The following is a 115,343-nucleotide window of genomic DNA, read 5'->3' on the forward strand; positions in this document are numbered from 1 at the left end:
AGGTAGGTTCTTTTAATGTGGATAGATGATAAAAAGCTTGCAAACGCCGCTTTAGCAACCAGTCTGGTTCATTTTTTTTCTCGGCAATCAAACGAATGGTCGCTTCTGTTAAACCCTTTGGAATGGCATCTACAGGAATATTGCTCTCAAAGCCATATGGGTAATCAGATGAATGAATAATAGTTCGTATATCTTGTTCTTCTTTTGCCATAATATATCTAAATAAATGCCTATTCCCTTAGACCTCCTGCGAAACCTATTGCTAAATGGCAATTTTGGCGCTTGTCTATGCTCCTCAAATCCAGCTAAGTATTCTGCGGCGCTCGACTACGCTTCTCCTAAAAATTTCTCACCACAAATAGGTTTCGCAGAAAGGTTTTTTTATTCTGCTGTTGCCTGTTCTGTATATTGCAAGGCTTGCTGGGCAGCCATTTGTTCGGCACATTTTTTGGTTCTACCCGTTCCTTCTCCCATCACTTTTTCATCTATAATCACCTGAGCAGTAAATTCTTTATAGTGCTCATACTGTTTCTCCTCAAGAATCCTAAAAATTACTTGAAGGTGATGTTTATGTGCCCACTGAATAATCCTGTTCTTAAAGTTGGTATCATGTTCTATCAGCTCTTTTAGGCTTATATAATTGACGATAAGCCGCTCAATAACAAATTTCTGACAGCGTTCATACCCATGATCTAAATAAACCGCACCAATCAAGGCTTCTAATGCATTGCCATAAATAAATTTATGGCCACTTCGTTTTACAAGATTGCTATCGTAATGCAATAGCTTGTCTAAATGAATCTTGCGTGCGAGCCCATTTAAGGAATCCCTATTGACGAGCCTTGACCGTATATCTGTTAAAAAGCCCTCTTCTTTTAAAGGATATTTCTTGAAGAGATAGTCTGCAATAATTGCAGATAATATAGCATCTCCTAGAAACTCGAGCCGTTCATTGGAGGTATGCCCCTCCTCTATAGAGCTATGCTGAAGGGCTACCTTATATAAGGCTAGATTTAAAGGAGTCATTCCAGTAGTAGCTCTTACAAAAGAGACCAACTGTTGCGTAGCAGGATCTTTCTTTATAAAAAAGTAATGGAGTAAACTTAGGAGTCTTCCCATCTTTTAAAGATTATAGAAACGTTATGTCCACCAAAACCAAATGCATTGTTTTGCGCAAATAAGATGGATCTTTTTTCTGCTTGATGTAAAGTTAAATTGATCTGTGGATCAATGGCTTCATCTAATACTTTATGGTTAATGGTTGGCGGTACTACTTGATGCGATAATGCTAAAACAGTGGCAATAGACTCTATGGCGCCGGCTGCACCTAGCAAGTGGCCGGTCATCGACTTGGTCGAGCTAATGTTAAGCTTATAGGCATGGGCACCAAATACATGCTGAATGGCCTCTATCTCATTGACATCACCCAATGGGGTACTGGTTCCATGGGCATTAATGTAGTCTATAGCCTCTGGTGAAAGACCAGCACTGGCTAATGCACGTTGCAATGCTAAAATTACACCTCCCATATCTGGTGCAGTAATATGATGGGCGTCTGCAGACATCCCTACGCCGACTACTTCGGCGTAAATTTTAGCGTTTCTTTTTTGGGCATGGGCGTACGACTCAAGGACTAAAGCACCTGCTCCTTCTCCCATCACAAAACCATCTCTTGTCTTATCAAAGGGACGTGAAGCGGTTAAGTAGTCTTCATTGCGCGTAGAGAGGGCTTTTAATGCATTGAATCCAGCAACGCCTAATTGAATAATAGGCGCTTCTGAGCCACCTGCTACTACTACATCTGCATCGCCTAATTTAATCAATTGAAAAGCAGTTACTATAGCGTTTACTGCAGAGGCACATGCAGCTACTGTGGCAAAGTTGGGCCCCTTAAATCCATACTTAATGGACAAGTGGCCAGAAGGAATATCTGGTATAATCTTGGGAATAAAAAAAGGATTAATCCTGGGATCCATACCATTCCGGAAAAATTCTAAAATGGTTGTTTCTATCGTACCTAAACCACCTATACCAGAGCCCCAAACGACCCCTACACGTTCTTTATCTACTAAAGGGGTGATGAGCCCGGCATCGTGTATGGCTTCATCTCCAGCTACCATAGCATACTGGGCAAATGGATCCATCCGCCTCACATCTTTTGCATCAAGGTAGTTATGAGGGTCATACTCTTTTAAGATACAAGCAAACTTGGTTTTATGCTTAGCAGTATCAAAGCTAGTGATGGGCGCTGCACCACTTTGACCAGAAACCAGACCATTCCAATATGCCTCAACATTGCTGCCAATTGGTGTGAGGGCACCTAATCCTGTAATAACTACGCTTGTGGGTAACATAAAAAAGGTAAGCTAAGTCTTGCGTTGCGCTAAGGTCTTTTCTAAATAATCTACCACACTACCCACGGTTTGTAGCTTGGCAGCTTCATCATCTTTAATGTGTACATCAAACGCTCTCTCAAGCTCCATAACCAATTCAACTTGGTCTAGAGAATCGGCACCTAGGTCATTTGCAAAATGGGCCGTAAGCACAACCTCTTGAGGCGAAACATTTAGCTTGTCAACAACAACGGCTACTACTGTAGCCATAATATCTTCCCTATTCATTTAAATTTAATTAACTAATTTTATTTTTTTTACCCGCTCTGCCTTCCAACTAGCAAATTTTTCATCCGCCCGCGCTTGGGTAATGGCTCCTTTTATAACACCTACTTGAAGATGCTTTTTTAACATTACACCTTGCTTAGACAAAAGACTCCTAACCGTATCAGTTGGTTGTGCACCCTGAAAAAGCCATTTCAATGCGCTTGCCTCATCAAGCTTAACCGTTGCAGGGGCTGTGTTTGGATTATAATTCCCAATTTTTTCTATAAAACGACCATCTCGTGGTGAGCGTGCATCAGCTATAACGATGTCATACTCTGCCAGATGCCTTCTTCCGCATCTAGCTAATCTAATTTTTACAGCCATATCGTATTATTACCTTTCTAGCGAATTTCGCTTGCAAATAAGTTCATGTGATTAGACCTTCTGTAAAACCTATTTCTAATGGCAATTTTGGTGCCGAAGCTTGTCTATGCTCCTCAAATACATTTAGTATTCTGGTGACTGCGCTTCTCCTAAAAACTGCTGATCACAAATAGGTTTTGAAGAAGGTCTCTAGTTTTTGCACCTGTACAGGAGCAAGTGTGAAGCAATAATGGACTACACCGCATCTACTGAAACAATAGACCGCATGTCTTTCTTCTTTTTAAAGACAACTACCCCATTGATTACGGCAAATAAAGTATGATCCCTACCTAAGCCAACATTTTTACCAGGATAATAACGGGTACCTCTTTGCCTGACAATAATATGACCAGCCATTACAGCTTCTCCACCATATTTTTTTATACCGAGCCGCTTACTTTCTGAATCTCTTCCGTTACGGGAACTACCAGCTCCCTTCTTATGTGCCATGTTATTATATTAGTTTACAGCAGACCTTTTTCGAAACCTATTTGTTCAGCAATCGAGTTACGAAAGAGGGCTAATATCGTCAATAAGAATCCGCGTATGCTCTTGACGATGCCCCCGCTTTACTTTATATCCATTTCGTCTTTTTTTCTTAAAAACGATAATTTTGTCTGCTTTGGTATGCTCCAATACCTTGGCTTGAACCGTTACCCCCTGCAAAATAGGTGTACCAACGGCTACCTTTCCTGCTGCATCATCTAAAAGTAAAACTTTATCAAAAGTGAGCAGCGTACCCACTTCACCTTGCAATTTAGGGGTGTATAGCCACTGTTTTTTGGATACTTTAAATTGTTTCCCAGCTATTTCTACAATTGCATACATATATTTCTATAAGCTAAAGAATAATAATCCTTCTACAATTAGGAAGGACAAACTTTAACAAAGTTAAGCTTTTTTCTATAAAATAAAAAAAATGGCTAGCTGATATTATCTTTCGTGTTGTTTTTTACGGCATGTTCCGATTGGATAGGCTTAAATGAGCCAACGCGCTTTTTAGTTTGTGCAATTTGTGGTGTGGTCAGTAAATGGTGTGCAATAAGCATAGCCAGGCCATTCATCAACATACAAGGAATATGGGCACTACTCGTTCCAACTATAGGAGCGATCCATTGCTCCCAACCAAGTACAGAGAGTAAGCCGGTAGCCATTCCTATTAAAGCAACCTGAGCAGTGGTACGGAAGCCAATAACCGCTAAAATAAATGGGGCCATTATTACTGGGACATAGAAACGGTCATACCATAAAAGGATTTGGACCAGAATGGAAATAGGAAAGTTGCAAGCCAATACCACAGTGAGTAGCGCCACAGCAAGCAGTGCGATACGCACCACGCGAAACTGGTAGAGGTGAACAAGCCTCTTGAGCAAATGTATGCTTTTGGGTATATCATAAGCAAGCATTATACTAGTGACATGCAATCTAGAATCAACTGTAGACATCGCAAAAGATAATATAATGATACAAACTACTCCCTTTAAGACAGGGGAAGTATTAGAGAGGAAATGGTTCCAAATAGCTGCAGATGGCACATGTGGGAAACAGACAAAAACAAATAAACCAACTAACGTTATACATATTATAATAACAGTAGAAAAAGCACCAGCATATAGGAATGCTTTTCTTGTCTGAGCAAGGCTGGAACACATATATACATGCTGCACAAGATAGGGACTGGTGGCAGTGAACATATAAGAAAGGTATCGCAGTATATTGACTACTTTACCACCAGGGGGCATTATATTATTTAATTCGAATTTTTTTTGAGTTTGTAAAAAGCCAATGGTTTCGATAATTGGCCTACCTGTCTTTTTAAGCAGCAACCAAGCCAGTACTACAATAAGGGTAGAAAAAATGATAGATTGCCATACATCTGTAAAGGTAATCGCGCGCATACCACCAAACATAGCATAAATAACCAAAACTAGCGTGATGAGTAGCGTAATAGCCAATGGACTAACTGAGGTTATAAATAGGCTGGCTGTATCAGCTATCAGACGAATTTGTAAAGCAACCATAATAATAGAATGGCAAAATCCAAATAAAGCAGTAATAAGCCGTGCATAACTGCCATATGCCCTAGCCATGCTCCCTGGCATCGATAGGTCATACATAAACTTGGGCATACGCCCGGCTAACCAACTTAGCGTCAATAATGGTAAAAACGCCACAGTTATTCTATGCGATATAGGCCAGAGCCCTATAGAAGCCTCTGTTATACTAGCCTTGAGCAGCCCCCCTGGGTAATAAGATGCTACGATAGTAGCTACTAAAGCAGCTGTAGGAAATTGTCTATGCCCAACGGCATGCTCCCGAAAGTTGGTAACCTTTTTATTTAAAGAACAAAAAAACATTACCAATGTAAATAACAGAAAAGCTACAAGTAACAGTAATGAAATATCCAGCGACATAATTAAAACGATCTATTAATATTAATTTAAGTTAAATGACCAAAGTTGATACAACTTAACCTATAATTTGGCATTACAAGCGTTGTAAATGATATATAAATTATAGAAGACTAAATACGCCAATTTAAAAGTACAAAGGAGCTTTTTTACACTTTTTTATCTAACTAATACCAACTTCACATTATTATTAGACGGCGGAAATGTGCACCCATTAGATGGAGCAATAGGTGAGAAAAACTCTCCTAGTGGACTTATCGACTCCATTGTGATTCTTAGCGCCGTATAAAGGTTCGGTAATGCACACCTATGTTCTTTTGCAAGTTCTACAATGTCACTTTTAAATAGCAGGTCTATTAATTTTTGTTTGAGTCGATCTGAAAGATCAGATAGTCTAATTTTTTCAAGGATATGCAATAAAAAGCCTGTAAGGTATTCTACAATATACTTGTCTGCTTCTTCTAATAAATTCTTATCCAATGCTGTACGCAGGAGCGTGTAATCACGAGAGCCATAAGGGTACTTTTTGGTAAAAACTTCTAAACAATCAACAGGTCCTAGCACGCTAACTATTGTATGAAGCAATAAGTCCAATCGTTCAAATTTGTTATTATGCACTGCCTGAAATAGGTAAAAGAGTTTCTTTTTACTGCTTAACATGGCGCCTATTACTTTCTCAGAATGACATTTAGCCATGCCCAAAAAATGCATGTAGGTGAAAGTGGCAGAGCGGGCACTGCAATTGAATAATTCATTTATTAAACAAACCAGTTTTCGATTATCTTTTTGTCCTAGCGCTATGTCTAAAAGATCGTTCTTGTCCTCATCTATATGATCAGCAGGGTTCAGTCCAACGCACCTATGGGTATATGCTAACAAAAGCTTCACCATATCTACACTCCCTCTTTTCATGGCTGCCAATAGAGATGTTTCTTGGTGCGCATTCCTTGAAAGGAGTAGACTATTATTATAACCTTGACTTTCTAGATAGATTAAGTAATCTTTCATGTTATTTTCATTCCAAAAAGAACTACCTTGTACGAAGTATCGTATCTTATTATCTTTTTCGTAAAGAAGACTTTCACGCCCCTCTTTTCTTAATAGTAAAGGTAGCATCTTACCCAATAAGCGCTTCATGTCATCTACCGCATTATTTCCGGTATTTTCTGCTTTTATATGTAGAGATGTGCACATATCTGCTTTAACCCAATCATCCTCTGGATGCGTCAATGGTTGCTTCTGATAGTTTAGACTACTACTGCTATACGCTTTATTATCCTTCGTATCAATATTAGGGTACCCGTGTACCTAACCTCTAGCTTATTACAAGCACCCAGCAAAAAACAAACTATAACAATGGGCACCATAAAGCTGAAATGCTTAGTATAGGTATAAAGTTCTATAGACCTTCTGCAAAACCTATTGCTAAATGGCAATTTTGTGGTCTATGCTCCTCAAATACATTTAGTATGCTGGCGACTGCGCTTCTCCTAAAAACTGCTGATCACAAATAGGTTTTGAAGAAGGTCTTATTTTACATAGATAAGCTGAAATTTTTTTTATTCAAAATAAGATGATTAAATTTTAGGTAAGATAAGGGCGAGCAGATAAAAAAGAGATTTATTCTACTTGTTTGAGTAGTGAAAAGTCAAAGCTATCTAAGTATTGTGTGGTAAAGTGGCCTGCCTGAAAGGCTTGATCTTCTAGTAGCGCACGATGAAAGGGCAGATTGGTTTGGATGCCCTCTATAACAAACTCTTCTAATGCGTGCTTCATCTTGGCAATGGCCTCTGTTCTAGTATTTGCATGTACAATAAGCTTTGCAATCATGGAGTCATAGTTGGGGGGAATAACATAACCAGCATAAATATGGCTTGCAATGGTTATACCAAGGCCACCGGGAAAATGCATATGGTTAATTTTTCCAGGAGATGGCCGAAAGTCATGAAAGGGATTTTCTGCATTAATACGGACCTCTATGGCGTGGCCTTTCGGATATAGATTGGGTAGGTCGAGTAGCTTTCCGGCTGCCATTTCAATTTGTGCCTTTAGCAGATTAAAACCGGTAACGGCTTCTGTAACGAGATATTCTACTTGAATCCGAGTATTCATCTCCATAAAGTAGAAGTTTTGGTATTTATCCACTAAAAACTCCATGGTCCCAACGCCTTCGTACCCTATAGCAGAGACGCCTTTTACCGCTGCTTCTGTTATCTTTGCGCGTAAGGCCGCTGTGACAAAGGGAGAGGGAGATTCTTCTACCAATTTTTGGTGTCTACGCTGGATGGAACAATCTCGCTCAGATAGATGGATGACTTTACCATACTGATCTGCCACAATTTGTATTTCAATATGGCGTGGTTCTTCTATATATTTTTCCAAATAAAGGCCATCTTTACCAAAGGAGGCAATGGCCTCTTGACGGGCTTCTGCCCATTTTTGCTGGAATACCTCTGGGTTATCTACCAATTTGATGCCTTTTCCCCCACCTCCTGCAGTTGCTTTAAGCAATACAGGAAAGCCTATCTCATGGGCCAAACGGATGCCTTCTTCAACCGATGTGAGCAGCCCATTGGAACCAGGAACAGTGGGCACACCAGCAGCCTGCATGGTTGCCTTTGCAGTAGACTTATCACCCATCTTGCTGATGGCGGCAGCGGAAGGGCCTATAAACTTAATACCATATTCTGCACAAATACTTGCAAGGGTAGCATTTTCAGCTAAAAATCCATAACCTGGATGAATGGCATGGGCATTGGTTACTTCGGCAGCAGCAATAATGGATGGAATAGATAGATAAGACAAATGGCTAGCAGGGGGGCCAATACAGACGGATTCATCTGCAAAACGGACATGCAAACTATCCCTATCTGCCGTAGAATGTACCGCAACGGTTTTAATACCCATTTCTTTGCAAACCCGAATGATGCTTAAAGCAATTTCTCCACGATTGGCAATCAATATTTTTTGAAACATAGTAGCTGAAAAGATAGCGGTACGATTTATCCGGAAATTGGTTCTACTATAAAAAGGGGTTGATCATACTCTACAGGCGAAACATCATCAACCAAGATTTGTACGATCTTGCCGGTAACTTCTGACTCTATTTCATTATAGAGCTTCATGGCTTCTATAATACAGAGCTTTGTGCCTTTTACAATGGCATCTCCTTCTTTTACAAAGGGAGCTTCTTCAGGATGAGGTGATCTGTAAAAGGTACCAATCATTGGGGACTTAATGGTTATATGATTGGGGTTATTTGCTCCAGCTTCTGGAGCTATTTGAGCAGGTGGAACAAATGGGTTGGGCGGTAATGATGCCACATGTCCGGGAATAGGTATACTCCTTTTCACATGGATTTTAATGGCTTCTGTCTCAATATGTACTTCTTCTAACCCTGACTTGGTAATAAAGTCAATCAGCTCCTGGATTTCTTTGGTTTTCATACTTACTTTTTCTGCTCATTTACGCGCTCTATATAGAGACCAGTACGGGTATCTATCTTTATAAGATCTTCATTATTAATAAATAGCGGAACTTTAACGGCTACGCCTGTTTCTAGGGTGGCTGGCTTTAAGGTTTTGGTAGCAGTGTCGCCTCTAAGGCCGGGTTCTGTATAGGTAATCCGCAATAGCACAGATGGGGGCAATTCACATTTTAATACTACATTTTCATCATCGTGGTAGACGACTTCTACATGTTGCCCTTCTTTTAGGAATTGGGGGGTAGCAATCAGTGATGGTTCAATGGTCAGCTGTTCAAAGGTCTCTGTATGCATAAAGGTGTAGCCTGCACTATCCTTATAAAGAAACTGGTAGGGTCTGCGTTCAATGCGTGCGATATGGATTTTCGCGCCCGCATTAAAAGTATGGTCAATTTGCCTTTCCTTGGTTAAACTTTTTAGTTTGGTTCTAACAAAAGCTGCGCCTTTGCCTGGCTTGACGTGTTGAAATTCCACGACAGTATAAATATCATTATTCAATAAGATACAAAGGCCATTTTTAATATCACTTGTATTTGCCATAATACTTTGATTTTATTGCTATTACCTTAATTTTTGCCTTTTAATTATCACACGCTTTAAACGGCTTTACCACCATCATACCCCCAGACCATATACATAGCCCCCCAAGTAAACCCGCCTCCAAAAACGGTTACAATTAATTTATCACCTTTTTTAAGTTTTTGCTCATAATCCCACAAACAGAGTGGAATGGTTGCAGCGGTTGTATTGCCATACTTATTAATGTTCAACATAACCTTTTCCATAGGTATGGCTGCACGATCGGCTACAAGTTTCAAGATGCGCCTATTGGCTTGATGGGGCACTAAATAGGCAATATCTGCTGGGGTAAGCTGATTACCAGCCATAATTTCCATCACTACCTCTGACATAGCAGTAACCGCTGCCTTAAAGACGTTTTGGCCATCTTGGTAAATGTAATGTGCTTTGGCATCGACTGTTTTATGTGAAGCAGGCAACCTACTACCTCCTGCTTTTTGGTAGAGCAAGTTTTGCCCTGCACCATCTGCTTTGCAGATGGTATCTACAATACCGCAACCACTATCTGGGTCATCGGCTGTTACCAGTACAGCACCTGCACCATCTCCAAAAAGAATACAGGTAGCCCGATCGCTATAATTGGTAATAGCAGACATCTTATCCGCGCCTACTACAACCACCTTTTTTGCCCTACCCGAAGCAATAAACTGAGCGGCTGTATCTAGTCCATAAAGAAAGCCAGAGCAAGCAGCTTGTAAGTCGTAGCTAAAAGCATGGGTAGCACCCACCGCATGGGCAACGATATTAGCGGTAGCAGGGGTGATTCTATCTGGGGTAATGGTGGCACATATCAGCAGATCTATGGCAGCAGGATCGGTAGCTGTTTTTTGCAGCAAATCTTTTACGGCTTCTATAGCCATTACAGAGGTGCCCATCTCTTCTCCCTTTAGGATTCTCCGCTCTTGAATACCAGTTCTGGTAGTGATCCAGCCATCATTGGTATCTACCATCTGCTCCAATTCGCTATTGGTCAGCACATAGCCCGGAACATATCCAGTTACACCTGTAATAACGGCACGTTTGACTAACTTCATCTATTGTTGCGTATCTGTTCTATGCATCACCACCCTACCTTTGTAATACATTTTATCTTCATGCCAAAATGCACGATGGGGCATATGCATTACACCGGTAACGGGGCAGATGACAAGCGCAGGCATGGCAAGCTTAACATGCGTTCTTCTTTTATCTCTTCTGGAAGCAGAGGATCTTTTCTTTGGATGTGCCATGTTTCTATTTATCTATTTAAAAACTACGAATACAGCTCCCCATTCAATTTAGCGCTGTTGAGGGGTAACAAATAACCAAATTTACAAATAATTTTACCAGGTAAAAAATTTATGATATAAGCTTTGTGATCAAAACTTTTTATATCAACGCTTGAATTTTTATTTACTTTTTGATCAAAACAATAGGTAGCGCTTTTATTTTGTTCATAGCTGGTATGGTTTTTAGCTTGTAGAAAGCCGCCCGGATCAGTATCTAAATTTTGCTCAATTCCTCCTGATATTTTTTTAATTTTTTCTGATCTTCCTTTTGTTTTTGCTCAAATTCTTCTTTTCTTTTGTTTTGCTCTGTGATTAATTGAAAGAAGTATGCAGATGCGTTTTTCTTGTTTTGTTTAATCTCATCCAGGGATAGGGGCTTGTCTTTATTCCCAAGTACCTTATTAGCTAATTTAGCAGATAATTCTTTTACCCGCTCCCAATAATTCTGTTCTCCTTTCTTTTGTTCCTGTGTGCGCTCCTGTTCTGTCCAGTATAATATAATTTTTTGAACTTGTTCTTTTCTCTCATTAAATTCGTTCTCTTGTTCTGTAAATTTGCTCTGATTTTTTATAAAAGTCTTATTAATTTTATTAATTTCATTGGTTAATTTATCTATTTTCTTCTTATTTAGAGTCTTCAATAGCCTGCCCCTTATTTAAATCGTTTAAATCAGAGCATTGAATATTACATACGTCTTTGTTTTCATCTTTATTACTTTCATCACTGCTATTTGGATTAGTTTGCTTAGTACCCGAGCCTAGCGTGCTCCCATGTCCCCTAGAAAGATCTTTCCGATTTTTCTTGCAATTAGCATCCGGTTTATCGTCACGCTTACCCCGTTCTTCACCCGGGCAACCTGCAGTGAACACAAACACTAAACATATAAAACTACATAAAATAGACTTTAGCATAGCTCTTTGTACCCGCATGCTTTATTTTTTAGATATTTTGGATGAATAGTTAAACAATTTTGCCCACGCTAAGGTAGGAGTAGCCTATAGCCTCTGCAGCAATGGAACTTGCTTATATCTTACATTTATAGTTTGATCGTTGTTGCTAGTATGGTGCATCTAGAATAAGGGGGTTTTTAAAGAACCCTAACTTTGCAAGTTTACGTAAAAGATAAGAGGGCTACAATTTTTGTGTAGATTTTCTGTTTGAAACGTCTTTTTACATATATTTCCGCTGCGGAATCGATTAGGAAAGTCTATTGGATGCAACTCTCTTTATACCCTCCACATGATACTAGAATATAATCTTGACCACAGTTTTGATATGTTTGTGGTGGCTGTTCAGAATCTTTTTCTTTCGATTTTTTCCTCGTGAGCATTTCCAATGCAGATCTAGCAAAACCTTTTTTTTTGACTTTGTGTACGCCTCTTTGGAAGCGATTCGCTGTTTCTTTGTTATACCCTCCATTTTTCTTTTCCTCTTGATTATTATTGGTATTATGACTTGGTGAGTTACTTTCTGTTGTTTTATTATTGCTTAGATTTTCATTAAAGTTGTTATTTGACAGGGTGTCTACTGACTCACTGTCAAGACTTACATTGATCTCGCCATTGTTATTAGAATTTTGATTTGGCAGGTTAGGTGTTGGGTAATCCATCTTTTTATAATCGGTATCGAGTTTAGAACTATCGGCTTCTTTACGCTTTACAGTATAAGTATTCGATCTACAAAGAGTGGAATTGGATTCAGGCCTATCGGATTCTTTATGCGCTACAGTATAAGTGTCCGATCTACGGCGAGGGGGACCTAATATCTCTGATAAAGTCGCTCCATCGCTGCTATCTGTAGTACTATCCGAATCTACTCCATCACTACAAGGGACTGCAATCTTAGGATTCTTATTCTCTTTATTACCCCCACCACGCTCATCCTGGTCCGCCTCTTGATCAGGATCAGGTATTTCTAAGTCTGGTTCAACATCTTCCGAACTACTAGCAGGACTACTTCCAGCAGTAGACTCTGTTGTAGCTTGAGCACCTCCCTGATTAGAATGATTTTTCGAATTGGTCTTGGACTTGGGATTATTTTTGTTACACTCTATAAAAAATGCACTTAACACAAACGCTAACAATAGAAAACTAAGCTTTTGAATAAACCTTGGAATAGCTATTTGTACCTTCATCTTTTGTTTTTTCTATACATATCAATCAACAGACCTTCTGCAAGACCTATTTGTGATCAGCAGTTTTTAGGAGAAACGCAGTCGAGCACCGCAGCATACTAAATGTATTTGAGGAGCATAGACAAGCTTCGACACCAAAATTGCCATTTAGCAATAGGTTTTGCAGAAGGTCTAATACTTGCCCATCTTACAGCAGGAGTAGGCTATAGCATTCCCAGTAATGTGACCTTGCTTAACCTTACATCAATGGATTAGTCTTTATTGCTCGTATGCTAGCATAAGGGGGTGTTCTTTTAAGCACAACATTCTGCAGTTTTACATAAAAAATAAGAGGCTTACAATTTTTGTGTAGATCTTTTTTGCCAAAAGATAGTCTGATATTTAGAAACCATTTGTATGCCTATATGATACAGTATCAGTCTGACAGGCTAAACTTAACGGATAGATGGCGTCTAAATGTATAGTGGCTATAAGGTAAAATCTTGACTTCTACAATTTTGCCACACTATTTGTTATTCTTCACTTGAATCCTTCGGTTGCTTTTCACGCATTTTTATTTTATTGAACATCCATGAGAACAGGTCTCTTTCTTTTGTGTGTTTTACAATTCCGTGAAAAGCTCCTTTGTTTTTCTTCTGACCTTTGTCAGTTTCACCAACTGGGAAATTATAAAGACTTTGAGTACCGGATCCGATCTTAGATTTATCTTCATCAGGTAATGGTGATGGCAATCGCATAGACTGAGAACCAGACCAAAATCTATTGAAATTAGAATTAGAATTCGGGTTTAATAGGTTTGTCGAATTTGCTTGATTATTATTATAATCGGAAGCTTTTAGGGTATTTAGTGGTCCCTCGCAACTTTTTGAGTTGTTGCATGAAAAATCATGTTCTGACTTATTTTTAGATGGCAATAATGGATCAGTATACAATCTATCACGTGGGAGTAATGGCAGGAAGGAGTTCTCCTGCCCATTCCCTGGCGTAAAGCTGCCATCTAAGCTTGGTTCATTTTGCGTTTGTTCTATATTGCTATTATTTGGATAAATTTCCTTAGTACCTAAGTTCACTGGTGTGGTACTAGTAGAAGTTACACCATTAGCATTCCCCCTATCATTATTGTCTGTATTGCTTTCATAATTATTATTGTGATCTATTTTTGATTGATTTTCATCTAGTTTTACATCTTGTTTCGATTCAGACCCTTCCGGACTATTAGAAATAGGGCTGTCAGTCACAGACGCTGCTGTATTTTGAAGGAGCTCCTGATTGCTATCATTTTCTTCTTCTTCAGGAGGCTGCGACTCCAGACCAGAGCTAGACTTGGACTTAGGATTGTTTTTATTACACTTCATGAAGCATGCACTTAACACAAACATTAACAATAGAAAACTAAGCTTTTGAATAAACCTTGGAATAGCTATTTGTATCTTCATCTTTTGTTTTTTCTATACATATCAATCAATAGACCTTCTTCAAAACCTATTTGTGATCAGCAGTTTTTAGGAGAAGCGCAGTCGAGCACCGCAGCATACTAAATGTATTTGAGGAGCATAGACAAGCTTCGACACCAAAATTGCCATTTAGCAATAGGTTTTGCAGAAGGTCTAATATTTGCCCATCCTACAGCAGGGATAGGCTATAGCATTCCCAGTAATGTGACCTTGCTTAACCTTACATCAATGGATTAGTCTTTATTGCTCGTATGCTAGCATAAGGGGGTGTTCTTTTAAGCACAACATTCTGTAATTTTACATAAAAAATAAAAGGGCCGAAACTTTTTTAGCAGAATTTCTGCTTGAAATATATTTTTATATATTTGCGCTACAAAACTTATGAGGAAGGTCTGTTGCACACAGCACTCCCTATTCAGTTGTGCGATTTTTTTGTAAATTAGCGGCATTCTCTATCTGAATAGGTGTCCTATAGTGTAATCAACAAAACGACACATAAAAGACCTTTATACTACAAGATCTAGTGGATTCACTCAAAAATAACGTATACAATGCCGCATTATCTGGTCTCTGATCAATCTAATAGCTATGTTTTATGGCTCGACCGTATTAGACTAAAGCTTTTTCCCAAACAATTTTTTAAGGCTTATGTGCTGCTTTTAGTAGCCTTGAGCAGCAGTTTGTTTTACCTATCTTGGTGTTCTTGTTGGTTCGGTTTTTTGTTATGCATAGCGATTGTACCTATGCTAGCTATCATGAAACTGCTTACCACAACCCCTGAAAAAAAAATCTTTTGCTGGACTGCGATTCTTTTAACCCTATTGCTTTGGAATACCTTAACCGTTTGGTGGATTTATAAAGCGGCTTTTGAGGGGTTTCTATTTGCAGCATGTTACAATACGGTTTGCCTTGCTTTGCCTTGGTTTTTTTATTATTACATCCGGAAATGGAGCGGCCTATATCTAGGCTATCTGGGGCTGGTAACCAGTTGGCTGACCTTAGAGCATGCACACCTCTCCTGGACCTATTGGGAACTTACTTTTCCTTGGCTTAACCTAGGCAATGGCCTGGCGGCATTGCCGCAATGGATTCAATGGTATGAATATACAGGCATACTCGGCGGATCCCTTTGGATTTTGATTACCAATATCCTGCTCTATCACCTGCTGTTTGAAAAAGCAAGTTTCGCACTATTAAAGGGATTTTTAGCTACTTTGCTACTGCCAATAACCACCAGCTTCATGATCTATTACGCCTATCAAGAAAAAGGAATGGATGTAGAAGCAGTAGTGGTCCAACCCAACTTTGATAGCTATACCGAAAAAAATAGTACCGATCCATCGTTTGTCCCCTATTCCGACCAAATCAATCGATTATTGACCCTTTCTAAAGAGCAGCTTACACCAGCAACCGCTTTAGTGGTTTGGCCTGAATCAGCTATTGATGGCTGCTGGTTAGAAGAAAAATGGACACATGCTTATCTATTGATGCAGCCGATATTCCAATTTCTAGAGCGCTATGCCTCTTTACACCTTATAACCGGCGTCAGCTCAATATGTATTTATGGCCCAAATAAGGCTACACAAACTGCTGAACGAATAGATGGTAGCTATATTGACACTTTCAATAGTGTTTTTTACCTAAAAGCTGGAGGTAAAACAGCCATATACCATAAAGTAAAAAGATTACCAGGTGGAGAATATATCCCCTACTTCCATCTTTTATCAGACAAGGCATTGTCTTGGCTCAAACAAAGATTCCTTGATATTGGGGGTATAATTCCTACGCTTGGTAAGGGAGATGGCGCTAAGGTGTTTGAAATAGATGCGCATATTAAGGTGGCACCGATTATTTGTTATGAATTGCTCTATGGGGCTTTTGTAGGTAGTAGCGTCCAACAAGGTGCCAATCTTCTTGCGGTAACAACCAATGATGGCTGGTGGGGCAATACGCCTATATACCATCAGTTTTTTCAATATAGCCGTTTGATAGCCATCGCACACCGAAGGAGTGTAATGCGTGCAGCCAATACCGGTATTTCTGGCTTTATAGACCAACGTGGAGCAGTAATAGCCGCAACCAATCGACTAGAAGCCGCTGCAATGCGCGCAACAGTACGCGCCAATAATCAAATGACTTTTTACAGCTTATATGGTGATTACATTGGCCATATCGCTTCATGGGCTTGTTTGCTGCTGTTTTGTATCATGCGTATGATGCGGTGGCGGCAAAAAAAAAGAAAGCCTATTTTGGCTACTGCTTAAAGTAGAATCTTTTATTAAAAGAGTCTTGTGCTTCCTCTATTTTTAGAGTAGATTTGTGGTGGGATATCAAGAACCCATTTTAATTACAAAATTTAAGAAGTGTATGATTCTTGTAGAAGTAAAAGACAACGAAGGGCTAGATAGGGCGCTAAAAAGATTTAAAAAGAAGGTTGAACGTGTGGGGGTACTCAAACAGGCCAGGCAGCGTATGGCCTATACCAAACCAACTGTGAGCAGAAAAGCGCAAAAGTTAAAGGCAATGTATAAGTATCGGATGCTACATGGCAACAACGGGTAGGAATCGTTATTCTACTTTTTGCTGGGTATAAAAAGTAAGGCACCATTTCCTTTATGGAGAACCAATCGCTTATTGCGCTGTTTGAGGCCTATTTAACGGAAGAAAAAAGAGTCAGCCGCCATACCGTTGTAGCATACAAAACAGACTTAAATCAGTTTGTAGCCTATCTATCTGGGCTCAACCTAGTTGTTACGGAGGTCAAGGCGCAGGATTTGCGTGGCTGGATCATGTCTTTGGCCAAAGAAGGGCTTGCGCATCGTTCTATCAATAGAAAAATGGCTGCCTTGCGTATCTTTTATGCTTTTTTAGAAAAAAAAGGGCGCATCGCCACGCGTCCTACGGATGCACTGAAAAGTCTAAAAGGAAAAAAAAGGTTGCCGGTCTTCTTTCAAGAAAAAGAGCTTTTGGCCTACTTAGACCAATGCCTATTTCCGGTTCATTTTGCTAGGTTGCGCGATCAGTTAATTTTAGAGCTTTTATATGGGACAGGTATCCGCTTGGCTGAATTGATCGCCCTTTGCCAAACAGATATCAACCTCGCAGAAGGAACCATTCAAGTGGTAGGTAAACGTGATAAAGCGCGTATCATTCCTTTCCCACGACCACTAGACCAATTAATAGCCGTTTATTTGGCCCAAAAAGAAAAACTGGGGTATCATTGTACGCCGCAGCTGATCCTAACCGATTCTGGGCAGCCCTCCTACCCTATGTTTATTTATCGCGTGGTCAAAAAGTATCTGGCACCCACTACCCGTGCCAGTCAGCATAGCCCTCATATATTGCGCCATACTTTTGCCACCCATTTATTAGATAGAGGCGCTGACTTACAGGCTATTAAAGAACTATTGGGTCATGCAAGTTTGGCTGCTACCCAAGTCTATACCCATAACTCCTTAACAAGGTTAAAAGAAATATTCCAAAAAGCCCATCCTAGAGCAGAAGAAAAATAGACCTTCTGCAAAACCTATTTGTGATCAGCAGTTTTTAGGGGAAGCGCAGTCGAGCACCGCAGAATACTAAATGTATTTGAGGAGCATAGACAAGCTTCGACACCAAAATTGCCATTAGAAATAGGTTTTGCAGAAGGTCTAATGATGGCATCATAAATTTATGATAAGGATTCCTCCAATCGGTTTTATTTATATGCATAAGCAGTTAAGTTATTTGTCTATTTTTGTATTAAATTTAATCAGCTGTTGTATAGACCTTCTGCAAAACCTATTTGTGATCAGCAGTTTTTAAGAGGAGCGCAGTCGAGCACCGCAGAATACTAAATGTATTTGAGGAGCATAGACAAGCTTCGACACCAAAATTGCCATTAGAAATAGGTTTTGCAGAAGGTCTTATTACTGGATTAATAGAAGCTTATGCTTATCTTGTATGCTTTAAGAGAGGCCTATCAAAGCCTTAAAACCCATATGTATAGGGCCCTGGCTATGGGTTTTGGCGTTTCGTGGGCTATTTTTGTGCTGGTATTGCTATTAGGTATTGGCAATGGCTTTCACAATGGTATTTCCCAGGCATTTGCAAAATATGGCGTAAAAACCATGATCATTTGGGGAGGTAAAAGCGCTGGAAGTAATCATCCTATTCCACTAGAAATGGCTGCAAACTTATCTAAGCCATTTGGTACCATTCAGCATGCTAGCCCTATACTTTGGCATGATAGCCCTGTAAGGTATGGAACAAAACAGGTGGCCGTATGGGCTTTAGGGTGTGATCCTTGCTATGCTTCGTTGGCTAATCTGTCCATGCAGGAAGGGCGTTTCTTTACACCGCGTGATCAAGTGGCCCTACATCATGTTTGTGTTATGGGTATATGCATTAAAAAAAAATTATTTGGAGCAGCCTCTGCTATTGGGCAATATATCTTTTTGGGTGACACCGCCCTACAGGTAGTGGGTGTGCTCGATCCGTTAGATACTAGCCTTTATAGTGAAGCGCATGCTATATTGCTTACAGATGGTTTATTTAAAAAGATATTTTCTAAGCATAGCCATTATACAGGTGCTATTCGGCTTACATTGGTGCCAACTGCGCGCGAAGAAGTAGTAGAAACACAATTCCGTACTTACTTTGCACGCCATTTGAATTTTGACGTTAAAGATACAAAAGCGCTTGGTCTATTTAGTATAGCCAAACATGCCGATAAATTTAATAGGTTTTTTAAAAATATCTCTATTTTCAATACCATTATAGGTATATTTCTGCTTATAATAGGTATTGTAGGTATCAGCAATATGATGCTGGTGACCATTCAAGAAAGAAGACAAGAGATCGCTATTCGAAAGGTACTAGGCGGCCGTTCTATAGAAATCGTAGCGATGATTTTATCTGAAGTAGTTATCGTAACCCTTATAGCTGGTATAATCGGCTTTGCGGCAGGCTGTGCTCTTATGCAGTTGCTCAATAAATGGGTAGTCCCATTATGTAAAGCCTATTACCTATCTACTTTAACTTGCCCTCCTTCGTTTGTCCTTGGTGGGTTGGGATTGACTGCTTTAACCAGCTGTTTGGCTGGTATGCTACCAACTATAAGGGCTGTACGCATAAAGCCTGTAGAGGCATTGGGTGGTAAGTAAAAAGGATGTTATGCTACTTTTTGCGGCGAGTTGCTTGGTCTTACTTTGTTAGGGGGCCTGCTTGCCCGCTGAACAGCTATTTATATTATGTTTGGATATCACTGGTTTATAGAGGTGTGCTGTAGCCTAAAAGCCCATAAAATAAGAACCGTGTTTACGGGATTTGGGGTGATGTGGGCCATGCTTATCTTAGTGGTTTTACAAGGTGCAAGTGCTGGACTTTATAATGGTACGATTAAAAAATTTCATAGGTATAGCAACTGTACACTCTCCATTCGTCCAGGTTACAGTTCAGCTGATGGCATGCACTTAACAGAAGCGTTAACAAGCGATCTTGCCGATAACTTGAATAATGTTTTTGAACAAATTATGCCTATATTTCGAACCAAACGTTCTGTTGCTTGTGCACAAGCCATGCATGAAACTAGTATACTAGGTGTGGGTGTTGGATATGAAAAAATCAACCACTTGGCGCTTACAGAGGGGCGATTTTTTACTGAACGTGATATCACGCAAAGGCTTCCCGTTTGTATACTAAGTTTGAAAATAAAAACGACTCTTTTTGACACTAAAGCAGCAGTTGGGCAGTTCGTCACAATAGATAGCACGGTTCTTTATGTGATTGGTGTGTTAGAAGCTATTGCTGGGGTAGATAATGATCAAATCATTATTCCAAGTAGCTTATTTAAAGGATTATTTCCTCTAAATGTTGAAAGTATTGATTGCATTATGTGCGCTTTAATGCCCAAACAAAATCCTGTACAAGTAGAAGAAAAGATTCGGGCTTATTTAGCCGGGCGGCTCAATTTTGAAGCGCAAGACAAACAGGTACTACATATAAATAATTTATTTAAACGCGCTAGATCTTTTCAAATGCTATTTATAGCGATACAGGGGTTTATTTGGTTGGTAAGCCTTTGCTTTTTAGTCAGTGGTGTGGTCGGTGTAAGTAATATGATGCATGTTGTTGTGAAAGAGCGTACCCAAGAGCTTGCTATTCGCAAGGTGATCGGTGCCAAGTCAAGCGATATTATCGGTTTAATTTTGCTGGAATCAATTGTTATTAACTTAATTGCTGGCATCTTGGGTCTGGGAACCGGTATGTCCATGCTCCAATGGATAAATCGCTATTTGGTTCCTATTTTAGAAAAACATGGCATTGCTCGTTTTGAATTTCAATTTTCTATGGTTTTATTTGCTTTAGGCGCTTTGGTGCTCTCTGGTTGTTTAGCTGGCATGATCCCTGCAAAAAGAGCATCGTACATTAAACCAGTAGATGCTTTAAATAATGAATAAAAATGCGTACAATAACCAAACTTATTTTAACCACTAGTATAATAGCTGGAGGGGTTTTTGCTTACCAAAAGGCATATAAAGGTCAATGGAGCAAGCTAGATCAAATAGCCTTTTGGCGTAAGCTAGATCAGCCAACCTTTCAAACCATCAACCCCACGCGTAGAACCATTGTTCGAAAAAAAGTTTTTACTGGCAGCCTAATGCCCCATAAAGAAGTGAAGGTAACGACACATGTTACAGGCATAGTAGAAAAACTATTCGTGCGTGTAGGTGATGCTGTGCAACAAGGTGCTGCTATTGCGCGTATTAAAATACAACCTAATCCAAAAGAGGTTGCGGCTGCAGAAAGCAAACTGCGTTTGGCCACTATTGACTGTGGTCAAGCTAGGGCAAAATACCTAAGAAGCAAACAACTTTTTAGTAAAAAGATGCTGGCTAAAGAAGCCTATGAAGCTGCTTTGGCCAGCTGGAGCAAACTAAAGAAAAATTTGCCGCTGCCCAAAAAGAGCTGGAAATCACGCAACGTGGCTATGCTACAGGAAAAGGAGCAGGTTCCAACATCATTAAAGCCACTACAAAAGGGACTATTTTAGACTTACCCGTTAAAGAGGGCAGTATGGTGCAAGCAGTCAGTAAACAAGGTGCTGGCACCACAGTAGCCCTTATTGGAGATATGGACTGTTTTTTGTTTTCAGCTAAGGTTAGTGAGCTAGATGTGGTCCATCTCACCAAAGGGATGACCTTTACGGCCTCATTAAATGCTTTTAATAAGGAAAAATTACAAGTTACTTTAACTAAAATTGCACCAAAAGCCAGTGAAGAAGAATTTAAAAAAGGAGAGATTAAATTTGAAATCGAAGGAATCATACAAAAACCAAAAAAATCAAAAATTACCTTACGCGCAGGTTATTTAGCCCTTGCAGAGGTCATTTTAGAGCAGGTAAAGAATGTCCTTGCCATTCCAGAAAGCACCATTCACATGGAAGGGTCAACCTATTGTGTAAAATGTTTGCATGCAGGTAAAGTGGTTACAAAAAATGTAATATTAGGGCTATCAGATGGGCTTCATGTCGAAGTAAAAGAAGGCCTTACAGACGCCGACCACGTAATTGTAGAAACGTAGCATGATTCAGATTCAGGACTTATATAAATCCTATCAAAACGGAACCGTCACTAGAACGGTGCTGAGTGGCATAAATTTTCAACTTGAAAAAGGGACCTTGTTGCTTTAATGGGGCAATCCGGTGCTGGAAAGTCTACATTATTGAATATTATTGGCATATTAGATGATTATGACCGTGGGGATTACCATCTTAATGGTGTGCACATAAAAAATCTCTCTAGTCAACAATCGAGTAGCTATAGGAGTCAGTTAATTGGGTTTATCTTTCAGCGATTTCATTTAATTCCTTTCAAGACTGCTTTAGAGAATGTAGCACTGCCCTCTATTACCAGGGTATAGAAAAAGAAGAGCGCTACAAGCGTGCATGGGCCATGCTCGATAGAGTTGGGTTAGCTGCGTATGCCCATCATAAGCCAAATGCACTTTCAGGCGGCCAACAACAAAGGGTAGCGATTGCACGTGCGTTGGTAACCGCTCCGCCTTTAATCTTAGCAGATGAACCAACCGGCTCTTTAGATAGCAGTACTGCGCATGAGATCATGGCCGTACTTAAAGAAATGAATAGAGAAGGAAATACGATTCTTATTGCAACTCATTCTGTGCAGGTAGCACGCCAATGTAATAGTATTCAAGAAATTGTAGATGGAAAAATTGTCTAATAAAAATTTTACTCAAGATGTTGGTAACTAAAAAATTGGTTGTATGTTTAAGCATGATCTGCAGCATAACGCTTTTAACCCATGGTACAACAGAAGCAAAAAACAAACCGATCAGCTTGCAAGAGGCCATACACATCGCCTTAAAAGATAATCTTACCATTCAAATGGCTGAAAATACCAAAAAGCAAGCCATTCTTTCCAATAAAATAGATACTTTTGGCATATGGGCGCCTCAGGCTACCTTTATGCTTGCCTATGAAAGCATGCGCGCATCACACCCTACAACAGCTCAAAATAGCACAAGACCAGATATTACCATTGCACATAAGCTTCGATCTACACCTGTTTTTACATTACAATGGACGCTCCCCTCATTATTTGATAAAATTTTCCAGACTAAAATTCATTATCAAAATAATCGTCTATATAAGCTGGTTGCGAAAAAATCAGTAGAAAAAGAATTACAGCAAGTAGTCACCGCTTATTATGAACTCGCATTGGCACAAAAAAAATGGGCGTTATCCAATAACTTAATCAAACTTGCCACAACTAGGTTAAAAGTAGAGGAAGAAAAGCTAAAGGTAGGACGCATCTCCAAAATAGATTGTTTGGACGCGCAGCTGGCGCTCAAACAGGTAAAATTAAACTTATTAGAGCGGCAAGAAGCATTGAAAAGGAAACGCCGAAGCCTAAATTTAATACTAGGCAAACCCTTAAATGAAGAAACAGTAGTACAATCAGCTATTTCTGTGCAACCTATATGGAACATTAAAGCGGTTACAAAAGAAAAAGTAATTGATTTAGAAGCAAACATACACCAACAACAGCTAGCCATAGCCACAACCGAGTTAAAGAGGGCTAAAGCCTATCCGCTTTCTTGCTTGAGCCTATCGGGTAGTTTTCGATCGAACGGCTATCTATATAATTTAGAAAAAGAAGGGTGGTATCTTGACAATAAGCCTACCCAATGGTTGGGGAGCATTGGGATTACTATTGATATAGCGACGTTGCTATTAACGCCTGCAAAGGTTAAAAAAGCACGGATCCTATTCAATAATGCAAAGTTTGCTTTACAACAACAAAAGTTAGCGGTAGAAGATAGCTTAGAAGATAAAAAATGGAAATACCGTCATGCCTTAGATGCATATAAAGTAGCAGAGGAGCAACTGAAAATAAGCAAGCAAAAGTTGGTATTTGTAAGAGAAAAGTATCGTTTAAAGCAGATCAAATTACTTGAATTACATGAAGCAGAAGAAGCTACTGAAAAGGTAGAAATCGGTTTAATAGAACAAGCCTTTAAGGTAAAACAGGCAGAATTCGACCTATACCGACTGGTTGGTATGTTTCACCAATAGCTTATTGATACCCCGGCCATTTCTTGAGTGCGCATCGAGCACTTTTGGATTTCTTTGAGAATAGTTGTAGATTTACTGTGTGGTTGTTTAATTTAGTTATAGCTCGGTATTAATTTTTTTGTCTATGATCTCATTTAAAACTGTTTTTGCAACTGGAATATCATTATTGTTTCTACCATTCTTTTTGCATTTTATGTCATTGGTTTTTATATTAAAGCTTGCCATATTGCCATGTGTGATTGCAATGAATTATTTATTGTTTCATTACATAAAAAATAGGGCAGCAAGTAAGCAAATGGGTAAAAATCTAATAGAGGCGTTGTATCCTATTTTAAGCAAAAGGAGAGCCACATCCATCCATCAGTTGGCACTTAAAAAACACCGCTTGGCACGAGCTGCTTTTGTCTTAGAGGGGAAAAAAAGTATTCAAGCATTGCTTGCTGCTGATTACGCTATACAATGTATAGTAGGCACCCCCTCTTTTTTTGTAGAAAATCAGGATATAGTTGCTTCCCTTCCTAAGGGAACAGAAATATTTGAAGTGAAGCAAGCCTTGCTTTCTGGGCTAGGTTCTTTTGTGCACAACCATGAAGTACTAGCAGTAGCTGCTATACCCAAACCCACTCAACCAGATCCATCACCTGCCGGCATTACACTTGCATTGGATGGCATCCAGGACCCTGGCAATTTCGGCACCATTATCCGCATAGCAGATTGGTATGGCATAACCACCATATTATGCTCGCGCACCACTGTAGATCTATACAACCCAAAGGTATTACAAGCCAGTATGGGTTCTTTTGTAAAAGTCAATGTACATTATGTAGATTTGCCACTTTATTTACAAAGTTGCAATCTACCTATTTTAGGTGCTATGTTGGATGGCAAACCTGTACACGATTTTTTATTCCCAGCCCATGGGATATTGGTCATTGGCAATGAATCACATGGGATTCAACCTGCTGTACAGCAAACCTTTACAGCGGCTATTGCCATTCCTAGATATGGCCATGCCAACTCCCTGAATGCAGCCACCGCTACAGCTGTTTTATGTGACAATTGGAAAAGGATAAGGAGTGAATAGGCGCACTTTTCCATTTTTGGATACAACATTACCAGATGGTTGAATGGATATTTAGCTTTTTGTATAAAACAATAGATATGCTGTTTTAGATTTGTCTGTTGCTTCTTCTAGACTAATTTCTGTTATAACACTATCATCTGCTTTATACCATTTTCCTTTACGTTTTACATAGGCAACATAATGGCCATCAGTGGTTCCATCTCCGCGGTGTACAATAAATCCATTTAAATCAAACGAAACGGTAGCATCCTGATTAGGGTCTGATTGAATTTTAATATGCATGGCTTCACGAACTGAATCAGATATTTTAGATTGATTAGGATTTCTATCTAATTTTATATACAATCTATCGGATAGGTTAAGTATTGTCTGCTTAATATAATCTTTTTTAAAGCCTTTATTAGAGCCATACATAACAGGATCTATCTCGTTTTGATTTTTGTCTACAAAAAGAGGCAAGCTCTTTTCTTCGCAAAGGGATATTTTTTTCCAATCTATATCTACACCTTCCTCTCCTCGTACGAATTGTTCTTGATAGTGTTTAATCATTTGGTTAAGATTACAACCTTGCACTATAGGTATAGTCAACATGTGAGAGGCTGAACTTTTTCGCTTATATTTGCAAATACATTCCTTATGTTCTTGTTTATGTTTAACTTTTAAAAATAAACTTTCAGTACAAATAATAGGATATATAATATATCCATCACTTAAGCATAGAAAATGTTCCTTGATATGTTCTATAAACTCATCAGGATCATGTTGTCGACCTGAGGTTGCCATGCTTTTCGCAGCTTCTGGTAAGCCTTCTATAAATTTATTTATATCGCTAGGATCTAATGCGTGATGCGTATCGTTGATTTTATTGATCCACCCTTCTAGGCAACGATTTTGTGCTTCATCTACATACAAAGCTGCAATAATTTGAAGGACTGCATTCATATAACAAGTATTACGCACATTAGGGAGCCCAGCAAAAGGGTAGGCAAAGAAGCGTTCGACGTTTCTGACGAACTACTACTAGAGGAATTATCCCCACTATCGTATCCCGAGTCAGAGTTACTAGAACCCCCTGAAGAAGCGCCAATCCCTGGGATATCACTTAGATCATCTGTAAAGTCACTTAAGTTGCCTAGATTACCATCTTCTGAAGAAGAAAGAGAAGATGACTTATGCAACGACTTTCTATTCCTTTTTTCGCACCTACCTTTGCAACTACCTACCATTGCATAGGTTGTGACGAGTATCATCAACCAGTTCCTTGGATGGAATATAAAATTTTTAAACATTATATCTTTTTTAATTTTAGAAAATTAGTTTTCTAATGTTACGGTTGCTATACCCTTACACTAGAGCGGTGTAGATGGGGTGATTATTCCTAGACCTTTTGCAAAACCTATTGCTAAATGGCAATTTTGGCACTTGTCTATGCTCCTCAAATACATTAGTATGCTGGCTGACTGCGCTTCTCCTAAAAACTGCTAATCACAAATAGGTTTTCCAGAAGGTCTCCTCAATCCTCTGGCCATAAAAAGTAAATTTTGTACCATCCATTCAACCATACCGCCACACTACTCTAAAACAAAAAAAGACTTATAAAATAAGTGGAACCAGAAAGCGAACGTAGAGATGAACAAAAAAGGCTTGTATCACACACAGAGGGTAGTTTTTTTCTTAACTACATAACAATTAAATGATATAATGCTTCGATAACCTATTTGCAATTCTACTAAAAAATCTTGAATAATAAAATCGTTTAACTTTTTAACGATCCATTAGCTTAAAAAAGTGCGCATCCATTCAGTAATACAAAAAACTGGATTACAAATCATATAACTTGATTATCAATATTAAAAACAAAACATGCTTCTATATAAGTTAATCAATTACCATGAATATTTTTTTACCTATTTTTAAATTTGTTTTTTTGCCAACAAAATCTTTTTTTTAACACAAAATTAATCCAAAACAGATTGCTGATCATACCAACTTACCGGTTTTTATACCTTTATTTTATATAAATTATTTTGATTATAAATCTAAAAACTATTTAATCGATGCCATTTAACCTACTAGATCTTGAGCGTTGGGACATTAGTTTTACATTTGTGGTTGATATTGTACTACTTGGTTGTTTGGTTTATTGGGTATATAGATTGGTTAAGGGTAGCATAGCTGTAAAGAGTATTTGGGGTTTCTTGATCGTATATCTTTTTTACTGGATTGTTCAAGCGCTGCATTTAAAATTCCTACAATCTATTTTAAGCTTATTTATAAGTCCTATGGTGCCGATTATTCTCTTTCAAAGGGAGATCCGCCACTTTTTGTTTAGTATAGGCAACAACCTTGTGGGCAGTAAAGCAATGATTATACAAATGATTCCTTGGCTGGCTGATAAAAAGAGTGAGATTGATGTTACACCAGTGGTAAAAGCGGTGCAAACACTAGGGGTAGCAATACAGGTGCGCTTATCGTTTTTACCAAGGATGTAGACCTGCGCTATTATGAAGAATCCGGGGACTTACTTAATGCGGTAGTCTCTGCGCGATTGTTGATTGCTATATTCAATAAATATAGCCCATTGCATGATGGTGCAGTTATCATTCACAGCAACAAAATTGTAGCGGCAAGGTGTATCCTGCCTGTAACGGAGAATCCAAATATTGCTGCTCGTTTTGGATTGCGTCATAAAGCAGCTGTTGGGCTTACCGAGATAACAGATGCATTGGTTTTAATTGTTTCAGAAGAATCTGGTCAAATATCTATAGCTAGAAAGGGAACGCTGGAAAGCAACCTATCTGCTCAAGAGATTAGAAGTGCATTAAAGGATTATCTGAGTAATGATTAGACCGCTCTCAAAACCTATTTGTGGTGCGAAATTTTTGAAAAAGGTCTATTGCAATCTGGCGTTTAGAGATAGGCTGTTTTTTCTTGATGTGTCTTATCTTTGACGGGACTGATCTTAATTTTAATTAAAATACTAGGAGATGCGGACCATACAATTTAGAGAAGCATTGCGGGAAGCAATGGTCGAGGAAATGCAAAAAGATGAAATGATCTTTTTAATGGGTGAAGAGGTAGCTGCATACAATGGTGCCTATAAGGTAAGCCAAGGTATGCTGGAGCTTTTTGGCCCAAAAGGGTTATAGATACGCCTATTAGCGAGTCGGGGTTTACTGGACTGGGTGTGGGCGCTGCTATGAATGGCTTACGCCCCATTATAGAGTTTATGACTTTTAATTTTTCTCTAGTAGCTATAGATCAAATTGTAAACGGAGCTGCCAAAATGTATGCGATGTCTGGTGGCCAATACCATGTGCCGATTGTATTTAGAGGACCAACTGGTAATGCGGGTATGTTAAGTGTCCAGCATTCTCAAAATTTTGAGAATTGGTATGCGAATTGTCCAGGGCTAAAAGTAATCGTGCCTTCTAACCCCTATGATGCGAAGGGATTGCTTAAAAGTGCGATTAGAGATGATGATCCTGTAATATTTATGGAATCAGAGTTAATGTATGGCGACCTGGGAGCGGTGCCTACGGAAACCTATTTACTGCCAATAGGCAAAGCCCATCTGATGCAAGAGGGCACTGATGTAACCTTGGTATCTTTTGGTAAAATGGTTAAAGTGGCAAATGAAGCGGCACAAGTAATGCAAAAAGAAGGAGTTGCAGTAGAATTAATTGATTTGCGTACCATTCGCCCATTGGATCTCTCGACGATTATTCAATCGGTAAAAAAAACCAATCGCTTGGTAATTGTAGAAGAGGCCTGGCCACTCGCTTCTATTGCTTCTGAAATAACCTACCAGGTGCAAAAACATGCTTTTGACTATTTAGATGCGCCCATTCAAAAAGTAAATAGCTTGGATGTGCCGCTTCCTTATGCACCTACTTTAATAGAGGTTGTGCTACCCAATGTAGCCAAAACAGTGGCTGCACTTAAAAGGGTTTTATACCTAACCTAATAATAGGCAACAGATGAAAAAAAAATACCTAATCGCGAATTGGAAAATGTACAAAACAGTACAAGAGGCCACCCACTTTATGGAAGCGTTATTGCCGCAATTAAAAGCTATAGATGGACCCGAACTGGTACTAGGTATTGCGCCTTCTTTTGTCCATTTGCCAACTATAGGAGCTTTAATAGGCGATAAAAAATCTATTAGCCCTCTTTCAAATAGTATTCAACTAGTGGCTCAAAACTGCCACCATGAAGCAGCAGGCGCTTTTACGGGAGAAGTATCTGCTGGGATACTGGCATCTATAGGTGTAGGTGGGGTACTGATTGGGCATAGTGAACGCAGAAGCTATCAAAAAGAAGACAACCTGCTTTTAGCTAAAAAAATCAAAAGGGTATTGGAAAATGGCATGCAGCCTTTCCTTTGTTGTGGGGAAAGTCTGGAAGCGCGCAAGAGTGGTAGCCATCAAGCTGTTGTTCAGCAACAATTACAAGAAAGTCTAGCTGGTCTCACCTCAAAGGAGATAGAAAAATTAGCGATTGCTTATGAACCTGTTTGGGCAATTGGAACGGGACAAGTAGCTGGTTTAGACGTAATTACAGAAATGCACACCTTTATAAGGAAGTTCTTATCGGACCAATGTGTAAGCGAAAAGGTTCCTATCTTATATGGAGGAAGCTGTAATCCACAAAATGTAAAAGCTATATTTAACTGTCCCAATGTAGCGGGTGGACTGATTGGCAGCGCTTCATTACAAGTGGACCAGTTTATGAAGATTGTTATGGCATTACTAGAATAGACTGCTTTCGAAACGCGCTTATAATAAAGAAGTCTAGTAAAACAATGGTACAGATGACCAATCCTATTAAAATAGCGCAAACTGCTAAGATGATCCAAAAAGAGTTGGGCACACTTTTCTTAACGGAAACAGCTAGGTGGTTTGGCAATGCTTTTATATCGGTTACAGCGGTTGACTTAAGTAGTGATGTAAGCCTGGCAAAGGTCTATCTAAGTTTTACCCTTCATGACAACCAGGAAATATTATTGCAACAGATTAATGGCCATAAAAATACCATAAAGCGGTTACTAGGCAAAAGAGTGGCGGGTAAAATGCATAAAGTACCAAATTTAAAGTTTATAGTAGATCGTTCGGTTGTACAAGGTGCACGTGTGACCACTTTGATTGATCAATTAGATCTATAGACCTTCTGTAAAACCTATTTGTGATCAGCAGTTTTTAGGAGAAGCGCAGTCGCCAGAATACTAAATGTATTTGAGGAGCATAGACAAGCTTCGACACCAAAATTGCCACTAGAAATAGGTTTTGCAGCAGGTCTAAGGTAAAGTATAAAAAGGCAGATCTATAATATGAATACAACGCTAGAAATTGCTATTTTCCTTTCGATGAATGGCAGGGCACAAGAGGCGATAAGTTTCTATAAAAAACATTTTAATGCAAAAGAATTATTACTTGTGACTTACAAGGATATGTCAAAAAGAGATCCCTCGATGGAAATTACTAATAAAAACAAAAATTATATTACCCATTCTGTTCTATCTATTGGAAACACCAAAGTAATGATTGCAGAAAACATAATGGATATGAATGAAAAATATAAAGTTGGTAACAACATATCATTATGTATTTAGAGTGCTGACTTACAAGAAATTGAGTCTTTTTACAAAAGTTTAATTACCGATAATAGGGTTAGGATTATAGCCCCATTATCTAAAAATGTGTTTAGCGAGGCTTATGGAATTATTGAAGACCCTTTTGATATTCAAATTCAACTAATGTATGACAATAGACTAAAGATCGAGTAGAACCCATAAATAATATAATCAAAGCAGTTTGCAAGGTAGTAATGGAAGAAAAAAAGAAATTCAGGACGATAAAATAATGCGTAAGATAAATGCGTTGCCTATTGGGTACTCAGATGTTAAATCAGTGATTGAAACAGGCTACTACATAGATAAAACAAGGTATGCACAAGCGTTAATAGAAAATAAAAATCCTATTTTCATAGCTAGGCCCAGGAGATTTGGGAAATCACTATTTATTGATACAATAGCTACTATTTGTAACGGAACGCAAGAAGTGTTTACAGATTATCATATAGGCAAATCAGAAAATGGATATCAATGGAAGAAATATCCTATAATGAACATAGATTTTTCAGGTATAAACCACAACCCGAACTGTTTGGAAAACAGCTTAAAAAGCAAACTAGATAGAATTGCTTGCTCATATGGTGTAACCATCCAGATCCCAGATATACAAAGTGGATTAGAAAATCTAGTGGAAGCATTTTCAAAACTTAGCAATGGTTATGAACCTAATCTAGTAGTGCTTATAGACGAGTATGATGCTCCAGTGATTAACTTAACTAAAGGATCAGACCTAGAACAAGCCAATATCAAGGTCATGAAAGATTTCTTTATGACTTTAAAATCCCTTAACAAATATTTTCAACTCACCTTTATCACTGGCGTAAGCAAATTCAGTTTATCCGATGTATTCTCCGGGGCTAATCATTTAAAAGACATTACCATTGATGCATCTGCTGATGCTATGTTTGGTTATACCTGGCAAGAAATCACAACCATATTCTCAAAAAAACTAGAAGATATTGCTGAAAAATGGAGTAAAAAAGTAAATAAAAAAACAACTGAATCAGAAGTAATGGAACGCATGGCAACCTATTACAATGGTTATAAATTCCATTCCTGATAGGTTTGACTTTGACATGGCTAACCTCCAAATAGAAGCTACTAGAGATGACCTCATGTATACAGAAAGTAGAAATGAGATTAGTTTAAAATCTCTGATGTTTCAAACCGGATATCTAACCATTCATAAGTATGATGAATCGACTGGTTTATATACTTTAAAGTTTCCCAACAAAGAAATAGAAGCTTCTTTTCAGAAAAGTATATAGTCCAGTCTAGAAAAGAGCGTAAAAGATTACTTTATACAAGAGCGAGATAAAATTAGAAGTGCACTGGCTGGTAAAAAAATCAGATCATTTATAGATAGCATTAATACTGCTTTTGCCACGCTTCCCTACTAGGGGTCTCCTTGGATATGGGAAATTATTGTACGTTAAGGCTGTTTTTGTATTTTTCTATGTTAGCCGGTCGTAGAGGTCGGAACTTACTTAATGTTTTTTACGCTTTCTTGTCCAGATATAATCTCCTGTCAAATTGATATGCTCCCATCCTAATGGAGATAGATGTGATAACAATTGATCATTGATTTTTATTCCCTGTTTTTTCAGAGAGTCTACAGCTCTTTCGATGTAGACCGTGTTCCATAGCGTGATGGCAGCTGTGAGCAGTGTTAGTCCACTGGCACGGTAGCTCTGATTTTCCAGGTTTCTGTCCCTGATTTCCCCAACCTGTGCATAAATACCGCACGGGCAAGGGCATTACGGGCTTCTCCTTTATTAAGCCCTTTTTGTACACGTCGACGCAATGCTGGATCTCGAAACCAGTTCAGCATGAATAATGTTCTTTCTATTCTCCCGATTTCTCTGAGAGCTTTTGCCAGACCGTTCTGTTTTGGATAACTGGCCAACTTCTTGAGCATTAGGGATGCAGTAACTGTCCCCTGGCTGATCGAGGTGGCTAGACGAAGCACGTCAGCCCAGTTTGATTTGATATCTTTCAGATTCAGGCTGTTCGAAGGTATAATAGACTGAAGTCCAGGGTATTGTTGGGCTTTTCCTTGAATAAAAAGTCGTTTGTCATGTAGATCTCGAATTCTTGGGCAGAATTCAAAACCAAGTAGGTGCATCATGGCAAATACATGATCGGTGAAACCAGATGTATCGGTATAGTGTTCCCGGATTTCTAGATCACTTTCGTGATACAGCAAGCCATCGAGTACATGAGTTGAATCTCTTACCCGGCTGATAACCCTGGTATAAAATGGACTGTATTGATCAGAGATATTCGTATAAAACTGAATACCAGGATCCTGTCCATATTTAGGATTGACTTGTCCAGCGTAGCGTCCAAGGCTTCCGACTCTGAAGTTCTGACCGTCTGAAGACGATGTAGTACCGTCACCCCAGTATATCGCCATAGGTTGCTTTCCCTGCGCATTAACTAATTCAGCAAGAGCAGCTGAATACGTTTCATCTCGTATATACCACGCCTGAATACTTTCCAGTGAAGATCTAGTAACTCCAGGACAGGCCTCTACCATTTTACCTAGCCCAAGGTTAATTCCATCAGCCAGGATAGTGGTTAGGAGGAGCCGAGTATCAGGGCGGATGACCTCATTTTTGAGATGAGAAAAATGGTCAGTAAACGCTGTCCAGTCGTTTACTTCATCCAGTATCTCTGTAATTTTAGGATGAGGTAACATACTATAAACCAGGGCTGTCAGCGGTGAAACCTCTGCAGGAACACTATTATCCAATGGCGTGACCTTTACTCTTTTATTAGATATTTCAACATTAGGTAAATCACCTATAAGGGCCATTTTGTTTACCTCTTCGAGTCGTGATTTCAATAATGTTAGGCGACTTCCAATATATTGACTGTAATCAAAAGGGACAGAAAGTGGTAACTGATGATTCTGAATCAACTTATTAAACTCCTTTTTAGGAATGAGGTAATCGTCAAAATTTTTATATCGGCGAGAACCTTTTACCCAGATATCCCCTGAACGAAGCGCGTCTTTCAGTTCGTTAAGAGCGAAAAATTCATAGTACTGTCGATTTATTCCGGTGGGTGCAATAACCACTTTCCTCCAGCTTTCAGGAATAAAATCCAACGGTTCCATTGGTGGGACCTTTCGTAACTGTTTATGATACATTTCTCTGATGACTGTCAGAGCCTCGGCTAGTGACTGTGCAGCTGGCGTGGCATTCAGTTCCAACGCAGACAACATTCTTGGAGCGTATTTACGTAACGTACTATATTTCTCAATAATAATATGCAGTGGATCAAAATTACTTTTTTTGGTCAAAAAACGGGTTTCTTCTAGACTTATAATAAATTTTTGCCATGGCATAACATGTTCAATAGCAGTCCATGGATCTTCTCCGGATTCACGGGCTTCAGTTAATGCTTGACCAATAGCAATATACTGGTACAGTTTAGACTGGATAAGTTTACCTGTTTGCTGGAGTCGCTCCGCCTGAGTCCTTTTAGCCCGGCTGAACATACTGTTCAAGATACGCTCATGCAAATCGATGATCTCATCTGTAAGTGTAGCTCTGGCTTCTTCAATCACACATATTAGAATAGCGTATCGTCTGCTTGATGAGAACTTAGTCAAATCTCGGCTGCTCATATTCCGACCCTCACGGGCCAGTTTCAGTAACCGATTCTGATGAACTAAACGTCCGATCCCTACCGGTAAGCCTATTGCCATGATCGTATTCAAGCGTTCAATGTGCTGTAATACATTTTTTCCGTTAATTTTACCAGGAGGTTGAAGAATCCAAGATAGACGTGAAAGATGATTATTTAATGCAATCAGAAGGCTGTCTAGATTGACCTTATACTCTGATATAAGTTGAGTATTCAGTTCCGAGAATACTATTTTATCACCAGCAGCCATGGCCTTTGAGCACGTTCGCTCCAGTACATCAATAGTGGGAATAATCACGCAATTCCGCTGCATATACTTTAGAAGTTCTTGTGCAAGAAGAATACCCTTGTCAGTGCGTTTTGCAAGTGGAATTAAATACGAAATGCAATCATTTTGAATCTGTTTTGTAAATTTTTTTAGTCCTAGATAGTGGTATAGTTCTATTAAATGTTCCCTGCGAGTGGTGTCTCGTCCTGATGCATAATCTTTCCAAAGTTCATTTGATAAATTAAGTCTGCTAGCGATATGCTTGAGTAAAAAATCGGAAAGTAGTGATTTTTTATCTGGGATCATCCCTATGTTCTTCAGGTAACAAAGCAAGACAGAAAAACCGAACCTATTGGCTGGCTTGCGGTGCGTATTAATATTTGTCTCCTAGGCATATAGTTTGCATTGATAATTATTTTGTAGATTAATTTTCGTTTAAATTTTTATCGCATAATGGTACACCTCAATGAAATATCTTAAAAATTATTAAATTGAATCAATGAAATAACCTATATGCAATAGATTCAATGACATAACCTAAATACGATAAATTCGTTAGAATATGTTCATCAGAGCTTATTTGAGAGCTTCAATAGAAGATCAGTTTGCAGATCGAGCAAAAGAAATGCTCGAGCAGTTTGTTCAGGAGAGAGGACACAAAATCGCTAGCTACTACCGAGAAAATATCAGCGGAACAAAACTGGAAAGACCAGAACTGGGACGATTACTAATGGATAGTCACCGAAATGATATTCTACTAGTAGAACAAATAGATCGGCTGACCAGACTTAGTAACAGTGACTGGCTAACACTCAAAAAGCAGATTGAACATCATGAATTGAGAATTGTAAGTCTGGACATCCCAACTTCATGGCAGGTTTTGTCTGACAAAGAACCATCACAAAATGATCCAATAACTCGTGCTGTGATTTCTGCCATCAATAATATGCTCATGGATCTAATGGCCGCAATGTCGTATAAGGATTGGTTGAGCCGTCAGCAACGGCAAAAACAGGGAATCGAAAGAGCACGTCAAGAGGGTAAATATCGTGGAAAACAGGCTGATCATGAGCGTCACCAGAAGGTAATATATTATCGAAGTGTTAAAAAACTAAGCATTCAAGATACCGCACAAGCTACCGGGTACAGCGCTTCGCAGGTATGTCGTATTCAGAAATTGTACTTTGTAAACAATGAAAAAAGCGATGCTAAGCACTTTTAATAAATTGCTGGAAAGTGGGAAAAGTAATGTCTGAAACATGTTGCTAATCAGGTAAATTTATACAATAACCTGGAAGAAAAAGAAGAACATCTTTAGTACAGAAAACAGCCTTAACGTACAATAATTTCCTATATCCAAGGAGACCCCTACTACAAAACTTTGGGATAAAGCAGTAAGTTAGCATCTCATTAATATCCATTTGCTTATACTTATCATCCTTATTCTTAAGCATACCCCATACAGATGCTATTTCATCCTTAGTTATGCTTACCACCCTATTACCTTTGTAGTTTACTAAAAAATCATCTTTAGGTTCGTTTATTTTTTCTATAATACTTTTTAGCGTATTATCCTGTATATATTTTTCGTTACCAAGAAACAAAGCTGCAAATATTTGTAGTAATACCTCAATATAACAAGAATTACGCATCATTTTAATTTCATATTTATTTTCCTCTCCTATAACCTTAGCTTTGCCATCATATGTAATTCCAATACCAAAAAGGCTACCAGCCCCACTAGCACTTCCATGAGATGCTGCTGCATCAGAAGCATTATTGATTGCATCAGAATTTCCAGTTGATTGACTCACTACTGCATCATTAGTATTTTTCGGTATCAATTCCCAAATAGCATGTAAAACTTCGTTGTCTGTAACATTACTATCATTATTGCTTTTTTTAGCTTGTTGCAAGTTGTCCTGAATTTCAATCAATACCTCATCAGTAATACTGTCAATGTAATTTTTCATTGCCTCTTTTTCATCTTTTTTATAAAAATCACTTTCTTTTAGAATTTTTAGAATACGGTTTCTTAGCGTATTATTTCTAGAAATATTTTCAATGCTATTATTACTACTACTGGCGCCAGCTAGATCACTACCACTACTGCCTATGCCACCGCTGCTACCATCACCACTACTGCCTATTCCACCACCACTACCACCCCCTGCTGCACCACTACCACTACCACTATCACTACCACCACCGCTATTGCCTATTTCACCACCACTACCATTGCTACCGCTACTACTAGAACCACCTATACTACTATGCTCATTGATAACCTGCTTGCTAGTATTATTGTTAGGCACTGCTGTAGAAGCAGTCGTCTCCTTTTTTTTAGAAGCAGTCGTCTCCTTTTTTTTAGAAGCAGTCGTCTCCTTTTTTTTATCGGAGTTACCGGGGCAATTGCTATTGCTAAAAAGCATACCAAGAAACCAGACAAAAAGTACAACAAATGGTTTCCTATCATTTAATAGCTTCATTTTTTTAGAGATTTACATGCCGAAGGGTCACTATATCTATTCAAGCGGATGACGTCTACAATTGGGGCAAGACATAGCAGTATTTAACCATTTCGCTATACAGTTTACATGAAAGTAGTGGCCACATGGTAACCAATGTGTAGCCTTTTCAAAACATATGCTGCAAGTACCCTCTTGTGGCACTGTTGGGTTATGCTGGGCTTCAGGTTTCCTTGCCTCCATTTTCGCTAGTATCTGCTCTATTTGTGCCCCACGTGTTGGAATCGACTGCTTCTTATTAAACCCAAACCAAAGCACCAATGCCAGTATAAAAAGATAGCATAAAGCAACCACTAACCTACTTTTAATTTTAAATATCATAGTATTTTAGGTATGATTCGCATAATAATTTAAAACTTGATCACGACGTTCCAAAATAGCATTCAAGTAAGCATTTGTTACAAAGTCTACCTCTTTTTCTTCAATTGCAACGGAAAAAATCTCTTCTAACTGGTTTAAATTCAATTTTTCCAATGCCTCTTTTGTTTCTTTAGGACAGTCTTTTGCACATGGCCAAGCTGTATAACGGCCATCTTGGAGCCAGATTGCATTGTGGTAAACCACATAACGCAATCGTTTCCATTTTTTTATGCTGCTATAGAACTGTTCTGAAAAGAGGGATCCAAACTTGTCCTTTAATGCTTTCGATGGGTTATCTTTGATCTCTACAGCTTGGTTAAAAGGAAAAGGCTTATCCCAATCATTGGTATGTAGCCGGTTACTACGTGCCCTTCGTGTAAAGGGAAGTGCGCCATATTGTGCATGTTGCATATACCTAATGGATTCGTTGTTAATGGCTATAAGCGAAGTTTTTCCTTGATATTTGGTAATCAATAGATTACCAGGACAAACATCACAGTGCCCAAAGACAAAGTAAAAGATTCCAAGATTGGCCAAATCTTCAGGAGCAACTTCTTTTATGGCCTGGCTATAGGCGCCTGGTGCCAATGGATCTATGGGAGTTTCTATAAAAAGTTGTAAAGCACCTTTTGCATAGCCAATGGTACGCATAATAGTAGGGGGAATATATGGGAAACCCAATGTAAGCGCAGCTTGATAGGCTGCTACCTCTGCACAAGCACCCCAAACAGGCTTAAAAACAGCTTTTAAACCATTATCTAGTGTCACCAAAAGGACTGCACTAGAAAAATCTTTTTTCTTGCCTTGACAATCCAATACCGCTCCCATAGGTTCCTTCTTTATGACTTTACCCATTTCCAATAATGCAACTATTTTTTGATGTTGCTGCTGTGTATGGGGAATTACTGCATGATTCGGCATAGCATAAAGATGCAATGCGAACATAGAGCAAACAATACTATGCAATAGGTGCTTGATATAGAACATGAATGTAAAGGCTGGTTAGGATAAAAATTAAAGAAAAAAAATTATTACTACAAACTATATGAGACCTTCTTCAAAACCTATTTGTGATCAGCAGTTTTTAGGAGAAGCGCAGTCGCCAGAATACTAAATGTATTTGAGGAGCATAGACCACAAAATTGCCATTTAGCAATAGGTTTTGCAGAAGGTCTATGGTTTAAATCGTTTCGTTATATTAGCAGATATCCCACAAACTATTCCGGAAGAAATCCACCGGCTTGCCGCTCCCAGAGTTTTGAAAAATGGCCTTTTTTAGCTAAAAGGTTGGATACCGTTCCATCTTCAATAATTGCTCCTTTGTCAAAAACTAAAATCCGATCCATATAATTTAAGGTAGACAAACGGTGCGCAATAACCAAGGTAGTTGCATGCTGCATCACTCTTTTTAAATTATTTTGAATAAATTTTTCTGTAATGGAATCTAACGCAGAAGTAGCTTCATCCATAATTAGAATGGGTGCATTCTTTAAAATGGCACGTGCAATGGCAATACGTTGCCGCTGCCCTCCTGAGAGCTTGATGCCACGTTCTCCAACCATCGTTTGAAATCCTTTTTCTAAATGATCTATAAAGCCCATACAATGGGCCAATCTTGCTGCTTCGACTACTTCTGCTGCTGTTGCATCTAAACGACCATATTGAATATTTTCAAAAATCGTACGGTGAAACAGCATGGGATCCTGCGGAATCATGGCAATTTGCGCATGCAAAGATGCTTGGGTTACCTTTGAAATATCCTGGTTGTCGATTAATATGCTTCCACTGTTCAGGTCATACAAACGCAATATTAAATGGACAAAGGTAGTTTTTCCTGAACCAGAGTACCCCACCAAACCAACCTTTTGTCCTGCTTTAATCTGAACAGAAATTTGGCTAAATAGATGCGCTTTCGGCTTATAATAAAAGGTAGCGCTATCCAAACAAATAGCGCCTCCCCGAACCAGTAAAGGGGTGGCATTAGGGTGATTCTTAATCTCGTGTGGCACACTTAAAAGGGAAAGGGCAGCTTTAGAAACACCCACTTCTTTGGCAATCTGAGTGATATGAAAAGAACTATGCCAGATCAATCCCATTAGGTTAAAAAAGGTCATGGTCACCAGCGAGCAATCCCCTATGGTAATCCAATTGTTATTCCATGCATAAACCAATGTTAAAAATGTAATAATCAGAAAGACAAAAGTAAGCAGGCCTTTAAAAAAGCTAGCTTTTTCAATAGCCCAAGAGGCCTTTTGTGCCTTTTGTATTTCATCAGTCTGGTACCTATTCAGATACTTTAGTTCGTAGGAGGCGCGTGCAAATAAACGTACGGCCAACATACAACTAAGACTATCCACGATCTGGCCATCTAATTCAGAGATAGCCTCTGCATGGATTTTAGCAGTGTGGTTTATATTGCCAATATTTAAAATGGTCAGCCCAACAAAAAAGGCTACAAAAAAAAATAAGATTAGACCAAAAACAACACTTACCTGAAAGACTACCCCCAGTGAAATAGAAAAGGTAAGCATGGTACAGAAAAAATTACCAATTAAAATATCTAAAATGTGTTCACACGCACGGGGCAATTCTGCAATTTTATTGGCCAGTCCACCTGTAAAATGTTCAGAAAAGTAACTATGGGATTGATGTTGTGTATAGGAAAGGATGCTTTCTCGAATATCTTTTCGAAATCTAGGCCAAACATAAATAGATAGCATCCCATACAACCTAATCGAAATTTCCATAAGCAGCCAAGATGTTAACAAACCGATTAAAGGCAAGGCTAGCAAACGAAAGGGGGCATCTATACCCGGTGTAAGGTCTACCAGCCTATTGATGAGTATCTTAACAAAGTAAGGCGATAACGATTCATTCAACGGCCAAAATATTATGGTAAAAAACATAAAACCAAAATCGACTGACTGCCGCTTTACAAAATAAAGGATAAAAGTAAAAAGGGTTCGGGGCAAAGCGTTGATTTCTTTAGGCATTGTAATGAGTTTACGGTTTCCTAACAAAATAAAAGGAATGGTTATATTACCTTTTTTAATAAAAAAATAGGTACAAGATGTGCATACCGCTTAAAATGAATTATCTTATTTTTTAATATGCTATATGTTGCAACAGCGACTAGACCTTCTTCAAAACCTATTTGTGATCAGCAGTTTTTAGGAGAAGCGCAGTCGCCAGAATACTAAATGTATTTGAGGAGCATAGACAAGCTTCGACACCAAAATTGCCATTTAGCAATAGGTTTTACAGAAGGTCTGCTGATATTTTTTTACTTAAGTTAACCTATGTAATACATACTGTTTTTTATTGATTTGATATATTTATGCTAATTGAATATCGTTAAAAACAATTATGGAAGCAAGACAGATGATCCATTCAAAACAAGAAAAAAGTTTCTTGAAGTGCATTACGATTAGCAGATAGCACTTTCCGCAACTTTTTTTATCAGCGCTTGATTTTTAATTACTTTTTAATCCAGCAAAAAGTAAAATCAAAATACTTTTGTACATATACGCTTATTTTAGGCTCAGTTTTTCTGTAATGCTGATCCATTTTGCACCAATTTAATTTATATTTTATAAAAAAATATTGCCTATGCGTTCTTGTAAAGAACAAAAAAAATAATTAAATTTAAAGTCTGTTTGCTAAGATGCCTGTTTTAATACAACCATTCAAAAGTATCTTCCATGATGTCTTTACAAAGGATACTATATGTTGCGAGTGAAATATCTCCTTTTTTGGAGACCTCTCTTGTATCAAATTGTGTACGCAAGCTGCCTGAAGCCATGCAAAGCAAGGAGATTGACGTACGGATTCTGGTGCCTAAATTTGGTACGATTAATGACCGTATGAATAGGCTACATGAGGTGCTACGTCTGTCAGGGTCTATTGTTTCGATAGATGATGTAGATCATTCGATTTCTGTCAAGGTAAGCACGATACCGAGTACACGGTTACAAGTTTACTTTGTAGATAACAATGACTTGTTTGGAAGCAGAAGAGCGGTTTTTGAGGATCAAAATAATAATTTTTTTGAGGATAATGACTTGCGTATGATTTTTTTCTGCACAGGTGTAATAGAGACGCTCAAAAAATTGGAATGGGAGGCAGACATTGTACATTGTCATGATTGGATAACGGCGCTTATACCTATCTTTTGGAGGAAGCTCTACCACGACCATCCACTTTTTACAAAGGCCAAGCTTATTTTTACTGTCTACAACAATACTTTTTCGCACCATTTTCCTTGTCTGGCGGAAAAACTAGCAAAGGTAGGGATTGGGCAAGAAGATGCACCATGGTTGACCCCTGGTGGTTTTCGGGACATCATTCAACTTGCGGTGCACTATTCTGATCTGGTATTGCGTGGAGAGCCACTTGATGCAGTTGAATTTGAAGATTTATTTAAGGAAAAAGAGCTGCCTTGGGTGCAAAACGATGAGCAATATAATGAGGGTTATTTTGCAGTCTACAAAAGCCTATTATCGCGTGGATGATTAAACCAAAATGGTGCGATACACCTGTTTGACAATGTTATAAAAAAAATAGCGCGTATGAAAAATGGGGATCAGGAACTGCTCCTTACAGATGCAAAAACAGTATATTTGAAGCCATTTAGCAAATAAGTGCGTTGCGCCAGCTGTAAGGGGTGCTTTGAACAGTTTTTTGCTTGATTTTCTTTCTTTTAATCAAGAAAAAAGTAGCATATACCATTCTTCTTTATGCACTTATTCCATTATTTAGGTTTATTGCTATTCTTTTGCTTTTTCCCGCTTCTTGCCTGTAGTGATGATAGCCCGCCGTCTATGCTGCCGAGCAGTTTATCTGCGAAGCTGTTATGCAAGATACGTGGAGAAAGTTTTATAGACAATACAGAGTATTTCAATAAAATCCTGGAAGGAGAAACCATTTTTGGATTTCATTTTTTGCCCAGCTTAACGCTCTTAATAGCCAAAGATATGGGGCTTAACTTGGGGTTGATTTGGGAAAAACATTTTGGCCACAGGAAGCCATGGGACGGCATAAAGCCTGCACTATCGATCTATTATAGCGCTCAAAAAAGTAGTTTTATAATAGGTATCTTTAGCTTGCAGGACCATGCATTACTAGAACCACTCTACCTGTCGCGTAAGCCTTTTATAGAGGGTTTGTATTTTAAGCTAGCAAACGATAAAAGCTATCTATCTGGTTGGCTGAATTGGCTTACCTTGCTATCCAAAAAAGAGAACCAACCAGAAACCTTTACATTCCATTTGGATGGAGCATACTACGATTCAAACAATAGGATAAAGTATACCATACCTTTTCAACTGGCTATTTATCACCTAGGTGGGCAGGGTATATCGGTCAAAGACTATAGCTTATGGTCTGGTGCAAGTGGCCTTTCCTTATGCTTTCCTGGTAGTTTTCCGATTCATGGAAGTAGCTATCTATTATTCAATAGCTATGTAAAAGAGATAGAACGTCCTTTTAAAAAGGGATGGGCGCAGCTCCATATTTTGGATTGGCAGATGGCCTTTCTGGGCGTATCTCTAAGCTATTGGTATGGGCATAATTTTTCTTCCGAAAATATAGGCCATCCGCTTTACCAGTCTATTCGTATAGCGGATCATAAAGTAGTCCACTATGAAGCGATAAGAAGTCTTTTATTTTTGTCGATATATAAAAATTGGATGCCCCGCCCAGGTATAACGATACAAGCTGTTTATAGACCCTATTACGATTTTAAAAATCGATTATTAGAGTATAGCTTTGCATGTAAATTAGTCTATACTGTTACTATTGGTTGCCCTAAACGATTCCAATAGCAAAAGACCTTCTGCAAAACCTATTGCTAAATGGCAATTTTGTGGTCTATGCTCCTCAAATACATTTAGTATTCTGGCGACTGCGTTTCTCCTAAAAACTGCTGATCACAAATAGGTTTTGAAGAAGGTCTACAGCTAAAAAAGTAGGATAAAAACCCATCTGATGTTATGGCCAAATTGCTTATCTACCGTGCTTCTGCAGGTTCTGGTAAAACCCATATATTGGTAACCCGTTATATTGAATGGGCGCTACGTTATCCAGATGCTTTTAAACATATTCTAGCAGTAACCTTTACCAATCGTGCAACGCAGGAGATGAAAGAGCGGATTCTAGCCTACTTATATCGGCTATCTATTGGAGCAGAAACGGGGGAAACGCTATGCCAAACAGGGCAACTACAGCTGCGCAGCAAAGAGGTATTATCGATGATGATCTATCAATATGGTGACTTTGCAGTTACCACAATCGATAGTTTCTTCTATAAGCTCATTCAATCTTTTGCCAAATCACTTGGATTACCCCACCATTTTTCTATTGAAATGGATGAGCTACTGGCTTTAAAAGAAACGATAGAGGAACTGTTTACCTTAGACACATCAGACCTCTTTCGAAACGCTATTTCTAATGGTAATTTTGAGGCTGGTTTACGCTCCTCAGATACATCTGAGTATGCTAGCGACTGCGCTTCTCCTAAAAATTCCTCACCAGAAATAGCTTTCGAAAAAGGTCTATTACTCCAACAATGGATGGTGGACTTTGCACTTGCCAAACTACTAACTGGTAAAAGCTGGAATATCAAAAGCAACATTCAGGAATTGGGCACCTCACTTTTTAATGAATCCTTTAAGCTCCATGAAAAAGCATTGTTAAAGGCTTTTCAGGAAGAAGAAAGATGGCCTAATTTTGTACCAGCTACACAAGCATGTTTGCAATCCTTTGAACAAAGGATGCAAGCAATAGGTCAAAATGCGCTGGATATACTCAAGCAAAAGGGACTTACACCAGAAGATTTTACCTATGGCAGGAAAGGTGTAATCGGCTATTTTTTAAAATTAGCCAGCAAAACAGCATTCAAGCCAACCAAACGAGCGGTTATAGGCAGTAATGACTTAACCAGCTGGTACCATAAGCTAAAAACCAACCAAAGCGCACATATTGCAAGCGTAGTAGAAGCTTTACTCCATCCTTTACTGATGGAGGCGATCAACTTATATGAAGAAGAGGGCTTAGCCCATAGAACCGCAGTAGTAGGTGCTCGATTTACCTATGCCTTTGGTATGATAGGTGCATTGCTTATAGGGTTAGATCGGTATAGATCTAAGAACAATCTTTTGTTTATGTCAGATATTGCTGCCCTGCTTTACCAAACGATTCAGGCAAACGATATTCCTTTTTTATATAAAAAAATAGGCAATCAATTTCATCATTTTCTTATAGATGAATTTCAAGATCTTTCTCTTTGTCAATGGATGAATATCAAGCCATTATTGCGCAATAGTCTGGAACAAGGATATGCTAGTTTATTAGTAGGAGATGTCAAACAATCTATTTACCGTTGGCGTGGCAGCAATTGGAAACTCTTGAATCATGAAGTAGAGGCAGAATTTAAGGAAAGTACCATTTATGGTTTAACTACAAATAGGCGCAGCTGTGAGGCGATTGTATTGTTTAACAATCATTTCTTTAAAAGGGCAGCAGGACAATTGGTGGACCATTTAGCATCCATCTTACCTTCTATTGATCTATTATCCTATGAACTAGCCCAAATCCGACGGGCTTATGATGACGTTGCACAAGAAACAAACCCTAAAAAAGGAGGCTATGTAGAGCTTTTTTTGCTTCGGTCTAGCCAAATAGAAAATAATGCTATTGCTGCAGATGCGCAGCAAGCATTTATAGCCTTGATAGAAAGGTTGCAAAAAGAGGGTATTCCTGCAAAGGATATCGTTGTATTGGTTCGGAATAATGGTGAAGCAGCTTTGCTCACCCGCCTGCTCAACGACATCACTGGCTCCTATAAGATACGATCGGATCATGCCCATGCCCATGCCTTATGGAACCATATCGCCATAAAAGTATTGATACATGCATTGTATTACCTGCAAAATGAAGATGATTTAATCAATAACGTTGCCTGGATAGCGGCCTATTCTAGTTGTATGGGTAATCCATTGGACCACCATGATCAATGCTATATAGCAGCAAATGGCGATATGGAAAAGTTATTGCCTCCATCATTTTGGGCACAAAAAGACTTTTTAAAGAAAATATCCATTTATAGCTGTGTGCAGATATTGATCAACCACCTATTTACAGCGCCTCATGACTTTGGTGATGTATTGGCTTTTTTTCAGAGCATTGTTTTAAATTTTTTTCTTACAACATCTCCTTCTATAGAAGCATTTTTAGCCTGGTGGGAAAAAAAAGGCCGAACTATAAAACTACCTGCCAGCCAGGATGAAAATAGTATCAAGGCCATGACGATCCATCAGTCGAAAGGGTTGGCGTTTAAAGTAGTGATTATGCCTTTTTGTAATTGGGGTTTGGACCACCCACCACAACATGGACCTATACTATGGAGCACCAACCATCCACAACTTCCTTACTTTCCTATATGGCCCATCGGCTATGGTGCAGATTTAAAAGAAACCAATTATGCGAAAGACTATTACCTAGAACAGATGCAAATCTATCTAGATAACCTCAACCTGCTCTACGTAGCGTTTACAAGAGCAGAAAGCCAACTCTATGTTATGGCCCCCTTTCCAGAACAAATAGAAGGTATGGCTACGATTGCTGATTTGCTTTACCAATCCTTGGTAAAGGACCAAGTAGAGGATGCATCAGCAGTTGATATAGAAGAAACAGCTGTAGGTACTAAGTTCTGTTTTAGATGAAAGGAATTTTTCTCTTACTTTTTCCCTATAAAAAAGTAAGCAAAAAATCAAGTGCTAATGGAAAAAGTTTCTGAAAGTGCACATTACAGATGGAATTTTTATCCTTACTTTTTGCTTGATCAAAAAGTAAGGATAAAATCAAGCGCTGATGGAAAAAGTCCCTGAAAGTCCAGCTTACAGATGGAAAAACAGAAGTCGCCGCGCGAAGCGCGGCTTCAAAGGAATCTGTTTTTCTATTCATCTGTAAGCTGGACTTTCTGATCGTAACTTTTTCCAAGGGCGCGTTTGGCTCGCTTTTAGGTAGTTTTACTAAAAGGCAGTTTCATCGAAATTACGTCTTTTGTTCCAAGGCAGTTCAAACCCGCTCTTTTTTCTTTTAAGCGGATTCTCCTTTTTATCAGATTTTGGTTCTGTAGACCCATCAGTCCTCAAGACGTTACACACAGACTCAGTACTGCGCAGCCAATCATTATAAGACTCACTATTTTACTGTTCGCGGATCAAGCATGATAGAGCTATTCCGTAGAAAATCATCAATCTCTTTTGGTGGTTCATCTAACTTGTCAAGACGTATTTGTATTAGATTTTTTATACCACTTAGTAACTCCTGCGGTTTCGTATCCATATCCAACGCTTGTGCATCACATTTGCAAATTTCTCTGCAAAGAATTTCGTAAGCTTTGTACAAAATTTTATTTGTTTTCTGATAGTCTATTGTAGGTTTCTGATGTACTTCATTTTCCTCTGTTTTTTTCTTTGTTTTTTTATTTACTTTCTGACAGTCTATTGTAAGTTTCTCAACTACTTTATAAAAAATCTTAAATACTTTGTACAAAATGTTAATTTCTTTGATTGCCGATTCCTTGTTTTTTTTGCAAATGACAGCCAGTCTTTACAAGCTTATAAAGTTTCTAAAGATTAGACTGAAGGTTACCGCTTGGCCGATATGCATTTGAACTTACTATATCAACCCCGTAGTATGCTTCATAAAAACCCTTTCTGAGCAGATCTAGCTCTCTTATTACAGAATCAGTATTGTCATTTACTGAATTCATCTGATTTACAACGTCACAAAACTTTTTAAGCAAAATTTTTAATAAATCTTCTTCTTTTTCGAGTATTCGGAACTTCCACTGTTTTTTTAGCTTTTTTATACCATTTATTAATTGTTTTGGTTCTTTAATTTCTTTAATTACATCTAGGACTGCTGCATCATCTCCATATATTTTTTCATAAAGAAGCTCGTAGACATTATATAGCTTGGTGGTTACAGATTGTTGTAATAGTTCTATACCAAGTTTATTAAAAGAATTACCATGATTGTTTTCTTGGTAACAAGTAAGAGGTTCACTTTTTGTAAACTTATTACTAACCTGGTGTGCATTACACCCAAGCAAATGGATAAACAAACCATTAGATAAAGTCAATGCTACTGGAAATCTCTTTTTTAAAAAGATCAAACTCTTGCGGATTGGTTTATTTTTGTTTATAATCATATAATGTAATTGGCTTCAATTATAGTTTAGTTTCACCCTATGTATTGAGAAACGATACCAATAGGCGCGTAACATGCACCTAAAGGTAAAAAGACCACTTGATCTAGTATCCATTCAGCCATCTGGCAATGTTATACTCCAAAAAAAGAAAAACGCCCATTGTAAAAAGTTACGTTTAGAAAGCAGCGGTTAGAGCTGAATAGAAAAACAGCTTGTTTGAAGCCCGCGGTAGCGGGCGAGTTCTGTTTTTCCAGCTCTAACCGCTGCTTTTAGCAACTTTTTGCACAGGGCTTGATTTTTTTGTCCACTTTTTGATCAAGCAAAAAGTGGTAGGCATCATCATCCTGGTGATCAATAAAGAATGTGATATAAACGCCTTATTAGCCATTGACTTGAACAGATACCTTGATCTATGGGTTTTATCATGGCCATATAGCTTCTACAAAGATAAGCTTTAATAAGGATACTATATCGCTGTTTACCTTTTTAAGACGCATTCCAACAGTGCGTAAGCGGGTCTGGTATGGCCTAAAAGCTATTGCTAGGATATCAGGTGCACTCCAGGTTAGTCGTATGGCTAGAGATATAATGCGAGCAGATATGTTATGGAAATTTTACAAAAATCCAGTAAACATTCCACTCACCAATAACCTGGCCGAAAGGCAAATCAGGCATTATGTGCTCTATCGTAAAAACTCATATTTTACGCAATCGGAAAGAGGGAATAGGTTCTTAGAACGACTCATCTCTTTATACCTAACTTAGAGGCAACAAAAGCTAAATCCTTTCCAACAGTTGAAGAATATAGTCTCTTAAAAACCACTGCGGTGAATAGATACCTTCACGCAATCGGAACGAGGTAATAGATGCTTAGAACGTATCATCTCTTTATACCTAACTTGCAAACAACAAAACTTAAACCCTTTTAAACAGTTGCAAAACATAATCGCCTAAAAACCACAGTGGTGAATAGATACGCCAAATTTATTTATCGGAGGCTACAATACCCCTTAATATCTTAATTTAATTGAATATCAAATTACGATTAGAGTCATTTCGATAAAACAATGGCTCAAGACCCACCATTACCAATTTAGCCAATGGTAAATACCTGAGTTCAAGATTTATTTATCTGATTTACAGCTACTAAAAACAGGTTGTTTAACTAATATTTTTACTAAAAGGCAAGCTAGTTTAGCTACTTTTATCTGCTAATTATATTATAATAACCTGATAATCAAAATAATTTACATATAATCTGTTTTATAGAATTATGTCTAATAATAAATTTTATTAAATTTTTTATAATTGATTATCAGGCTAAAAAACCTAATCCCGAACTCAGGTGTAAATGCATTTTACCACAAAGCTCCTTGTTGTCGCTACTGAAGAGATTCTTGAATTTTTTTAGCTTATCTAGGATATTTCTTTATTATCTTTTATACTATCTCTTATGCTATGTTCTATTCGCTTATCTAGCTTATCTAGGAAATCTTTTTTATTATCTAAGTCAAGTAAGGGAGGTACGCCAGGTAAGTCAAAGTCAAAAGCTTCTTCGTCCTCGAAAATTGGCATTTTTGGATTAAAACGTTCATCAATCACTATGTCTTTCAGTATTGGTTCAAAAATTTTTTTCTTTTCATCGTCTCCACTGAAACATATGATTGAACAAAACAAGTGTTGCAAATCAATCTTTGGGTGCTCCTTAAACATCCTGATTACATTTGGATCTGGATTAAGTTTTTGTATTTCTGTAACATAATATCGACCATCCTTAGGGTCAAAATCTTCGCGTTTCAGTAACGATTCGAGCATATCCCGATGATTCTTTAGAGTTTTAATATTCAATATCCTCCTCGTACAAGGTTTGCTTTCTATTAATAAGAAAATGAAGCAGAGTACGAGAATGCGTAGCATCATATTTTTTATTAAGGTAAACAGGTAGACCTGATTCCAGTAATATTTTAAATAGAACTTTATTACCGCACCCTGCTAATCGGAGCAATAGATCAACTTTACCACCCCAATAGAGTTTGTCAACGTCAATACCCTTATGCTTTATTAATGCTTTAAATATCCCTTGAACGAATTGTGTTGGCTTTGCTTCAATAAGTAAATCAAACATAGAAGCAATATTGTCTTTATAATCAAAAACGAAATAATCAGCCAATTTTTTAATAAAAAACGCGTTTGCAGTAGGCCTAGAAGGGGAGCAACATGAAAACTCGTTAATGTCTTCAACATTTTTAATCATATAAGGAAAAAGCTGCTTATCTTCAGATAGACCAAGGTGTTTCCTGGCAAATACACCGGCAGCCTTACTACTAAGATTAAGATCGAGTGGATTTTTCAAGGCATTATTTTGACCATCCGCCATAATATTAGACTGACCTAGCCTATTACTATTACAGGATATCATAAGTGGTAAAAAAACTAAATACTTTCTCATTGTGAATAAAATTAAACTTTAGATAAAAATAATATTTAAGACCTGCTTGATACAGAAAAACCATTTGCAGGTTTAAAAAAAATTTTAGAAAAAAGCAAATAAATACCATTTAACCCCACTACCCACCATAACCACTCAATCCCTCTCCATTGAGGATATATGCTCCCTTACTTCTTTATTAAGAATAATTATCTTTATTTATTTGCCTTTATCTAATTTATTTAGTAATAAAATTTTATTATTAACAAAACAATCCAATGTTCTTAATATAAAAAAGGTTGATTATGATAAGCAATATCCTGTTTTTATTATCATTCATCACATCTTGTAATGGGTTAAGCAGGTCTACGTGCTATAATATGAATGGTCAAGGATTATGTAAAGAGGGGGAATACCCTTATACGTACGTTTTTAATGAAGATGAATACAAAGATAAAGACATTTTTAACGCAACAGCCTTGAAAGAATTCCAATTATGGTATAGCCGTTTGATGTTTAATGTTAAAAATCCTGAAATAGTAATTTTAGATCTCTATAATTGTATCGACCAGTATCGTAAGCTGCCTTTAGTTGGTCCGATTGGAGCGTTAGCTGCGCACAAAACACTAGAACCTTGGAAGCAAGGCAAGTAAATTATTGGAAAGGAAAGAGAAATATTTAACAAGGACCCATACAGTTTCACCCTAGTTCGTGCAAGTTTAAGGAAAATTCCTGAAAATCCTGGGGCATACAAACAAAATTGTTTGAACATGATCTTGGGGCTGGTAGATGTACTATTCCAAAACAAACCCGAAAAGTATGGAAGGTTAACTAAAAGATTAACCGAACTTGAAGCATCTTTTAACAAAGAGATTAAGAAAGATAATCCGAACTATAGTGAAGAGATGGCTTACCTAAAAAAATTATTTATGAAGCATTTCAATACCATTGAGGAAGATACATTTTACTCGGATGCCTATGCAGATAACACAGCTTATTTGCAATATATTCACGTTCTATTGCGCCTTGCAGTTTGCTCAGGATCTGATGCTATAGTAAGCGACTTTTTAAGCTTTCTTAAAAAGAAAGGTAGAACAATAAATCTGAATCCTCATACTGACAAAAACGATAAACATACCTAGCTAAGGTTTCTTAGACCTTAGTAATCGAAACATGAATAGGCGTCCCCAATGGCACCTTACTGCCTAGTGCGGGTTTTTGGCTTATAATCGTGCCAACGCTTGTTTTTTTACTTTTAACATAATCCGATACCTCTATTCGCATACCTTGTTCTAATAATAGTAGTTTAGCCTCCTCTATATCCATATCTATTAGATTTGGTACTTCAATGATTCGGTTGCCTAATCCAGCGCTAACGACTAAATCAATAATGGACCCTTTATGAATCGGTTTTCCAGCAGCTATAGGATGACCATTATGCCACTGTTCTAAAACAGCATGTTCTGTAACATCAGGGACATATTTAATGTTACCTAATTTTAACCCTTTGTTCTTTAGCAGTAGCCCCGCGTGCCTAACGGAACGTTCAATAAGGCTGGGCATAGAGACAAGTGGAGGATTTTCTGCATTTAGGGTCAAATAGATCTTTCTGTTTTCTTTAACCCAAGCACCTGCCGCAGGAAATTGTTGTAAAACTGTAAAGGGAGGCAGCTGTGCGGAATAGCCACTGCTATCGGTTATAACGTAATGCAAATGGTCTTTGCTCAGCTTTTCGTCCAATGCATCTAAATGTATGCCTGTTAGGTCAGGTACTTGAACAATTTTACCTTGATGGGTAATATAAGGTAATACTATATAGAAAAAGAGATATAAGATCGTTACACTCAAACAAGCCATGTAAACGAGGTGCTTGAATAGCTTTTTTAACTTTTCTTTATTCATCTATCTAAGGTTAGCGCTGGTACAGCAACTGCAAAATTTCTTTTGGTCCACCCATATTGAATAATGGCATCTATAAAATCAAATGGCGTATAGCCATTTAAAGCGCATTGGTGAAAAATACAGGTAGCTGGTGTCATAGCAGGTAGGGCATTGATTTCAATGACCCAAACTTCTACTTTTTGATGGGCATAAATTTTTACAAAGGCATCTATTCTGGCATAGCCTTGTAAATTTAAAACTGCTGCTATGGTGCGCAGTTGCTTTTTGACACTTTTGCAAATGGCTTCAGCTGCTTTGGTATCGTTATGAAAGCGTGCAGGGGTAATATTATGCCCCTCCCCTGCTAAAAACTTTTCTTCTAATGAAAGTACGGCATCTGCTGCTACTGTTTCTGAAGGCTCAAATACCTCATATAAGGTTTTGCCATTGGGATCTATATGGGTCAATAAGCCTGTTGTGGTCTCTAAACAATCAAGGGTTTCTTGATCTTTTTGGATGAGTGTTTCTAATAGAAAACGTGCTTGCCTAGGAATATAGTCTGCTGCTTGCAAGGCTAATGCTTCGATCAGATCAACAGCAATAAGTGATTCATCTCTAAAACTGGCAGCTGCATAAGCGACTAACATGGCGCTATCGGTGATCCGCATTACCCCTGCACTACAGCCATCATCAACTGGTTTGGCAATAATAGGATAGGTAAACGCTTCCTCTATAGCATGGATAACTTTATCCTGATGGGCGCTCCAATCTTTTTTTGTGACCACAAACTGCTGTGCAACATGAAATCCTTTTTGGGCTAAAAATTGATTGGTTGCATACTTATCAATGGTTAAAGCGGTAGTGGCTATACCAGATCCATTATAGGGTATATCATGGGCCTCTAATAGCTTTTGTAAGGTCCCATCTTCCCCAGGTCTACCATGCAAGGCTATAAAAATAAAATCTATTCTTTCTTTTAAGGCAGAAAAGGTAAGCTCTTCCGGTGTAAAAATAACATCCTTTGCATAATGCTTTGTGATGGAGGCCGCTTCTTTTCTAATAGCGGTTAATAATGCTTCTGATCTACTAAACCTAGTTGGATGGAGGAGCACATCATGGATATCATCTGCATTATCTTTAAGCAAAAGGGCAGCAGGTAATGTAAAAATACGATAGGCTTCCCTAGAGCCAGATAGAAACAGTGGAAGGGGTGCATATTTAGTCGAGGCAAGCAATTTACTATAAACATTCCGCCCACTTTCTAATGATATATGTCGCTCGGGTGTAAACCCGCCCATTAACACACCTATTTTGGGGTTCACCACTTTTTATTGCTTAAACTTGCTCTCCATCACAAGGCTCCGTTTCTTCCATATCACCGGATTGTTCTTCACTTGGTGACGCTTGAGCGGCATCTTCAACAGAGACCTCTTTCGTTTCTTTAGCAAACCGTTTGCCTATTAAACGCTCTAAATCTGATTTAAATATTGTTTCTCTTACCAATAACGCTTCGGCCAAAAGGGTGAGCTTATCGATCTTTTCTTTGAGTAACCCTTTCACACGCGCATACGCGCCATCTATAATGGCTTTTACTTCTTCATCTATGGTATAGGCAGTTGTTTCTGAGTAAGGTTTTGTAAACGTATAGTCTGCTTGCTTAGAGTTATGGAAAGAAAGATGGCCTACTTTAGGGTTCATGCCATAGACGGTAACCATGCTATAAGCCAATTTAGTAGTACGCTCCAAATCATTTAAGGCACCAGTAGAAATCTTTCCAAAAATAAGCTCCTCAGCGGCTCTTCCTCCCAACGCCATGGCTAGCTCATCGAGCAATTGATTTTCTTGATAGATGAATTGCTCTTTAAGCAAATACTGTGCATAACCCAATGCGGCTATACCACGTGGTATAATACTTACCTTCACTAGTGGGTGTGCATGCTCTAAAAACCACCCAGCAATCGCATGGCCTGCTTCGTGGTAGGCTACTATTTTTTTCTCTTCTGGAGAAATAATTTTGTTTTTCTTCTCTAATCCACCAATAATGCGATCAATAGCGGCATGAAAGTCGGTCATGGTTACAAACTTTCTGTTTTTTCTGGCTGCTATTAAAGCTGCTTCATTACACATATTAGATAGATCGGCTCCAGAGAACCCTGGTGTTTGCTCTGCCAGTTGCTTAATGCGTATATGTTTTTCTAGCTTTAGCTTTTTGCTATGGCAGCGTATAATCGCCTCTCTATCCACTACATCTGGGTTATCTATGGTGATCTGTCTATCAAACCTTCCTGGGCGCAACAGTGCAGGGTCCAATACCTCTGATCTATTGGTAGCACCTATCACAATCACACCAGAATTGGTTGAAAAGCCATCCATTTCTACCAACAGAGAATTCAAAGTATTTTCACGTTCATCATTCACCCCAGGCATATTGGCCTTACCCCGTGTTCTACCCACTGCGTCTATTTCATCAATAAAAATAATACAAGGCGCCTTTTCTTTTGCTTTTTTAAAGAGGTCACGGACACGAGCGGCACCTATACCTACAAACATTTCTACAAAGTCTGATCCAGAAAGACAAATAACAGGCACACCTGCTTCCCCAGCTACTGCTTTGGCCAGTAGTGTCTTGCCTGTTCCTGGCGGACCTACCAACAATACCCCCTTAGGAATCTTTCCGCCAAGCAGGGTGAATTTTTCAGGCGTCTTTAAAAAGTCTACCACCTCTTTTACCTCTTCCTTGGCCTCTTTCATCCCAGCTACATCTTGAAAGGTAACCTTCAATTGATTATCCTTATCAAAGATGGTCGCTTTTAATGTATTCATATTGAAAAGCTGCGTGCCAGGACCTGCCATGCCATTACCTGGCTTACGAATAAAGAACCAATAAATCAGAAATAACGTGAGCAAAAAAGACCAGTTGATAAAGCTAGCAGGCTCTGAACGTTCCTCGCAAGTGTAGCCTATTCTGGCTTCAGGTGCTATGTTTGCTTCTATTGCTGCAAACTTTTTATCAAAAATATCAAAATTGGGTATGCGTAAAGTGTAGACCAACCCGCTGGCACTCTTCCAGGTGGCTCTTGCTGCTAGCTCTTTTTGATAATGCGCTTTTTTTAATGCATCCTCCTTGAGCACCACTTCGACTAGATGTTGATTGGTGATTAAAGTAACAGACTTAACCTCCTGATTGAGCATCATTGTTTCAAAACGCTTCTCAGAGATAGCAATCGTATTTTTTTCTTTGCTGTAATAAAAAAGCAATCCCAATATGACTAATATGGCTAATACAAAAATGGACTGAGGAGCGTTGTGTTGCACAAACTTTTTTTCTCTTTGTTTCATATCTTGGCTTAAATTAAAGAGCTATTTTTTTTAAGTGAAGAGGCAAATTTACAAAAAAGCATTGGAAAACACTATAAAAAAGCCTTACATAATTTCTTATACCAAAAAGAATACTTTACGTAGGCTTGCCTCTATACTTTTATTTATGGTTGGTGTTATGGAGGTTTTTATTGTACCGCCCTCATGTATCTACGCTCAACTTCTTCCCAGTGAATGATTTTCCAAAAAGCCTCTATATAGGCTGGGCGCTTATTCTGGTAAAGAAGGTAATAGGCATGTTCCCACAAATCCAGCCCTAAAATAGGTAAACCTTGCTCTTGAACAGGCGTGGTATTCATAAGCGGATTATCTTGATTATTAGTTGTAGAAATAAATAAACTGCCATCTTTTTTGGCTACAGATAACCAGGCCCATCCAGAACCAAAGTGTCCAGCAGCTGCTGCTGTAAAGGTTTCTTTAAATTTTTCAAAGCTGCCAAATGAATTTTCTAATACACGCAATAAAGCTGCTCCAGGGGCTTGGACACTATTAGGGATGAGGCTATTCCAAAAAAAGGAATGGTTAAAGTGGCCACCAGCATTGTTGCGCACAGCAGTATGGTAAGCGCTTATATCCTTTAAGAGATGGGCCAAGACCGATGGTTCCGTTCCTTGTGCGGTTGCTATTGCTGTACCCGCTAGCGCCTGATTGAGTTTATCCACATAGGTTTGGTGGTGTTTGGTATGATGGATCTCCATAGTTTGGGCATCTATGTAGGGTACTAGCCCGTTATAGGCATAAGGCAAAGCGGGAAGTGTAAAAATCATAGGCGTCTAAAGTTTTAAAATCAACATAGAACTAGTTTGTTCTGCTACAATATAGTGTTTCTTAACTTTTTAAAAAAACAAATCAGCAATTGGTTGCTTTCTTTAGCTAAAACATCCTGTTGAACTGCCGTACGTGGGTGGAGGGTAAGGTTAGCGTGGGTTTGGTAGCCTCTTTTGGGGTCACTAGCGCCAAAAACAAGCCGCTTTACTTGCGACCAGTAAAGCGCGCCACTACACATAATACAGGGTTCTAGGGTAACATATAGGGTACAATTAGGAAGATATTTGCTGTTAAAATAATTGGCAGCAGCGGTTATGGCCAATAGCTCTGCATGAGCAGTTGGATCCCTAAGCTGCTCGACTTGGTTATGGGCACGTGCAATAATCTTATGATCGGCTACTATAACAGCTCCAACCGGCACCTCCCCCACTTCAGCAGCACGCGCTGCCTCTTTTAACGCCGCTTCCATAAAAAAAGCATCATCATGAACGGGGTGCATATGGCTTATGGAATAGATCCCTTGCTGCATGGTACATATTTTTGCAAGTCTGTTGATTTTAGTAAAGTTTACAGAACATTTACATAAAATATATTGGAATTGGCAATATGTTTTCGTAAAATTGCACCAGACATTAGGCCCATTTTAGATTATGCTACAATAGCAGGGATAAATATAGTAAAACCCATGCATCAAGTAATGGCTTAACCAATAAGTGGATAGTACCCACTTTTATAGGGCAGCTTTTTTCCCTTAATGCATGGGCCTACGTTACACTAAACTAAACCATAATTGAAAATCAACTACGAAATGAATGTAAACAAAAATAAATCAATAAGCAAGGGCTTTATCTTTTCAAAAACAATATCCCCAACAGTGGGTGCATTGTTGCTGGCTACCCAAATGACCGGGTGTACTGGGATGTCTGGTAGACTTGGTCTGGGTGAAGATTCATCGAATTGCAGTAGAAAAACAACTAGTTCAGATGAATGGATAAAGGGTATACTCAATCCACAATATCAACCAATTGAAAACACAAATGAGAAGAAACACTCATCTATTTTAAATAAGAAGCATAATAATAAGCTTAACACAAGAGACAATCGTAACCATGATGCTTCTAATACACAGTCAAAACAATTAAATAGTGATACTCCTATAGTAAGTCCACCATGCAAGTCTAATCACCCCAAAAATAAAGCTACAAAACAAATGAACAACAAAAAGGCGCCGAACGCAAACAATCTTTTTATCTCAACAAATATTTTTAATGATAGAACAACTCAGCCAACTAAGGGAAATAAGCAAACAACGATGCAAAAGATAAGAAACAAAATTAATTTAAAGTCGTCTAACAACGAGTACTACTTCTAACAAGTATGGTTGTAATGCTTGATGTAATATAGCAAAAGTGTCATAATCTTTAGAAACGGTTACTACGGTAACCGCTTCTGTCAACTTTATGGGTAGTTCAACCTGTAACTATGCTATATTACGAAAAAAAACTAAAAAATATCCATTGTAAATAATTGTGAGTAGAAATGTATAGCCCCAATGAGGGACAGAAATTATATATTGTAGCATATAGGTACAAAAATCTTTTTATGGATGGTTACGCATACCTCTGGCGCTTATGATCCTCGATAAGTGAATTTGGCGCACAGCAAAACCAATGAAACGCTTTGTTTTACTGAAAAATGCCAAATTTCTTTACCGACAGCTACAATACCCCTTCTAGTAACCCTTCCTAAAAGGAAGAAAAAACGCGCCCTTGGAAAAAATTGCATACAAATGGCTTGAACATGCGTTCAGCATTACTATTTCTTTTTCCCTTATCTTACTCATACTTATTCGTTAACATAACGTCACCAGCTTGTTTACCAGTCAAATCATAAGTTGCGTACGCGGATAAAACCGATTTGCCGGAAAACGCAATGCCGCATTCCACCACCTCCTGAACATAAGGATACTGCAATAGCTCCGTATGATAGGCCTGGGCCTGTATTTGACCCAAGGCAAGTTTAGCTACACTTTCCAGTTCTTCTTCTTTCCCAGCCTGCTTAAATTCTAATAACAGTGCTTTTGAACCCTCTTTTTTAGGGATTAATAGCAGATCATAACGACCTAAACCGCTTTCTCGATTGGAGCGTATATAGTGGGTTATACCCACACTTGATAACATCCCTAATACAAAACCATGATAAAACCCTTCTGATGTTTTGCTTTGTTTGGTATCAAAATAGCTCACACTGCTTCGTAAAAGGTAGCTAAATTGTGCTACAAAAGCAGCAACCTCACCAGCTACCAAATGTTTCAAAAAAGAGTCATATTGACTCCTTCTCTCAAACTGATTAACGAACCATGCTTGAAAAAATGTACTATAGAGTCGCCATATTTCATAGTTAGGAACCTTAACTTTACAGTCATATACATTCGTATAGGCGCTTAAATTACTCGTTTCAAAGGTTAAATAACCAGCAAATAATAAAAAACTCCAAAAAGATGTATCATCTTTATCTAAAATATCAAAAGCAAGATGCTTATTGATAGATATAACTAAGGATTCCCCTCGCATCAATTGTTCAAATTGCGCTTTGATCTCAGAATGAGCAGAAAGTACCTTTTGTTCGATTAAGTTATTATTGCCTGTATTTACCCAATAGACATCAAAATGACCTGATCTATTGATACAAGAAATAATAGACCATGGATTATACATTACCAAGTTCCCTACCTTATAACCATTGTACCAATTTCTTACTTCTTCCATAGAAGTATTTAAATCTGTTGCTTTAAACAAAGCGGAAACTTCCGTTTCACTAAAGCCAAAATGGGAACTATATGCTTCATCTAGTAAGGTATAGGTTTCTAAATTATTCAACCCAGAAAGCATACTATCTTTAGAAACACGTAATATACCGGTTAAAACACCTCGTTTTAGTGTAGTATTCCCTTTTAATGCAGCACTAAATAGGTTGCGCATAAATGCGACCATAGCGTCCAAGTATGCCGCATTACCATAAGCTTTATTGAGTGGCGTATCATATTCATCTATAAAAATATAAACCTTCTGACCATGGTGTTGGTAAAGGCATTGACTAAGAAGTTCTAGAGAAGATTCTAATTCTTGTTGATTAGCTTCCTTACCCAGGATAGTATGTAATTGTTTTAATTGTATTTCATTAATTTTATCGCTTTTCAACAAATAAGCATATCCACTATAAACCTTTAAGATCAATGCATACACCGCATTATAAGCCCCTTGAAAATTATCTGCGTTCACATCCTTAAAACTGATCATAATAACCGGATGCTTACCTTGATGTTCTCGAATGTACCTACCACCTGCTAACTTGCCAATAACCAAATCATCAAACAAACCGGCTGTAGGTACCCCATTGACTTCTGATGCAAAAAAATACTGCAACATAGAGATATTTAGCGTCTTTCCCCAACGACGAGGACGGGTAATTAAAGTAACTTTATCTCCTTTGCTTAGGAACTCAGCAATCATATTGGTCTTATCGCAAAAAAGATAATCTCCTTGTACCAACTCTTCAAAGTTATCAACCCCAATCGGTAATTTCTTGATCATACTATTAAATTTATGATTGCTATTTGATTTACAATAATATTATTATAGTAAGCAGACCTACTATCAAATAGGCTGTGCAAAAAAAACTGCGTTTCAAAATGATAAGCCTGCTCCTTACAACAAATATAGATAAGATCTACACTAGGTTGACTATATTTGTAAAGTTTAAACATTAGACCTTCTTCAAAACCTATTTGTGATCAGCAGTTTTTAGGAGAAGTGCAGTCGCCAGCATACTAAATGTATTTGAGGAGCATAGACAAGCTTCGACACCAAAATTGCCATTAGAAATAGGTTTTCCAGAAGGTCTAGTGGTGTTTATTAAGGGATTTACCCTAATAACCCTTGCTAAACAATCTCTACACACAGCTGAAATAAAGTTATATTTCCTTGCAGTTGATGCCATTGCATGTTGACTATTTTAGCTGGTACAAAGGATAATCTTATATAGATGAAAAGAAAACTTTTAACCAAACCACAGCTATCGATCGTAATCGCCAATGCGCTGATTCATTTTGATAATGCTTTATATGGTTATCTGGTGCCGATTATTGCACCGCTTTTTTTTCCAAAAAAAGAACCAGTGGTCCAGCTGATATGGGGCTATAGTCCATTGATCATCTCCTTTATAGCCAAACCTTTTGGGCTGCTTTTTTTTAGCAAAATGGCTCAAACTAAAAAAGAAACGACCGCATTGCGCTATACGCTTTTGGGTGTAGGGATGGGTGTAATGGCCATGGGCTGCTTGCCCATCTATAAAGAGGGATCACTATGGAGCATTATTTTATTACTGATGGCCAGAATGTGCTCAGAATCATGTTCAGCAGGAGAACATAATATTGCCAAAATATACCTATTGAAGGGTTTAGCTACGCAACCGGCTAAAAAACTTGCCGCATGGTATGAAGTTTCTACTATGGTGGGTATTTTATCTGCTGGCGCTGTAGGCAGCTGCTTGGCATGGATCAAGGATCCCCTACCCTACTGGCGGTTGCCTTTTTTAATCGCAGCACTAGCTACGCTATTAAATGTTCTTTTACTCAGATTAGCCCTCTTTCAAAACTCGATTGCTAAATGGCAATTTTCTGGTCTACACGCCTCAAGTACAGTTGAGTATGCTGCTCCTAAAAATTGCAGATCACAAATCGCTTTCGAAAAAGGTTTATTCAACGCAACAGAAACGAAACAAGAGGTTAGCCCTCAAAAAGGCGCTTTACAACTTTGGAAAGACTACCAACCGATTATGCGCATTGCTATAGTGGCCGGGTTTGGTTATGTGATCTATACCATTCCTTTTCTATTTATGAATAGTTTTGTACCTATGGTAACTGCTATTAGCTATTCCACTATGATGCAATATCTGCCTATTTTTATGGTATTAGATATACTATTAATCGGTTGGATCGCTAAAGTTGGTCAGCAGTATGACCACAATAACCTGATGGCAGTAGCCAGTGGATTGGTTGCTTTATCGATTATTCCCCTTTTTGCAGGACTACCAGGGGCTTCTATCTTTTATGTAACAGCCGTACGTTGTTGGCTTATCTTTTTGGGCGTGGTCTTTAGCTGTTTTGTAACCATTTGGTCCAAAGAGCAAACAGCAACACCCTATACGACCATAGGATTGGCTACTGTTTTAGGGAGCAGTTTGTTTGGAAAACCTGCTGCGGCTATCTGTTTTTACCTTTTTCATAGGTATCATAGCGCTATAACGCCTGCTTGTTATATAGCACTGTTGGCTTTTGGGGCTACATTGATTATGGCTGACTCTGCATCATCAGAATAAAAGGCTTCTTTCGAAACGCTACTTCTGCTGGTAATTTGCTCATCGATCCGGTGCTCAAATCCTCACGTACATCTAGTACGCTCCGGTTTTCCGCGCCGTCTCTCCTACAAATTCCTGAGCATAAGCGCATTTCGCAAGAAGCCTAGTATGCCATTATCAAAGCCTATTTTTTGAAAATTTTATTTTTTTTGGTTAGATTTGGAAATCGGGTGTTTGATTAGCCCAATGGCTATCTAAACCTGGTTTTTATGGTGAATGTAGCTCAGCTGGTTAGAGCATTGGTTTGTGGTACCAAGGGTCGCGGGTTCGAATCCCGTCTTTCACCCGCTTTTTGATAACCTACTGCTGCTTAAAACCATTCCTTTTTCTTACAGAAAGGAATCTATATGATGCTTTTTGCTTGATCAAAAATTATCATATAAACGCCTTGAACCATGCATAACTTTTGCCATTTACATTGCCATACAGAATATTCCCTGTTGGATGGTGCTGCTAAGGTACAGCGTTTAGTAGCAGCTACTAAACAGTTGGGCATGGATGCATTGGCCATTACAGACCATGGCAATATGTTCGGTGTACCGCATTTCGTAGCTGCAGCAGCCAAGGAAGGGGTAAAACCAATTATAGGGTGCGAATTCTATATGGCACCTGATCGGCATAACCATAAAGACAAAACGCGTTACCACCAGTTGCTCCTCGCCAAAAATGCCATAGGCTATCAAAATATTGCCAAATTATCTTCCCTAGGTTTTTTAGAAGGTTATTATTACAAGCCGCACATCGATAAAGCACTACTGAAACAGTACAAAGAGGGTTTAATAGCTACTACCTGCTGCTTAGGTGCAGAGATTCCTAAAGCCATTATTGGCCATGGTGAAGCAGCTGCAGAAAAGCTTTTTGTAGAATGGTTGGAGCTATTTGGCCAAGATTACTATATAGAACTGCAAAGACATGGCATCAAAGAGCAAGAAATTTGTAATGCAGTATTGCTGGGCTGGGCAAAAAAATACAATGTAAAGGTTATTGCTACCAACGATGTCCATTACATCACGCAAGAGGACAGCATTGCTCAAGATGTATTGCTTTGTTTACAAACTGGAAAGGATTATCATGATCCCAACCGGATGCGTTTTAGCAATGATCAATTCTTTTTAAAGTCCCAGAAGAGATGGCGCTGCTTTTTGCAGATGCCCCAACGGCTATTACCAATACCTTGGAGTTGGTAGCAAAAATAGAAACGCCCTCCCTGGTGCGTGATGTACTATTGCCTATTTTTCAATTGCCAAGTGGATTTTCAGACCCCAATCTCTATCTAACCCATTTGGCTTTTTCTGGTGCCCGCGCCAAGTATGGAACCATTGCTGCGGAAGTAGAAAGTAGGCTCAATTATGAATTGGCTATTATTGCCCAAACCGGGTTTGCCGGTTATTTTTTAATTGTACAAGATTTTATTGAAGCTGCTGTGCAATTAAATGTTATCGTAGGGCCAGGAAGGGGCTCTGTAGCAGGTTCGCTAGTGGCTTTTTGTATAGGGATTACCAAAATAGATCCGCTGCGCTATAATCTGCTTTTTGAACGCTTTTTGAACCCTGAACGAGTCTCCATGCCCGATATAGATGTAGACTTTGATGATGAGGGTCGTAAAAAGGTCATTGATTATGTGATTCAAAAATATGGTAGAAACCAAGTAGCCTCAATTATTACCTTTGGTAGCATGGCGGCTAAATCGGCCATACGTGATGTAGCACGTGTGCTGGGCGTTCCGCTGGCACGGGCCAACTATATGACCAAGCTGATACCAGATAAACTAGGCATTACGCTATCAGAGGCTTTTGAGGAGGTCAAAGCGCTGGCTGAAATCAAAAAAGAAATAACCACCCCAGAGGGTAAAGTGCTCGACTTGGCTGAAAGACTAGAAGGATTGGTCCGTCACACAGGTATTCATGCAGCAGGCATCATCATCGCACCCAATAATATCACAGAATATATTCCGGTAAAAACAGATAAAAACTCTGACCTACTGGTGACCCAATATGATGGGTCGGTACTGGAAGGGCTGGGCATGTTGAAAATGGATTTTTTGGGGCTAAAGACACTCAGTATTATTAAAGATGCGCTGCTATTGATCGAGCAAAACAGCGCCATCACTATAGATATAGATTGCATCCCACTAGATGACCCTATTACCTTTAAACTATACCAATCGGGTAATACCAAAGGAACCTTTCAATTTGAGTCAGAAGGCATGCGCCAATGGCTGATTAAACTGCAACCCACTACAATGGAGGAGCTGATTGCGATGAATGCCCTCTATAGACCAGGCCCGATGCAGTTTATTCCTAATTTTATTGCCCGTAAACATGGTAAAGAAGCTATTGAATATCCCCACCCACTTCTGGAAGCCATTCTAAAGCCTACCTATGGCATTATGATCTACCAAGAGCAAATCATACAAACCGCACAAACCATGGCAGGTTATACCCTGGGTGGTGCAGATTTGCTCCGTAAGGCTATGGGTAAAAAAAATGCAACAGAAATGGCCAAGCAGCGTGACATATTTGTAACAGGAGCAGCCCAAAAGCATCAAATTCCTAAAGAAAAAGCACTGGCCATTTTTGAGATTATGGAAAAATTTGCGCAGTATGGTTTCAATCGCTCCCATGCAGCAGCTTATTCCCTGATTGCCTACCAAACTGCTTATTTAAAAGCCCATTATCCTACCGAATATATGGCTGCTGTGCTCACCCATAATCAAGGTGATATTGAAAAAATTGCTTTCTTTATGGAAGAAAGCCGCCAGCAAGGGCTCGCTGTATTAGGCCCTGATGTCAATCAAAGTCAAGTTAATTTTAGTGCCGGTCTGCATAAAGAAATCAGGTTTGGGCTAGGTGCCATTAAAGGAGCTGGCGAGGCTGCCGTTACAGCCATTATAGAGGCAAGAAGGCAAAGAGGTACTTTCAAAGACATTTTTGATTTCGTGGAGTCCATTCAGCCCAAAAGCATCAATAAGAAAACCATGGAATCGCTTGCTTTATCTGGTGCTTTTGATACCTTTAAAGGGGTACACAGAAGACAGTATGTCTATGAAGCATCCGGTAGCAGCTTTATAGAAAAAGTGATACAATATCGGAATCGCATGCAAAAAGAGCGGATGGAAGCGCTTCAATCGCTCTTTGCAGCCAGTGGCTATAGCCAAATTAAAAAGCCAGAACCAGTTGATTGTGCGCCTTATGAGCCATTGGAGCAGTTGCGTATAGAGAAAGAACTGGTTGGTTTTTATATTTCTGGTCACCCACTAGATCCATTTAAAGTAGATATAGCAAGCTTCTGCAATGTAACCACACAAAATATATTAACTGCAAATCGAAAAGCAGTAACCATAGCCGGTATACTCACCGCCTCTACAATTAAACAAAACGGCAAAGGCAATGCCTTTGCTTTACTCACATTAGACGATTACCATGGCGCACTCAACTTTGCACTTTTTGGGGAAGATTACTTAAAACACAAACATCTATTAGAAGTCGGCAAATTACTCTTCTTAACAGGCCATGTAGCCCCACGCTACGGGAACCAAGAAATACAAACCTTTAAGCCTCAAGCCATTCACCTACTGGAGGAGATGCGGGAAAGAATGGCCAAAGGAGTCCATTTAAAGCTGATACAACACCATATTGACCAAGTATTGGTTGATGCATTAGAATCTTATATCAAACAGCATCCAGGTAAATCTTTTATAAAAATATCGATTATAGATGATGAAGACCAAATCACCATTCCCACCCTTTCTACCCAATACCGTGTCGCACTCAACAATGAACTATTTGGACTATTCAACGCACTCTCTATAGATTTTCATCTATATGCTTAACGGTTCTATCCATAGAGCCATATGGCCACGCTACCCCAAAACAAAAAAATGCCCTTTTAACACCAGCCTGCATCAATACCCCTACCATAAATACCCCACTCATATTGTTTAAGTGAATTATTTTTAGTATAATAAGCAAGTTAAAATAACATTCAAAACATAAAAGTTTTCAATTTTTAATAAAAAAGCGAACGATTGCTTTTGTTCATTTTAAGTTTATATACTACGTTAAGTATAATGGGGTATTATGGCCTGCAATCATTCCCACTCCTATAAAGCCTATTCTGGCAATAATAGGGCCAATCTAACTTTCACTACTCTGATCTATTCTTTAGTACAAAAGCTTCTATCTAGTAGCTGTTTCATGCTATTATGGGGCAATTGTTTCCTATGCACTGTAGGGTTCAGGTGTAACCCAAAGAATAGCGATCCGCAAAATGCAACTTATGCTGCAGTTTCCCCAAATAGTGTGAGCCGATGTATAGGGACTATCACTACTTTGGTCATGGTTGACGCGATGGAAGGCTACATGATGGTAAATCTTGATCTGCTTTATGAAAAAAACAAATGGAAGCAAATCCTATATAAGGTAAGGCTATTGCATGATAAGGAACCAATTCAAAATATTCTGCATATAATAACTTATGATGGCCATAGCAGCGTTCGTTTTAAACGGATAGATGCCCATGCTAATTTAACAGACCATGTAGCAGCGACGGATTCTATTGATGAGGCGATACCCAATTGGACAGATTATGGCATAACCTCCTCTATGCGTTACAAACGATCAAGCTTTGGCGATAAGCAGCATACTTTTTCTTTGGATTTGAATGGTGTTACATTCCAGAATGGAGACCAATTGGGTTTTATTTTAATGCAAAACAATAACTCGCCAGTTGATTTGATTAAATACAAATACCTGGTAAAAAAAGAGATACCATGGCCCGATGAACCCGATACCTATACACATATACAAGATGGTTTAATTTTACCTGGCACAATTTTACCTGGCACAATCGGGAACCCTATATTGCAGTCTGCAGCTGTTTTTAATGCAACGATAGACTTAACCAGCTATACAACTATTTACTGTTACATAAAAAGGGGCATCACTATTGCCTTGTTCCACTAGATCTCTTGCAAAACTCAACTGAGAAATGGCAATCTTGTGGTAGAGCTAAGGACACTGGAACTGCTCCTAAAAACTGCGCATCACAAACCGCTCTTCTTCCATGCACTGCAAAAAGTATAGCAACCAATGAACCACCCTTAAAGGAAAATAATAGCTTAGCACAAGAAATGGACAACGTAGCAACAAGCAAAATGCCGCAATCACCAAAAAGTAATACAAAAACTGAGAAACCAGTAACCCCATCAGACGCAAGGTTTTATATGTTAAATCAAAAAATGAAGGAAGAAGAAAGATATCAAAAAACTTTACCAGACACATTAAAACTTATAAGAACATTCAAAAACAACCAAAAAAATATAACAAGCTCAATAAGCTTAATGAAAATAATAGCATCAAATGATCCAGTAAAAAACACAATAAGGCTAGGCTCAGTAAATGAAATAGAATCAGCATGCAGTTCAGCATCAAAAGCGATACAAGCATTGCAGCTAGCATTAAAGCTAGAAAAAGCATACCAGCTAGGAATAGCATATAGTAGACCTACTAACGTTAAAAATAAACGCATAGCAGTAATAAACGCATTAGAAAATTTAGAAAAAGCTGTATATGAGGAATATAGAGAGGTTAAATCTGTAGCAAACTCACTAGCCCTATTAATAAAACATTTAGAAGCGATATACGGCAGATTATTCAATGTATTCAGAATAGATGAAATAGATAATATCCTAGATGAAATAGATAACATGAGGAAAAATGTAAAACAATTGTTCATTGGGGATGATATGCAATTAAAAAAATCGAAAACAATAATAGTACAGCTAGAGCAGATTGTATCTGATCAACGGAATGTAGTACGAAGTTTTATAAAAAAAGCATCAGAAATGGAAGAGCCATTAGAATCCATACAGAAAAAAGATTTAGTAACCTTAATACGTTCTTTAGAAAGAATAAGAGAAAGAATAAGAATAAGAATAAGAATAAGAGAAAGAGAAAAAAACTTACTAGAGTTAAAAACTAGGCTTAATTTAGCGTCAAATATTATAGAAGGGAAGGTAAAAAATCTCAAATGCCTAAACGATATAATAACAGACTTAGAATTGGGAGAAAATGATATAAATGATATAAAAGAAATATTGAATAGCATAGATTTAAAGACCAAAAAAGCAGAAATAGCAAAAAAAATAGAAAACGTAGTAAACAACATCTCCAAACTAGAAAAGGAATTTAAAATAGAGATGGAGTCAAAATCAAAGGAAATGGTCACTCAGATAACAGTACTCGAAGAGCCGTTGCTAAAAATGGAGGAAATGTATGATGAACTGTGTCAAAACGACATTTTTACTAAACCCAACAGGCTTCATAGAATTTATTAGAAAGGCCTTAGTGATACTAGATCTATTGATTTGCCTTTTAATATTTAAAGCCTTAGATTTAGGGGTACATTTTTAACCCAATTTTTGGACATCTCATGCAAACTTGACTTGCATCAAGAGACCTTCTTCAAAACCTATTTGTGATCAGCAGTTTTTAGGAGAAGCGCAGTCGAGCACCGCAGAATACTAAATGTATTTGAGGAGCATAGACCACAAAATTGCCATTTAGCAATAGGTTTTGCAGAAGGTCTAAGTAGGCAGTAGATGGCCGATATAAAACTATGAATATGCAGACCAACCACCCAAACAATTTTTCATTTACGCTATTAGATGGCACTCCGTTTCATATTTGTAATGGGCAAGTTGTTTTAGTGGTCAATACTGCTTCACGCTGTGGCTTTGCCCGCCAGTTTGATGCATTACAAAAACTACATGATCGTTACCATGCCGATGGCTTTACTGTGCTTGGTGTCTCCTCCCAAAGCTTTGGCAAGCAAGAATTTGACAAGGCTTACGATATAGCAGCTGCTATAAAAAATAAATGTAGCACCGTAACCTTTCCCATTACGGAATTAACAGCGGTTCGTGGAAAAGCCATTCATCCATTTTATGCATGGGCTGCTGCGCAAGTCTCTTTATTGGGTCGCCCAAAATGGAATTTTCATAAGTACTTGATAGGTAAAAATGGTGCATGCATCACATGGTTTTCCTCTGCAACAGATCCTTTAGCCCCAAAGGTAATAGAAGCAGTAGAGGCAGCACTAGCTAACTAGGGACCTACCTATCCCTTCATCTAAAATCACAAGGTTAATAGGTTCGCTTTTGAAGCCATAGCCATCTTTCAATCAGCTCTTTTTGCTATACTTTTAAGTTCAAAAATCAACCATTTTATAGTTACAAAGTCGTAATAATTTGGAATTTTAAATAAAACAATGTATGATTTAAGAACAAGGATGACCTTGTTTTTGTAAGTTCAGACGCTCACTAGACCTCTTTTAAAACCTATTTATGGTGAGTAGTTTTTAGGAGAAGCACAGTCCCCAGCATACTCAGCTGTATTGCAGAAGGTCTAAGCTTCGATACCAAAATTGCTATTTAGCAATAGGGGGTTTGCAGGAGGTCTACTAAAATGGAATATATGACCTCTAATTTTATACGTCACGCTATAAAACCCATCCAGGCAACAACAAGCTCAATATAGTTTTCACGATTGCTGGCTATTCCTTGCTTCAAAAGCTTCTATCTGCAGTTTTCTTAATTATAGTATGTCGCACCTATCTACTATTCATTATAGGATTGGGATGTAAGCTAAACCATAACACTCCGTCCAAAGCAGATGCTTGTACAGGTTCTGGGTTACCGAATCATGCGAACCGATGTGTAGGCACCGTAACTATTTTGGGTATGGGTAATAGGATTGGCTACATTAGCCTAAATCGTGATCGATCAAAGCGTCTACATGCCAGGCATCCTATTGATGAGGATATACCCAATTGGGACAGCTATGGAATAACGCCCTTTATGCTTTGTCAAAAAGGAGGTTCTGGCTATAGGCATACTTTTTCTTTAGCTTTGGATGGCGCTAAATTTCAAAACGGTGAAGCATTGGGTTTTATTTTGGTAAAAAATAATCGCCCTCCAGCTCATTTGGTAAAACATTTGATAAAAAAACATATACCGTGGCCCAGTCAGCCATGTGTATACATGCGTATAAAAGGTTGCTTGATACTCCCTGGCATAATCGAACAAGATGCATTGCAATATGCGCACCACTTCGATCCACTTATAGATTTAAATAGATATGCGCATATCTATTGCTATATAAAAAAAGGACGTTACTATTGCTTTGTTCCATTAAATTTGATTTCATTAAAAAATAACGTTACTCAAGCTAATAATGCTACTCAAGATAATAACACTACTCAAGATAGCACGACTAATTCATCACCTATGCCATTGCCCAAAGAGATGCCAAACATAGAATCAGAAATAGATCAAGCATCACTAGACAGTGGTATAGATGTTCGATCAGAAAGCCCATTATCCTTAGAAACAGACGAGCTATTAGATGCATTACCTATTAGTAATGATAATAGATGAACTTCAAGAAGCAGCCAAGCTTAGCAGATGAGCTAATAGCTGCCAGGTTATGATCCACCTTGTAGTGAGATGGGTAATAATAGCTCCTTATTAATAGCATCTCAAAATGCAGCAACAGTCCAAATGCAGGAAAAAGCCTTAGAGATAATAGATAAAAATCTAAAAACATTCGAAATGAATTACAAATATATAATAGAATTAATAAACCAAATCAAAATAGTGACATTAAATGGTGCAACAAAAATTGAAATAAACCTAAATTGGGGAAACAAAATACAATCAGCATTAAGTCTAGCATTGGAAGCGATAAAAAAATTGCAGTCATCATTAGTGTTAGAAAAAGCGTATCAGCTTAGGAATAGAAGACAATAGAGCTACTAATCTTAGCGATCAACGCATAGCAGTAATAGATGCATTAGAAAGCTTGGAAGCAGCTGTATGTGAGGAATATGCAGAGGTACTATCTGAAGAAATATTACTAAATCAAGTAATAGAATCTATGGAAAAGATATATGATCTACTATTCGATATCCGACAATTACACATACCATATGAAACAGACCTTATGAGCTGGAGGAATATAAAACAATTATCCATTAAAATAATGATACACAATTAAAAATGGTACCAGTAGAACAGCTGGAAGAAACGCAAGATAAGCAATTAAATATGATCCGTCTGTTTAGAAACAAAGTATTAGAAATACAAGAGACATTAGTAGCTATACTAAAAGATTTAGTAACCTTAATACGTAATCCGTTAGAAGAAGTAGTAATCGATAAAATAAACGTATCAGATTTAAAACGTGTGCTTAAGCTAGAAGTAAACATTATAGAAGGAAAGGCACAAAACCTCAAACACATACAAGATATAATAATGGATTTAGAAACAGAAACGGAGGCGATAGAGGAGATACAAGACAAATGGAATAGCGCAAATCTAAAAACCAAAAAAACAAAAATGGCAAAAAAAATAGCAGAAGCAGTAAACGAAGCACTAGATCTAGGAGAGAAAATTAAAATAGAGATACCATCAAAAGTAAAAGAAATGATCAATCAGACAAAAAATCTAATAGATTCATACCCTGATGGAAATGTTCAATTAACTGTGTCAGAGGGTCTTTAGTTTTAAGTGTGTAAATGTTTTTCAGGTTGTATATTTACACACTTAACTGGACAGACCCGACAGGCCCCCTATATCCTCTGTTTCTTGAAAATAGCCAATGGAATTAACCGCAAAGTTTTTACGTGGCATCACCTGAAAAGTATGTTGTTCATCGTATTGATGTACTTCAATAGCTGCTTCTGTAATATTAAGTCTTACAGGATCATATTTTAAGCCTACGCATACTTTTTTATAGCATGTGTTGAAGGTCATGCTGTAATCTTTATCGTAGATTTGCTGCAAAGCTTCTGAAACTGACTTGCCTACTTTTAACTCAAAAATGTAAGCAGTTTGGTGTAGTTTATCCTCTAGCGCAATATCCAAACGGCCTGACCCACTAGCTAGCTCAGCATTCACTTGCATGCCTTGCGTGGTATGAAAAACACCGTTTAAAAAGGAATATAAAGCACCCTGAAAACTCCTTTCTGTTTTATCTAGAAAATGGTAGCCTGCTTTAGCTAAGCAAGCTCCCTTAATAAGATTTAAAAAGCCACACCACTTTTCATTTCTTAATGCATCTAAAATAGAAGTGCTATATGCTATTCCTGTTTCTTGTTGTTTTTGAATTATAAACCTGGATAATGTTAACTTTAATGAGGATTGAACTTCCTGATTAGGAAACTTTAAATAGTAGTCCATTGGATTTTTATCTGCTCGTGTGTCTTCTTTAAATCCATTAGGATCTAGGGTAAGATAACCTGTTTGGTACATTAATGGGAATAAGGCTATTTCGGAAATAGCGCCTGCTAAGCTTTCAAAGTCTAGCTGATTGATCGAAAAGCTGGATTGATCCCAAGGGATCGTAAATCTATCGATATTGTTTTTTATTTGTTGTAGTAAGATAGCAGGATGACCAGAGTTGGACCAATAGTTACCAAATGATCTATCTCTAAAGAATTTTAATATAGAGTCTGGATTATACATCCGCCTTACACGCTTATTGCGACTGAAACAATAGCCATTATAATAACCTTTTAGCTCTTGTTTTAATTGTTCATCTGTATAGCTTTCTTTTTTATCCCAATTTTCTTTTAGACTGGTTACAACTTCATTAATATAGATCTGTTTATCTTTAAAAAATAGTTTATCTATATCCTCTTCTGTATAACCCAACATCTCTGCATAATCTTCATGCAATGATATGTCATTGGCAGAATTCGCCCCGATGTAAGTCCAGATAAATGAAATTTAGTTACGCCTGTTACAAAAATAAATTTACAATCCTTCTGACTGCCTTTTAAAACTTTAAAAAACGAACTAAGAACAGAAAGTATCCCTTCATACTGATCTTTTTCACAAGATATTAATGGACTGTCATATTCATCGATTAAGATCATAGGTTGAGATGCATAATTACTACCTAATTTTTGCAGTGCTCTAATCAAGTCACTCAGTGTGTCGTTCACGGTTGGTGGCCCAATGATAGGTTGCATTTTAGATTTATCTATATCATAATCATCGGCAATGTCGTATAATTTTTTTACTAAACTAGCCTCCAGTGATGAGCCTGTTTTAGCACTTAACTTTGAGAAATTCAACCAAATGACCGGATATTTTTTCCACTTATATTTTTTATCTCTATAAATAGCACATGTTTTAAATAACTTTTTATTTCCTTTTGCTATTTGGTCTATGGTATCTAGGAGTAGAGATTTACCAAACCTACGTGGCCTTGTAAAGAAGTAGTAAGTTCCCTCATCTTCGAATAGTTTAGAAATATAATCAGTTTTGTCTGCATAAAAGCCAGTCTCTATCATCTGTTTGGTACTGGATTTTCCAATAGGAATGCGTACACCTCTAGTAGCAATTCCTTGTTGCTCCTCATTGCTTAACCCTTTATCTTTTTTTTTATATTCCATATCCTATTTCTTTTATTTAGAGGTATATAATCGTAGACCTTCTGCAAAACCTATTGCTAAATGGCAATTTTGGTGTCGAAGCTTGTCTATGCTCCTCAAATACATTTAGTATGCTGACGACTGCGCTTCTCCTAAAAACTGCTGATCACAAATAGGTTTTGAAGAAGGTCTCGTGTTGCCCACTACAAGGTAGATAGTTTTTATAGCATTTAATCGACCTGTTTTAGCTGTTCTATTAGCTGTTCTACTTGTTTAAGAGATCAACCAGTAAGCGTAACGATATCATCTAGATAATGCCCGTTAAGTATTTAACATTTTGATTATATTTTATATTATATAAAAAATACAAAATGTCAAGTTATACACTATAATTTAAGTTTAAAAGATAAGATGTCTAAAATTTTGGCTTATTTACGTGCTTCAACAGATAAACAAGATGTGGCGCACCAAAAATATGAAATACTGGAATATACTCGGAAGAATAGACCTTCTGCAAAACCTATTTCTAATGGCAATTTTGGTGTCGAAGCTTGTCTATGCTGCTCAAATACATCTAGTATTCTGGCGACTGCGCTTCTCCTAAAAACTGCTGATCACAAATAGGTTTTGAAGAAGGTCTAATCTAGTTATTTGATTTGTATCTATGAGCACTTTTAACACGCCCCTCTTGATGGTAATCGCCTTTTTGCTATTAACCGTGGGTATTGGGATTTGCTTTACCAGAATTTCAACTTCATTTCGGGAATATGCCTTAGGGGACCAAGAATTGCATACAGCTCCGTTGATAGGTACGCTACTAACGCTTATCTATGGAGGGGGAAGGCTAATGATTGGCGTAGAACAAATCCATCATTTTGGGCTTTCTTGGATATTTTTCATATTGCTGAATAGTTTTTTACCTTACTGGATAATCAGTTGGTTGGCGCTACGTATGACTCCATTTATGAGTAACCTGTCTATGTCAGAGAGTATAGGTCGCGTCTATGGTAAGTACCCTCGGATTATTATGGGTTATCTAATATTTTTTTTACCATTGCTACGATTGCCATTCAAGTTAATGTGATGTCCCGATCGATCAGTATGTGCCTAGATTCGGTTCATCCCAACATCATCACTGGCTTTGTGATCTTAGTCCTGTTTTGCTATGCCCGTATTGGGGGTATGCGAATCGTTACCTTTACAGATGTAGCACATACCTTTGTTTTTTTCTGATTATTCCCTTTCTAGCCTTCTCGATATTTGAGGCAACTGGCAAACCTGAAATATGCTCTTTTTTAGGAACGCAAGAAAATTTTCAGCTTGATCAATTGTTTCAATTTGAACCCAAACAGTTGACTATTTTTACACTCTTCCTCTCCAGTATGGTCTCGAGTATAAACCCGCCAATTATACAGAAAGTCTATATGTCTGCCGATTGCTTTCAAGCTGGTATGGTTTTCTTTTTTACTAGTTTTCTGAGTCTCTTTATAGCTTTTTTTATCATACTATTGGGCCTATATACTTTTGTAGCTGCACCAGATCTATTGGTTACAGAAGTGTGGCATTATATAATGGGCAATATTTCTCCTATCTGTCAAGGATTTGTTATCATCAGTTTACTGGCTATGGCTATGTCTACAGCTGATGCGTACTTAAATAGTTGTTCGGTTATGTTTAGCAATGATATAGTAAGCAGTATAATGGATAAAAAGTCTATTTCTTATGACCGCCAGCTTCGACTGGCTAAAGCAACAGCCCTTTTTATAGGTATTATTACCATCATACTCAGTTTTTATTGTAGCGATTTATTTTGTTTAGTGCAATTGCGCTTTGATTGCTTTATACCCATCGTAACGGCGCCTTTTATCTTAGCTGTTTTGGGTTTTAGAGGTGGCACTCGTCCTGCTTTGGTTGGCATGGCTACAGGGGTATTGACGATTTTGGCTTGGAATAAATGGATTGAACCAGCTACAGCTATGAATGGCGCTTTTATAGCTATGGTGGCCAATGGGTTGGCTATGATGGTTACGCATTATGTAACGCCTAAAAAAAATAAAGAAATCTGTATGCTACAGTGCATACTGTTTGCCAATCATTAACATATAGTTAAATGCTTCTTGGTATTCATTCTTAATTTTACCCTCTAATATAGCCTCTTTAATGGCTTCTTTAATAAGACCGACCTGAGCGGATGGTTTTAGTGCAAATGTTTCCATAATCACTGCACCGGTAATAACGGGTTGAAAATTCCTGATTTTATCACGTGTTTCTACCGCTAATACCCTCTTTTTAACTTTATCAAAGTTGGCCAAATATTGCTGCACTTTTACCTCATTTTTAGAGGTAATATCCGCTCTGCATAACAAAAATAAATCTTCTAAATCATCTCCAGCCTCATATAAAAGACGGCGTATAGCAGTATCGGTGACCTCTTTGGCTAAGGCTATAGGACGTAAATGCAACCGAACCAATTTTTGTACATATCCAAGGACTTCCTTGCTGATAGGAAAACGCATTCTCTTAAAGAGCTTAGGGAGCATCCTAGCACCCAGGTCTTCATGACCGTGAAAGGAAAAACCATGTATCGGATCAAATTTTTTAGTCAATGGCTTGGCAATGTCATGGAAAATAGCTGCCCAACGAAGCCATAACTTAGAAGAATGGTTGACCAAATTATCCAATACTTCAAGTGTATGGAGGAAATTGTCTTTATGGGAATGGCACCCAATTTGCTCCTTCCCTGAAAGCTTTTGTAATTCTGGTAATACGATGGACAACAGGTTGGTATCAAACAAAAGTTTAAATCCATAAGAAGGTCTATCGGTAGCCATCAGTTTATGTAGCTCTTCCGAAATACGTTCCTGTGCTACAATGCCCAATCGGTCACCAGCAGCTGTCATGGCCAGCAATGTTTCTGGTGTGATGCTAAAATGCAGCTGAGCAGCCAATCGTATGGCACGCATGATGCGCAATGGATCATCAGAAAAAGTTCTACCTGGATCACAAGGGGTTTTAATCACCCGATCTGCCAAGTCTTTCTGGCCATTAAATGGATCTAATAACCGTCCATAATCTTTTTTATTTAAAGAAATGGCCATTGCATTAATGGTAAAGTCCCGGCGCATTTGATCATCAGAGAGTGTACCAATCGATACATTTGGATTACGAGAATGGAGTTGATACGATTCTTTTCTAGCGCTTACAAACTCTATCTCCCACCCATCCCACTGCAACATAGCTGTACCAAAACTTTTAAATAGGCTAACGGGAACTTCTTTGTATTTGGCTACAGCCTCTGCAAGTACCATGCCATCCCCTACACAAACAATATCGATATCTTTGGAAGTACGTCCTAAAAATAAATCACGCACAAACCCGCCTACTACATAGGTCTCCAACTGAAACGCATCGGCAATCTCCCCTATTTGACGTAAGATAGGATGATGCATAACCCCATCCTGCTGTACCATAGTTTCCTTCTGCACCATAGCCTCCTTACTATTTACCTTTTCCAAGGTTCTATTTTTTAATATACTGCTTAAGTACTCGCAGCTAAGCAGCAGATGCAATTTCTGCCTTTTTATCTACAACTTCTTCTTCTTGCTGCTCGTAAAAGGTTTCTTCTATAGCCTTCACTACCTCTTGTATCACTGCCTGATTATTAAGTTCAGAAAGCCCACGTTTTACAGTAATACCTACTTTATTACCATGACAGGCGCCATCTACTGTTATGCGTTTAAAGTTTTTAGTAACCAACCCCTCTGCATGTTGCGTAGCAACAGGAAGCAACATATCATGCTTGCAATTTGGATCACCTCCAATCAGTTCTGCATAAGTAGCATTGAGCTTATCCAATGCTTGTTTACTGATAGAGGATGGAAATGGGTCAAAAAGCTTAGAGAAATCAGTTAAAACACCTGCAATAGCAGTAATAGGCACATCAACCTCCTTAAGATTTGAGGCAACATACTCAGAAATAAACTTACTTTTTGGCTCCAAATCTGCAGCTCCTGGGCAGTTTTTTTTCATGAAGTATGGGACTGCTATTTCATACAAGCTAGGCCATGCTTTTGCAAATCCAGGATTAAATCTAAAAAAATATTTGATTACAGCCTTATCATAATTTTTTTCTATGGCATTTAAAGTAGCTTCGATCTCCTTAAATCGTTGCTGAAACTTCTTAACCTCTTTGATATGCTCCATTACTGGCGCTCCGTTCCAAGGTGTACCTATAGTAATCAACCCATCTATAGTAATCACATATTCTCTTTTTAAGCGGAGCCCATATTTTTTAGCAAGCGTAAAACCCCGTAACCCCCTTGGCTATTGCCTACTAATATAACACGGCTATCGCGAGTAAGGGTTTTTTTGATCTCTTCATAAGCTAATCTAGCTTGCTCTTTGATCGAAAATTTTAGAGTGGGGGAAGGGGAAAAAGAACCTTTTTTATTAGGATCTTTATCGACACATGTTAAGGCGAATATAGTGGCATGTGGAAATTTTTCTTGCAAAACTTCCTTCATCTTTTTAAAATCCCAGGACAATCTATGCAGTCCATGCAACAATGCAATCACTTGCTTATCCTCTGGTACTTTAGCTACCCGCTTCATTTTTTTTATAGGAGGCTCCGCATCATCTAAGGCTTGAGGATCCAATAGGGTTTGCTGATCTGGCTGAGGCGTTTTTTTGCGATTATCAGAGGAAGGTCCACTGTCACACCCCACACCTAGGATACAATAAAAAATCAAACCAAATCGGTAAATACAAACAAGGGCCTGGCGAATGCCTATGATAGGGTACATGCAATCAACTTCCGTAAAGTCCGTAAAGATAGTGGATAAAGTAAATGGCTTAATGGGTGACTAACTTGGTAAATATAGCACTTTTGATTGATTATATAAAGATATGCATGATAAGAATGGTATCAAGAAATCCTTGCTTGCCCTTTATCGAACTATTTATTAAATTGCTTCTCTACACTTTTTCATAAAAGAGATAATCCTATTGCAGATTTTAGCATCATAAAAAACATAATCAAACATAAAAGTAAAAATGGTCATCACAATGGAACCAGCTATGCAGCCAGCCTATCTTACTGGCCTTAATGAGATGCAAAAGAAGGCGGTGATCCATACTGAAGGCCCATCAATCGTCGTGGCAGGTGCTGGTTCAGGCAAAACTAAGGTATTAACGGCTAGAATAGCCCATCTCTTGAAAGAAAAAAAAGCAGCGTCTGGTCAGATTCTTGCCTTGACCTTTACCAATAAAGCGGCTGCTGAAATGCGCCACCGGATAACCGGAATAGTGGGCAATGAGGCTAAGGGAATATGGCTGGGAACCTTTCATAGTGTCTTTATGAAACTACTGCGTCAGGAAGCCAATAACTTGGGTTACCCCGCTCATTTTAGTGTTTATAATACAGAAGATAGCAAATCACTGATCAAACAAATCACTAAGGCACTGGGGCTTGATGATAAAGTATACAAACCAGGGGTTATATTGGGACGTATTTCCCATGCTAAAAATAGATTGATTGCGCCAGAAGTTTACGCTGCAGACCCAACCTACCAAAAAGAGGATGCCTATATGCGTATGCCTAGATTCAGTGAAATCTTTCTAAGGTATACTGGCCACTGCTTGCAAGCTGGTGCAATGGATTTTGATGACTTACTGGTACAGACCCATAAATTGTTGTATAATAATCCTATGCTAAGTGCAAAGTACCAACAACAATTTCACTATCTATTGATTGATGAGTTTCAAGATACCAATCTCATTCAATACAGTATTGCCAAAAAACTGGCTGCCTCTCACCAAAATATTTGCGTAGTGGGGATGATGCACAAAGTATTTATGCATTTAGAGGTGCTGATATTCACAATATTTTGCATTTTACCCATGACTACCCCAATCACCAAATGATCAAGCTTGAGCAAAATTACCGTTCTACAAGGCATATTGTGGATACAGCCAACCAGATCATTAGCTACAATGAAGGGCAGTTAAAGAAAAAAGTTTGGACCGATAATCCCCTTGGGGAACCCATTGAGGTGCTTAGAACGATGTCAGATATGGAAGAAAGCTGGTTGGTAGTAGATAAGATACAAGCAGAAAAGTTGAACGGCAGGCTACCTTATCGCGATTTTGCTATTTTATACCGTACCAATAATCAATCGCGAAATTTTGAGGAAGCATTGCGTAAAAAAAATATTCCTTACCGCATCATAGGTGGGCTCTCTTTTTACCAACGCAGAGAGGTAAAAGATCTTTTAGCCTATCTGCGTTTTGTTGTAAACCACAATGATAGAGAAGCCTTCAGAAGGATTATTAATTTCCCTAGACGAGGCATTGGACCCACTACTATTGATAAAATATTTTCTATTTCAGCCGAAAAAGCTATATCCCTCTGGGAAACACTCTCTAACCTGAATGACTTTTTAGGTGGAGCTACTGCAGCAGCTGTTTCCCGTTTTGTCACATTGATTGATGATGCTGCCCTAAAACTAGAAAAAGAAAATGCATACACGATAGCAGCCTATATGGCTAAAACATCTGGTCTACTCAAGGAACTACATGAAGATAAAACAGTAGAAGGTGTAACCCGCTATGAGCATATTCAAGAGCTGCTTAATAGCATCCAACAATTTGTAGACCACCCTGAAAACAATGAGCCAAGCCTAGGCAGTTTTCTACAAGAAATAGCACTGATTACCAGCGCAGATAAGGAAGATTCAAATGAAGATGCGGTGACATTAATGACCATTCATGCTGCTAAGGGGTTAGAATTCAAGTACGTATATCTGGTAGGGATGGAAGAAGAGCTCTTTCCTTCTGCTATGATGTTGGGCAGCAAAGCAGACTTAGAAGAAGAAAGGCGCCTTTTCTACGTAGCGGTTACCCGTGCACAGCTGAAGTTAACCCTAGCGCATGCTTTAAGCAGGTACCGGTTTGGTAAATTAACCAATGTCCAACCCAGTCGTTTTTTAAAAGAGATAGATGCAACGGCTAAAATAGCAGCTAAATCGCACCTAGCGACTGCTAAACCTACACCAAAGCACAAACTGAGTGGCTCCGTTAGAAAAATAACGACATCCGCACTAGCTCCACCTATAGCTGATCCAGCTGCTTTACAGGTTGGACAAATGGTACATCACCTCCATTTTGGTATAGGAAAGGTTATGCGGCTGGTAGAATCTGCAGGCATGCCTAAAGCTGTTGTTCTTTTTCATAAATTTGGAGAAAAGACCCTCTTGTTAAACTATGCAAAACTAGAAATACTGCCTGCAACATAGAAGCCCTATTTAACCTATTATTTATTTAACCTAATAACCCACAATGTACGACTATAATACAACTCGATCGCCTTTAATGCTTAAAGAATATGGTAGAAACATACAGAAACTTATGGAGCAAATTGCAACCATCGAGGACAAAACTGTTCGCACACAAAAAGCCCATGGTATTGTAAAACTAATGGAAATGGTCAATCCTAATGCAGAATCACCACAAAAACGATGGGATGATCTTTTTATACTATCAGATTACAAATTAGATATTGATAGCCCTAATCCCAAGCCTATTAAAAGGGAAAATAGCCAACACTATTATGCCCATATGCCCTTTATGCAGCTGATCAGATATAAATATTATGGGCGGCATATAGAATCGCTGGTAAAAAAAACCACTACCCTACCCACGCTTAAAGAGCAAGAACAGATGCTTATAGCAGTTGGGAAGCTCATGCGTCGTTTTAGTAGCACATGGAACAACGATTATATCAATAATGAAAGAATTATTCAGGATATCAAACGAATGCTTCCAGATGGCACGACGCTTGATGTAGAAATCATACGGACCCTACCAGATGAGGGGGCAAATGGTCAAAAACCTAGAAGTAAACATTACGTAAAATCCAATGCTGCTAAAAAGTAGTCCAACCAATAGGTAAACTTACTATATTATAAAAAATCTAATTTGGGGAAATGAGTAGATTTATTGTCAATGGGGGGCATCAATTATCTGGCACCATTAGGCCACAAGGTTCAAAAAATGAAGCACTGCAAGTGATGTGTGCCACCTTATTGACTGATGAAGTAGTAATGCTACATAATATTCCGGACATTGCAGATGTCCAAAGTGTGGTGCAACTACTGGCCCTTTTGGGAGTTCAGATTACCCCATTGGGTAAGGGAAAGTATCAGTTTTGTGCCAGCCATCTTGAAAAAGATGCCATGGTTACAGCGGCATTCCGATCAGCATACACTAAAGTAAGGGGCTCTATTATGTTACTGGCCCCGCTGATCATCCGTTTTAAAAAAGTAGTTATCGCGCAGCCTGGGGGAGATAGGATTGGACGCAGGGGGCTGCATGCTCATTTTGAAGGGCTCGCGGGGCTGGGTATTGTTTTCCATGCTGCTCAGGAGACTTGGATCGCCCAATGCAACCTACTGCAGGGAGCCGATGTGCTGATGCCAGAAGCATCGGTAACAGGCACCGCCAATCTGATTATGGCCGCGAGCATGGCCAAAGGCAAAACGACTATTTACCCGGCAGCTTGTGAACCGCATATACAACAACTCTGCCATATGCTGGTAGCCATGGGCGCTAGAATTACCGGTATTGGCACCAACCTATTAACCATAGAGGGCGTACCAGCATTAAAAGGCACCACGCATACCATTCTACCAGATATGTTGGAAATTGGTAGCTTTATTGGGTTAGCGGCAGCCACCCAATCTGCACTAACCATTACAGATGTGCCCATTAAACTCTTTGCACCCGTTTGGTATTGCTTTAAAAAGTTGGGTATTATGCTAGAAAAACAGGATGATACATTGCATATTCCAGCTCAATCCTGCTATCATATTAAAAGAGAAATGGATGGGAATCTCGTAACGCTTTATGATGCGGTTTGGCCAGGGATACCGGCTGATTTAATTAGTATTGCAGTGGTAGCTGCTGTACATGCACAAGGCCACATCTTAATACATCAGAAAATGTTTGAAAGCAGGCTTTTTTTTGTAGACCATTTGATTGAAATGGGGCACGACTGGTATTGTGCGATCCGCATAGGGTACATATCGTAGGCCTAGGCAACAGCCATAAGCTACATGGCATCCATATGAGCTCAAGTGATATTAGAGCAGGCATTGCTTTGTTAATTGCAGCACTGGCAGCAGAAGGAACCAGTATTATTGAAAACATTCACCAAATCGATCGAGGATATGAAGCTATTGACCAACGCCTCAACAGCTTAGGTGCATCAATTGAAAGGGTGTAACTGAACCTGAGCCTATAATTTTAAACCATCTGCTTGTAATGTACAATTACAATAATTTGTATTAAATTTAGGCCCTTAATTCATCTATAAAACCAGTAACCCATGCAAGTTGATTTAGTTATTATAGGCCTATTCTTAGCCTTAAACATCCTCATTGGGCTCTATCATGCTAAAGGGGTGAAAACATTTAGGGATTATGTCCTGGGGAAGTAGTTGTCTACATTCGTGATTGTTTGTTCCTTAGTGGCTAGCGCGATGCATATAGGTACGCTAGGTTTCATATCTGACTCCTATTTTCTTGGCTTTAAAGCGCTTATAGCCGCCTTAATCTTTTTCTTAACGACCTATTTTGGATCAAGGGTATTAACAGCACGTATGGCTGAGTTTTTGGGAGATTTTTCTTAGCAGAGTCTATTGGTAAGCTTTATGGTCCGGTGGCACGTAAAATCACAGCGGCTACTGTAATACTGGTGATGTTAGGTTTAGTGGTAGCACAGCTTAAAGTTATCCTACAAATCGTTCATTTTGCACTTCCAGATATGACACAGGGTCTTGTCTACTGGATTCCTATTGCTACTGGATTTGTCGTTATTCTATATTCAACATTTGGTGGGGCCAGGTCGATTGCAATGACTGATGTTTTTCAATTTCTCTGTTTTGGGTGTACTTTTCCTTTAATTGCTTTCCTGCTATTACGCTATGCCAACCCATCCATTGCAGAAGGATGGACACGTTTAAAACAACACGCACAATTTGTAGACGCTGCCGATATATTTTCTCCCAAGTTCCTACATGTATATATTTTCTATGGGATTCGAGTATTATTAGTGACGCTTGCGCCGCTTTATATACAAAGACTCTATATGGCCAAATCTATTCAACAGGCTAAAAAAGTGCTTCCTAAGGGTGCCGTAGCTGTTTTTTGTATACGTCTATTGGCATTTTGTATAGCGATTGCATTGCATCTAGGAGGACATACATTGACACGCAAACATGATGTGATCCATTTTCTGATTAACCTAACGCAGATTCCAGGTATAAAGGCGACTATAATGATTACGGTGCTTTCACTACTGATGTCTACGATTGACTCTGCTTTGCATTTGTTATCAGTTGTTTTTGTGCATGATTTATTACCATTATCATTTTTTCAAGGGTAAATGGATCCATCAAAAAATTAAAAGCAGTTAGAATAACGATTTTACTAATTGGCATACTAGCCTTATACAGTGCATTAACCTACAAAGGCAATATTTATAAACTTATCGCAAAGGGAACGGAAAGCTACATACCTGTTGTAAGCATTCCATGGGCAATGGCCATTCTAGGATTTAGGCCCCGTAGCGCAGTTGTACTGATCACTATGGCCACTTCTGGAGTCTTTGCAGTATATTCAAGGTTCTTCCAGTCTTATACACACCACCAGGGCAATGTAAACCTAGCCATTGCCATAGTGATTAGCATCTGCACGCTTATCTTTGGCCACTATCTCCTCCCAAAGCAGCCCAATACTGGACGGGTGGGAATTAAAGACCGCAGCCCGTTGGATCTGCAAAACCAAGAAACCAAACGCTGGTGGCTAAGATGCTTACGCCAATTTAAAGCTTTAGCCACTAAAAAATATTGGGAAAGCCTCTTCCCAAAAAATGCAACTACTTTTATACTACTGGGTATTTACTTCATTAGCAGTATGCTTATAGCCCTATGGTTTATGCAAAAAGCATACTTTTTCCCTTATATATATTGGTATATATTCGTAATGGCTATTGGAACCCTCTTAGCAATTTATCCAGCTTTTCACACCTATAAAAAAGGAGGTAATCCCATACTCCATGGCGTATGGCCTGTGCTGTTGTTTGTATTGCTTTTCCTTTCCACTATACAATTTGCCAAGTTAGGCCATTTTAGTCCCATGGTTTGTGCATTGGTTGTCACTAACATAGGGTTAGGTATCGTCCTTTTATCCTTAAAAGTAGCAATAGGCATGCTAGGTGTAGCGACGATTTTAGATCAATGCATACCGCCTAGCCTTCCCTTTTGGAGTCTATTTTGGGCTGGTTATAATGAAATTTCTATAGAACTCATTTTCGCTGTAACCATTGGGGTAGCCACCCTAATAGGTTTTAGCTTCTATAAATATTTATGTAATAAAGCTACTATTACACTCAATGTGATAGAACTAGCCCGCAGTTACGAACGTAGAGCCGCGCTAGAATCTATCTATACCCAAGTGAACTGGTCTAGGTTAGACCCTACTTATGGCAGTGAAATGTTAGAAGCAATGAGCGAAATGCTCAAAGCACCTTGCGAATATCTCTACACACAGGGCCAGAAAAAGCTTGGAGAAGATGTCAATAGCTTTATAAAAAAATTGCGTAAGTTTAGCCGTCTATTGCTGCAAAGTGCTAAAGAAGCACATAGCCTAGGGCTTAATAAAAAAAGCGATTCAGTCCGTAGCGATTGAACCTATTATTCTAAAAGTACACAGTATGATTCACGCATTAGGGGAACCTATGCAGCTGCTCTTGCGCAACCAAACAAAGACAAAACAGTTGATAGCAGATCTGGATCTCTTTGAGCGTTTTTTAATTATAAACTTATTGGCAATCAGTAATAGTGAACAAGCTATAGACCATATAGTTACCCTAACCATTGCCGATACCACGCTACGTTACAATGATACAAAGGCTACTCAAACCAATAAGGAAGCTACCACCCTACCCGCATTGGCCTTTTTTATCAGCACAGATACTACTGTACAAAGTACACTACCAGTATACGATATCACAGACGAAATAAGATTTGTTTACCTTCCCAAAACGGAAGAACAACTCTATCAAGCAGAAAGTAGGCAAATTGTACAAGCACATGGTGGGTATGTTGAAATAATAGAAACTAAAGAAAACTTAACATGCCTCTATGTGTTGCCTGTAGCTGGAGAAAAAGTAATGCACTTTAAAACCTATAACCCTGCTGACTTAACTGATCAAATCGCTACAACAGCTGAAAGCTTGACATAAAACAAAATAGCTTTCGCTCAACCGGAGTCTTTAGTTTTAAGTGTGTAAATATTTTTCAGGTTGTATATTTACACACTTAAATGGGCAGCCCCCTCAACCGCCTGCCATTCCATCAAGAGATACGAATATCCCACAGATAAACCTTTAACCTGCCCTACCCACAGTAAATAAGCCATACTAAGGCAACCATTATTCTTGCATAATTAAAACTTATTTACTTCATTTTTATAATACAAAAAAATTAAAAAAAATAACATGAACATTGATTTAGTTATTATAGTACTATTCTTAGTGATAACGCTCACGGTTGGGTTTTATTGTGGTAAAGGTGTTACAACCTTCCAAGATTATGCAATTGGGAATAGAAAAATGGACAGCTTTATCATTGCTGTTTCCATAATAGCCACGATTTATGGAGGTAGAAGCTTGCTTGCATTGGATGCTTTCTATCAAGAAAGTTTTTATAAAACTTTTGATTTAATCTATTTTGTTATGCTATTTTTGGGCTCAAGGTTTATAATCTTAAGAATGAAGGAATGCACAGGTCATCTTTCTATAGCTGAGTCAATGGGAAGCCTTTACGGTCCAACGACCCGGATGATAACAGGTATTTTCGGCATCATGCTATCTATTGTTATGTTAACACCTCAGTTTAAGGTTGGCCTGTCTATTACAGAGACGCTATGGCCTGAGATAGAGCAGTTTTCAGCCTACTCAGGTATAATTTTAGCACTACTTGTTATAAGCTATACAGCATTTGGAGGTGCTAGAGCTGTAGCCATAACAGACCTATATCAATTTTTTCTTTTTGGCGTTTGTTTCCCCATCATGATTTTTATTTGCATATGCTATGCAAAAAAGCCGCTAGCTAGTTGGCAACAGCTTACTGAAATTCCACAACTCACTACCAAGGAAGTTTTCCAGTCAACTAAACTCCTACAAGATACCCTGAATGCATTTGTATATGGTTTATGTCATCCATTTTTTCCTGCATGGATCCAACGTTTTTATATGTCATCTTCTATCCAACAAGCATCAAAAGGATTTTATAAAAGTACTTGTATTCAGCTTATATTTACCATAGTTTGTTTAACCATTGTGATGGTTTTACATTTAGGGAACCATGATATCAAAAACAATCAGCATATCATAGACTACTTGGTTAAGCTTGCCCGCTTTCCTGGAATACGTGGGATTATAGTAACTGCCATTATGGCTTTATTGATGTCCACTGCCGATTCTTATTTGCATATTGCTTCGGATTTGCAAATGATGTATTACCTGTAATATTTGGTTTAACCAAACGAATCAATACATGCAGACTCAGGATTGCACGTATCGTTTCTATTTTAATAGGAATAGCCAGTAGCTTTATGATGATCAATATCAACTATTTTATTCAGTTGCGTGCTTACGTAGTGAGCTGTTACCCTATTATAATCGTCCCTTTCATCATGGCTATGTTTGGTTTTAGGCCACGTTCGACTGCTGTTTTATTAACTATCGGGGTCAATATAGCCATAATGGCATATCATTTTTTTGATACAATAGATTTATCAACAGCCTTTCATAAATCTTTTTATTTTAGTACGATTACCTTACTTGCCATCCATTATCTCTTTCCTAAAAGTCCCAATACCGGCTGGGTAGGCATTAAAGATCTTAGTCCGCTCAATTTGCAAAATCAAGAAACCAAACGTTGGTGGTTAAGAAGGCTACAAAATTGGAAACTAACCTTTACAGGGGCATACTGGAAAAATTTTTTTCCAAAAAGGGAAAGTACTTTTATACTATTGGGTATCTATTTAATCATGAATACCTTTATAGCCCTCCATTTTATACAAAAAGATTACCTTTCGCGCTATATGTATTGGTATATTTTGGTAATCGCTTTGGGAACAATTTTAATGATTTATCCATCTTTCCAGGGTTACAAACCAGAAACCCGTCCAATACTCGGCTGGGTATGGCCCATGCTTTTATTCATATTGCTTTTTGTTTCGAGTATACAGTTTGCAAAATTAGGCCATTTTCACCCTATGGTTTCTACACTATTGATCTCTAGCCTAGCCTTAGGCACCGTTCTTTTTTCCTTAAAAGTAGGTATCATCATGTTGGGTATAGCCATGATGCTACATACATTTATACCACCTAGCATTGACTTTTGGAATCTATTTTGGACCAGTCATAGCAAAGCTTCTCTAGAATTTGTTTTGGCTACAGCCCTTGTCGCAGCTGCTCTAGTAAGTGGTAGCATTTATAAGTATCTACGGGACAAAATAGAAATCAAACTTAAAATCATAGCATTAGCTAGACACTTTGAGCGCAGCGCAGCTCTAGAAGCGCTCTACAACCAAGTAAATTGGTTTAGGCTTCATCCCATCTATAGCAACAAAATGTTACAAGAAATGAGCGCAACGTTGCAAATGCCCTGTCACTATCTCTACACAAATGGTCAACCAAAACTAGGAGGAGAAATAAACCTCTTTATGAAACAGTTACGCAAGTTTAGCAAAGTACTACTAAAAAGGGTTAAATGAAGAGCACACGCTAACGCTAAACAAAAAAGCAGTGCAACGCGTAGCCATCGATTCGGCCATCTCACAAGCACATAGCATAGCACTGGCATTAGGGGAGCCTATAGCATTGCTTGTACGGAACGAAACGAAAGTAACAGATTTGATAGCAGATCCAGCACTTTTTGAACGTCTTTTAACTATAAACCTATTCGGGATCAGCAAAAGTGAGCAAGCTGTAGATCATATGGTCACCTTAACCATTGCGAGCACTATGCTACGTTACGACTATAACAGTACGATACAAGCTGGCAAAACACCACTTACCTTGCCGGCACTAGCCTTCTGTATCAATACCGATTCAAGCATGCAAAATGTACCACCTATATATGATATCACAGATGAGACATTCTATACCCATCTACCTAAATCAGAAGATCAGCTTTATGAAGCAGAAAGCAGACAAATTGTACAAGCACATGGTGGGTATGCCACAATACTAGCTACCAAAAAGGTGCTAACCTATTGCTATGTATTACCTGTAGCTGGTCAAAAGGTGATGCGTTTTAAAACCTACGATCCGAGTGTTTTAAACAGTAAAATAAGCCAAACAGCTGAAAGCCTAGCGCAAGAAAAAGAATTGGTAGCACTGCTTACCACGGAAACCGCCCTGACCAAAGAAATGGTAGAAAAAACCATTCATTTCATTAAAAATGCACATGGGCTTGTAACGCGTAAATCTGGCGCACCCTATTATACGCACCCTATGGCAGTTGCTAAAATACTATTAGAGGTCACCAAAGATCCTACAACCATTCTAGCTGGCCTGTTGCATGATGTAGTAGAAGATACACCGATACCACTGACCCAAGTAGAACTGATGTATGGCGCTGAAGTGGCCTATTATATTGTAGACATGGTTACACATTACAATACAAATGGTTATCGATGGAAGTTAGATGATAAAGAAAATAAAAACCTGCTGGACCAATGTAAAGATATTCGTGTAGTACAGGTTAAACTAGCCGATAGGCTCCATAACATCAGAACCTTACATTTTCGTAAACTAGTAGACCAAAAACGAATTGCAAAAGAAACCATCACGTTTTATATCCCATGGGGCAAAAAAAATAAAATTTCCAATTGGATATTGGAAATGAGCAATATTTGCCAGGAAATTTTAAATAAAAAAGGAATGTATATATGATACTTTTCTTTTTTACTCAAGCCCTATGTTGGTATCTATATACCAACCAATGCACTAAGAATCTATTCTATGGATAGCAGTTTGTTTTTGATGAGCCTAACGACGGATAAAGTTTGTAGATATTCAACAAAGGGAAGCATATGGAGTTTTTCTACTACCATGGCTTGGTAACTAGGTAGATGTTTGGTATGCACGATTAAAATAAAATCAAATGCACCTATTACTTGATAGCAAGCTGTGACCATTGCTATTTTATCAACCGTAAGTTTAAATAATTTGATGTGTTCAGCTGTGGTTTTTTGAAGGCGAACGCCAACCATTAGATGTACCAAGAAACCTAGCTTTGCATAATCAACTTGCGCAACATAATTTGTAATGATTTCATGCTGTTCTAACTTTTTTACCCGTTCAAGCGTAGCTGCAGGAGATAGGTTGATTTGCTGCGCAAGCGCAGCATTTGTGATCTTTGAATCAACTTGAAGAATATTTAAAATAAGTTTATCTATTTTGTCTAGTTCCATAAACGAAAGAATTTATGTTGCACTTTTTGCTTTTTTTGGCAGTAGCAGTGCCATATGGCTGAATGAATACATTTTTAGAGATGGTTCTAAAAGCTATACCTAACGTTGTAATAAATAGGCTTTTATAAATCCATCGAGATCTCCATCTAAAACATTTTCTACATCTTTGCGTTCATGGCCTGTTCGGTTGTCTTTAATAATCTTATAAGGATGTAATACATAACTCCTAATTTGAGAACCAAATTCAATCTTTTTTTTGCTTCGCTCTATTTCTTGCTGTTTGGCTCGTTTCTTTTCTAATTCTTGTTGGTAGAGCTTAGATTTAAGCAATTGCAAAGCTTTATCTCTGTTTTGTAGTTGAGAACGTTCTTGTTGACACTCTACTATAGTGCCAGAAGGAACATGCTTGACACGAACAGCGGTCTCTACTTTATTGACATTTTGCCCTCCTGCTCCACCAGACCGAAAGGTATCCCAGCTTAGATCTGCAGGATTTATTTCAATCTTTATAGAATCATCAATAACAGGGGCTGCATATACAGAAGCAAAAGAAGTATGGCGTTTACCTGCAGCATCAAAAGGAGAAAGACGTACCAGCCTATGAATGCCCACCTCTGCTTTTATATACCCATAAGCATAGGAACCAATCAACTCCAGTGTAACAGCCTTTATGCCTGCACTATCCCCTGGTTGATGGTTAATTGTTTTAACAGTATACCCCCTTTTGGCTGCCCATATCATATACATACGTACCAACATATAAGCCCAATCTTGGCTTTCTGTACCACCTGCACCGGGCTTTATATCTATAATTGCATTTAAATGATCCTCTTGGCCATCTAACATTTTTTTTAATTCAACCTCCTCTAGCAATCTAGAAAAAGAGGATGCTACAATATCCAACTCTTCTTGCGCCACCGCATCTTCTATAAATAAAGCCTCTAATAAAAGCAGCTCTTCCCATTGAGCCTGTAGCGCATTGAATTGATCAACAGATTCTTTTAAGGTTTTAATTTTCTGGATGGTTTGCCCGGCTTCCGTTGGATTTGACCAAAATAAAGGAGCTGCAACTGCTTCTTCTAACAGCTGTAGCTGTTTATTTTTACTAGCATAGTCAAAGACAGTCCTTTAAGGCATTTATTCTTTCCTCTAAATAACAATATTTGGCTTTCATAAAACTTATTGTAGGAATAACTATTTACTTCACAAAATGAACACAATTGTATATAGATTCTTCTACCTGATCAGGAGCAAAAACAGAGTGGATAATCCGTACGGTCTTTTTATCTTTAGTTAATTCGCTTTGTGGATTGCTAGGGCGGCGTTCAATCTCTTTATCAAAGGTATGAATGGTCGTATAAGTGGTGTCCTTAAAAAAGGAGGCTAAATCTAAACTTTTAATTAAACAGTTATCATACCGTTGATAGAAAAGCACTTTCTTTGCAATACCATTTACATCCTGACGGACAAAGAGTCCATCATCAAGGCTAAAATAGGTAATTTGAGCAGGATCCAAGCCTCTATTAATCTTTCGCATCGCTTTATTAAGCGCGTCAATAGTATTAAATGCAAATGATAGCTCGAAGCTAAGCATTTTTTCATTATAGTTTACGCAAACATGGCTGATATCGGGTATTTGTTCTAAACAAACTTTAGCATTACTAAAAGCCTTATAACCAATAGATTTAGTTATACCTTGATGTTTATAGTCTTTATTTAAGTATTTAATAAACCAAATCAACTTATTGATCTTCTTTAAATTTACTTCAATGCTAAATTGCCCAGATTGATCTTCTTTAAAATGGGCCCTTTCTATAAAATCTACACCTAAAGCAAAACTGTTAGCAGCAGGAGATTGAAAAAAAAAGAGCAATACAAAAACTATAAACCCAACTTTTCTTGGCTGCATAGGCATAAACATAAAAAAATAAAATCAACAATATAAAACTTTAGACACAAGAGCGGAGCCCGCGCCTTACTATATAAGGACTATATAACGATAGTATTGCTATTACACAAGACAAGAGTTATCATTTATTTTATCACGAGACCTTCTTCAAAACCTATTTGTGATCAGCAGTTTTTAGGAGAAGCGCAGTCGAGCACCGCAGAATACTAAATGTATTTGAGGAGCGTAGACAAGCTTCGACACCAAAGTTGCCATTAGAAATAGGTTTTGCAGAAGGTCTAAGCATATCATTAAAAACGAACGCATCATACTGAATCGGTTGAATGGGTTAAAGTTATGAATTCTTTATAAACTTTATCTTGTTTTATATAAATTAGGGGTCTATAGACCTTCTGCAAGACCTATTTGTGATCAGCAATTTTTAGGAGAAGCGCAGTCGAGCACCGCAGCATACTAAATGTATTTGAGGAGCATAGATAAGCGCCAAAATTGCCATTTAGCAATAGGTTTTGCAGAAGGTCTTATTAACCTGGCATACCGGGTGCATGGTTATCGAAATAGGCCATTATGACTGCATTAAAAAAAAAAGTATTAGCAGCCTTGCGTAGGGTAGAGGATCCTGACTTAAAAAAAGATCTGGTCTCCTTGGGAATGATTGATCAGCTGCATATAGATCAGACTACCATTTCTTTTACCATTATACTTACCACTCCAGCTTGCCCGTTACAAGAAATGATCAAGCAGGCATGTATACAAGCCATTCGTGACCAGGTAACGGATGATTTTGAAATCGTCATTACGTTCACATCAAAGGTCACTTCAAGACGTTCCAAGCCCTCTATACTACCTGGCGTCAAAAATATTATTGCGATTGCCTCTGGAAAGGGTGGCGTTGGTAAATCTACCATTGCTACGCATTTGGCGCTCGCGCTATCAAGCCATGGTGCAGCTGTAGGACTTTTAGATGCGGATATATTTGGGCCATCTATTCCGATCATGTGGGGGTGCGAAACGACCAAACCAACTGTGGTCAAAGAGGAAGGAAAGCATTTGATTATTCCTATAAATCGCCACAATGTAAAGTTGCTTTCTATTGGCTTTCTATCCAATATGCAAGAGGCTATTGTATGGCGTGGACCTATGGCCAGTGCTGCTTTTAAACAATTATTACAAGATGCAGATTGGGGTGCACTAGACTATTTATTGATCGACCTCCCTCCTGGCACCAGTGATATTCACCTGACATTGGTGCAAACGGTCTCCATTACAGGTGCTGTAGTAGTTACTACACCACAAAAAATCGCATTAATAGATGCTATAAAGGCGATTGCTATGTTTCAAAAAGAACAGATTCAGGTACCTATCTTGGGATTGATAGAAAATATGTCTTATTTCCACACAGGAAAAGAAGATGAAACCAATCTTCATTATATCTTTGGAAAAGATGGCGGCAAACGGCTGGCAGAAAAAGCATCCATACCTTTTTTAGGCCAAATTCCACTGCTTCCGACGATTTGCTGGCAAGGAGACTTAGGTACTATACCGACCATTATACATTTTAAAAAAATTGCTGAAATGCTCGCACAACAAGTAGCCATCCAAAATGCCACATTTAATTTAATTTAGTGTGAATGATTGATTATCTTTAGCAAGACCTTCTTCAAAACCTATTTGTGATCAGCAGTTTTTAGGAGAAGCGCAGTCGAGCACCGCAGCATACTAAATGTATTTGAGGAGCATAGACCACAAAATTGCCATTTAGTAATAGGTTTTGCAGAAGGTCTACGTAGTTTGGCCCGTTAAAGCAAATAAATATTTAAAACGATTGCAAGCAAACATCATTAAGATACCATGCAAACACCTACTGATCTATCGACACATAGCTGCATCTTTTGTCAGATTGCAGCTGGACAAGCACCTTGTCATACAATATGGGAGGATGTACACTATATGGCTTTCCTATCTATATTTCCTAATACAGAAGGGTTTACAGTGGTGATACCCAAGCATCACTTAAGTAGCTATATCTTTGATCATGCCTCAGAAGAGATCAATGGGTTAATGGCAGCAGCCAAGCAAGTAGCTGACCTATTGGTCGATAAATTTCCAACCGTTGAGCGAACAGCCCTTGTATTTGAAGGGTATGGCGTAAACCACCTGCATGCTAAATTAATCCCTTTACATGGAACGAAGGGGGATAATTGGAAGCGCATTGCCAGTACCATTAAAACTAAATTCGATAGATACCCTGGTTACATTTCCTCCCATGACGCAGAACGGGAGTCGGATGAAAAATTAGCAGCAATCGCTAGTTTGTTAAAAAATTAGTGCGCATCCTAGCGGAAGTGCTATATCCAGTATCTTCTCTCCTATTTGGCCTATTAATGGCCATAACATTGAACGTAATATATTTCAACTAATTTTACTACATTCATAATTGGCTCCTTTGGTAATGTTAATTTGGTTCACAACTTTATTTCCAAATTTAAAACACAAAGGAGCTTTTTTAATATTTTTCTTCAATAATCTAATCCTGAACTCAGGTTCTTAAACAAATAGAGCAACTAAAACAGGCCGATTCAATTCTATAAAAACTATCTACCTTGCAATGTGTACAGCACGGTTATATATCTCTCAATAAAAGGAATAGGATATGAATTATAAAAAAGAAGATAAAGAACTACTAAGAAAGGATGAACAAGTAGATATTACCGAAAGTGTTCAAATTCCGGTTGGCAGCGCTGATGTCAAAGAGATGATCGCACAAAAGTTGTATGCAGATAAAACGGCCTGTATCACTAAACTCTTCAATACGAATGGTATATATTATTTCTTTACACGACCACGTAGATTTGGTAAATCTCTACTACTAGATACCATAGACCAAATAGCAAAAGGGAATAAAGAATTATTTAAAACATGTGCTATTTATAGAGATAAAAAATATAAGTGGAAAAAATATCCGGTCATTTGGTTCAATTTTTCAAAGTTGGCTAAGGATAGTTCAGAAAAACTACAAAACAACTTGATAGACATATTATATTCCTTTGCTAAAAATTATACTATAGATAGAAATGAAATAGATCCTATTATAGGTGAACCAACAGTGGAAGGTACACTGGAAAAGTTGATTAATGCGTTAAAAAAACTAGATAACGGTTATGAACCTACACCTATTATCTTAATAGATGAATATGACAGTCCATTAATATCTTGTAAAAAAGAGCAGTATGAAGGGGTGCTTGCTGTCCTTAGTTCGTTTTTTAAAGTTTTAAAAGGAAGTCAGAAGGACTGTAAATTTATTTTTGTAACAGGTGTAACTAAATTTCACTTATCTGGACTTACATCAGGGGCTAACTCGGCCAATGATATATCCTTCCATGAGGATTATGCAGAGATGTTGGGTTATACGGAAGAAGATATAGATATTCTATTTCTTAGCAAGGATACAATTGTTAATCCCGTACTTGAAAAGCTTAACAAAAAAAATACTCATGGAAAAAATTACACACTAAGTCAAATAAAACAAGAGTTAAAGGATTATTATAATGGTTATTATTTTACAGCTGATAAAATGGTAAGCGTTTATAATCCAGATTCTATACTAAGATTCTTCTATGCAAAAGACTTTGAGAATTCCTGGTTTAACTCTGGTAGTCCTACCATCCTATTGGGGGTCTCCTTGGATATAGGAAATTATTGTACGTTAAGGCTGTTTTCTGTACTAAAGATGTTCTTCTTTTTCTTCCAGGTTATTGTATAAATTTACCTGATTAGCAACATGTTTCAGACATTACTTTTCCCACTTTCCAGCAATTTATTAAAAGTGCTTAGCATCGCTTTTTTCATTGTTTACAAAGTACAATTTCTGAATACGACATACCTGCGAAGCGCTGTACCCGGTAGCTTGTGCGGTATCTTGAATGCTTAGTTTTTTAACACTTCGATAATATATTACCTTCTGGTGACGCTCATGATCAGCCTGTTTTCCACGATATTTACCCTCTTGACGTGCTCTTTCGATTCCCTGTTTTTGCCGTTGCTGACGGCTCAACCAATCCTTATACGACATTGCGGCCATTAGATCCATGAGCATATTATTGATGGCAGAAATCACAGCACGAGTTACTGGATCATTTTGTGATGGTTCTTTGTCAGACAAAACCTGCCATGAAGTTGGGATGTCCAGACTTACAATTCTCAATTCATGATGTTCAATCTGCTTTTTGAGTGTTAGCCAGTCACTGTTACTAAGTCTGGTCAGCCGATCTATTTGTTCTACTAGTAGAATATCATTTCGGTGACTATCCATTAGTAATCGTCCCAGTTCTGGTCTTTCCAGTTTTGTTCCGCTGATATTTTCTCGGTAGTAGCTAGCGATTTTGTGTCCTCTCTCCTGAACAAACTGCTCGAGCATTTCTTTTGCTCGATCTGCAAACTGATCTTCTGTTGAAGCTCTCAAATAAGCTCTGATGAACATATTCTAACGAATTTATCGTATTTAGGTTATGTCATTGAATCTATTGCATATAGGTTATTTCATTGATTCAATTTAATAATTTTTAAGATATTTCATTGAGGTGTACCATTATGCGATAAAAATTTAAACGAAAATTAATCTACAAAATAATTATCAATGCAAACTATATGCCTAGGAGACAAATATTAATACGCACCGCAAGCCAGCCAATAGGTTCGGTTTTTCTGTCTTGCTTTGTTACCTGAAGAACATAGGGATGATCCCAGATAAAAAATCACTACTTTCCGATTTTTTACTCAAGCATATCGCTAGCAGACTTAATTTATCAAATGAACTTTGGAAAGATTATGCATCAGGACGAGACACCACTCGCAGGGAACATTTAATAGAACTATACCACTATCTAGGACTAAAAAATTTACAAAACAGATTCAAAATGATTGCATTTCGTATTTAATTCCACTTGCAAAACGCACTGACAAGGGTATTCTTCTTGCACAAGAACTTCTAAAGTATATGCAGCGGAATTGCGTGATTATTCCCACTATTGATGTACTGGAGCGAACGTGCTCAAAGGCCATGGCTGCTGGTGATAAAATAGTATTCTCGGAACTGAATGCTCAACTTATATCAGAGTATAAGGTCAATCTAGACAGCCTTCTGATTGCATTAAATAATCATCTTTCACGTCTATCTTGGATTCTTCAACCTCCTGGTAAAATTAACGGAAAAAATGTATTACAGCACATTGAACGCTTGAATACGATCATGGCAATAGACTTACCGGTAGGGATCGGACGTTTAGTTCATCAGAATCGGTTACTGAAACTGGCCCGTGAGGGTCGGAATATGAGCAGCCGAGATTTGACTAAGTTCTCATCAAGCAGACGATACGCTATTCTAATATGTGTGATTGAAGAAGCCAGAGCTACACTTACAGATGAGATCATCGATTTGCATGAGCGTATCTTGAACAGTATGTTCAGCCGGGCTAAAAGGACTCAGGCGGAGCGACTCCAGCAAACAGGTAAACTTATCCAGTCTAAACTGTACCAGTATATTGCTATTGGTCAAGCATTAACTGAAGCCCGTGAATCCGGAGAAGATCCATGGACTGCTATTGAACATGTTATGCCATGGCAAAAATTTATTATAAGTCTAGAAGAAACCCGTTTTTTGACCAAAAAAAGTAATTTTGATCCACTGCATATTATTATTGAGAAATATAGTACGTTACGTAAATACGCTCCAAGAATGTTGTCTGCGTTGGAACTGAATGCCACGCCAGCTGCACAGTCACTAGCCGAGGCTCTGACAGTCATCAGAGAAATGTATCATAAACAGTTACGAAAGGTCCCACCAATGGAACCGTTGGATTTTATTCCTGAAAGCTGGAGGAAAGTGGTTATTGCACCCACCGGAATAAATCGACAGTACTATGAATTTTTCGCTCTTAACGAACTGAAAGACGCGCTTCGTTCAGGGGATATCTGGGTAAAAGGTTCTCGCCGATATAAAAATTTTGACGATTACCTCATTCCTAAAAAGGAGTTTAATAAGTTGATTCAGAATCATCAGTTACCACTTTCTGTCCCTTTTGATTACAGTCAATATATTGGAAGTCGCCTAACATTATTGAAATCACGACTCGAAGAGGTAAACAAAATGGCCCTTATAGGTGATTTACCTAATGTTGAAAATATCTAATAAAAGAGTAAAGGTCACGCCATTGGATAATAGTGTTCCTGCAGAGGTTTCACCGCTGACAGCCCTGGTTTATAGTATGTTACCTCATCCTAAAATTACAGAGATACTGGATGAAGTAAACGATGGCTTGCTGTATCACGAAAGTGATCTAGAAATCCGGGAACACTATACCGATACATCTGGTTTCACCGATCATGTATTTGCCATGATGCACCTACTTGGTTTTGAATTCTGCCCAAGAATTCGAGATCTACATGACAAACGACTTTTTATTCAGGGAAAAGTCCAACAATACCCTGGACTTCAGTCTATTATATCTTCGAACAGCCTGAATCTGAAAGATATTAAATCAAACTGGGCTGACGTGCTTCGTCTAGCCACCTCGATCAGCCAGGGGACAGTTACTGCATCCCTAATGCTCAAGAAGTTGGCCAGTTATCCAAAACAGAACGGTCTGGCAAAAGCTCTCAGAGAAATCGGGAGAATAGAAAGAACATTATTCATGCTGAACTGGTTTCGAGATCCAGCATTGCGTCGACGTGTACAAAAAGGGCTTAATAAAGGAGAAGCCCGTAATGCCCTTGCCCGTGCGGTATTTATGCACAGGTTGGGGAAATCAGGGACAGAAACCTGGAAAATCAGAGCTACCGTGCCAGTGGACTAACACTGCTCACAGCTGCCATCACGCTATGGAACACGGTCTACACCGAAAGAGCTGTAGACTCTCTGAAAAAACAGGGAATAAAAATCAATGATCAATTGTTATCACATCTATCTCCATTAGGATGGGAGCATATCAATTTGACAGGAGATTATATCTGGACAAGAAAGCGTAAAAAAACATTAAGTAAGTTCCGACCTCTACGACCGGCTAACATAGAAAAATACAAAAACAGCCTTAACGTACAATAATTTCCCATATCCAAGGAGACCCCTAGTAGTACTGCATATAATCTATCATCTTTAATACGACTGTTGGGTGATAAAGAAGATTTAAAAGCATTACAGTTAAAGGGAGATATAGAATTTTTAGAATGTCGTAGGAATAAAGATCAATTGAATAAAGATATTCCATTAAGTTTTTCTAGTGAAAATAAAAGTTTTGAATTAACTGCTTTTTGCTTACATCGTGGTAATGATTCAGGCCACTATATAGGTTATGTAAAACTGCAGGGGGTATGGTATAAAGTAGATGGCAGCCGTGTGGAAAGGATAGGCGAAGCTATTAATGGAGACAACTTAAAAGATGATGCAACAACGGTCGTTTTATTGGCTTATAAAAGAAGAGCAGTATAACCAAGGAAAAACACGCCCAAGGGGTCTTTAGGGGTCTGTCTACGGGTTTGTCCACTTAAGTGTGTAAATTATTTTTTTTGGTTTATTGCTGAAGAATTTTAGGATCAGCACCTAGAGGCATCAAACTTCCATACCTTGCGATCCTACTTCTTGAAAATACCCCACAGCGTTCACTGCAAAGTTTTTACGCGGCATTACCTCAAAGGTATGTTGCTCGTCGCGTTTATGGACTTCAATAGCTGCTTCTGTAATATTAAGTCTTACAGGATCATATTTTAAAGCTACGCATACTTTTTTATAGCATGTGTTGAAGGTCATGCTGTAATCTTTATCGTAGATTTGCTGCAAAGCTTCTGAAACTGACTTGCCTACTTTTAACTCAAAAATGTAAGCGGTTTGGTGCAATTTATCCTCTAGCGCTATATCCAAACGTCCTGACTCACTGGCTAGCTCAGCATTCACTTGCATGTCTTGCGTGGTATGAAAGACACCATTGAGGAAAGAATATAAAGCACCCTGAAAACTCCTTTCTATTTTATCTAGAAAATGGTAGACTGCTTTAGCTAAAAAAGCACCTTTAATAAGATTTAAACATCCACACCACTTTTCATTTCTTAATGCATCTAAAATAGAAGCGCTATATGCTCTTCCTGTTTCTTGTTGTTTTTGAATTATAAACCTGGATAATGTCAACTTTAAAGCGGATTGTACTTCCTGATTCGGAAACTTTAAATAGTAGTCGGTTGCGTTTTTATCTGCTCGTTTGTCATCTTTAAATCCATTAGGCTCTAGGGTAAGATACCCTGTTTGGTACATTAAAGGGAATAAAGCTATTTCGTTAAGCGAGCTTGCCAGGATTTCAAATTCGAGTTGATTGATAGCAAAGCTAGAGTTGTCCCAAGGGATCGTAAATCTATCGATATTGTTTTTTATTTGTTTGAGTAAGATGGCAGGATTACCCGAGTTGGACCAGTAATTACCAAATGCTCTATCTCTAAAGAATTTTAATATAGAGTCTGGGTTATACATGCGTCTTGTACGCTTATTGCGACTAAAACAGTAGCCATTGTAATAATCTTTTAACGCTTGTTTTAATTGTTCATCTGTATAGTTTTCTGATTTACCCCAGTTTTCTTGTAGACTGGTTATTACTTCATTAATATATAGCTGTTTATCATCAAAAAAACAGTTTCTCAATATCCTCTTCTGTATAGCCCAACATCTCTGCATAGTCCTCATGCAAGGATATATCATTGGCTGAATTCGCTCCTGAGGTAAGTCCAGATAAATGAAATTTAGTTACGCCTGTTACAAAAATAAATTTACAGTCCTTCTGACTGCCTTTTAAAACTTTAAAAAACGAACTAAGAACAGCAAGTATCTCTTCATATTGCACGCTTTCGCAGGAAATGAGTGGACTGTCATATTCATCGATTAATACAATTGGTTGAGATGCATAACTACTACCTAATTTTTGCAGTGCTCTAATCAAGTCACTCAGTGTGTCGTTGATGGTTGGTAACCCAATGATAGGTTGCATCTTAGATTTATCTATATCATAATCATTGGCGATGTCGTATAATTTTTTTACTAAACTAGCTTCCAGCGATGAGCCTGTTTTAGCACTTAACTTTGAGAAATTGAACCAAATGACCGGATATCTTTTCCACTTATAGGTTTTATCTTTATAAATAGCACATGCCTTGAATAATTCTTTATTCCCTTTTGCTATTTGGTCTATGGTATCTAGGAGTAGAGATTTACCAAATCTATGTGGTCTTGTAAAGAAATAATATATACCATTCGTATTAAATAGTTTAGTGATATAGGCGGTTTTATCTGCATACAACTTTTGTGCAATCATCTCTTTGACATCAGCGCTGCCAACGGGGATTTGAACACCTTCGGTACCATCTACTTGTTGTTCCCCTTTTCTTATTGCTTTATCTTCCTTTTTAGCATCCATATCATTTTCTTTTTATGTAGTATAATCGCGCTGCGCACTGCAAAGCGCTTTTTTAATAGATTGCTTTGCTCATTTAATCTCGAACGAATCAGGTTAAAAAATGAATAAACAATCAGTCTCCCTTTTTTTTATGAACTGCATTATACAACACATCAAGACACTTAGGGTGTTGATTCCAGTTGGCTCCATCAAGAGGCGTTCTATCATACCTATTTTTTACCATTATCTGAATACCTGTAGCAACCACTAGTGTTTGAACAACCTCTAGATGACCTTTAGATGCAGCATAATATAATGGAGTGTTGCCATGTTGATTTTTGATATATCAATGTCTTTACTTGCCAGTAACGCCTTAAGAAGCGATAAATGCCCTTCAAATGCAGCATAATGCAATGGCGAATTCTCATATTTATCCTTGATATTCAAATTAATATTTACATGTATTAACAATACTTGTGCCATTTCTAAATGGCCTATATATGATGCATAATGAAGCGGAGCATAGGTATCTTTATCTATTGCATTTACATCAATAGCTATTGATCCTTCTAGCAGTACCTTAAGCACCTCTACATGTTCCTGAGCAACAGCATAATGCATCGGGGTATCATAATAGTTATTTCTTGCATTCACATCAATTTTTTTGTCTTTCAACAATAATTGAGCTTTCTGCCAATCGCCTTCAAAAGCTGCCACATGAAGTAACGTATCGCCATGTCTATTGCTTTCATCGATAGCAACACCTGCATCTTGTTCCAACATATCCTTTACAATTTAAGCAACACTGCCAATAGATTGCTTTCAAAACTTAATTGCTAAATGGCGATTTTATCTTCTATACTCCCTAAAATACAACTGAGTATCCTGGCACTTTTTCTATAAAACTGCACACCACAAAATAGGTTTTGAAAGGAGTCTATTAAAACAGCCTGCGTTAAGAGATAAGAGGTTAAAAATCACTAATTTACAGCAGAAAAATAATATAGTTTCATTTGGTTGAATTTTAATTTAGTAAATTTTTTACAAAAAAATCCTTTTAGAAGATTAAAACGCAATCAAATTAAATGGGGTTAGTCCTATGAAAGGCACATTATTAGGGTAATAAGAAAAATCGTTTGTAAACGTACGCTCAATGGCGTCAAATGTAAGGAGTATTTTTGCTGATTATCATACAAAATAGCATATTCTTTAGCTTTGCTATTTTATTTAGTATGTAAACTTTCCTTTTATTATCTCATAAAAAGATGTAAAAAGGACTGGATATTGGAAATTATTGTAGACTAAGAATATTTTCTATACGACGCGCACATATATTGCGTGTACAGAAATAAGATGAATCTAGGTGAACTAAAGTCTATAGTTACAAAGGTCTATACAAGGTCATGGATATGCGCACGAGATAAACCAGTAAGAAACATAATATCTTCTATAGGGTATCCCTTTAGAAGCATAGATTTGGCAATCTCTATATTTCTTTCTAATTTCCCCTTCTCTTCTCCTACTTGGATCCCCTCTTGTCTTCCTTTTTTCTCTCCTTCTTGTCTGAATCTTTCAGTTAGTGACATGGCAATTTTCTTTAATTTAGGATCAAGTAATTCTACTGCATTGGTATGATCATCTATTGATAGTATATACTAAAGCACATTGTTAATATAAGGAATATATCCTTTTTTTTCTAGATGCAGCAATATATTCTGATAGTCTGGTAACCACTCACAAAAGTCCCGATATATTCCTTGCTTGAGTATCATGGCAGCGCCAGCCGCTTGTTTCCAATTGAGTAGTGCTTCGTTTGTTGTAGTGTGTAGATCTACCAGATGAAAACCTGCAAACATATATCTTGCTGCCTGGTTTAAACTAGGAAATAAATCATGAAAATTAGTAGGACCTTTATATGGCTTACTGCCGTTGTACAAACAGATGTTGACAATAGCTGGTAAAGATGTATTCCCATGTTCACTTACATGTTGCCTGATTAACTGTGCATTATACTCTAAAAATCTCACCGAAATTAATGGATCTTCCTCAGACTGACGCTCTACATGTAGATAGATGTAGTGTTCTGTACCCTTGATACGCGATTTAAAAATACAGTCACTGCTTATACTTTTACCTGTAGCACTCACAAACTCTCTATTGGTCAATAGTAAGTTATCTTGATCTATTTGATTAAAAATTTCTTTTGGCAATCTCGCTTTTAGAAATGATAATATTACTTCTTTCCTACTAAATGTTTGCTTAAAGAACTTGTCATGTGGCTGTCTTTCTTTATCTTTTTTTTCCATGTAGTGAATTGATTAAATTAAATAATAGTATAATAAAAACCCAATACATATATGATCTTTAGAAGGTTCAGGACTTTTCAGCGTAGCATCTATTTGTCTACCACTCTTGCGCACTATATCTACTCGTTAAAATAACATTACCAGATTGAGTCCGTTACAATAGACATTAAAGCTTGAGATAAAAAGTTGGTTTTAATTTTTAGAAATAAGCCATAAAATAGTTAAATTACAGCAATTATTTAGGTATTTATGCTTAAGATTTTTAGTAATATTGTTATATCACTCAAGCAAACTAACCAACTAAGTTTCTCAGATATTTCAGCCAGCAAGCGTAAATGCAAACACATCTTATTTGATTAAATCAACAATCTAGTTAATTGGTCGATTGTAGAAAAAGAACTTCGATTACTTTACCCTAAAGGCTTACGTTTATCAGGTAAGCCAGCTTATAGCCCCTGCTTTTATTTAAAATGCTCTTGCTACAGACATGATACTTCCTTAGTGACTATCAAGAAGAAGTAAATGATCGGATCACATTTAGTAGATTTTGTGGTATTTCTATGGACAGCTCTGTACCAGATCATAGCGTATTAAACAGGTTTAGAACTGTGCTTACGGAAAAAAAAGCTCTAGCAAAGCTATTGAAAATCATTGTCCACCCTATTGGTTAATTGTTTTTCGATGGTAGATCTTCAACGCTTGCTCAGCTGCGGCAGCTAATGCCTCTGCTATTTCAAAACCTAAATATTGCTTTGCTAGCTTAACATCTACTGTCAGGGTTTCATACGCCATATATTTTATCTCTTCTAACATGGTATAGCCTGCTGCATGGCGTAAGTCATAGAGTCGTTCAGCTAATTTGATGAAAAGAACGGCAAGCTGTACATGTTCTTCCTTAATGGCTTCTTTCAAACGATTCTGCACATAAAGCAAAGAAGGATGATTGAGCGCTTGGTGTTTATCTATACTTACCACATTCAAGACAAAGGCATAGACACCTAAATTATAATGCGCCTTGACATAAGAAAGCGGCAAACAGGTATGGCGCACCAATTCATAGAGCAAAGAGGCATAAATCACTTTAGGAGAATGAAAAACCCAATCTACTACCAATTGAGCAATCCCTACCACACGCACATAAAACAATTGGCCCGAGGCATGCCGCTTACACCCAAAGTACTGCCTAAGCAATAAAAGTAGATTTGAAATCGTACCTATATCAATAGGGTCCTCTGGATATAAGGATTTGCAGACATAGTCATGGAACTGCATTAATGCCATCATAGAATCGGCTTGTTCCTTAGACGTGACAGGGCGATCTGAGGTTAAGCAATCTATTGGCAGCTTAACCATCATCTTATCACGAATTGCTGTGACATCAATAGGCAGTACCAACAACATAGCTTTTGGGTTGCCACCAACAGGACATTCGAAATAGCCATAGTGGGCATGAATCATACTGGATATGGTCTCCGTCTGCAGATCTATAGATGGTGGCACTACCTGCTCCACTTTAGGGTTGCTGCCCACTGCCTTATCATCATACAAAGGTTTAACCTTGGGAAACGCATCAGAAGCAACTGACACATTACTGACTACTAGCCCAGCAGCCTGAAAAAGCATAAAAGGAGCATAGCTATTGTCAAGAGGATCTGTAAACCTCAAAGAGGTAGCATGCAATTGTATCCTAACCATTGGTGCACTGGCACCATCTGGCTTACCACCAACCCGTAAAACAGCCTTAACCAAGGAATAGACTACTTGATTGACATCGCATATAATATGGGAAGCTAATGTACCCATAGAATCGCTTGTTTTTGCTACCAATAGTCTAGGTGGATGCGTACGCTCTTGAGACAAGGCAAACTCTAGTTTGCGAATCAAGTTATCAAAGCTAATTTCAGTAGGTTGTAGCAGTGCATGCCCTTTTGCCCTTTCTTTCCTATTAGAATAGGTAACCCAATCATACAACTTATTGATAATTCCCTGAAAGTCTTGCTTATAAAGGGCATATTGCCATCTAAAAAGAAAATAGATTCTTCAACCTTCCTCACTACTTTTGCTAAAATAGAGCCATAACCTTTAGGTAGATTCAAACCAATAGAAGGAGCCATAGCTGCATCATAAAGGGTTTCCTTGAGTTTTTGAGATGCGCTAATCGTTGCCCTATCCTTGAAATAGCCTACTTGCTCAGAACAGCTATTGAGCTTAGCTTTAAGGCAAATAAAAATGCCAAAAATCAGTAAACCTAATCCCAGGTAGAGCAGCAGCATCAACGCCACACCTAATGGTGGTAAGACCAACACCAGTGGTTGCGTACAATAAATAGAGCTAAACCAGATCGCTATAAATAGCGTAGCCACTAAACAACTCATACCCAGATATAGAGGCAGTACCAACAAGATAACCGCCAAATGGGCCAAAGATAAGCCTAAGGTTAAGAAAAGGCTGGTGGCATGCCACCAATGCCAAAGCACATTAATAGGCAAGCAAAAAGATAAGCTAAGCAGCCAAAATAGGCCAAACAGCCAACCCGGAATCCATTTTATCTTTTCTGAGATAAATGTGCCATACCCTAAAAAACAACCCCCTACCAAAAGTTGAGCAATAAGCCAAGCAGCATGATCTGTAATAGAGGCTGTGAAATAAGTCAATAAATTACTGATGGCCACGTAAAATCCCAAAGATACTAACGTAGTATGGCTGGGTTGTAGTTTAGCCAAAGTATGCTTGATATATAGCAACCGATTTTTAATCGCTTCTTTGCGTGCAGACTGCTTACGCGCATGCGCCTGTTCCCTTTGCATAAATGCATGATCTGGTCCAACCCAACCTGCATCTTCCGGCTGTTTGAATAGATAGTGAGCCAGCATCATAGCCAGACCATTGGCCAGCATACAAATAAATTGAACCATTTATATCCGTTGTGGGTTCAATCCACTTGTTCCAAGCTAAAATAGATACTATACCTGTAGCCATACCGATCAAAGCAGTACGGGAAGTACCCCTAAATCCCAAAACAGCTAAGATAAATGGAGCTGTTGCTATAGGAAGCGAAAAGTCCAAACTTAACTTGAGTAAATTCAATAGATCATCACAATAAAAAGTCAATACCATAGCAAATAGACCTATCATTACACTAGTCCACGTAGCCAACCGGAGCTGGTGCGCATCAGCCACTTGCTTTACACCTCGTAGGTTCTGCAACAGATCATGACTAATCATAATGGCACAAGAATTTAGTTTAGAATCAGCTGTGGACATAGCCATGGCTAGTAAACTAATACAAACCATTCCTTTAAAAACAGGTGGAATGTTAGCCATTATATACCCCCAAGTGGCTTCCACTGATAATCCTGGTGCGCCTGTAAAAACAAATAGGCCAATTAAAATGATAAAAATGGTTATTATAAAGCTGAAAAATGTGGAATACAAAAAAACCTTTCCAGCTTGCATCGAGCTAGGAGACATATAAACACGCTGTATGGTTGGAGGCTCTATGTAACCCATTAAAAAACCTAGCAAAAGGAAACACATGGCCACTAGATTGGTATTAAAATGAAATACCTTACTCAATTGAAAATTTTTCCTGACTTTGTAAAAAAGGAACGATTTCTGTGACTGATTTACCTGTATTTTTAAACATAAACCATGCTAAAACAGGAATAATAACGGTAAAAGTCACAAACTGCAATACATCCGTAAAAGCAACCGCACGAATACCTCCAAAGCTAGAATAGAAAATAAGGATTACCGTAACCCCAACTGTAATGGCCTTGGGATGTATTGAGTCCAAACACATACTGATGGACAAAGACATTACACTGATTTGTCCAGCAATTATAGCAACCGCATCACAAATACCAGATAACGCTGTAATGATTCGTGCATATTTACCATATACACTGCCTATCGTTTCTGGCATAGAAAGGTGACCCATAAACCGCTCCATATATAACGCCAGCCGACTGACAAGATAAAGATCAAATCCAGCCAAAAGATCCAAGACGATCCAGTAAATACCAAGGTTATGCACTTGCTGTACATTACGAATCAAACCTCCTCCTCCATAAGCAGTAGCCAATACAGTGGCCACCAAAGTAGCTGTAGCAAATCGTTTGTCACCTACAGCATATTGTCGAAATGAAGTAGTCTTCCTGCTAAAATAAATACCTACAACTAAAGTCAATAATAAAAAAGAAACCACCATGTAAAGTGGTATATTTAAAAATGGTGCCATATCTAAACTGGTTAATTACATATTAGTACACTGAAACATATTATATAGTATATACACTAATTTGTGTTGATGCAACAAATTGTTCATTTTTGATAAAAAATCGTATCGCATAATACATTTTTGATAATAAAATGCATTATTTCGATACACAAAATATTTTTCAATGATTTAAAAAAGTTCTATCCACACTGCTTATTAAAAAAGCAGATGGAAATTTTGATTTGCGCTGAACATTTTGATATTTTTACAGAGCAAGAAAGGTTTCAGCAATGTAGTCTTCTGCAACTAGACCGCTTTGAAAAGCTATTTTATGGTGCGCAATTTTTAGGGAACAGTACATCCAAGCACCGCAGCATGCTTAGATGTATTGGAGGGTTGTTGTGAAATGTGTGTGATTCGTATAGGTTATTACACTAAATATATCAGATTAAATCTGGGTCATTACAAATTAATTAATTTATAAACTTTTATGACCTTGACACAGTAGACCTTCTGCAAAACCTATTTCTAATGGCAATTTTGGTGTCGAAACTTGTCTATGCTCCTCAAATACATTTAGTATTCTGCGGTGCTCGACTGCGCTTCTCCTAAAAACTGCTGATCACAAATAGGTTTTGAAGAAGGTCTAGTTAATTGTATATTTCCTGATGCGTTCTTTCATTCTTTCTATAAAAAATTTCAATTCATGCTTAGTTTTTTTTAGCTTTAGATTCAAATACAGCATCAGATCATAAAAAACCTAGTTAGGGGTATAGTGGTTGCTTAAAAAAGCTACAGTATAGCTAAATATAATATGGAAGATGTGGTGATGAACACGCAGCGTATACATACAAATAATGGAACAAAATCAATTTAAAGTTAAGCATATAGGGTCTAAGATGCTTACACCTAGTGTCATACAGTTGACTTTTATACGTTCTGATAAGCTACCTTTGGTGTTTACGCCGGGCCAATTTATTACTTTTTTATTGCCACATGCGTCTGGTAAAATAGTACCACGTAGCTATAGCTTAGCCAATAGTCCTGGAGAGCAGTTAGAAATCGCAATTGCACCTGTTGAAGGCGGGTTTGCTACTAATATCCTCTTTAACTTAGAGATTGGAGATGAGCTAGACTGTGTGGGGCCTAAGGGTAGGCTCATCCTCCATGAGGCAGAAACCCCTCCCAATATATATTGGTAGCTACTGGAACAGGCGTAGCCCCCTATCGTTCTATGCTTCCGACCCTTTCTAAACGGCTACAAGCAGATGAAAGGCTCAAGGTAACCTTACTATTGGGTGTACGGTATGCCGATGACCTACTATATGTAGAAGATTTTATTGCTTTTGCCAAGCAATATAAAAATTTTAATTTCCGTAGCCACCTGAGTAGAGCAGATGCACCAACCGAACCTTATCAATATGCAGGATATGTACAATCAGCCTTTGAAGCGCTTGACTTAAACCCAACCGCTGATTTGGTATACCTCTGTGGTAATCCATATATGATTGATAGTAGCATGGAAAAGTTGGGAAAAATGGGTTTTAAGCGAGAACGCATCAGACGTGAAAAATATATTTCTCGTGGGGTGTAAAAAAGAAAACCACAACTTTTTCCAAAGGCGCATTTTGCTTACTTTTGATGTTAGCCTTGCAACAATGTTGAACGAATAGACGGATGCCTCTATAGCATATTATGCGCTATTTAATCTGTAGATTGATAACCTAAAATATAGTACGGTTTTGCATTTTAGATTTTTAAAGATTTCAATATCTATTGATCTAAGTTATTGGATCTTTTTACTGTTGGTAATAGGTAGTATAGGCCCATATAGCGAAGGTTTACTATGGGCTGGTGTCTTTACTTTTAGTATACTCATACATGAATATGGCCATGCGTTAATGGCTCTTTTTTTTGGTGCACAGCCGACTATTGTATTACAAGCTTTTGGCGGAAGAACCATTTTTAATGAATCACATGTAACGGATAAACAAAATTTTTTAATTACACTTGCAGGACCTGCATTTCAAGGATTATTCGCATTAATGGCCTATTTACTGCTTCAATTCAATATTTTTAGCGGTTATCTATTGAACTATTTGCTATTTGTAACAATGTATATCAATAGTAGATGGTTGTTATTAAATTTAATACCCATTGCACCACTTGATGGTGGCTGGTTGGTACGTTATATACTGGAAAAAAAATTTGGCCGTAAGGGGTACCTAACCAGTATTATCATCGGACTGGCTGCTGCTGCAATTGCGATTCCTTGGTTCTATTTTCAAGGATATCACTGGTTCTTTATCATGCAGCTTTTTATATGTGGATGGCACTACTGTAAGCTCTGGCAAAAGGAGCAGGAATCATCATAAAAAGGATAAGCATAGGCTTTAATCTTTAAAACTAAATCCTATTTGTATGAAATCGACATTTGGTTTGTTGCGCCAAGCTCAGTTAGGGCTGATCATCCTATTCCTAATGGTAGTGGCTTGCAAAAGAAGTGCGCCTATACATGAACCAAATCCTCTTGATGCTCAAGCTAGTATTCCAAAAAATATACCAAACTCCATCATACCTTCAGCTGATATAGAGGAAACAGGTAAGGATAGTACAACATGCACAGATAGAGACATTTTTTTCAAGGAAATAGGCTGGCAAGATTTACCCCCAAAGGATGGTCAAGATCAATCTAATAGATTATTTATCTTTTTTGAAAAGAATTCCAAGAATGAAACTTTTCATGAAACTAGATCGATTAAACCAGAACCTATAATCACTATATCCAATCCGTCAGTACCCAACTCGGAAAAACATACCTATGCTTTAATAGGATTTTTAGTGGATAAGATTGATTTCGTAAACAAGAATGGGCACTGGTATTATTATAGTAAGGATTACAAGAATACAACTCCTTTACCTACTGAAAAAGAGACGGAACTAGCATTAAAAAATGCTATTACTTGCTTTTACAAAAGAACAGAAGCGTGCGCTCAGCACAGTGGCAACACCACCCTAAAAGCAAGCAAAAGGTAAGGTACAAATGGCTTTTACTCTTTTTCTTTTATCTTCTTTATCGGCGTCAAATGGATCGTCTTCAAGGTATTGTTTTTGTTTCTGCATCGCTTGCAATAACCTATCAGCAGATCGATACTTTTTCAAGTGGTAATAACTATAGTACAAAGCTTGCGCGACTGCTTTGTCTTTTTTATCCTGTGCACGCGCTATTTTTAGGTAATACAAAGACTTTTTTAAATACTTTTTTAGTCCTACTATAGTTTGCGTCCACTGATTACGGGCCAATGCAGCTCCATTTTTTGTATGGATATATGCATACAAAGGGTTTGTATGGGGTATATTGCCTCCTTCTACCAGATAAACGAAGTCGCTTACCCTACCATACTGAACAAGGGATGATCATAGACTACCCATCTAAGCTTAGGAGCAAATGGCTGTTCCTTAGGGAATAAACTACTGCATAATGATCGGTCAACCCCTGCCCATACCATAGGATGGGACCATAAAGGGCGCACGGTTACATGCATCAACCCACACAAGTCAGCCAGGGTAAGGTTTTCCAATTGGCCCTTTTCCTTACTGATTTTAGGGTATGGGCATATAGTTTTATAGCTTCATTATAAAATAAAAAAGCCATCTGACGCAACGCGTCATATTGATCCGGATGCGTCTTTAAGATTTGTTGGTAATAGCCAATGGCCGCTTCAATATGGCCTTGACGCTCCAGGAGATAAGCATATGCATAACATGCATCCATCTCTTTACGTTGGATCCCAGCAGTTAAAGAAGCAACATAATCATCTATTCTACCAGAAGCTTCATAGACTAAGCATTTTTCCTCTAATAACTCATTATTAAAAGGAAATTGAAGCAGTGCCTCATTGAGGATGGCTATGGCCTTGTCAAAATTTTTAAGCTTGTGATAATGAATAGCAGCCATAGCACGTGCAACAGCAAACTGTGGCCCTTGTATTGCTACATAGTCTTTATAGCAGCGCAATGCTGCTTCTGATTGATCCGTGCTATGATAGACAATAGCCATATGCAGCAATGGGGTAGGCTCTTCTGGAAGAATACGCCTGCAAATAGCAAATTGATCTATGGCCTGATCAAATGCTTCTTGCCTATAATAGCCCATGCCCCTATTTAAAAAATAACGCCATAGAGCGGCCAGGTTACCAAGCGCAAAACTATGAAACTGCTTACTTTTAGATAAACTTAACTGTTTGGCTTGGGCATAAGCTGTAAGTGCTTCATGCAACAAAGCAGATGCATTTTCCGAAGCAATATCATCCCTTAAGAGTCGGTCATAAATAGCTCCTCTATAATACCAGGTAGCAGGGTGGTTCACCAACTTATTATCTTTAATGGCTTCATCTATAGCCAAGCGAGCCTCTTGGACATTAGAGAGCGCAGGTGAATGAGCTGATTTTGGATCACCAGCATCTACCGCTGTAGCCTCACCACCTTTTGCTTGAGCAACCTTCTGCTTGTTTTGACCTTCAAAGGTACGCACAATCCGAGCAATGGATAAAGGTATACCAAAAAGCTGACCAGGGATGACCCAAAACATCAGTAAGCAACAAAATGTACTTATATTGATTCTACCAGTAATCAGAGAATATTTTTTATCCATGCTTTAATATATTATTTTACACTTAGCGCCTCAAGAGGCTTGCTACTATAAAAATGCCCTCGATTGACTTTTTATTTGCTATAGATTTAACTTTCTATAAAGAATAGAAGGATAGGTTACACGCCAATCCGTACAAAGTAATACAGAATTTTGAAAAAAGTATAAAAGCGCAATAAAAAATTAAACAAAACAGATGCTAGATCTGCTGCAATAGAACATAAAGGCTATTTTTCGACTTTTTTAAAAGTTTCTATAGCCCGTATTCTAGATAATCCATAATTAACTTATAGGCTTAGGGTAATTAAGTTTATGAAAATCTATCTGATGCACCAGATGTGGAGGCACTGTTTTGAGACTAGAGACCTTCTGAAAAACCTATTTGTGATCAGCAGTTTTTAGGAGAAGCGCAGTCAAGCACCGCAGCATACTAAATGTATTTGAGGAGCATAGACAAGCTTCGACACCAAAATTGCCATTAGAAATAGGTTTTGCAGAAGGTCTTAGGTAAATAGTTTCTGATGTACTCGGCATTAGGGTCAAACATAAATAAAGGCCCAGTTCAAACTTAAATCTATAGATACAATCTATATTTGGTGGGTGCATAGCTTTTTTGCTGATTTATAAGATTAACCTTCTGTTTCATCACAATCCATCTGATGGTGATTGTTTTGAACCTGCTCCAGGAGCATATCTAATCCATATAATCCTAGTATTGGATAGATTTGTCCTCCAAATTTATATAATGCCAATATTAGATCGATTTGTTCATTAAATAATTTTTTTACCAAGTCGTTTGTATACAATTTATTATAATTATATTGATCTAAGCAAAAATACCTTGTTAATAAAAGCTTTTTTGTATGTATATTTGGGTCATCTGGACCAGAATCTGCTAAAAATTTTACGCATGTGCTTAAAATTTCCCGCACAGCACTTGATAACTCCTTCCAAAACCTGAAACGGTTTATGGGCTCAGCAGCATAATATTCGTTAAGTTGTTTCCAGATAAATTGTGTAAATGTTTCTAAGCGCCCAGATTCTAATAGCTTTTTTGCAAGATTTGGATGATTGCATTGAATCAACCAATACAACACAGGTAAACCATCGGCATCTTTTGCATTAATATCACATAGGTCATGATCTAAAAACTGTTGCAGTATAGCTGAATGTTCTTCACTATAAGCTTCTGAATCACCTAAAAATAAATAATGTAAAGGATGATAACCAAAACAATCCGTTTGATTGATCAGCCGCTTGACTTCACCTCCTCTTTCCCTTCTTAACCTGTTAAATATTGCTTGGCAAGCTTTTTCATATTTATTAATAACTGCCCAGTGGAGCATATTTTTACCATGGTTATCCCGCACAAAAACATCACAACTAGGATGGTGCAACAAGCATTTCAAGATATATAAATAGTCTCTTTTTTGATGGGAATTAAGCCTACTTAACACATCAAGATCTAGACACCATAATAAAGGGGTATAGCCATCCTTATCTTTTTGGTTTATTAATTCTGCAAGCTGATTTTTTGGCATAAGCTTCAGCATTGCTTCAAAAGCCTTTCTATCAACTGACTTAACTGGCTCGTGGAGCGTGGTATACGGTATAGATGCTTTACGCTTTCCATATTGGGCATATGGACTACTAGCTGAAAGGGTAGCCGGTGGATCTAGGTTACACCTGAGTGCACTGGCATGGTTATTGGCTGCGTTTTTAGTTGTATACATTATGTCTTGATTGGATAAACAAAAGGGTAAAATATCCGGACCTACTTTTAAATGATGAAACGTACAGGAATAAATAGATAGCAAGGCAGCTCTACACAATGCCCAAAACAAGGTGGTCAATAGCATCATAACTTAAAATTATTTATATGTTAACGTACAACCTAAAAATAAAAAATAGGTAAGTATTTTTATTTTCGTCGGAGTTAAGTATATAAAAAAATATTGAGTTATACAATATACCGGTTTTAAAACTGGATTGCCAAACTGTTAGATGCACATGCTATGATCTATGCTACTCAAATAGCTAGTAACCTGAGTTAGGAATTATCTAGAGTCTTCGTTTTAAGTGTGTAAATATTTTTGAGATTGTATATTTATTTACATAAGCTAAAATATTTACGTCAATAGACCTTCTTCAAAACCTATTTGTGATCAGCAGTTTTTAGGAGAAGCGCAGTCGCCAGAATACTAAATGTATTTGAGGAGCATAGACAAGCGCCAAAATTGCCATTAGAAATAGGTTTTGCAGAAGGTCTCATGAAAAAAAAGATTTAGCTAAAGGTGGAATAAGCCAAGGCAATAAATATTGAAAGGCTATCCCATAGATGATATCGGTACGCTTATTGGGTTATCGATGAAACAAATAGAGCACCTACAACAATCTGGTTACATAATAGAAAAACTATCTATCTTTGATTTTGCACTACGATTATATCCCTAAAAATAAAAGGAATAGAATATGGATTCTAAAAAAGGAGATAAAGCGCTAAAAATAGCGGACCAACAAGGATACGTGTCCCTAAGTATGCAAATTCCCGTTGGCAGCGCTGATGTCAAAGAGATGATTGCACAAAAGTTGTATGCAGATAAAACTGCCTATATCACTAAACTATTTAATACGAATGGTATATATTATTTCTTTACACGACCACGTAGATTTGGTAAATCTCTACTACTAGATACCATAGACCAAATAGCAAAAGGGAATAAAGAATTATTCAAGGCATGTGCTATTTATAAAGATAAAACCTATAAGTGGAAAAGATATCCGGTCATTTGGTTCAATTTCTCAAAGTTGGCTAAGGATAGTTCAGAAAAACTACAAAACAACTTGATAGACATATTATATTCCTTTGCTAAAAATTATACTATAGATAGAAATGAAATAGATCCTATTATAGGTGAACCAACCGTGGAAGGTACACTAGAAAAGTTGATTAATGCGTTAACAAAACTAGATAACGGTTATGAACCTACTCCTATTATCTTAATTGATGAATATGATAGTCCATTAATATCTTGTGAAAAAGAACAGTATGAAGCAGTACTTTCTGTTCTTAGTTCGTTTTTTAAAGTTTTAAAAGCGCGCCAGAAGGATTGTAAATTTATTTTTGTAACAGGCGTAACTAAATTTCACCTATCTGGCCTTACCTCAGGGGCTAACTCGGCCAATGATATATCCTTGCATGAGGACTATGCAGGGATGTTGGGCTATACAGAAGAGGATATTGAAAAACTGTTTTTTGATGATAAACAGCTATATATTAATGAAGTAATAACCAGTCTACA

113 protein-coding genes, 1 tRNA gene and 7 pseudogenes (2 of these 121 cut by a window edge) are annotated in these 115,343 nt (G+C 38.0%); 62 read left to right on the forward strand and 59 right to left on the reverse strand.

All coding sequences use genetic code 11. The features are described from left to right. The 18 genes from sufB to FPG78_RS00635 all read right to left on the reverse strand — a co-directional run. Positions 1 to 211: the start of a Fe-S cluster assembly protein SufB gene (sufB, locus tag FPG78_RS00550; protein ID WP_144086142.1), read on the reverse strand. The gene continues 1,238 nt to the left of window position 1, outside the view; the window shows 211 of its 1,449 coding nt (coding positions 1-211); its start codon is at positions 209 to 211; its stop codon lies beyond the left edge, outside the window. A 170-nt stretch (positions 212 to 381) separates the two neighbouring features. Continuing rightward, positions 382 to 1,119 carry a ribonuclease III gene (rnc, locus tag FPG78_RS00555; protein ID WP_144086143.1) on the reverse strand — a complete coding sequence of 246 codons (738 nt, stop codon included), beginning with the start codon at positions 1,117 to 1,119 and terminating at the stop codon, positions 382 to 384. Beyond that, a complete protein-coding gene (gene fabF, locus FPG78_RS00560; RefSeq protein WP_144086144.1) occupies positions 1,104 to 2,354 on the reverse strand; it encodes a beta-ketoacyl-ACP synthase II in 1,251 nt (416 codons plus the stop codon). The genes rnc and fabF overlap by 16 nt, the downstream gene beginning before the upstream one ends. Before the next feature lie 12 nt (positions 2,355 to 2,366). After that, the gene (gene acpP / locus FPG78_RS00565) at positions 2,367 to 2,621 is read right to left on the reverse strand and encodes an acyl carrier protein (protein ID WP_144086145.1); all 255 of its coding nucleotides are present in this window, start codon (positions 2,619 to 2,621) and stop codon (positions 2,367 to 2,369) included. 6 nt (positions 2,622 to 2,627) lie between these two features. After that, positions 2,628 to 2,984, reverse strand: coding sequence for a 30S ribosomal protein S16 (gene rpsP, locus FPG78_RS00570; RefSeq protein ID WP_144086146.1), 357 nt, complete (start codon positions 2,982 to 2,984; stop codon positions 2,628 to 2,630). 234 nt (positions 2,985 to 3,218) lie between these two features. Then, complete coding sequence (gene rpmA, locus FPG78_RS00575) at positions 3,219 to 3,473, reverse strand: 50S ribosomal protein L27 (protein WP_144086147.1); 255 nt, start codon at positions 3,471 to 3,473, stop codon at positions 3,219 to 3,221. Positions 3,474 to 3,530: 57 nt separating this feature from the next. Beyond that, positions 3,531 to 3,851 carry a 50S ribosomal protein L21 gene (gene rplU, locus FPG78_RS00580; RefSeq protein ID WP_144086148.1) on the reverse strand — a complete coding sequence of 107 codons (321 nt, stop codon included), beginning with the start codon at positions 3,849 to 3,851 and terminating at the stop codon, positions 3,531 to 3,533. A 95-nt stretch (positions 3,852 to 3,946) separates the two neighbouring features. Further along, positions 3,947 to 5,380, reverse strand: a complete 1,434-nt coding sequence (locus FPG78_RS00585; protein WP_223261923.1) for a sodium:solute symporter family protein — start codon at positions 5,378 to 5,380, stop codon at positions 3,947 to 3,949. A gap of 213 nt (positions 5,381 to 5,593) precedes the next feature. Next, positions 5,594 to 6,664 carry a hypothetical protein gene (locus tag FPG78_RS00590; protein WP_144086150.1) on the reverse strand — a complete coding sequence of 357 codons (1,071 nt, stop codon included), beginning with the start codon at positions 6,662 to 6,664 and terminating at the stop codon, positions 5,594 to 5,596. Positions 6,665 to 7,054: 390 nt separating this feature from the next. Then, positions 7,055 to 8,410 (reverse strand): acetyl-CoA carboxylase biotin carboxylase subunit, encoded by a 1,356-nt coding sequence (gene accC, locus FPG78_RS00595; protein WP_144086151.1) that lies wholly within the window; start codon positions 8,408 to 8,410, stop codon positions 7,055 to 7,057. Positions 8,411 to 8,436: 26 nt separating this feature from the next. Next, a complete protein-coding gene (accB, locus tag FPG78_RS00600) occupies positions 8,437 to 8,880 on the reverse strand; it encodes an acetyl-CoA carboxylase biotin carboxyl carrier protein (protein WP_144086152.1) in 444 nt (147 codons plus the stop codon). A gap of 2 nt (positions 8,881 to 8,882) precedes the next feature. Next, positions 8,883 to 9,458: an elongation factor P gene (gene efp / locus FPG78_RS00605; protein ID WP_144086153.1), complete on the reverse strand. Its 576-nt coding sequence runs from the start codon at positions 9,456 to 9,458 to the stop codon at positions 8,883 to 8,885. A gap of 56 nt (positions 9,459 to 9,514) precedes the next feature. Beyond that, positions 9,515 to 10,531, reverse strand: a complete 1,017-nt coding sequence (locus tag FPG78_RS00610; protein WP_144086154.1) for a beta-ketoacyl-ACP synthase III — start codon at positions 10,529 to 10,531, stop codon at positions 9,515 to 9,517. Beyond that, on the reverse strand, positions 10,532 to 10,726 hold the full coding sequence (gene rpmF / locus FPG78_RS00615; RefSeq protein ID WP_144086155.1) for a 50S ribosomal protein L32: 195 nt from the start codon (positions 10,724 to 10,726) through the stop codon (positions 10,532 to 10,534). A 253-nt stretch (positions 10,727 to 10,979) separates the two neighbouring features. Beyond that, positions 10,980 to 11,405, reverse strand: a complete 426-nt coding sequence (locus FPG78_RS00620; RefSeq protein ID WP_144086156.1) for a hypothetical protein — start codon at positions 11,403 to 11,405, stop codon at positions 10,980 to 10,982. After that, entirely contained in the window at positions 11,389 to 11,694 is a 306-nt protein-coding gene (locus FPG78_RS00625) for a hypothetical protein (RefSeq protein WP_144086157.1), read from the reverse strand. The genes FPG78_RS00620 and FPG78_RS00625 overlap by 17 nt, the downstream gene beginning before the upstream one ends. Before the next feature lie 278 nt (positions 11,695 to 11,972). Then, positions 11,973 to 12,899 (reverse strand): hypothetical protein, encoded by a 927-nt coding sequence (locus FPG78_RS00630; RefSeq protein WP_144086158.1) that lies wholly within the window; start codon positions 12,897 to 12,899, stop codon positions 11,973 to 11,975. Between the two features lie 512 nt (positions 12,900 to 13,411). Beyond that, on the reverse strand, positions 13,412 to 14,254 hold the full coding sequence (locus tag FPG78_RS00635; RefSeq protein WP_144086159.1) for a hypothetical protein: 843 nt from the start codon (positions 14,252 to 14,254) through the stop codon (positions 13,412 to 13,414). A 45-nt stretch (positions 14,255 to 14,299) separates the two neighbouring features. Here FPG78_RS00635 and FPG78_RS07050 point away from each other — a divergent pair, with 45 nt between their 5' ends. The 12 genes from FPG78_RS07050 to FPG78_RS00680 all read left to right on the forward strand — a co-directional run bounded on the left by FPG78_RS07050 (position 14,300) and on the right by FPG78_RS00680 (position 25,014). After that, positions 14,300 to 14,437 (forward strand): hypothetical protein, encoded by a 138-nt coding sequence (locus FPG78_RS07050; RefSeq protein ID WP_186292375.1) that lies wholly within the window; start codon positions 14,300 to 14,302, stop codon positions 14,435 to 14,437. Between the two features lie 467 nt (positions 14,438 to 14,904). Next, positions 14,905 to 16,617 carry an apolipoprotein N-acyltransferase gene (gene lnt / locus FPG78_RS00640; RefSeq protein ID WP_144086160.1) on the forward strand — a complete coding sequence of 571 codons (1,713 nt, stop codon included), beginning with the start codon at positions 14,905 to 14,907 and terminating at the stop codon, positions 16,615 to 16,617. Positions 16,618 to 16,720: 103 nt separating this feature from the next. Beyond that, the gene (gene rpsU, locus FPG78_RS00645; RefSeq protein ID WP_144086161.1) at positions 16,721 to 16,915 is read left to right on the forward strand and encodes a 30S ribosomal protein S21; all 195 of its coding nucleotides are present in this window, start codon (positions 16,721 to 16,723) and stop codon (positions 16,913 to 16,915) included. A gap of 53 nt (positions 16,916 to 16,968) precedes the next feature. Then, entirely contained in the window at positions 16,969 to 17,865 is an 897-nt protein-coding gene (locus FPG78_RS00650; RefSeq protein ID WP_144086162.1) for a tyrosine-type recombinase/integrase, read from the forward strand. 417 nt (positions 17,866 to 18,282) lie between these two features. Continuing rightward, positions 18,283 to 19,497, forward strand: coding sequence for an ABC transporter permease (locus tag FPG78_RS00655; protein WP_144086163.1), 1,215 nt, complete (start codon positions 18,283 to 18,285; stop codon positions 19,495 to 19,497). Between the two features lie 87 nt (positions 19,498 to 19,584). Next, positions 19,585 to 20,793 carry an ABC transporter permease gene (locus tag FPG78_RS00660; RefSeq protein ID WP_144086164.1) on the forward strand — a complete coding sequence of 403 codons (1,209 nt, stop codon included), beginning with the start codon at positions 19,585 to 19,587 and terminating at the stop codon, positions 20,791 to 20,793. Positions 20,794 to 20,795: 2 nt separating this feature from the next. Then, positions 20,796 to 21,386: an efflux RND transporter periplasmic adaptor subunit gene (locus FPG78_RS07440; RefSeq protein ID WP_223261924.1), complete on the forward strand. Its 591-nt coding sequence runs from the start codon at positions 20,796 to 20,798 to the stop codon at positions 21,384 to 21,386. Positions 21,387 to 21,409: 23 nt separating this feature from the next. Beyond that, positions 21,410 to 21,916, forward strand: a complete 507-nt coding sequence (locus tag FPG78_RS00665; RefSeq protein WP_255431681.1) for an efflux RND transporter periplasmic adaptor subunit — start codon at positions 21,410 to 21,412, stop codon at positions 21,914 to 21,916. A 108-nt stretch (positions 21,917 to 22,024) separates the two neighbouring features. Continuing rightward, positions 22,025 to 22,255 (forward strand): ATP-binding cassette domain-containing protein, encoded by a 231-nt coding sequence (locus tag FPG78_RS07940; protein WP_255431682.1) that lies wholly within the window; start codon positions 22,025 to 22,027, stop codon positions 22,253 to 22,255. 32 nt (positions 22,256 to 22,287) lie between these two features. Further along, a complete protein-coding gene (locus FPG78_RS07945; protein ID WP_255431683.1) occupies positions 22,288 to 22,575 on the forward strand; it encodes an ATP-binding cassette domain-containing protein in 288 nt (95 codons plus the stop codon). A gap of 17 nt (positions 22,576 to 22,592) precedes the next feature. Next, complete coding sequence (locus FPG78_RS00675; RefSeq protein ID WP_144086166.1) at positions 22,593 to 23,930, forward strand: TolC family protein; 1,338 nt, start codon at positions 22,593 to 22,595, stop codon at positions 23,928 to 23,930. 295 nt (positions 23,931 to 24,225) lie between these two features. Continuing rightward, positions 24,226 to 25,014, forward strand: a complete 789-nt coding sequence (locus FPG78_RS00680; protein WP_144086167.1) for an RNA methyltransferase — start codon at positions 24,226 to 24,228, stop codon at positions 25,012 to 25,014. Positions 25,015 to 25,065: 51 nt separating this feature from the next. On the opposite strand, the gene FPG78_RS00685 is transcribed toward FPG78_RS00680, so the two are convergent. Then, positions 25,066 to 25,956, reverse strand: coding sequence for a ubiquitin carboxyl-terminal hydrolase family protein (locus FPG78_RS00685; RefSeq protein WP_144086168.1), 891 nt, complete (start codon positions 25,954 to 25,956; stop codon positions 25,066 to 25,068). After that, complete coding sequence (locus FPG78_RS00690) at positions 25,953 to 26,303, reverse strand: hypothetical protein (RefSeq protein ID WP_144086169.1); 351 nt, start codon at positions 26,301 to 26,303, stop codon at positions 25,953 to 25,955. The genes FPG78_RS00685 and FPG78_RS00690 overlap by 4 nt, the downstream gene beginning before the upstream one ends. A gap of 768 nt (positions 26,304 to 27,071) precedes the next feature. Here FPG78_RS00690 and FPG78_RS07445 point away from each other — a divergent pair. From FPG78_RS07445 to FPG78_RS00725, 8 genes and pseudogenes are all read left to right on the forward strand, one after another. Then, the gene (locus FPG78_RS07445; protein WP_223261925.1) at positions 27,072 to 27,506 is read left to right on the forward strand and encodes a hypothetical protein; all 435 of its coding nucleotides are present in this window, start codon (positions 27,072 to 27,074) and stop codon (positions 27,504 to 27,506) included. A gap of 2 nt (positions 27,507 to 27,508) precedes the next feature. Further along, positions 27,509 to 27,862 (forward strand): diadenylate cyclase, encoded by a 354-nt coding sequence (locus FPG78_RS07450; RefSeq protein WP_255431774.1) that lies wholly within the window; start codon positions 27,509 to 27,511, stop codon positions 27,860 to 27,862. A 139-nt stretch (positions 27,863 to 28,001) separates the two neighbouring features. Next, a pseudogene (locus FPG78_RS00700) lies at positions 28,002 to 28,981 on the forward strand (pyruvate dehydrogenase complex E1 component subunit beta). A gap of 13 nt (positions 28,982 to 28,994) precedes the next feature. After that, positions 28,995 to 29,774, forward strand: coding sequence for a triose-phosphate isomerase (gene tpiA, locus FPG78_RS00705; protein WP_144086170.1), 780 nt, complete (start codon positions 28,995 to 28,997; stop codon positions 29,772 to 29,774). Positions 29,775 to 29,827: 53 nt separating this feature from the next. Beyond that, on the forward strand, positions 29,828 to 30,178 hold the full coding sequence (gene rbfA, locus FPG78_RS00710) for a 30S ribosome-binding factor RbfA (RefSeq protein WP_186292379.1): 351 nt from the start codon (positions 29,828 to 29,830) through the stop codon (positions 30,176 to 30,178). Positions 30,179 to 30,343: 165 nt separating this feature from the next. After that, entirely contained in the window at positions 30,344 to 30,625 is a 282-nt protein-coding gene (locus FPG78_RS07455) for a VOC family protein (RefSeq protein ID WP_223261926.1), read from the forward strand. Between the two features lie 202 nt (positions 30,626 to 30,827). Then, a complete protein-coding gene (locus FPG78_RS00720; RefSeq protein WP_144086172.1) occupies positions 30,828 to 31,706 on the forward strand; it encodes an AAA family ATPase in 879 nt (292 codons plus the stop codon). Beyond that, complete coding sequence (locus tag FPG78_RS00725) at positions 31,684 to 31,914, forward strand: hypothetical protein (protein ID WP_144086173.1); 231 nt, start codon at positions 31,684 to 31,686, stop codon at positions 31,912 to 31,914. The genes FPG78_RS00720 and FPG78_RS00725 overlap by 23 nt, the downstream gene beginning before the upstream one ends. A 154-nt stretch (positions 31,915 to 32,068) precedes the next feature. On the opposite strand, the pseudogene FPG78_RS00730 reads toward FPG78_RS00725, so the two are convergent. Next, a pseudogene (locus FPG78_RS00730) lies at positions 32,069 to 34,946 on the reverse strand (Tn3 family transposase); the annotation flags it as partial. A 184-nt stretch (positions 34,947 to 35,130) separates the two neighbouring features. On the opposite strand from FPG78_RS00730, the gene FPG78_RS00735 reads away from it, so the two are divergent. Beyond that, positions 35,131 to 35,790, forward strand: coding sequence for a recombinase family protein (locus FPG78_RS00735; protein ID WP_144086174.1), 660 nt, complete (start codon positions 35,131 to 35,133; stop codon positions 35,788 to 35,790). Positions 35,791 to 35,833: 43 nt separating this feature from the next. On the opposite strand, the gene FPG78_RS00740 is transcribed toward FPG78_RS00735, so the two are convergent. The 4 genes from FPG78_RS00740 to FPG78_RS00755 all read right to left on the reverse strand — a co-directional run bounded on the left by FPG78_RS00740 (position 35,834) and on the right by FPG78_RS00755 (position 40,449). Next, positions 35,834 to 37,057, reverse strand: a complete 1,224-nt coding sequence (locus FPG78_RS00740; RefSeq protein ID WP_144086175.1) for a hypothetical protein — start codon at positions 37,055 to 37,057, stop codon at positions 35,834 to 35,836. Between the two features lie 36 nt (positions 37,058 to 37,093). Next, complete coding sequence (locus FPG78_RS00745) at positions 37,094 to 37,417, reverse strand: RING finger domain-containing protein (RefSeq protein WP_144086176.1); 324 nt, start codon at positions 37,415 to 37,417, stop codon at positions 37,094 to 37,096. A 6-nt stretch (positions 37,418 to 37,423) separates the two neighbouring features. Then, a complete protein-coding gene (locus FPG78_RS00750; protein ID WP_144086177.1) occupies positions 37,424 to 38,443 on the reverse strand; it encodes a hypothetical protein in 1,020 nt (339 codons plus the stop codon). 230 nt (positions 38,444 to 38,673) lie between these two features. After that, complete coding sequence (locus tag FPG78_RS00755; protein ID WP_144086178.1) at positions 38,674 to 40,449, reverse strand: ABC transporter ATP-binding protein; 1,776 nt, start codon at positions 40,447 to 40,449, stop codon at positions 38,674 to 38,676. 708 nt (positions 40,450 to 41,157) lie between these two features. Between FPG78_RS00755 and FPG78_RS00760 the strand changes: the two genes are divergently transcribed. From FPG78_RS00760 to FPG78_RS00770, 3 genes are all read left to right on the forward strand, one after another. Beyond that, positions 41,158 to 41,967: a glycogen/starch synthase gene (locus FPG78_RS00760; protein ID WP_144086179.1), complete on the forward strand. Its 810-nt coding sequence runs from the start codon at positions 41,158 to 41,160 to the stop codon at positions 41,965 to 41,967. A 225-nt stretch (positions 41,968 to 42,192) separates the two neighbouring features. Further along, the gene (locus FPG78_RS00765) at positions 42,193 to 43,278 is read left to right on the forward strand and encodes a hypothetical protein (RefSeq protein WP_144086180.1); all 1,086 of its coding nucleotides are present in this window, start codon (positions 42,193 to 42,195) and stop codon (positions 43,276 to 43,278) included. Between the two features lie 168 nt (positions 43,279 to 43,446). After that, positions 43,447 to 46,176, forward strand: coding sequence for a UvrD-helicase domain-containing protein (locus FPG78_RS00770; RefSeq protein WP_144086181.1), 2,730 nt, complete (start codon positions 43,447 to 43,449; stop codon positions 46,174 to 46,176). A gap of 25 nt (positions 46,177 to 46,201) precedes the next feature. Here FPG78_RS00770 and FPG78_RS00775 read toward each other — a convergent pair whose 3' ends face one another. The 3 genes from FPG78_RS00775 to FPG78_RS00785 all read right to left on the reverse strand — a co-directional run bounded on the left by FPG78_RS00775 (position 46,202) and on the right by FPG78_RS00785 (position 47,672). Beyond that, positions 46,202 to 46,417 (reverse strand): hypothetical protein, encoded by a 216-nt coding sequence (locus FPG78_RS00775; protein ID WP_144086182.1) that lies wholly within the window; start codon positions 46,415 to 46,417, stop codon positions 46,202 to 46,204. A gap of 240 nt (positions 46,418 to 46,657) precedes the next feature. Next, on the reverse strand, positions 46,658 to 47,011 hold the full coding sequence (locus FPG78_RS00780; protein WP_144086183.1) for a hypothetical protein: 354 nt from the start codon (positions 47,009 to 47,011) through the stop codon (positions 46,658 to 46,660). A 76-nt stretch (positions 47,012 to 47,087) separates the two neighbouring features. Then, positions 47,088 to 47,672, reverse strand: coding sequence for a hypothetical protein (locus tag FPG78_RS00785; RefSeq protein WP_144086184.1), 585 nt, complete (start codon positions 47,670 to 47,672; stop codon positions 47,088 to 47,090). A 483-nt stretch (positions 47,673 to 48,155) separates the two neighbouring features. On the opposite strand from FPG78_RS00785, the pseudogene FPG78_RS00790 reads away from it, so the two are divergent. Beyond that, a pseudogene (locus FPG78_RS00790) lies at positions 48,156 to 48,437 on the forward strand (IS66 family transposase); the annotation flags it as partial. A 651-nt stretch (positions 48,438 to 49,088) separates the two neighbouring features. Here FPG78_RS00790 and FPG78_RS00795 read toward each other — a convergent pair. Further along, a complete protein-coding gene (locus tag FPG78_RS00795) occupies positions 49,089 to 49,487 on the reverse strand; it encodes a hypothetical protein (protein WP_144086186.1) in 399 nt (132 codons plus the stop codon). A gap of 22 nt (positions 49,488 to 49,509) precedes the next feature. Continuing rightward, positions 49,510 to 50,121, reverse strand: a complete 612-nt coding sequence (locus tag FPG78_RS00800) for a hypothetical protein (RefSeq protein WP_144086187.1) — start codon at positions 50,119 to 50,121, stop codon at positions 49,510 to 49,512. Between the two features lie 284 nt (positions 50,122 to 50,405). On the opposite strand from FPG78_RS00800, the gene FPG78_RS00805 reads away from it, so the two are divergent. Continuing rightward, entirely contained in the window at positions 50,406 to 50,753 is a 348-nt protein-coding gene (locus FPG78_RS00805; RefSeq protein ID WP_144086188.1) for a hypothetical protein, read from the forward strand. A gap of 111 nt (positions 50,754 to 50,864) precedes the next feature. Further along, positions 50,865 to 51,242, forward strand: a complete 378-nt coding sequence (locus FPG78_RS00810) for a hypothetical protein (RefSeq protein ID WP_144086189.1) — start codon at positions 50,865 to 50,867, stop codon at positions 51,240 to 51,242. A 10-nt stretch (positions 51,243 to 51,252) separates the two neighbouring features. Here the strand turns inward: FPG78_RS00810 and FPG78_RS00815 are convergent, their stop codons facing one another. The 5 genes from FPG78_RS00815 to FPG78_RS00835 all read right to left on the reverse strand — a co-directional run bounded on the left by FPG78_RS00815 (position 51,253) and on the right by FPG78_RS00835 (position 56,626). Beyond that, positions 51,253 to 52,002, reverse strand: a complete 750-nt coding sequence (locus tag FPG78_RS00815; RefSeq protein ID WP_144086190.1) for a PASTA domain-containing protein — start codon at positions 52,000 to 52,002, stop codon at positions 51,253 to 51,255. Further along, positions 51,999 to 53,306: a D-alanine--D-alanine ligase family protein gene (locus FPG78_RS00820; protein WP_223261927.1), complete on the reverse strand. Its 1,308-nt coding sequence runs from the start codon at positions 53,304 to 53,306 to the stop codon at positions 51,999 to 52,001. The genes FPG78_RS00815 and FPG78_RS00820 overlap by 4 nt, the downstream gene beginning before the upstream one ends. A 10-nt stretch (positions 53,307 to 53,316) precedes the next feature. Then, complete coding sequence (ftsH, locus tag FPG78_RS00825; RefSeq protein ID WP_144086191.1) at positions 53,317 to 55,320, reverse strand: ATP-dependent zinc metalloprotease FtsH; 2,004 nt, start codon at positions 55,318 to 55,320, stop codon at positions 53,317 to 53,319. A gap of 167 nt (positions 55,321 to 55,487) precedes the next feature. Then, positions 55,488 to 56,126, reverse strand: a complete 639-nt coding sequence (locus FPG78_RS00830) for a superoxide dismutase (protein WP_144086192.1) — start codon at positions 56,124 to 56,126, stop codon at positions 55,488 to 55,490. A 44-nt stretch (positions 56,127 to 56,170) separates the two neighbouring features. After that, entirely contained in the window at positions 56,171 to 56,626 is a 456-nt protein-coding gene (locus tag FPG78_RS00835; RefSeq protein WP_144086193.1) for a nucleoside deaminase, read from the reverse strand. Positions 56,627 to 56,917: 291 nt separating this feature from the next. Here FPG78_RS00835 and FPG78_RS00840 point away from each other — a divergent pair, with 291 nt between their 5' ends. Further along, complete coding sequence (locus FPG78_RS00840; protein WP_186292383.1) at positions 56,918 to 57,499, forward strand: hypothetical protein; 582 nt, start codon at positions 56,918 to 56,920, stop codon at positions 57,497 to 57,499. Between the two features lie 463 nt (positions 57,500 to 57,962). On the opposite strand, the gene FPG78_RS00845 is transcribed toward FPG78_RS00840, so the two are convergent. Next, positions 57,963 to 59,720: an AAA family ATPase gene (locus tag FPG78_RS00845; RefSeq protein WP_144086195.1), complete on the reverse strand. Its 1,758-nt coding sequence runs from the start codon at positions 59,718 to 59,720 to the stop codon at positions 57,963 to 57,965. A 451-nt stretch (positions 59,721 to 60,171) separates the two neighbouring features. Between FPG78_RS00845 and FPG78_RS00850 the strand changes: the two genes are divergently transcribed. From FPG78_RS00850 to dnaE, 4 genes are all read left to right on the forward strand, one after another. Next, positions 60,172 to 61,506: a hypothetical protein gene (locus FPG78_RS00850; protein ID WP_144086196.1), complete on the forward strand. Its 1,335-nt coding sequence runs from the start codon at positions 60,172 to 60,174 to the stop codon at positions 61,504 to 61,506. A 250-nt stretch (positions 61,507 to 61,756) separates the two neighbouring features. Continuing rightward, positions 61,757 to 61,832: transfer RNA gene (locus tag FPG78_RS00855), tRNA-His, on the forward strand. 108 nt (positions 61,833 to 61,940) lie between these two features. Continuing rightward, positions 61,941 to 62,732 (forward strand): PHP domain-containing protein, encoded by a 792-nt coding sequence (locus tag FPG78_RS08260; RefSeq protein ID WP_320411047.1) that lies wholly within the window; start codon positions 61,941 to 61,943, stop codon positions 62,730 to 62,732. Then, the gene (gene dnaE, locus FPG78_RS00860) at positions 62,675 to 65,377 is read left to right on the forward strand and encodes a DNA polymerase III subunit alpha (protein ID WP_320411048.1); all 2,703 of its coding nucleotides are present in this window, start codon (positions 62,675 to 62,677) and stop codon (positions 65,375 to 65,377) included. The genes FPG78_RS08260 and dnaE overlap by 58 nt, the downstream gene beginning before the upstream one ends. Here dnaE and FPG78_RS07950 read toward each other — a convergent pair. Continuing rightward, positions 65,352 to 65,480 (reverse strand): hypothetical protein, encoded by a 129-nt coding sequence (locus tag FPG78_RS07950; protein WP_255431686.1) that lies wholly within the window; start codon positions 65,478 to 65,480, stop codon positions 65,352 to 65,354. The genes dnaE and FPG78_RS07950 overlap by 26 nt on opposite strands. Before the next feature lie 426 nt (positions 65,481 to 65,906). On the opposite strand from FPG78_RS07950, the gene FPG78_RS00865 reads away from it, so the two are divergent. The 6 genes from FPG78_RS00865 to FPG78_RS00890 all read left to right on the forward strand — a co-directional run bounded on the left by FPG78_RS00865 (position 65,907) and on the right by FPG78_RS00890 (position 71,107). After that, on the forward strand, positions 65,907 to 66,509 hold the full coding sequence (locus FPG78_RS00865) for a hypothetical protein (protein ID WP_223261928.1): 603 nt from the start codon (positions 65,907 to 65,909) through the stop codon (positions 66,507 to 66,509). 5 nt (positions 66,510 to 66,514) lie between these two features. Further along, a complete protein-coding gene (locus FPG78_RS00870; protein ID WP_144086198.1) occupies positions 66,515 to 67,882 on the forward strand; it encodes a hypothetical protein in 1,368 nt (455 codons plus the stop codon). A gap of 281 nt (positions 67,883 to 68,163) precedes the next feature. Next, entirely contained in the window at positions 68,164 to 68,655 is a 492-nt protein-coding gene (locus FPG78_RS00875; protein ID WP_144086199.1) for a glutathione peroxidase, read from the forward strand. Between the two features lie 451 nt (positions 68,656 to 69,106). Further along, positions 69,107 to 69,982: a hypothetical protein gene (locus tag FPG78_RS00880; RefSeq protein WP_144086200.1), complete on the forward strand. Its 876-nt coding sequence runs from the start codon at positions 69,107 to 69,109 to the stop codon at positions 69,980 to 69,982. Positions 69,983 to 70,051: 69 nt separating this feature from the next. After that, positions 70,052 to 70,354 carry a hypothetical protein gene (locus FPG78_RS00885; RefSeq protein ID WP_144086201.1) on the forward strand — a complete coding sequence of 101 codons (303 nt, stop codon included), beginning with the start codon at positions 70,052 to 70,054 and terminating at the stop codon, positions 70,352 to 70,354. A gap of 249 nt (positions 70,355 to 70,603) precedes the next feature. Continuing rightward, positions 70,604 to 71,107 carry a hypothetical protein gene (locus FPG78_RS00890; protein ID WP_144086202.1) on the forward strand — a complete coding sequence of 168 codons (504 nt, stop codon included), beginning with the start codon at positions 70,604 to 70,606 and terminating at the stop codon, positions 71,105 to 71,107. Positions 71,108 to 71,149: 42 nt separating this feature from the next. Here FPG78_RS00890 and FPG78_RS07955 read toward each other — a convergent pair whose 3' ends face one another. Beyond that, positions 71,150 to 72,283, reverse strand: a complete 1,134-nt coding sequence (locus FPG78_RS07955) for a PD-(D/E)XK nuclease domain-containing protein (RefSeq protein ID WP_144086203.1) — start codon at positions 72,281 to 72,283, stop codon at positions 71,150 to 71,152. Beyond that, positions 72,235 to 73,005 carry an AAA family ATPase gene (locus FPG78_RS00900; protein ID WP_144086204.1) on the reverse strand — a complete coding sequence of 257 codons (771 nt, stop codon included), beginning with the start codon at positions 73,003 to 73,005 and terminating at the stop codon, positions 72,235 to 72,237. The genes FPG78_RS07955 and FPG78_RS00900 overlap by 49 nt, the downstream gene beginning before the upstream one ends. Positions 73,006 to 73,395: 390 nt before the next feature. Here FPG78_RS00900 and FPG78_RS07465 point away from each other — a divergent pair, with 390 nt between their 5' ends. The 3 genes from FPG78_RS07465 (at position 73,396) to FPG78_RS00915 (ending at position 75,083) form a co-directional block, all read left to right on the forward strand. Beyond that, entirely contained in the window at positions 73,396 to 73,608 is a 213-nt protein-coding gene (locus FPG78_RS07465; RefSeq protein ID WP_223261929.1) for a hypothetical protein, read from the forward strand. A 40-nt stretch (positions 73,609 to 73,648) separates the two neighbouring features. Then, a complete protein-coding gene (locus tag FPG78_RS00910; RefSeq protein ID WP_144086205.1) occupies positions 73,649 to 74,068 on the forward strand; it encodes an SLC5/6 family protein in 420 nt (139 codons plus the stop codon). Positions 74,069 to 74,408: 340 nt separating this feature from the next. Beyond that, positions 74,409 to 75,083: a sodium:solute symporter family transporter gene (locus tag FPG78_RS00915; protein ID WP_186292384.1), complete on the forward strand. Its 675-nt coding sequence runs from the start codon at positions 74,409 to 74,411 to the stop codon at positions 75,081 to 75,083. On the opposite strand, the gene FPG78_RS00920 is transcribed toward FPG78_RS00915, so the two are convergent. The 3 genes from FPG78_RS00920 to FPG78_RS00930 form a co-directional block, all read right to left on the reverse strand. Next, positions 75,054 to 76,454 carry a CCA tRNA nucleotidyltransferase gene (locus FPG78_RS00920; protein ID WP_144087052.1) on the reverse strand — a complete coding sequence of 467 codons (1,401 nt, stop codon included), beginning with the start codon at positions 76,452 to 76,454 and terminating at the stop codon, positions 75,054 to 75,056. The genes FPG78_RS00915 and FPG78_RS00920 overlap by 30 nt on opposite strands. Before the next feature lie 82 nt (positions 76,455 to 76,536). Beyond that, positions 76,537 to 77,244, reverse strand: a complete 708-nt coding sequence (locus FPG78_RS00925) for a hypothetical protein (RefSeq protein ID WP_144086207.1) — start codon at positions 77,242 to 77,244, stop codon at positions 76,537 to 76,539. A gap of 11 nt (positions 77,245 to 77,255) precedes the next feature. Next, on the reverse strand, positions 77,256 to 77,732 hold the full coding sequence (locus tag FPG78_RS00930; RefSeq protein WP_144086208.1) for a lipase family protein: 477 nt from the start codon (positions 77,730 to 77,732) through the stop codon (positions 77,256 to 77,258). 304 nt (positions 77,733 to 78,036) lie between these two features. Between FPG78_RS00930 and FPG78_RS00935 the strand changes: the two are divergent. From FPG78_RS00935 to FPG78_RS00975, 9 genes and pseudogenes are all read left to right on the forward strand, one after another. Beyond that, positions 78,037 to 80,276, forward strand: a pseudogene (locus tag FPG78_RS00935) (ATP-dependent helicase). 43 nt (positions 80,277 to 80,319) lie between these two features. After that, positions 80,320 to 80,916, forward strand: a complete 597-nt coding sequence (locus FPG78_RS00940) for a DUF4290 domain-containing protein (RefSeq protein WP_144086209.1) — start codon at positions 80,320 to 80,322, stop codon at positions 80,914 to 80,916. Between the two features lie 50 nt (positions 80,917 to 80,966). Then, a pseudogene (murA, locus tag FPG78_RS00945) lies at positions 80,967 to 82,264 on the forward strand (UDP-N-acetylglucosamine 1-carboxyvinyltransferase). Positions 82,265 to 82,698: 434 nt separating this feature from the next. After that, on the forward strand, positions 82,699 to 83,424 hold the full coding sequence (locus FPG78_RS00950; RefSeq protein ID WP_144086210.1) for an SLC5/6 family protein: 726 nt from the start codon (positions 82,699 to 82,701) through the stop codon (positions 83,422 to 83,424). Between the two features lie 155 nt (positions 83,425 to 83,579). Next, positions 83,580 to 84,728 carry a hypothetical protein gene (locus FPG78_RS00955; RefSeq protein WP_144086211.1) on the forward strand — a complete coding sequence of 383 codons (1,149 nt, stop codon included), beginning with the start codon at positions 83,580 to 83,582 and terminating at the stop codon, positions 84,726 to 84,728. Positions 84,729 to 84,753: 25 nt separating this feature from the next. Next, positions 84,754 to 85,284, forward strand: coding sequence for a hypothetical protein (locus FPG78_RS00960; RefSeq protein WP_144086212.1), 531 nt, complete (start codon positions 84,754 to 84,756; stop codon positions 85,282 to 85,284). Positions 85,285 to 85,539: 255 nt separating this feature from the next. Next, the gene (locus FPG78_RS00965; protein ID WP_144086213.1) at positions 85,540 to 86,571 is read left to right on the forward strand and encodes a sodium:solute symporter family protein; all 1,032 of its coding nucleotides are present in this window, start codon (positions 85,540 to 85,542) and stop codon (positions 86,569 to 86,571) included. Positions 86,572 to 86,657: 86 nt separating this feature from the next. Continuing rightward, positions 86,658 to 87,824, forward strand: coding sequence for a hypothetical protein (locus tag FPG78_RS00970; RefSeq protein ID WP_144086214.1), 1,167 nt, complete (start codon positions 86,658 to 86,660; stop codon positions 87,822 to 87,824). Between the two features lie 31 nt (positions 87,825 to 87,855). Then, positions 87,856 to 89,007: an HD domain-containing protein gene (locus FPG78_RS00975; protein WP_144086215.1), complete on the forward strand. Its 1,152-nt coding sequence runs from the start codon at positions 87,856 to 87,858 to the stop codon at positions 89,005 to 89,007. A gap of 62 nt (positions 89,008 to 89,069) precedes the next feature. Here the strand turns inward: FPG78_RS00975 and FPG78_RS00980 are convergent, their stop codons facing one another. The 3 genes from FPG78_RS00980 to FPG78_RS00990 all read right to left on the reverse strand — a co-directional run bounded on the left by FPG78_RS00980 (position 89,070) and on the right by FPG78_RS00990 (position 91,437). After that, complete coding sequence (locus tag FPG78_RS00980) at positions 89,070 to 89,528, reverse strand: Lrp/AsnC family transcriptional regulator (RefSeq protein ID WP_144086216.1); 459 nt, start codon at positions 89,526 to 89,528, stop codon at positions 89,070 to 89,072. Positions 89,529 to 89,627: 99 nt separating this feature from the next. Then, positions 89,628 to 90,702, reverse strand: a protein-coding gene (gene prfB, locus FPG78_RS00985; protein ID WP_223261930.1) for a peptide chain release factor 2 whose coding sequence is annotated in 2 segments (ribosomal slippage) — positions 89,628 to 90,644 and positions 90,646 to 90,702 — 1,074 coding nt in all. Because the reading frame shifts where the segments join, the coding sequence is not laid out codon by codon here. A 24-nt stretch (positions 90,703 to 90,726) separates the two neighbouring features. Beyond that, positions 90,727 to 91,437: a hypothetical protein gene (locus FPG78_RS00990; protein WP_144086218.1), complete on the reverse strand. Its 711-nt coding sequence runs from the start codon at positions 91,435 to 91,437 to the stop codon at positions 90,727 to 90,729. Positions 91,438 to 92,004: 567 nt separating this feature from the next. On the opposite strand from FPG78_RS00990, the gene FPG78_RS00995 reads away from it, so the two are divergent. The 3 genes from FPG78_RS00995 to FPG78_RS01005 all read left to right on the forward strand — a co-directional run bounded on the left by FPG78_RS00995 (position 92,005) and on the right by FPG78_RS01005 (position 95,200). Continuing rightward, entirely contained in the window at positions 92,005 to 93,063 is a 1,059-nt protein-coding gene (locus FPG78_RS00995) for an Mrp/NBP35 family ATP-binding protein (protein ID WP_144086219.1), read from the forward strand. 225 nt (positions 93,064 to 93,288) lie between these two features. Then, a complete protein-coding gene (locus tag FPG78_RS01000) occupies positions 93,289 to 93,765 on the forward strand; it encodes an HIT family protein (RefSeq protein ID WP_144086220.1) in 477 nt (158 codons plus the stop codon). Positions 93,766 to 94,090: 325 nt separating this feature from the next. Continuing rightward, positions 94,091 to 95,200 carry an AAA family ATPase gene (locus FPG78_RS01005; RefSeq protein WP_144086221.1) on the forward strand — a complete coding sequence of 370 codons (1,110 nt, stop codon included), beginning with the start codon at positions 94,091 to 94,093 and terminating at the stop codon, positions 95,198 to 95,200. A 57-nt stretch (positions 95,201 to 95,257) separates the two neighbouring features. Here FPG78_RS01005 and FPG78_RS01010 read toward each other — a convergent pair whose 3' ends face one another. Continuing rightward, entirely contained in the window at positions 95,258 to 95,917 is a 660-nt protein-coding gene (locus FPG78_RS01010; protein WP_144086222.1) for a recombinase family protein, read from the reverse strand. Between the two features lie 184 nt (positions 95,918 to 96,101). Between FPG78_RS01010 and FPG78_RS01015 the strand changes: the two are divergent. After that, positions 96,102 to 98,536 (forward strand): annotated as a pseudogene (locus tag FPG78_RS01015) (Tn3 family transposase). 63 nt (positions 98,537 to 98,599) lie between these two features. Next, entirely contained in the window at positions 98,600 to 98,920 is a 321-nt protein-coding gene (locus FPG78_RS01020; protein WP_186292385.1) for a hypothetical protein, read from the forward strand. 120 nt (positions 98,921 to 99,040) lie between these two features. On the opposite strand, the gene FPG78_RS07960 is transcribed toward FPG78_RS01020, so the two are convergent. The 6 genes from FPG78_RS07960 to FPG78_RS01050 all read right to left on the reverse strand — a co-directional run bounded on the left by FPG78_RS07960 (position 99,041) and on the right by FPG78_RS01050 (position 103,171). Continuing rightward, positions 99,041 to 100,150, reverse strand: a complete 1,110-nt coding sequence (locus FPG78_RS07960; protein WP_186292386.1) for a PD-(D/E)XK nuclease domain-containing protein — start codon at positions 100,148 to 100,150, stop codon at positions 99,041 to 99,043. After that, positions 100,098 to 100,886: an AAA family ATPase gene (locus tag FPG78_RS01030; protein ID WP_144086225.1), complete on the reverse strand. Its 789-nt coding sequence runs from the start codon at positions 100,884 to 100,886 to the stop codon at positions 100,098 to 100,100. Before FPG78_RS01030 ends, FPG78_RS07960 begins: the two co-directional genes overlap by 53 nt. A 112-nt stretch (positions 100,887 to 100,998) precedes the next feature. Beyond that, a complete protein-coding gene (locus tag FPG78_RS08365; RefSeq protein WP_144087053.1) occupies positions 100,999 to 101,208 on the reverse strand; it encodes an ankyrin repeat domain-containing protein in 210 nt (69 codons plus the stop codon). Next, positions 101,151 to 101,648, reverse strand: coding sequence for an ankyrin repeat domain-containing protein (locus FPG78_RS01040; RefSeq protein WP_144086226.1), 498 nt, complete (start codon positions 101,646 to 101,648; stop codon positions 101,151 to 101,153). Before FPG78_RS01040 ends, FPG78_RS08365 begins: the two co-directional genes overlap by 58 nt. Positions 101,649 to 102,256: 608 nt before the next feature. Further along, positions 102,257 to 102,451 carry a hypothetical protein gene (locus tag FPG78_RS01045; protein ID WP_144086227.1) on the reverse strand — a complete coding sequence of 65 codons (195 nt, stop codon included), beginning with the start codon at positions 102,449 to 102,451 and terminating at the stop codon, positions 102,257 to 102,259. 69 nt (positions 102,452 to 102,520) lie between these two features. Beyond that, positions 102,521 to 103,171 (reverse strand): Rpn family recombination-promoting nuclease/putative transposase, encoded by a 651-nt coding sequence (locus tag FPG78_RS01050; RefSeq protein ID WP_144086228.1) that lies wholly within the window; start codon positions 103,169 to 103,171, stop codon positions 102,521 to 102,523. A gap of 360 nt (positions 103,172 to 103,531) precedes the next feature. Here FPG78_RS01050 and FPG78_RS01055 point away from each other — a divergent pair. Beyond that, positions 103,532 to 103,824: pseudogene (locus tag FPG78_RS01055) on the forward strand (transposase); the annotation flags it as partial. 7 nt (positions 103,825 to 103,831) lie between these two features. Here the strand turns inward: FPG78_RS01055 and FPG78_RS07475 are convergent. From FPG78_RS07475 to FPG78_RS01065, 3 genes are all read right to left on the reverse strand, one after another. Next, complete coding sequence (locus FPG78_RS07475) at positions 103,832 to 105,142, reverse strand: HD domain-containing protein (RefSeq protein ID WP_223261931.1); 1,311 nt, start codon at positions 105,140 to 105,142, stop codon at positions 103,832 to 103,834. Positions 105,143 to 105,949: 807 nt separating this feature from the next. Next, positions 105,950 to 106,747, reverse strand: coding sequence for a sodium:solute symporter family transporter (locus FPG78_RS07480; protein ID WP_223261932.1), 798 nt, complete (start codon positions 106,745 to 106,747; stop codon positions 105,950 to 105,952). Beyond that, on the reverse strand, positions 106,740 to 107,411 hold the full coding sequence (locus FPG78_RS01065; RefSeq protein WP_144086229.1) for an SLC5/6 family protein: 672 nt from the start codon (positions 107,409 to 107,411) through the stop codon (positions 106,740 to 106,742). Before FPG78_RS01065 ends, FPG78_RS07480 begins: the two co-directional genes overlap by 8 nt. A gap of 836 nt (positions 107,412 to 108,247) precedes the next feature. Between FPG78_RS01065 and FPG78_RS01070 the strand changes: the two genes are divergently transcribed. The 4 genes from FPG78_RS01070 (at position 108,248) to FPG78_RS01085 (ending at position 110,426) form a co-directional block, all read left to right on the forward strand. Beyond that, positions 108,248 to 108,592, forward strand: a complete 345-nt coding sequence (locus tag FPG78_RS01070) for an FAD-binding oxidoreductase (RefSeq protein WP_144086230.1) — start codon at positions 108,248 to 108,250, stop codon at positions 108,590 to 108,592. Then, positions 108,586 to 108,984, forward strand: coding sequence for a ferredoxin reductase domain-containing protein (locus FPG78_RS01075; protein WP_144086231.1), 399 nt, complete (start codon positions 108,586 to 108,588; stop codon positions 108,982 to 108,984). The genes FPG78_RS01070 and FPG78_RS01075 overlap by 7 nt, the downstream gene beginning before the upstream one ends. A gap of 148 nt (positions 108,985 to 109,132) precedes the next feature. Next, a complete protein-coding gene (locus FPG78_RS01080; protein WP_144086232.1) occupies positions 109,133 to 109,765 on the forward strand; it encodes a metalloprotease in 633 nt (210 codons plus the stop codon). 46 nt (positions 109,766 to 109,811) lie between these two features. After that, positions 109,812 to 110,426 (forward strand): hypothetical protein, encoded by a 615-nt coding sequence (locus FPG78_RS01085; RefSeq protein ID WP_144086233.1) that lies wholly within the window; start codon positions 109,812 to 109,814, stop codon positions 110,424 to 110,426. Here FPG78_RS01085 and FPG78_RS01090 read toward each other — a convergent pair. From FPG78_RS01090 to FPG78_RS01105, 4 genes are all read right to left on the reverse strand, one after another. Then, positions 110,406 to 110,729, reverse strand: coding sequence for a hypothetical protein (locus FPG78_RS01090; protein WP_144086234.1), 324 nt, complete (start codon positions 110,727 to 110,729; stop codon positions 110,406 to 110,408). The genes FPG78_RS01085 and FPG78_RS01090 overlap by 21 nt on opposite strands. A 50-nt stretch (positions 110,730 to 110,779) precedes the next feature. Beyond that, positions 110,780 to 110,971 carry a hypothetical protein gene (locus FPG78_RS01095; RefSeq protein ID WP_144086235.1) on the reverse strand — a complete coding sequence of 64 codons (192 nt, stop codon included), beginning with the start codon at positions 110,969 to 110,971 and terminating at the stop codon, positions 110,780 to 110,782. After that, entirely contained in the window at positions 110,935 to 112,044 is a 1,110-nt protein-coding gene (locus FPG78_RS01100; protein WP_144086236.1) for a tetratricopeptide repeat protein, read from the reverse strand. Before FPG78_RS01100 ends, FPG78_RS01095 begins: the two co-directional genes overlap by 37 nt. A gap of 626 nt (positions 112,045 to 112,670) precedes the next feature. Then, positions 112,671 to 113,903 carry an ankyrin repeat domain-containing protein gene (locus FPG78_RS01105; RefSeq protein ID WP_144086237.1) on the reverse strand — a complete coding sequence of 411 codons (1,233 nt, stop codon included), beginning with the start codon at positions 113,901 to 113,903 and terminating at the stop codon, positions 112,671 to 112,673. Between the two features lie 457 nt (positions 113,904 to 114,360). Here FPG78_RS01105 and FPG78_RS07965 point away from each other — a divergent pair, with 457 nt between their 5' ends. Both FPG78_RS07965 and FPG78_RS01110 read left to right on the forward strand, forming a co-directional pair. Then, a complete protein-coding gene (locus tag FPG78_RS07965; protein ID WP_255431689.1) occupies positions 114,361 to 114,495 on the forward strand; it encodes a hypothetical protein in 135 nt (44 codons plus the stop codon). Positions 114,496 to 114,513: 18 nt separating this feature from the next. Then, positions 114,514 to 115,343: the 5' portion of an AAA family ATPase gene (locus tag FPG78_RS01110; RefSeq protein ID WP_144086238.1), read on the forward strand. 595 nt of this gene lie beyond the right edge of the window; 830 of the gene's 1,425 nt are visible here — the first part of the coding sequence; the start codon lies at positions 114,514 to 114,516; its stop codon lies off the right edge, out of view.

Source organism: Cardinium endosymbiont of Dermatophagoides farinae (assembly GCF_007559345.1).
Lineage (GTDB): Bacteria > Bacteroidota > Bacteroidia > Cytophagales > Amoebophilaceae > Cardinium.

What these genes read in the sequence shown, in the direction of transcription:
- FPG78_RS00755 (WP_144086178.1), bottom strand. Translation starts at nt 40,449, where the DNA reads ATGCCTAAAGAAATCAACGCTTTGCCCCGAACCCTTTTTACTTTTATC.
- FPG78_RS00770 (WP_144086181.1), top strand. Translation starts at nt 43,447, where the DNA reads ATGGCCAAATTGCTTATCTACCGTGCTTCTGCAGGTTCTGGTAAAACC.
- FPG78_RS01050 (WP_144086228.1), bottom strand. Translation starts at nt 103,171, where the DNA reads ATGGAAAAAAAAGATAAAGAAAGACAGCCACATGACAAGTTCTTTAAG.
- FPG78_RS00610 (WP_144086154.1), bottom strand. Translation starts at nt 10,531, where the DNA reads ATGAAGTTAGTCAAACGTGCCGTTATTACAGGTGTAACTGGATATGTT.
- FPG78_RS00885 (WP_144086201.1), top strand. Translation starts at nt 70,052, where the DNA reads ATGGGTAATAATAGCTCCTTATTAATAGCATCTCAAAATGCAGCAACA.
- FPG78_RS01005 (WP_144086221.1), top strand. Translation starts at nt 94,091, where the DNA reads ATGAATTATAAAAAAGAAGATAAAGAACTACTAAGAAAGGATGAACAA.
- FPG78_RS00740 (WP_144086175.1), bottom strand. Translation starts at nt 37,057, where the DNA reads ATGAAGCTATTAAATGATAGGAAACCATTTGTTGTACTTTTTGTCTGG.
- FPG78_RS00960 (WP_144086212.1), top strand. Translation starts at nt 84,754, where the DNA reads ATGATTCACGCATTAGGGGAACCTATGCAGCTGCTCTTGCGCAACCAA.
- FPG78_RS00915 (WP_186292384.1), top strand. Translation starts at nt 74,409, where the DNA reads ATGTCTGCCGATTGCTTTCAAGCTGGTATGGTTTTCTTTTTTACTAGT.
- accC (WP_144086151.1), bottom strand. Translation starts at nt 8,410, where the DNA reads ATGTTTCAAAAAATATTGATTGCCAATCGTGGAGAAATTGCTTTAAGC.
- FPG78_RS00675 (WP_144086166.1), top strand. Translation starts at nt 22,593, where the DNA reads ATGTTGGTAACTAAAAAATTGGTTGTATGTTTAAGCATGATCTGCAGC.
- FPG78_RS01010 (WP_144086222.1), bottom strand. Translation starts at nt 95,917, where the DNA reads ATGTTCATCAGAGCTTATTTGAGAGCTTCAACAGAAGATCAGTTTGCA.
- FPG78_RS07465 (WP_223261929.1), top strand. Translation starts at nt 73,396, where the DNA reads ATGTCTAAAATTTTGGCTTATTTACGTGCTTCAACAGATAAACAAGAT.
- FPG78_RS00965 (WP_144086213.1), top strand. Translation starts at nt 85,540, where the DNA reads ATGAACATTGATTTAGTTATTATAGTACTATTCTTAGTGATAACGCTC.
- efp (WP_144086153.1), bottom strand. Translation starts at nt 9,458, where the DNA reads ATGGCAAATACAAGTGATATTAAAAATGGCCTTTGTATCTTATTGAAT.
- FPG78_RS00775 (WP_144086182.1), bottom strand. Translation starts at nt 46,417, where the DNA reads ATGAATAGAAAAACAGATTCCTTTGAAGCCGCGCTTCGCGCGGCGACT.
- FPG78_RS01070 (WP_144086230.1), top strand. Translation starts at nt 108,248, where the DNA reads ATGGAACAAAATCAATTTAAAGTTAAGCATATAGGGTCTAAGATGCTT.
- FPG78_RS00585 (WP_223261923.1), bottom strand. Translation starts at nt 5,380, where the DNA reads ATGTTTTTTTGTTCTTTAAATAAAAAGGTTACCAACTTTCGGGAGCAT.
- tpiA (WP_144086170.1), top strand. Translation starts at nt 28,995, where the DNA reads ATGAAAAAAAAATACCTAATCGCGAATTGGAAAATGTACAAAACAGTA.
- FPG78_RS00685 (WP_144086168.1), bottom strand. Translation starts at nt 25,956, where the DNA reads ATGAATGCAGTCCTTCAAATTATTGCAGCTTTGTATGTAGATGAAGCA.
- FPG78_RS00795 (WP_144086186.1), bottom strand. Translation starts at nt 49,487, where the DNA reads ATGCTCGAATCGTTACTGAAACGCGAAGATTTTGACCCTAAGGATGGT.
- FPG78_RS00735 (WP_144086174.1), top strand. Translation starts at nt 35,131, where the DNA reads ATGTTCATCAGAGCTTATTTGAGAGCTTCAATAGAAGATCAGTTTGCA.
- FPG78_RS00660 (WP_144086164.1), top strand. Translation starts at nt 19,585, where the DNA reads ATGTTTGGATATCACTGGTTTATAGAGGTGTGCTGTAGCCTAAAAGCC.
- FPG78_RS00650 (WP_144086162.1), top strand. Translation starts at nt 16,969, where the DNA reads ATGGAGAACCAATCGCTTATTGCGCTGTTTGAGGCCTATTTAACGGAA.
- FPG78_RS00900 (WP_144086204.1), bottom strand. Translation starts at nt 73,005, where the DNA reads ATGGAATATAAAAAAAAAGATAAAGGGTTAAGCAATGAGGAGCAACAA.
- accB (WP_144086152.1), bottom strand. Translation starts at nt 8,880, where the DNA reads ATGAAAACCAAAGAAATCCAGGAGCTGATTGACTTTATTACCAAGTCA.
- acpP (WP_144086145.1), bottom strand. Translation starts at nt 2,621, where the DNA reads ATGAATAGGGAAGATATTATGGCTACAGTAGTAGCCGTTGTTGTTGAC.
- FPG78_RS00635 (WP_144086159.1), bottom strand. Translation starts at nt 14,254, where the DNA reads ATGAAGTGTAATAAAAACAATCCTAAGTCCAAGTCTAGCTCTGGTCTG.
- rplU (WP_144086148.1), bottom strand. Translation starts at nt 3,851, where the DNA reads ATGTATGCAATTGTAGAAATAGCTGGGAAACAATTTAAAGTATCCAAA.
- FPG78_RS00690 (WP_144086169.1), bottom strand. Translation starts at nt 26,303, where the DNA reads ATGTTTAAAAATTTTATATTCCATCCAAGGAACTGGTTGATGATACTC.
- FPG78_RS00680 (WP_144086167.1), top strand. Translation starts at nt 24,226, where the DNA reads ATGGGTAAAAATCTAATAGAGGCGTTGTATCCTATTTTAAGCAAAAGG.
- FPG78_RS00940 (WP_144086209.1), top strand. Translation starts at nt 80,320, where the DNA reads ATGTACGACTATAATACAACTCGATCGCCTTTAATGCTTAAAGAATAT.
- FPG78_RS00760 (WP_144086179.1), top strand. Translation starts at nt 41,158, where the DNA reads ATGATGTCTTTACAAAGGATACTATATGTTGCGAGTGAAATATCTCCT.
- FPG78_RS00785 (WP_144086184.1), bottom strand. Translation starts at nt 47,672, where the DNA reads ATGATTATAAACAAAAATAAACCAATCCGCAAGAGTTTGATCTTTTTA.
- FPG78_RS00800 (WP_144086187.1), bottom strand. Translation starts at nt 50,121, where the DNA reads ATGAGAAAGTATTTAGTTTTTTTACCACTTATGATATCCTGTAATAGT.
- FPG78_RS01085 (WP_144086233.1), top strand. Translation starts at nt 109,812, where the DNA reads ATGAAATCGACATTTGGTTTGTTGCGCCAAGCTCAGTTAGGGCTGATC.
- FPG78_RS00830 (WP_144086192.1), bottom strand. Translation starts at nt 56,126, where the DNA reads ATGATTTTTACACTTCCCGCTTTGCCTTATGCCTATAACGGGCTAGTA.
- FPG78_RS00815 (WP_144086190.1), bottom strand. Translation starts at nt 52,002, where the DNA reads ATGAATAAAGAAAAGTTAAAAAAGCTATTCAAGCACCTCGTTTACATG.
- FPG78_RS07945 (WP_255431683.1), top strand. Translation starts at nt 22,288, where the DNA reads ATGCTCGATAGAGTTGGGTTAGCTGCGTATGCCCATCATAAGCCAAAT.
- FPG78_RS00845 (WP_144086195.1), bottom strand. Translation starts at nt 59,720, where the DNA reads ATGATCAAGAAATTACCGATTGGGGTTGATAACTTTGAAGAGTTGGTA.
- FPG78_RS00980 (WP_144086216.1), bottom strand. Translation starts at nt 89,528, where the DNA reads ATGGAACTAGACAAAATAGATAAACTTATTTTAAATATTCTTCAAGTT.
- FPG78_RS00920 (WP_144087052.1), bottom strand. Translation starts at nt 76,454, where the DNA reads ATGGTACAGCAGGATGGGGTTATGCATCATCCTATCTTACGTCAAATA.
- rnc (WP_144086143.1), bottom strand. Translation starts at nt 1,119, where the DNA reads ATGGGAAGACTCCTAAGTTTACTCCATTACTTTTTTATAAAGAAAGAT.
- FPG78_RS00990 (WP_144086218.1), bottom strand. Translation starts at nt 91,437, where the DNA reads ATGCAGCCAAGAAAAGTTGGGTTTATAGTTTTTGTATTGCTCTTTTTT.
- FPG78_RS00665 (WP_255431681.1), top strand. Translation starts at nt 21,410, where the DNA reads ATGGTGCAAGCAGTCAGTAAACAAGGTGCTGGCACCACAGTAGCCCTT.
- FPG78_RS07940 (WP_255431682.1), top strand. Translation starts at nt 22,025, where the DNA reads ATGGGGCAATCCGGTGCTGGAAAGTCTACATTATTGAATATTATTGGC.
- FPG78_RS08260 (WP_320411047.1), top strand. Translation starts at nt 61,941, where the DNA reads ATGCATAACTTTTGCCATTTACATTGCCATACAGAATATTCCCTGTTG.
- FPG78_RS00805 (WP_144086188.1), top strand. Translation starts at nt 50,406, where the DNA reads ATGATAAGCAATATCCTGTTTTTATTATCATTCATCACATCTTGTAAT.
- FPG78_RS00835 (WP_144086193.1), bottom strand. Translation starts at nt 56,626, where the DNA reads ATGCACCCCGTTCATGATGATGCTTTTTTTATGGAAGCGGCGTTAAAA.
- FPG78_RS07455 (WP_223261926.1), top strand. Translation starts at nt 30,344, where the DNA reads ATGAATACAACGCTAGAAATTGCTATTTTCCTTTCGATGAATGGCAGG.
- FPG78_RS01105 (WP_144086237.1), bottom strand. Translation starts at nt 113,903, where the DNA reads ATGATGCTATTGACCACCTTGTTTTGGGCATTGTGTAGAGCTGCCTTG.
- FPG78_RS01100 (WP_144086236.1), bottom strand. Translation starts at nt 112,044, where the DNA reads ATGGATAAAAAATATTCTCTGATTACTGGTAGAATCAATATAAGTACA.
- FPG78_RS01065 (WP_144086229.1), bottom strand. Translation starts at nt 107,411, where the DNA reads ATGGCACCATTTTTAAATATACCACTTTACATGGTGGTTTCTTTTTTA.
- FPG78_RS07960 (WP_186292386.1), bottom strand. Translation starts at nt 100,150, where the DNA reads ATGCAGAGATGTTGGGCTATACAGAAGAGGATATTGAGAAACTGTTTT.
- FPG78_RS07950 (WP_255431686.1), bottom strand. Translation starts at nt 65,480, where the DNA reads ATGAGTGGGGTATTTATGGTAGGGGTATTGATGCAGGCTGGTGTTAAA.
- FPG78_RS00750 (WP_144086177.1), bottom strand. Translation starts at nt 38,443, where the DNA reads ATGTTCTATATCAAGCACCTATTGCATAGTATTGTTTGCTCTATGTTC.
- FPG78_RS00745 (WP_144086176.1), bottom strand. Translation starts at nt 37,417, where the DNA reads ATGATATTTAAAATTAAAAGTAGGTTAGTGGTTGCTTTATGCTATCTT.
- rpmA (WP_144086147.1), bottom strand. Translation starts at nt 3,473, where the DNA reads ATGGCACATAAGAAGGGAGCTGGTAGTTCCCGTAACGGAAGAGATTCA.
- FPG78_RS01045 (WP_144086227.1), bottom strand. Translation starts at nt 102,451, where the DNA reads ATGTCACTAACTGAAAGATTCAGACAAGAAGGAGAGAAAAAAGGAAGA.
- FPG78_RS00955 (WP_144086211.1), top strand. Translation starts at nt 83,580, where the DNA reads ATGGCCATTCTAGGATTTAGGCCCCGTAGCGCAGTTGTACTGATCACT.
- rpsP (WP_144086146.1), bottom strand. Translation starts at nt 2,984, where the DNA reads ATGGCTGTAAAAATTAGATTAGCTAGATGCGGAAGAAGGCATCTGGCA.
- FPG78_RS01030 (WP_144086225.1), bottom strand. Translation starts at nt 100,886, where the DNA reads ATGGATGCTAAAAAGGAAGATAAAGCAATAAGAAAAGGGGAACAACAA.
- lnt (WP_144086160.1), top strand. Translation starts at nt 14,905, where the DNA reads ATGCCGCATTATCTGGTCTCTGATCAATCTAATAGCTATGTTTTATGG.
- rpmF (WP_144086155.1), bottom strand. Translation starts at nt 10,726, where the DNA reads ATGGCACATCCAAAGAAAAGATCCTCTGCTTCCAGAAGAGATAAAAGA.
- FPG78_RS00630 (WP_144086158.1), bottom strand. Translation starts at nt 12,899, where the DNA reads ATGAAGGTACAAATAGCTATTCCAAGGTTTATTCAAAAGCTTAGTTTT.
- FPG78_RS00865 (WP_223261928.1), top strand. Translation starts at nt 65,907, where the DNA reads ATGATGGTAAATCTTGATCTGCTTTATGAAAAAAACAAATGGAAGCAA.
- FPG78_RS01000 (WP_144086220.1), top strand. Translation starts at nt 93,289, where the DNA reads ATGCAAACACCTACTGATCTATCGACACATAGCTGCATCTTTTGTCAG.
- FPG78_RS07445 (WP_223261925.1), top strand. Translation starts at nt 27,072, where the DNA reads ATGCCATTTAACCTACTAGATCTTGAGCGTTGGGACATTAGTTTTACA.
- fabF (WP_144086144.1), bottom strand. Translation starts at nt 2,354, where the DNA reads ATGTTACCCACAAGCGTAGTTATTACAGGATTAGGTGCCCTCACACCA.
- FPG78_RS00765 (WP_144086180.1), top strand. Translation starts at nt 42,193, where the DNA reads ATGCACTTATTCCATTATTTAGGTTTATTGCTATTCTTTTGCTTTTTC.
- FPG78_RS00995 (WP_144086219.1), top strand. Translation starts at nt 92,005, where the DNA reads ATGACTGCATTAAAAAAAAAAGTATTAGCAGCCTTGCGTAGGGTAGAG.
- rpsU (WP_144086161.1), top strand. Translation starts at nt 16,721, where the DNA reads ATGATTCTTGTAGAAGTAAAAGACAACGAAGGGCTAGATAGGGCGCTA.
- FPG78_RS00625 (WP_144086157.1), bottom strand. Translation starts at nt 11,694, where the DNA reads ATGCGGGTACAAAGAGCTATGCTAAAGTCTATTTTATGTAGTTTTATA.
- ftsH (WP_144086191.1), bottom strand. Translation starts at nt 55,320, where the DNA reads ATGAAACAAAGAGAAAAAAAGTTTGTGCAACACAACGCTCCTCAGTCC.
- FPG78_RS00890 (WP_144086202.1), top strand. Translation starts at nt 70,604, where the DNA reads ATGGTACCAGTAGAACAGCTGGAAGAAACGCAAGATAAGCAATTAAAT.
- dnaE (WP_320411048.1), top strand. Translation starts at nt 62,675, where the DNA reads ATGGCGCTGCTTTTTGCAGATGCCCCAACGGCTATTACCAATACCTTG.
- FPG78_RS07440 (WP_223261924.1), top strand. Translation starts at nt 20,796, where the DNA reads ATGCGTACAATAACCAAACTTATTTTAACCACTAGTATAATAGCTGGA.
- FPG78_RS00850 (WP_144086196.1), top strand. Translation starts at nt 60,172, where the DNA reads ATGAAAAGAAAACTTTTAACCAAACCACAGCTATCGATCGTAATCGCC.
- FPG78_RS00655 (WP_144086163.1), top strand. Translation starts at nt 18,283, where the DNA reads ATGCTTATCTTGTATGCTTTAAGAGAGGCCTATCAAAGCCTTAAAACC.
- rbfA (WP_186292379.1), top strand. Translation starts at nt 29,828, where the DNA reads ATGACCAATCCTATTAAAATAGCGCAAACTGCTAAGATGATCCAAAAA.
- FPG78_RS00875 (WP_144086199.1), top strand. Translation starts at nt 68,164, where the DNA reads ATGAATATGCAGACCAACCACCCAAACAATTTTTCATTTACGCTATTA.
- FPG78_RS00725 (WP_144086173.1), top strand. Translation starts at nt 31,684, where the DNA reads ATGGTTATAAATTCCATTCCTGATAGGTTTGACTTTGACATGGCTAAC.
- FPG78_RS00910 (WP_144086205.1), top strand. Translation starts at nt 73,649, where the DNA reads ATGAGCACTTTTAACACGCCCCTCTTGATGGTAATCGCCTTTTTGCTA.
- FPG78_RS01040 (WP_144086226.1), bottom strand. Translation starts at nt 101,648, where the DNA reads ATGTTGGAACAAGATGCAGGTGTTGCTATCGATGAAAGCAATAGACAT.
- FPG78_RS00970 (WP_144086214.1), top strand. Translation starts at nt 86,658, where the DNA reads ATGATGATCAATATCAACTATTTTATTCAGTTGCGTGCTTACGTAGTG.